Origin of the sequence: Streptomyces sp. F001, assembly GCF_004187715.1 — a bacterium.
GTDB classification, from domain to species: domain Bacteria; phylum Actinomycetota; class Actinomycetes; order Streptomycetales; family Streptomycetaceae; genus Streptomyces; species Streptomyces flavusporus.
The window spans coordinates 1-109,658 of sequence record NZ_QZWF01000041.1; the positions used below are offsets into that span (position 1 = coordinate 1).

At 71.5% G+C, this 109,658-nt stretch carries 112 protein-coding genes and 8 pseudogenes (1 of these 120 running past the window's edge); 70 read left to right on the forward strand and 50 right to left on the reverse strand.

Annotated features, from left to right (window positions below; all coding sequences use genetic code 11):
* Window positions 1–12 precede the first annotated feature (12 nt).
* From StrepF001_RS40240 to StrepF001_RS46735, 7 genes and pseudogenes are all read left to right on the forward strand, one after another.
* Window positions 13–512: pseudogene (locus StrepF001_RS40240) on the forward strand (transcriptional activator protein); the annotation flags it as partial.
* Between the two features lie 280 nt (window positions 513–792).
* Window positions 793–2,590, forward strand: a pseudogene (locus StrepF001_RS40245) (TOMM precursor leader peptide-binding protein).
* Between the two features lie 52 nt (window positions 2,591–2,642).
* On the forward strand, window positions 2,643–4,229 hold the full coding sequence (locus StrepF001_RS40250; protein ID WP_129803033.1) for a nitroreductase family protein: 1,587 nt from the start codon (window positions 2,643–2,645) through the stop codon (window positions 4,227–4,229).
* Window positions 4,230–4,568: 339 nt separating this feature from the next.
* Window positions 4,569–5,504, forward strand: a pseudogene (locus StrepF001_RS46725) (lantibiotic dehydratase); the annotation flags it as partial.
* Between the two features lie 57 nt (window positions 5,505–5,561).
* Window positions 5,562–6,374: pseudogene (locus StrepF001_RS46730) on the forward strand (ABC transporter ATP-binding protein); the annotation flags it as partial.
* A pseudogene (locus tag StrepF001_RS50325) lies at window positions 6,367–6,582 on the forward strand (ABC transporter permease); the annotation flags it as partial. The pseudogenes StrepF001_RS46730 and StrepF001_RS50325, both read left to right, overlap by 8 nt.
* Complete coding sequence (locus StrepF001_RS46735) at window positions 6,579–8,510, forward strand: TOMM precursor leader peptide-binding protein (RefSeq protein ID WP_206307112.1); 1,932 nt, start codon at window positions 6,579–6,581, stop codon at window positions 8,508–8,510. The pseudogene StrepF001_RS50325 and the gene StrepF001_RS46735, both read left to right, overlap by 4 nt.
* 112 nt (window positions 8,511–8,622) lie before the next feature.
* On the opposite strand, the gene StrepF001_RS40270 is transcribed toward StrepF001_RS46735, so the two are convergent.
* A complete protein-coding gene (locus tag StrepF001_RS40270; protein WP_053760578.1) occupies window positions 8,623–8,799 on the reverse strand; it encodes a thiazolylpeptide-type bacteriocin in 177 nt (58 codons plus the stop codon).
* A 222-nt stretch (window positions 8,800–9,021) separates the two neighbouring features.
* Between StrepF001_RS40270 and StrepF001_RS40275 the strand changes: the two genes are divergently transcribed.
* Window positions 9,022–10,311, forward strand: coding sequence for an amidohydrolase (locus StrepF001_RS40275; RefSeq protein ID WP_346657009.1), 1,290 nt, complete (start codon window positions 9,022–9,024; stop codon window positions 10,309–10,311).
* A gap of 134 nt (window positions 10,312–10,445) precedes the next feature.
* Here StrepF001_RS40275 and StrepF001_RS40280 read toward each other — a convergent pair whose 3' ends face one another.
* Together StrepF001_RS40280 and StrepF001_RS40285 are read right to left on the reverse strand one after the other, a co-directional pair.
* Entirely contained in the window at window positions 10,446–10,937 is a 492-nt protein-coding gene (locus StrepF001_RS40280; RefSeq protein WP_129803034.1) for an SRPBCC family protein, read from the reverse strand.
* On the reverse strand, window positions 10,934–11,320 hold the full coding sequence (locus tag StrepF001_RS40285; protein ID WP_129803035.1) for a metalloregulator ArsR/SmtB family transcription factor: 387 nt from the start codon (window positions 11,318–11,320) through the stop codon (window positions 10,934–10,936). Before StrepF001_RS40285 ends, StrepF001_RS40280 begins: the two co-directional genes overlap by 4 nt.
* A gap of 126 nt (window positions 11,321–11,446) precedes the next feature.
* Between StrepF001_RS40285 and StrepF001_RS40290 the strand changes: the two genes are divergently transcribed.
* From StrepF001_RS40290 to hypA, 13 genes are all read left to right on the forward strand, one after another.
* Window positions 11,447–12,190 (forward strand): class I SAM-dependent methyltransferase, encoded by a 744-nt coding sequence (locus StrepF001_RS40290; RefSeq protein ID WP_129803036.1) that lies wholly within the window; start codon window positions 11,447–11,449, stop codon window positions 12,188–12,190.
* Window positions 12,191–12,345: 155 nt separating this feature from the next.
* Entirely contained in the window at window positions 12,346–12,951 is a 606-nt protein-coding gene (locus StrepF001_RS40295) for a LysE family translocator (protein WP_129803037.1), read from the forward strand.
* A complete protein-coding gene (locus StrepF001_RS40300) occupies window positions 12,948–13,691 on the forward strand; it encodes a phenylalanine--tRNA ligase beta subunit-related protein (protein WP_240797926.1) in 744 nt (247 codons plus the stop codon). The genes StrepF001_RS40295 and StrepF001_RS40300 overlap by 4 nt, the downstream gene beginning before the upstream one ends.
* A 49-nt stretch (window positions 13,692–13,740) precedes the next feature.
* Window positions 13,741–15,255, forward strand: coding sequence for a PLP-dependent aminotransferase family protein (locus StrepF001_RS40305; RefSeq protein WP_129803133.1), 1,515 nt, complete (start codon window positions 13,741–13,743; stop codon window positions 15,253–15,255).
* A gap of 254 nt (window positions 15,256–15,509) precedes the next feature.
* On the forward strand, window positions 15,510–16,019 hold the full coding sequence (locus tag StrepF001_RS40310) for a hypothetical protein (protein WP_129803038.1): 510 nt from the start codon (window positions 15,510–15,512) through the stop codon (window positions 16,017–16,019).
* 179 nt (window positions 16,020–16,198) lie between these two features.
* The gene (locus StrepF001_RS40315) at window positions 16,199–17,845 is read left to right on the forward strand and encodes a hypothetical protein (RefSeq protein WP_240797927.1); all 1,647 of its coding nucleotides are present in this window, start codon (window positions 16,199–16,201) and stop codon (window positions 17,843–17,845) included.
* Between the two features lie 263 nt (window positions 17,846–18,108).
* Window positions 18,109–19,197 carry a hydrogenase expression protein HypE gene (locus StrepF001_RS40325; RefSeq protein ID WP_129803039.1) on the forward strand — a complete coding sequence of 363 codons (1,089 nt, stop codon included), beginning with the start codon at window positions 18,109–18,111 and terminating at the stop codon, window positions 19,195–19,197.
* An 88-nt stretch (window positions 19,198–19,285) separates the two neighbouring features.
* Entirely contained in the window at window positions 19,286–21,085 is a 1,800-nt protein-coding gene (locus StrepF001_RS40330) for a nickel-dependent hydrogenase large subunit (RefSeq protein WP_129803040.1), read from the forward strand.
* Entirely contained in the window at window positions 21,078–21,686 is a 609-nt protein-coding gene (locus tag StrepF001_RS40335; RefSeq protein ID WP_129803041.1) for a NifU family protein, read from the forward strand. The genes StrepF001_RS40330 and StrepF001_RS40335 overlap by 8 nt, the downstream gene beginning before the upstream one ends.
* Window positions 21,683–22,279, forward strand: coding sequence for a DUF5947 family protein (locus StrepF001_RS40340; RefSeq protein ID WP_129803042.1), 597 nt, complete (start codon window positions 21,683–21,685; stop codon window positions 22,277–22,279). The genes StrepF001_RS40335 and StrepF001_RS40340 overlap by 4 nt, the downstream gene beginning before the upstream one ends.
* 64 nt (window positions 22,280–22,343) lie before the next feature.
* Window positions 22,344–22,550: a hypothetical protein gene (locus tag StrepF001_RS40345; RefSeq protein WP_129803043.1), complete on the forward strand. Its 207-nt coding sequence runs from the start codon at window positions 22,344–22,346 to the stop codon at window positions 22,548–22,550.
* A 50-nt stretch (window positions 22,551–22,600) separates the two neighbouring features.
* Window positions 22,601–22,765, forward strand: coding sequence for a hypothetical protein (locus StrepF001_RS46020; RefSeq protein ID WP_165396530.1), 165 nt, complete (start codon window positions 22,601–22,603; stop codon window positions 22,763–22,765).
* Complete coding sequence (hypA, locus tag StrepF001_RS40350) at window positions 22,758–23,108, forward strand: hydrogenase maturation nickel metallochaperone HypA (protein ID WP_129803044.1); 351 nt, start codon at window positions 22,758–22,760, stop codon at window positions 23,106–23,108. Before StrepF001_RS46020 ends, hypA begins: the two co-directional genes overlap by 8 nt.
* Window positions 23,109–23,183: 75 nt before the next feature.
* Here the strand turns inward: hypA and hypE are convergent, their stop codons facing one another.
* From hypE to StrepF001_RS40385, 7 genes are all read right to left on the reverse strand, one after another.
* Window positions 23,184–24,260, reverse strand: coding sequence for a hydrogenase expression/formation protein HypE (gene hypE / locus StrepF001_RS40355; protein WP_129803045.1), 1,077 nt, complete (start codon window positions 24,258–24,260; stop codon window positions 23,184–23,186).
* Window positions 24,253–25,395 carry a hydrogenase formation protein HypD gene (gene hypD / locus StrepF001_RS40360; RefSeq protein WP_129803046.1) on the reverse strand — a complete coding sequence of 381 codons (1,143 nt, stop codon included), beginning with the start codon at window positions 25,393–25,395 and terminating at the stop codon, window positions 24,253–24,255. Before hypD ends, hypE begins: the two co-directional genes overlap by 8 nt.
* Complete coding sequence (locus tag StrepF001_RS40365) at window positions 25,392–25,727, reverse strand: HypC/HybG/HupF family hydrogenase formation chaperone (protein WP_129803047.1); 336 nt, start codon at window positions 25,725–25,727, stop codon at window positions 25,392–25,394. Before StrepF001_RS40365 ends, hypD begins: the two co-directional genes overlap by 4 nt.
* Before the next feature lie 81 nt (window positions 25,728–25,808).
* Window positions 25,809–28,181: a carbamoyltransferase HypF gene (gene hypF / locus StrepF001_RS40370; protein WP_129803048.1), complete on the reverse strand. Its 2,373-nt coding sequence runs from the start codon at window positions 28,179–28,181 to the stop codon at window positions 25,809–25,811.
* Window positions 28,178–28,951 (reverse strand): hydrogenase nickel incorporation protein HypB, encoded by a 774-nt coding sequence (hypB, locus tag StrepF001_RS40375; RefSeq protein ID WP_129803049.1) that lies wholly within the window; start codon window positions 28,949–28,951, stop codon window positions 28,178–28,180. The genes hypF and hypB overlap by 4 nt, the downstream gene beginning before the upstream one ends.
* 139 nt (window positions 28,952–29,090) lie before the next feature.
* A complete protein-coding gene (locus tag StrepF001_RS40380; RefSeq protein ID WP_129803050.1) occupies window positions 29,091–29,678 on the reverse strand; it encodes a hydrogenase maturation protease in 588 nt (195 codons plus the stop codon).
* The gene (locus tag StrepF001_RS40385) at window positions 29,675–31,471 is read right to left on the reverse strand and encodes an enoyl-CoA hydratase-related protein (protein ID WP_129803051.1); all 1,797 of its coding nucleotides are present in this window, start codon (window positions 31,469–31,471) and stop codon (window positions 29,675–29,677) included. The genes StrepF001_RS40380 and StrepF001_RS40385 overlap by 4 nt, the downstream gene beginning before the upstream one ends.
* A 293-nt stretch (window positions 31,472–31,764) precedes the next feature.
* Here StrepF001_RS40385 and StrepF001_RS40390 point away from each other — a divergent pair, with 293 nt between their 5' ends.
* From StrepF001_RS40390 to StrepF001_RS40410, 5 genes and pseudogenes are all read left to right on the forward strand, one after another.
* Complete coding sequence (locus StrepF001_RS40390; RefSeq protein ID WP_206307108.1) at window positions 31,765–32,118, forward strand: VOC family protein; 354 nt, start codon at window positions 31,765–31,767, stop codon at window positions 32,116–32,118.
* A gap of 317 nt (window positions 32,119–32,435) precedes the next feature.
* Window positions 32,436–32,804, forward strand: a complete 369-nt coding sequence (locus StrepF001_RS40395; RefSeq protein ID WP_129803052.1) for a hypothetical protein — start codon at window positions 32,436–32,438, stop codon at window positions 32,802–32,804.
* A gap of 268 nt (window positions 32,805–33,072) precedes the next feature.
* Window positions 33,073–33,429: pseudogene (locus StrepF001_RS40400) on the forward strand (DUF742 domain-containing protein); the annotation flags it as partial.
* A 195-nt stretch (window positions 33,430–33,624) separates the two neighbouring features.
* The gene (locus StrepF001_RS40405) at window positions 33,625–34,002 is read left to right on the forward strand and encodes a VOC family protein (RefSeq protein ID WP_129803054.1); all 378 of its coding nucleotides are present in this window, start codon (window positions 33,625–33,627) and stop codon (window positions 34,000–34,002) included.
* Between the two features lie 203 nt (window positions 34,003–34,205).
* The gene (locus StrepF001_RS40410; RefSeq protein ID WP_129803055.1) at window positions 34,206–34,670 is read left to right on the forward strand and encodes an SRPBCC family protein; all 465 of its coding nucleotides are present in this window, start codon (window positions 34,206–34,208) and stop codon (window positions 34,668–34,670) included.
* Window positions 34,671–34,688: 18 nt separating this feature from the next.
* Here the strand turns inward: StrepF001_RS40410 and StrepF001_RS40415 are convergent, their stop codons facing one another.
* Window positions 34,689–35,222 carry a hypothetical protein gene (locus tag StrepF001_RS40415; protein ID WP_129803056.1) on the reverse strand — a complete coding sequence of 178 codons (534 nt, stop codon included), beginning with the start codon at window positions 35,220–35,222 and terminating at the stop codon, window positions 34,689–34,691.
* Between the two features lie 203 nt (window positions 35,223–35,425).
* On the opposite strand from StrepF001_RS40415, the gene StrepF001_RS40420 reads away from it, so the two are divergent.
* A complete protein-coding gene (locus StrepF001_RS40420) occupies window positions 35,426–35,968 on the forward strand; it encodes a hypothetical protein (protein ID WP_129803057.1) in 543 nt (180 codons plus the stop codon).
* A gap of 20 nt (window positions 35,969–35,988) precedes the next feature.
* Here StrepF001_RS40420 and StrepF001_RS40425 read toward each other — a convergent pair whose 3' ends face one another.
* The 9 genes from StrepF001_RS40425 to StrepF001_RS40465 all read right to left on the reverse strand — a co-directional run bounded on the left by StrepF001_RS40425 (window position 35,989) and on the right by StrepF001_RS40465 (window position 42,880).
* A complete protein-coding gene (locus StrepF001_RS40425) occupies window positions 35,989–36,462 on the reverse strand; it encodes an SRPBCC domain-containing protein (RefSeq protein WP_129803058.1) in 474 nt (157 codons plus the stop codon).
* A 226-nt stretch (window positions 36,463–36,688) separates the two neighbouring features.
* Window positions 36,689–36,919, reverse strand: a complete 231-nt coding sequence (locus StrepF001_RS49040; protein ID WP_129803059.1) for a hypothetical protein — start codon at window positions 36,917–36,919, stop codon at window positions 36,689–36,691.
* Window positions 36,903–37,154, reverse strand: a complete 252-nt coding sequence (locus StrepF001_RS40435; RefSeq protein ID WP_129803060.1) for a DUF6400 family protein — start codon at window positions 37,152–37,154, stop codon at window positions 36,903–36,905. Before StrepF001_RS40435 ends, StrepF001_RS49040 begins: the two co-directional genes overlap by 17 nt.
* Before the next feature lie 41 nt (window positions 37,155–37,195).
* A complete protein-coding gene (locus StrepF001_RS40440) occupies window positions 37,196–38,434 on the reverse strand; it encodes a glycerate kinase (protein ID WP_129803061.1) in 1,239 nt (412 codons plus the stop codon).
* A gap of 11 nt (window positions 38,435–38,445) precedes the next feature.
* A complete protein-coding gene (locus StrepF001_RS40445) occupies window positions 38,446–39,861 on the reverse strand; it encodes an SLC13 family permease (protein WP_165396531.1) in 1,416 nt (471 codons plus the stop codon).
* Between the two features lie 74 nt (window positions 39,862–39,935).
* Entirely contained in the window at window positions 39,936–40,598 is a 663-nt protein-coding gene (locus StrepF001_RS40450; protein ID WP_129803062.1) for a response regulator transcription factor, read from the reverse strand.
* Between the two features lie 31 nt (window positions 40,599–40,629).
* Window positions 40,630–42,123: a HAMP domain-containing sensor histidine kinase gene (locus StrepF001_RS40455; RefSeq protein WP_165396535.1), complete on the reverse strand. Its 1,494-nt coding sequence runs from the start codon at window positions 42,121–42,123 to the stop codon at window positions 40,630–40,632.
* Window positions 42,053–42,358, reverse strand: coding sequence for a small secreted hydrophilic protein (locus StrepF001_RS49045; RefSeq protein WP_129803063.1), 306 nt, complete (start codon window positions 42,356–42,358; stop codon window positions 42,053–42,055). Before StrepF001_RS49045 ends, StrepF001_RS40455 begins: the two co-directional genes overlap by 71 nt.
* A 141-nt stretch (window positions 42,359–42,499) precedes the next feature.
* Window positions 42,500–42,880, reverse strand: coding sequence for a helix-turn-helix domain-containing protein (locus StrepF001_RS40465; protein ID WP_129803064.1), 381 nt, complete (start codon window positions 42,878–42,880; stop codon window positions 42,500–42,502).
* Between the two features lie 142 nt (window positions 42,881–43,022).
* Between StrepF001_RS40465 and StrepF001_RS40470 the strand changes: the two genes are divergently transcribed.
* Window positions 43,023–43,430 (forward strand): RidA family protein, encoded by a 408-nt coding sequence (locus StrepF001_RS40470; RefSeq protein WP_129803065.1) that lies wholly within the window; start codon window positions 43,023–43,025, stop codon window positions 43,428–43,430.
* Here the strand turns inward: StrepF001_RS40470 and StrepF001_RS49050 are convergent.
* The gene (locus StrepF001_RS49050; protein ID WP_240797928.1) at window positions 43,420–43,779 is read right to left on the reverse strand and encodes a hypothetical protein; all 360 of its coding nucleotides are present in this window, start codon (window positions 43,777–43,779) and stop codon (window positions 43,420–43,422) included. The two genes, StrepF001_RS40470 and StrepF001_RS49050, sit on opposite strands and share 11 nt — an antisense overlap.
* Window positions 43,780–43,817: 38 nt before the next feature.
* On the opposite strand from StrepF001_RS49050, the pseudogene StrepF001_RS50330 reads away from it, so the two are divergent.
* The 3 genes and pseudogenes from StrepF001_RS50330 to StrepF001_RS40480 all read left to right on the forward strand — a co-directional run.
* A pseudogene (locus StrepF001_RS50330) lies at window positions 43,818–44,018 on the forward strand (cytochrome P450); the annotation flags it as partial.
* Between the two features lie 103 nt (window positions 44,019–44,121).
* Window positions 44,122–44,379, forward strand: a complete 258-nt coding sequence (locus StrepF001_RS50335) for a cytochrome P450 (RefSeq protein WP_346657011.1) — start codon at window positions 44,122–44,124, stop codon at window positions 44,377–44,379.
* 289 nt (window positions 44,380–44,668) lie between these two features.
* Entirely contained in the window at window positions 44,669–45,406 is a 738-nt protein-coding gene (locus StrepF001_RS40480; RefSeq protein WP_129803066.1) for a carbonic anhydrase, read from the forward strand.
* 10 nt (window positions 45,407–45,416) lie between these two features.
* Here StrepF001_RS40480 and StrepF001_RS40485 read toward each other — a convergent pair whose 3' ends face one another.
* Window positions 45,417–46,634, reverse strand: a complete 1,218-nt coding sequence (locus StrepF001_RS40485) for an alginate lyase family protein (RefSeq protein WP_129803067.1) — start codon at window positions 46,632–46,634, stop codon at window positions 45,417–45,419.
* A gap of 187 nt (window positions 46,635–46,821) precedes the next feature.
* Here StrepF001_RS40485 and StrepF001_RS40490 point away from each other — a divergent pair, with 187 nt between their 5' ends.
* Window positions 46,822–48,474, forward strand: a complete 1,653-nt coding sequence (locus tag StrepF001_RS40490; protein ID WP_129803068.1) for a GMC oxidoreductase — start codon at window positions 46,822–46,824, stop codon at window positions 48,472–48,474.
* 49 nt (window positions 48,475–48,523) lie between these two features.
* On the opposite strand, the gene StrepF001_RS40495 is transcribed toward StrepF001_RS40490, so the two are convergent.
* Both StrepF001_RS40495 and StrepF001_RS40500 read right to left on the reverse strand, forming a co-directional pair.
* The gene (locus StrepF001_RS40495; protein ID WP_129803137.1) at window positions 48,524–49,003 is read right to left on the reverse strand and encodes a carboxymuconolactone decarboxylase family protein; all 480 of its coding nucleotides are present in this window, start codon (window positions 49,001–49,003) and stop codon (window positions 48,524–48,526) included.
* Window positions 49,004–49,012: 9 nt separating this feature from the next.
* On the reverse strand, window positions 49,013–50,089 hold the full coding sequence (locus StrepF001_RS40500) for a dihydrodipicolinate reductase (protein ID WP_129803069.1): 1,077 nt from the start codon (window positions 50,087–50,089) through the stop codon (window positions 49,013–49,015).
* A 288-nt stretch (window positions 50,090–50,377) separates the two neighbouring features.
* Between StrepF001_RS40500 and StrepF001_RS40505 the strand changes: the two genes are divergently transcribed.
* Together StrepF001_RS40505 and StrepF001_RS40510 are read left to right on the forward strand one after the other, a co-directional pair.
* Entirely contained in the window at window positions 50,378–51,070 is a 693-nt protein-coding gene (locus StrepF001_RS40505) for a GAF and ANTAR domain-containing protein (protein WP_129803138.1), read from the forward strand.
* Between the two features lie 215 nt (window positions 51,071–51,285).
* The gene (locus StrepF001_RS40510) at window positions 51,286–52,329 is read left to right on the forward strand and encodes a YihY/virulence factor BrkB family protein (RefSeq protein ID WP_129803070.1); all 1,044 of its coding nucleotides are present in this window, start codon (window positions 51,286–51,288) and stop codon (window positions 52,327–52,329) included.
* Between the two features lie 64 nt (window positions 52,330–52,393).
* Here StrepF001_RS40510 and StrepF001_RS40515 read toward each other — a convergent pair whose 3' ends face one another.
* Genes StrepF001_RS40515 through StrepF001_RS40525 form a run of 3 tightly spaced genes read right to left on the reverse strand, consistent with a single transcriptional unit; the run spans window position 52,394 to window position 55,405 of the window.
* A complete protein-coding gene (locus StrepF001_RS40515) occupies window positions 52,394–53,884 on the reverse strand; it encodes a tripartite tricarboxylate transporter permease (RefSeq protein ID WP_129803071.1) in 1,491 nt (496 codons plus the stop codon).
* A gap of 1 nt (window position 53,885) precedes the next feature.
* The gene (locus StrepF001_RS40520; protein WP_129803072.1) at window positions 53,886–54,425 is read right to left on the reverse strand and encodes a tripartite tricarboxylate transporter TctB family protein; all 540 of its coding nucleotides are present in this window, start codon (window positions 54,423–54,425) and stop codon (window positions 53,886–53,888) included.
* A complete protein-coding gene (locus StrepF001_RS40525; RefSeq protein ID WP_165396536.1) occupies window positions 54,422–55,405 on the reverse strand; it encodes a tripartite tricarboxylate transporter substrate binding protein in 984 nt (327 codons plus the stop codon). Before StrepF001_RS40525 ends, StrepF001_RS40520 begins: the two co-directional genes overlap by 4 nt.
* 237 nt (window positions 55,406–55,642) lie before the next feature.
* On the opposite strand from StrepF001_RS40525, the gene StrepF001_RS40530 reads away from it, so the two are divergent.
* From StrepF001_RS40530 to StrepF001_RS40540, 3 genes are all read left to right on the forward strand, one after another.
* Window positions 55,643–57,292, forward strand: a complete 1,650-nt coding sequence (locus tag StrepF001_RS40530; protein ID WP_129803139.1) for an ATP-binding protein — start codon at window positions 55,643–55,645, stop codon at window positions 57,290–57,292.
* Window positions 57,289–58,002 (forward strand): response regulator, encoded by a 714-nt coding sequence (locus StrepF001_RS40535; RefSeq protein ID WP_129803074.1) that lies wholly within the window; start codon window positions 57,289–57,291, stop codon window positions 58,000–58,002. The genes StrepF001_RS40530 and StrepF001_RS40535 overlap by 4 nt, the downstream gene beginning before the upstream one ends.
* A 99-nt stretch (window positions 58,003–58,101) precedes the next feature.
* Entirely contained in the window at window positions 58,102–58,665 is a 564-nt protein-coding gene (locus tag StrepF001_RS40540) for a hemerythrin domain-containing protein (protein ID WP_129803075.1), read from the forward strand.
* A gap of 225 nt (window positions 58,666–58,890) precedes the next feature.
* Here the strand turns inward: StrepF001_RS40540 and StrepF001_RS40545 are convergent, their stop codons facing one another.
* Window positions 58,891–59,418 (reverse strand): hypothetical protein, encoded by a 528-nt coding sequence (locus StrepF001_RS40545; RefSeq protein ID WP_165396532.1) that lies wholly within the window; start codon window positions 59,416–59,418, stop codon window positions 58,891–58,893.
* A gap of 275 nt (window positions 59,419–59,693) precedes the next feature.
* On the opposite strand from StrepF001_RS40545, the gene StrepF001_RS40550 reads away from it, so the two are divergent.
* On the forward strand, window positions 59,694–60,932 hold the full coding sequence (locus tag StrepF001_RS40550) for a hypothetical protein (RefSeq protein WP_129803077.1): 1,239 nt from the start codon (window positions 59,694–59,696) through the stop codon (window positions 60,930–60,932).
* Between the two features lie 25 nt (window positions 60,933–60,957).
* Here the strand turns inward: StrepF001_RS40550 and StrepF001_RS40555 are convergent, their stop codons facing one another.
* Window positions 60,958–61,413, reverse strand: a complete 456-nt coding sequence (locus StrepF001_RS40555; RefSeq protein ID WP_129803078.1) for a flavodoxin family protein — start codon at window positions 61,411–61,413, stop codon at window positions 60,958–60,960.
* Window positions 61,414–61,644: 231 nt separating this feature from the next.
* On the opposite strand from StrepF001_RS40555, the gene StrepF001_RS40565 reads away from it, so the two are divergent.
* The gene (locus tag StrepF001_RS40565; RefSeq protein ID WP_206307110.1) at window positions 61,645–62,541 is read left to right on the forward strand and encodes an arginase family protein; all 897 of its coding nucleotides are present in this window, start codon (window positions 61,645–61,647) and stop codon (window positions 62,539–62,541) included.
* A 29-nt stretch (window positions 62,542–62,570) separates the two neighbouring features.
* On the opposite strand, the gene StrepF001_RS40570 is transcribed toward StrepF001_RS40565, so the two are convergent.
* Window positions 62,571–63,272, reverse strand: a complete 702-nt coding sequence (locus StrepF001_RS40570; protein ID WP_129803080.1) for a type 1 glutamine amidotransferase domain-containing protein — start codon at window positions 63,270–63,272, stop codon at window positions 62,571–62,573.
* A 137-nt stretch (window positions 63,273–63,409) separates the two neighbouring features.
* On the opposite strand from StrepF001_RS40570, the gene StrepF001_RS40575 reads away from it, so the two are divergent.
* Together StrepF001_RS40575 and StrepF001_RS40580 are read left to right on the forward strand one after the other, a co-directional pair.
* Window positions 63,410–63,973, forward strand: a complete 564-nt coding sequence (locus StrepF001_RS40575) for a TetR/AcrR family transcriptional regulator (RefSeq protein WP_129803081.1) — start codon at window positions 63,410–63,412, stop codon at window positions 63,971–63,973.
* A gap of 115 nt (window positions 63,974–64,088) precedes the next feature.
* Window positions 64,089–65,132: a medium chain dehydrogenase/reductase family protein gene (locus tag StrepF001_RS40580; protein WP_129803082.1), complete on the forward strand. Its 1,044-nt coding sequence runs from the start codon at window positions 64,089–64,091 to the stop codon at window positions 65,130–65,132.
* Window positions 65,133–65,135: 3 nt separating this feature from the next.
* Here StrepF001_RS40580 and StrepF001_RS40585 read toward each other — a convergent pair whose 3' ends face one another.
* A complete protein-coding gene (locus StrepF001_RS40585; RefSeq protein WP_129803083.1) occupies window positions 65,136–66,041 on the reverse strand; it encodes a LysR family transcriptional regulator in 906 nt (301 codons plus the stop codon).
* A 222-nt stretch (window positions 66,042–66,263) separates the two neighbouring features.
* On the opposite strand from StrepF001_RS40585, the gene StrepF001_RS40590 reads away from it, so the two are divergent.
* The 5 genes from StrepF001_RS40590 to StrepF001_RS40610 all read left to right on the forward strand — a co-directional run bounded on the left by StrepF001_RS40590 (window position 66,264) and on the right by StrepF001_RS40610 (window position 70,987).
* On the forward strand, window positions 66,264–67,628 hold the full coding sequence (locus StrepF001_RS40590; RefSeq protein ID WP_129803084.1) for an FAD-dependent oxidoreductase: 1,365 nt from the start codon (window positions 66,264–66,266) through the stop codon (window positions 67,626–67,628).
* Between the two features lie 148 nt (window positions 67,629–67,776).
* Entirely contained in the window at window positions 67,777–68,778 is a 1,002-nt protein-coding gene (locus StrepF001_RS40595) for an NAD-dependent epimerase/dehydratase family protein (protein WP_129803085.1), read from the forward strand.
* 81 nt (window positions 68,779–68,859) lie between these two features.
* Window positions 68,860–69,594 (forward strand): glycosyltransferase family 2 protein, encoded by a 735-nt coding sequence (locus StrepF001_RS40600; RefSeq protein ID WP_129803086.1) that lies wholly within the window; start codon window positions 68,860–68,862, stop codon window positions 69,592–69,594.
* Complete coding sequence (locus StrepF001_RS40605) at window positions 69,591–70,208, forward strand: DUF2064 domain-containing protein (protein ID WP_129803087.1); 618 nt, start codon at window positions 69,591–69,593, stop codon at window positions 70,206–70,208. Before StrepF001_RS40600 ends, StrepF001_RS40605 begins: the two co-directional genes overlap by 4 nt.
* Window positions 70,205–70,987: a methyltransferase domain-containing protein gene (locus tag StrepF001_RS40610; RefSeq protein ID WP_129803088.1), complete on the forward strand. Its 783-nt coding sequence runs from the start codon at window positions 70,205–70,207 to the stop codon at window positions 70,985–70,987. The genes StrepF001_RS40605 and StrepF001_RS40610 overlap by 4 nt, the downstream gene beginning before the upstream one ends.
* 331 nt (window positions 70,988–71,318) lie before the next feature.
* On the opposite strand, the gene StrepF001_RS40620 is transcribed toward StrepF001_RS40610, so the two are convergent.
* On the reverse strand, window positions 71,319–72,545 hold the full coding sequence (locus tag StrepF001_RS40620) for a molybdopterin-dependent oxidoreductase (protein ID WP_129803089.1): 1,227 nt from the start codon (window positions 72,543–72,545) through the stop codon (window positions 71,319–71,321).
* Window positions 72,546–72,658: 113 nt separating this feature from the next.
* On the opposite strand from StrepF001_RS40620, the gene StrepF001_RS40625 reads away from it, so the two are divergent.
* Window positions 72,659–74,020 carry a hypothetical protein gene (locus tag StrepF001_RS40625; RefSeq protein ID WP_129803090.1) on the forward strand — a complete coding sequence of 454 codons (1,362 nt, stop codon included), beginning with the start codon at window positions 72,659–72,661 and terminating at the stop codon, window positions 74,018–74,020.
* A gap of 15 nt (window positions 74,021–74,035) precedes the next feature.
* On the opposite strand, the gene StrepF001_RS40630 is transcribed toward StrepF001_RS40625, so the two are convergent.
* Both StrepF001_RS40630 and StrepF001_RS49875 read right to left on the reverse strand, forming a co-directional pair.
* A complete protein-coding gene (locus StrepF001_RS40630; protein WP_129803091.1) occupies window positions 74,036–74,830 on the reverse strand; it encodes an SDR family oxidoreductase in 795 nt (264 codons plus the stop codon).
* Between the two features lie 3 nt (window positions 74,831–74,833).
* Window positions 74,834–74,965 carry a hypothetical protein gene (locus tag StrepF001_RS49875; protein WP_276322890.1) on the reverse strand — a complete coding sequence of 44 codons (132 nt, stop codon included), beginning with the start codon at window positions 74,963–74,965 and terminating at the stop codon, window positions 74,834–74,836.
* 52 nt (window positions 74,966–75,017) lie between these two features.
* Between StrepF001_RS49875 and StrepF001_RS40635 the strand changes: the two genes are divergently transcribed.
* The 4 genes from StrepF001_RS40635 (at window position 75,018) to tgmB (ending at window position 78,144) form a co-directional block, all read left to right on the forward strand.
* A complete protein-coding gene (locus tag StrepF001_RS40635; protein ID WP_129803092.1) occupies window positions 75,018–76,163 on the forward strand; it encodes a hypothetical protein in 1,146 nt (381 codons plus the stop codon).
* A 152-nt stretch (window positions 76,164–76,315) separates the two neighbouring features.
* The gene (locus tag StrepF001_RS40640; RefSeq protein ID WP_129803093.1) at window positions 76,316–76,627 is read left to right on the forward strand and encodes a hypothetical protein; all 312 of its coding nucleotides are present in this window, start codon (window positions 76,316–76,318) and stop codon (window positions 76,625–76,627) included.
* 325 nt (window positions 76,628–76,952) lie between these two features.
* Window positions 76,953–77,144 (forward strand): putative ATP-grasp-modified RiPP, encoded by a 192-nt coding sequence (gene tgmA, locus StrepF001_RS40645; RefSeq protein ID WP_129803094.1) that lies wholly within the window; start codon window positions 76,953–76,955, stop codon window positions 77,142–77,144.
* Between the two features lie 16 nt (window positions 77,145–77,160).
* Window positions 77,161–78,144 (forward strand): ATP-grasp ribosomal peptide maturase, encoded by a 984-nt coding sequence (tgmB, locus tag StrepF001_RS40650; protein ID WP_129803095.1) that lies wholly within the window; start codon window positions 77,161–77,163, stop codon window positions 78,142–78,144.
* 26 nt (window positions 78,145–78,170) lie between these two features.
* Here tgmB and StrepF001_RS40655 read toward each other — a convergent pair whose 3' ends face one another.
* From StrepF001_RS40655 to StrepF001_RS40665, 3 genes are all read right to left on the reverse strand, one after another.
* Entirely contained in the window at window positions 78,171–78,413 is a 243-nt protein-coding gene (locus StrepF001_RS40655; RefSeq protein WP_129803096.1) for a DUF5133 domain-containing protein, read from the reverse strand.
* Between the two features lie 135 nt (window positions 78,414–78,548).
* On the reverse strand, window positions 78,549–80,318 hold the full coding sequence (locus StrepF001_RS40660; protein WP_129803097.1) for an ABC transporter ATP-binding protein: 1,770 nt from the start codon (window positions 80,316–80,318) through the stop codon (window positions 78,549–78,551).
* A 158-nt stretch (window positions 80,319–80,476) separates the two neighbouring features.
* Window positions 80,477–81,022, reverse strand: coding sequence for a hypothetical protein (locus tag StrepF001_RS40665; RefSeq protein WP_129803140.1), 546 nt, complete (start codon window positions 81,020–81,022; stop codon window positions 80,477–80,479).
* Window positions 81,023–81,240: 218 nt separating this feature from the next.
* Between StrepF001_RS40665 and StrepF001_RS40670 the strand changes: the two genes are divergently transcribed.
* Both StrepF001_RS40670 and StrepF001_RS40675 read left to right on the forward strand, forming a co-directional pair.
* Window positions 81,241–81,462, forward strand: coding sequence for a DUF397 domain-containing protein (locus StrepF001_RS40670; RefSeq protein ID WP_129803141.1), 222 nt, complete (start codon window positions 81,241–81,243; stop codon window positions 81,460–81,462).
* 74 nt (window positions 81,463–81,536) lie between these two features.
* Window positions 81,537–82,457, forward strand: a complete 921-nt coding sequence (locus StrepF001_RS40675) for a helix-turn-helix transcriptional regulator (protein WP_129803098.1) — start codon at window positions 81,537–81,539, stop codon at window positions 82,455–82,457.
* Window positions 82,458–82,480: 23 nt separating this feature from the next.
* Here the strand turns inward: StrepF001_RS40675 and StrepF001_RS40680 are convergent, their stop codons facing one another.
* Window positions 82,481–83,299, reverse strand: coding sequence for an SAM-dependent methyltransferase (locus StrepF001_RS40680; protein ID WP_129803099.1), 819 nt, complete (start codon window positions 83,297–83,299; stop codon window positions 82,481–82,483).
* A 171-nt stretch (window positions 83,300–83,470) separates the two neighbouring features.
* The gene (locus StrepF001_RS40685) at window positions 83,471–84,328 is read right to left on the reverse strand and encodes an aldo/keto reductase (RefSeq protein ID WP_129803100.1); all 858 of its coding nucleotides are present in this window, start codon (window positions 84,326–84,328) and stop codon (window positions 83,471–83,473) included.
* A gap of 397 nt (window positions 84,329–84,725) precedes the next feature.
* On the opposite strand from StrepF001_RS40685, the gene StrepF001_RS40690 reads away from it, so the two are divergent.
* The 4 genes from StrepF001_RS40690 (at window position 84,726) to sthA (ending at window position 88,639) form a co-directional block, all read left to right on the forward strand.
* Complete coding sequence (locus StrepF001_RS40690) at window positions 84,726–85,607, forward strand: Gfo/Idh/MocA family oxidoreductase (protein WP_129803101.1); 882 nt, start codon at window positions 84,726–84,728, stop codon at window positions 85,605–85,607.
* A gap of 61 nt (window positions 85,608–85,668) precedes the next feature.
* The gene (locus StrepF001_RS40695; RefSeq protein WP_240797929.1) at window positions 85,669–86,778 is read left to right on the forward strand and encodes a PP2C family protein-serine/threonine phosphatase; all 1,110 of its coding nucleotides are present in this window, start codon (window positions 85,669–85,671) and stop codon (window positions 86,776–86,778) included.
* 113 nt (window positions 86,779–86,891) lie between these two features.
* Window positions 86,892–87,098, forward strand: a complete 207-nt coding sequence (locus StrepF001_RS40700) for a hypothetical protein (RefSeq protein ID WP_129803102.1) — start codon at window positions 86,892–86,894, stop codon at window positions 87,096–87,098.
* 137 nt (window positions 87,099–87,235) lie between these two features.
* The gene (gene sthA, locus StrepF001_RS40705; RefSeq protein ID WP_129803103.1) at window positions 87,236–88,639 is read left to right on the forward strand and encodes a Si-specific NAD(P)(+) transhydrogenase; all 1,404 of its coding nucleotides are present in this window, start codon (window positions 87,236–87,238) and stop codon (window positions 88,637–88,639) included.
* Window positions 88,640–88,650: 11 nt separating this feature from the next.
* On the opposite strand, the gene StrepF001_RS40710 is transcribed toward sthA, so the two are convergent.
* Complete coding sequence (locus tag StrepF001_RS40710) at window positions 88,651–89,130, reverse strand: DUF5709 domain-containing protein (RefSeq protein ID WP_129803104.1); 480 nt, start codon at window positions 89,128–89,130, stop codon at window positions 88,651–88,653.
* Between the two features lie 103 nt (window positions 89,131–89,233).
* Here StrepF001_RS40710 and StrepF001_RS40715 point away from each other — a divergent pair, with 103 nt between their 5' ends.
* Both StrepF001_RS40715 and StrepF001_RS40720 read left to right on the forward strand, forming a co-directional pair.
* Window positions 89,234–89,962 (forward strand): peptidase E, encoded by a 729-nt coding sequence (locus tag StrepF001_RS40715; RefSeq protein ID WP_240797930.1) that lies wholly within the window; start codon window positions 89,234–89,236, stop codon window positions 89,960–89,962.
* A 37-nt stretch (window positions 89,963–89,999) separates the two neighbouring features.
* Window positions 90,000–90,221: a hypothetical protein gene (locus StrepF001_RS40720; protein WP_129803106.1), complete on the forward strand. Its 222-nt coding sequence runs from the start codon at window positions 90,000–90,002 to the stop codon at window positions 90,219–90,221.
* A gap of 11 nt (window positions 90,222–90,232) precedes the next feature.
* Here the strand turns inward: StrepF001_RS40720 and prcB are convergent, their stop codons facing one another.
* From prcB to StrepF001_RS40740, 4 genes and pseudogenes are all read right to left on the reverse strand, one after another.
* Window positions 90,233–91,087, reverse strand: coding sequence for a proteasome subunit beta (gene prcB, locus StrepF001_RS40725; RefSeq protein WP_129803107.1), 855 nt, complete (start codon window positions 91,085–91,087; stop codon window positions 90,233–90,235).
* Window positions 91,088–91,161: 74 nt separating this feature from the next.
* On the reverse strand, window positions 91,162–92,103 hold the full coding sequence (locus StrepF001_RS40730) for a lysylphosphatidylglycerol synthase domain-containing protein (RefSeq protein ID WP_129803108.1): 942 nt from the start codon (window positions 92,101–92,103) through the stop codon (window positions 91,162–91,164).
* Window positions 92,104–92,350: 247 nt separating this feature from the next.
* Window positions 92,351–93,100 (reverse strand): HAD-IA family hydrolase, encoded by a 750-nt coding sequence (locus tag StrepF001_RS40735; protein WP_129803109.1) that lies wholly within the window; start codon window positions 93,098–93,100, stop codon window positions 92,351–92,353.
* A 28-nt stretch (window positions 93,101–93,128) separates the two neighbouring features.
* Window positions 93,129–93,523, reverse strand: a pseudogene (locus tag StrepF001_RS40740) (SgcJ/EcaC family oxidoreductase).
* A gap of 88 nt (window positions 93,524–93,611) precedes the next feature.
* Between StrepF001_RS40740 and StrepF001_RS40745 the strand changes: the two are divergent.
* Window positions 93,612–94,247: a nucleoside/nucleotide kinase family protein gene (locus StrepF001_RS40745; protein WP_129803110.1), complete on the forward strand. Its 636-nt coding sequence runs from the start codon at window positions 93,612–93,614 to the stop codon at window positions 94,245–94,247.
* Window positions 94,248–94,267: 20 nt separating this feature from the next.
* Here the strand turns inward: StrepF001_RS40745 and StrepF001_RS40750 are convergent, their stop codons facing one another.
* Window positions 94,268–96,160, reverse strand: a complete 1,893-nt coding sequence (locus tag StrepF001_RS40750; protein WP_129803111.1) for a hypothetical protein — start codon at window positions 96,158–96,160, stop codon at window positions 94,268–94,270.
* A gap of 170 nt (window positions 96,161–96,330) precedes the next feature.
* On the opposite strand from StrepF001_RS40750, the gene StrepF001_RS40755 reads away from it, so the two are divergent.
* From StrepF001_RS40755 to StrepF001_RS40765, 3 genes are all read left to right on the forward strand, one after another.
* Complete coding sequence (locus StrepF001_RS40755) at window positions 96,331–97,935, forward strand: glycosyltransferase family 39 protein (RefSeq protein ID WP_240797932.1); 1,605 nt, start codon at window positions 96,331–96,333, stop codon at window positions 97,933–97,935.
* A gap of 92 nt (window positions 97,936–98,027) precedes the next feature.
* Window positions 98,028–98,951: a MurR/RpiR family transcriptional regulator gene (locus tag StrepF001_RS40760; protein WP_129803113.1), complete on the forward strand. Its 924-nt coding sequence runs from the start codon at window positions 98,028–98,030 to the stop codon at window positions 98,949–98,951.
* A gap of 208 nt (window positions 98,952–99,159) precedes the next feature.
* Complete coding sequence (locus tag StrepF001_RS40765; RefSeq protein WP_206307111.1) at window positions 99,160–99,540, forward strand: hypothetical protein; 381 nt, start codon at window positions 99,160–99,162, stop codon at window positions 99,538–99,540.
* Window positions 99,541–99,600: 60 nt separating this feature from the next.
* On the opposite strand, the gene StrepF001_RS40770 is transcribed toward StrepF001_RS40765, so the two are convergent.
* Entirely contained in the window at window positions 99,601–99,951 is a 351-nt protein-coding gene (locus tag StrepF001_RS40770) for a helix-turn-helix domain-containing protein (RefSeq protein WP_129803114.1), read from the reverse strand.
* A 131-nt stretch (window positions 99,952–100,082) separates the two neighbouring features.
* Here StrepF001_RS40770 and StrepF001_RS40775 point away from each other — a divergent pair, with 131 nt between their 5' ends.
* The 3 genes from StrepF001_RS40775 (at window position 100,083) to StrepF001_RS40785 (ending at window position 102,229) form a co-directional block, all read left to right on the forward strand.
* A complete protein-coding gene (locus StrepF001_RS40775; RefSeq protein ID WP_129803115.1) occupies window positions 100,083–100,799 on the forward strand; it encodes an ANTAR domain-containing protein in 717 nt (238 codons plus the stop codon).
* A 119-nt stretch (window positions 100,800–100,918) separates the two neighbouring features.
* A complete protein-coding gene (locus StrepF001_RS40780; protein WP_129803116.1) occupies window positions 100,919–101,653 on the forward strand; it encodes a TetR family transcriptional regulator in 735 nt (244 codons plus the stop codon).
* A 162-nt stretch (window positions 101,654–101,815) separates the two neighbouring features.
* Complete coding sequence (locus StrepF001_RS40785; protein WP_129803144.1) at window positions 101,816–102,229, forward strand: zinc ribbon domain-containing protein; 414 nt, start codon at window positions 101,816–101,818, stop codon at window positions 102,227–102,229.
* A gap of 11 nt (window positions 102,230–102,240) precedes the next feature.
* On the opposite strand, the gene StrepF001_RS40790 is transcribed toward StrepF001_RS40785, so the two are convergent.
* Window positions 102,241–102,627, reverse strand: a complete 387-nt coding sequence (locus StrepF001_RS40790) for a PPOX class F420-dependent oxidoreductase (protein WP_129803117.1) — start codon at window positions 102,625–102,627, stop codon at window positions 102,241–102,243.
* A gap of 25 nt (window positions 102,628–102,652) precedes the next feature.
* Window positions 102,653–103,831, reverse strand: coding sequence for an aminotransferase class I/II-fold pyridoxal phosphate-dependent enzyme (locus StrepF001_RS40795; protein WP_129803118.1), 1,179 nt, complete (start codon window positions 103,829–103,831; stop codon window positions 102,653–102,655).
* Window positions 103,832–104,036: 205 nt separating this feature from the next.
* Here StrepF001_RS40795 and StrepF001_RS40800 point away from each other — a divergent pair, with 205 nt between their 5' ends.
* Complete coding sequence (locus tag StrepF001_RS40800) at window positions 104,037–105,401, forward strand: S1 family peptidase (RefSeq protein WP_129803119.1); 1,365 nt, start codon at window positions 104,037–104,039, stop codon at window positions 105,399–105,401.
* Between the two features lie 81 nt (window positions 105,402–105,482).
* On the opposite strand, the gene StrepF001_RS40805 is transcribed toward StrepF001_RS40800, so the two are convergent.
* Both StrepF001_RS40805 and StrepF001_RS40810 read right to left on the reverse strand, forming a co-directional pair.
* Window positions 105,483–105,668 carry a hypothetical protein gene (locus StrepF001_RS40805; RefSeq protein WP_129803120.1) on the reverse strand — a complete coding sequence of 62 codons (186 nt, stop codon included), beginning with the start codon at window positions 105,666–105,668 and terminating at the stop codon, window positions 105,483–105,485.
* 100 nt (window positions 105,669–105,768) lie between these two features.
* The gene (locus StrepF001_RS40810; protein ID WP_129803121.1) at window positions 105,769–106,929 is read right to left on the reverse strand and encodes an ROK family transcriptional regulator; all 1,161 of its coding nucleotides are present in this window, start codon (window positions 106,927–106,929) and stop codon (window positions 105,769–105,771) included.
* A 165-nt stretch (window positions 106,930–107,094) separates the two neighbouring features.
* Between StrepF001_RS40810 and StrepF001_RS40815 the strand changes: the two genes are divergently transcribed.
* The 3 genes in view from StrepF001_RS40815 to StrepF001_RS40825 are tightly spaced (at most 18 nt apart) and all read left to right on the forward strand, a layout consistent with a single transcriptional unit that may run on beyond the window.
* Window positions 107,095–107,991: a sugar ABC transporter permease gene (locus StrepF001_RS40815; protein ID WP_129803122.1), complete on the forward strand. Its 897-nt coding sequence runs from the start codon at window positions 107,095–107,097 to the stop codon at window positions 107,989–107,991.
* 18 nt (window positions 107,992–108,009) lie between these two features.
* Window positions 108,010–108,939 (forward strand): carbohydrate ABC transporter permease, encoded by a 930-nt coding sequence (locus tag StrepF001_RS40820; RefSeq protein ID WP_129803123.1) that lies wholly within the window; start codon window positions 108,010–108,012, stop codon window positions 108,937–108,939.
* A 10-nt stretch (window positions 108,940–108,949) separates the two neighbouring features.
* A protein-coding gene (locus StrepF001_RS40825; protein WP_129803124.1) for a sugar ABC transporter substrate-binding protein crosses the window boundary here: on the forward strand, window positions 108,950–109,658 show its 5' portion. 635 nt of this gene lie beyond the right edge of the window; only the first 709 of its 1,344 coding nucleotides appear in the window; its start codon is at window positions 108,950–108,952; its stop codon lies off the right edge, out of view.

A 109,658-nucleotide genomic window follows, 5' to 3' on the forward strand; every position in this document is an offset into this window, starting at 1 on the left:
GGTGACATCAGCATGCTTTCCGCACGGTACGAAGCCGTCGCAGCATCCCGCCCCCGCATCCGGCGTGACGTCCTGTTCACCGAGACCCCGACGGCGTCCTCTTCCACAACGCCGATGGCGGCTTCCGCCTGACGGCCAAGTCGGCTTACCGCTTCGCCACCCTGCTCGTGCCGCATCTCAACGGCGAGCACACCGTCGCCGAGATCTGTGCGGGCTTCGGCGACCGGCAGCGCGACATGGTCGGCGAACTCGTCGGCACCCTGTACGAGCGGGGCTTCGCCCGTTCCGTCCCACCCAGCCCCTCGCCGGACGCGCTCGACGCGCCGGAGCCGTCCGACGACGTGGCGCGCCGCTACGCGGCCCAGATCGCCTACACCGAGCACTACGCCGACGATGCCGCGCAGCGCTTCCAGCGGTTCCGCGACACGCGGGTGGCCGTCGTCGGCAGTGATCTCACGGCCCGCTGGTGCGTCCTGAGCCTGCTCCGCAACGGCAGCGCCACCATCGGCGTACTGCCAGGGCTCGACCGGGCCGGGATCGCCGACGAGGCGGCGAACAGCGTCGTGACGCCCTGGTGGTACCGACGGGCTTCGCGGACCTGGAGCGGGCCGGTGTCCACGTCGTCCGCGTCCTGCTGACGTCGGAGGCCCGACGTGTCGGTTAGCACGACGGTCAGGCCGGCCATCGCACCGGCGGTCTGCGAACCGAGTCCGGCGCGCCTGATGGCCGACCTGCTGCGAACGGCACTGGACGGGGCAGGGCCACGGTCACATCGACGTGTCGGTGCGTGCGCTGGGCTTCGGCGACGCGTTCGCCGAAGCCCACAGCCCCGGCGCACAGGGAAGCGTCCCCGTGCATCTGTACACGTGGCAGGCCATCGTCGGCCCTCACCGACGAAAGTGAGTCGCCCTGCCCGCAGTGCCTGACCAGGCGCTGGCAGGCGGTCCGCTCGGTGGCGCTGCGCGACGCCCTCGAACTGGGCGGCGCCACGCACGAGTCCGGGCCTTGGCCGTACGCCGTCCCGTTCGCCGCCGACGCACTCGCCTCGCTCGTGGCACAGGCGCACGCTCACCCGGCGCGCAAGCCCTTCCCCGACGTCCAGGTGCTGGACTTGGAGTCACTGTCGGTCCGCCGTCATCCCCTCGTCCCCGATCCCCAGTGCCCGGCCTGCTCCCGGCCCGTCCCCGACGCGCCCGACGGTGCCGTCGTCACCCTGGCCTCCGCTCCGAAGCACGCGCCGGGGACCTTTCGGCTGCGGAGCATCGAGGCCTACGACATCGACGTGGCGGTCTTCGCGAACCCGGTGTGCGGTGCCCTCGGCCCGTCCGTCGTCCATGACGTCTCCTCCACATCCACGTCGGCGGCCATCGGCTGCTTCTCGATGCGTTCCGGGGAGTACCTGCGCAAGACGTTCTGGGGCGGACACGCGGGCTCGTTCGACGCGAGTGCGCGCATCGGGGTACTCGAAGGGCTGGAGCGGTACGCGGGCATGCGAGCGCGCGGCAAGCGGACGACGGTGGCCGGGACGCTCGACGAGTTCGGCGCCGACGCCGTCGACCCGAGACGCGTGGGGCTCTACTCGGAGGCCTTCCACCGGGACAATCCGCACGTCGTGCCGTTCGCGCCGGACCGCGAGATCCCGTGGGTGTGGGGCTACTCCCTGCGGGACAGGACGCCGCGGCTCGTGCCCGAGATCCTGACGTACTATCACGCGCCAGGACTGGAGAACCGGTTCGTCCAGGAGAGCTCCAACGGCTGTGCGTCGGGCGGCTGTGTCGAGGAGGCCGTCTACTTCGGCCTGATGGAGGTCGTCGAGCGGGACGCCTTCCTCCTCGCCTGGTACGGGCGGCAGCCGCTGCCGGAGATCGACCCCGCCACCAGCGCCCGCCCCGCCACCCGGCACATGGTGGACCGGCTGGCGATGTACGGCTACCGGGCCCGGTTCTTCGACACCCGCATCACGTTCCCGATCCCCGTGGTCACCGGCGTCGCGGAGCGGGTGGACGGCGGCCTGGGCCGGATGTGCTTCGGCGCGGGTGCCGGGCTCGACCCGGAGTCCGCGCTGGACGCGGCGCTGTGCGAGATCGCCACCGACGCAGTCAATCTGCAGGGCCGGTCCCAGCGCGACGAGACCAGGCTGCGCGCCATGGCGGAGGACTTCTCTCGGGTGACCGCGCTGCACGACCACCCGCTCGTCTACGGCATCCCCGAGATGGGCGTCCACGCCGACTTCCTGCTGCGTGCCCGGGCCGCGCGGCCGCCGCTCGCGGTCGCCGACCTCGCATGGCCGGACGCCTCCGGTGCGCCCGCCTCGCCCGACCTGCGGGACGACCTGGAGCGGTGTGTCGCCGTGGTCGTCGCCGCCGGATTCGACGTGGTGGTCGTGGACCAGACCCTGCCCGAGCAGCGGCTGCTGGGACTGCACACCTTCAGTGTGCTCGTGCCCGGGCTGCTGCCGATCGACTTCGGCTGGTCGCGTCAGCGTGCCCTGGGCATGCCGCGGCTGCGCACCGCTCTGCGCGAGGCGGGGCTGCGCGAACGGGACCTGGAGACGGCCGACGTCAACCCGGCCCCGCACCCCTTCCCCTGACCGCACTCCCCGCACCGCGCCAAGCCCCCATGCCACAGCAGAGGAGACCCCCATGGGCTACGCCCATGAATACGCCACGGCCATCATGCACCGGGGCCGGATTCCGATGGAGCCGGCCGACTTCGTGCCCGACTGGGCGGACCGGCCGCGCAAGGCGAAGTACTACCCGGGTGCCGAGTCGTTCCCGCTGCCCGACACGCCGTACCCCGCGCACGCCACGGTCGCGGCCGGCTGCCTGCCCGAGGACTCCCCGGGCGCAACGCGGCGTTTCTCGCTGCCCCTGCTGTCCGGCATGCTGCTGGACTCCTACGGGCTGGTGGGCAGGCGCCTCGGCGTCCAGGCCAACACCGACCTGGCGGCGCTGCCCCACTACCCGCAGGCCAACTGGTCCCGGGGCACCGCCTCCGGCGGCGGTTTGTACCCCGTGAGCGTCTACTGGGTCTCGGGCCCGTCCGGACCGCTCACGCCCGGAGTGCACTACTACTCCCCGCCGCACCACTGCATGCAGCGGCTCCTGGCGGGCGACGTCAGCGGCCAGGTACGCGCGGCCCTCGGAACCCACAGCGAGGAGACGGACCAGTACCTGGTGCTGGGCGTCAAGTACTGGCAGAACGCCTTCAAGTACAACAGCTTCTCCTTCCACGCCGTGAGCATGGACGTCGGAGCGCTGCTGCAGACCTGGCGCATCTGGGCGCGCGGCTGTGGACTGCGGCTGGCGCCCGCGCTCTGGTTCGACGAGGCGCGGCTGGCCGGGCTGCTGGGGCTGGGCGAGGACGAGGAAGGCCTGTTCGCCGTAGTACCGCTGCTCTGGGACACACCGCCGCCGGCCTCCGACGCCCGGGAGACAGTCGGTGCGGCCGTCCGCCGACGAGACCTGGAACGGTCCCGGACCGTGCTCGACTTCGACACGCTGCGGCGCATCCGCCGCGCGACGGCCGAACACGCCACCGGCCGGCCGGCGCCGGGCGCGCTCGAGCGCAGCGCGCCGGCCGCGTTGACGGGGGCCGCGGATCGGGTCGCGCTGCCGCCGGCCGGGTTCCCCGCGGTCAGTGTGCGTACGGCATTGCGCGCGCGCCGCAGCAGCTTCGGCCGCTTCGACGCGACCGCCCCGGTGACCGCGGCGCAGTTGGCCACCACGCTCGCGGCATGCGCCGAGGCACGGCTCGACAGCGACGCGGAACCCGACGGCACGCCGCGGCAGGCACGGCTGTACGCCTTCGTCAATCACGTCGAAGGTGTCGAGCCCGGCGCGTACGCCTACGAACCCGACACCCACACGCTGCAGTTGGTGGCGCCGGGCGCGCCGGGCTCGTTCCTGCAGCGGAACTACTTCCTGTCCAACTACAACCTCGAACAGGCGGGCGCCGTCATCGTGCCGACGCTGCGCACGACGGCGGTCCTCGACGCCGTCGGCGATCGGGGGTACCGGCTGGTCAACGCCACCGTGGGGGCGATCGCGCAGACCTTCTACACGGCCTCGGCCGCACTCGGGCTCGGCGCCGGTGTCGCCCTCGGCTTCGACAACATCTCCTACATCGAGGAGCTCGGGCTGGAGGGCACAGGGGAAGCGCCCCTGCTGATCATGCTGCTCGGCAATGAGCGGCCGCACCCCGCCGACTTCCGTTCCGACATCGCCTGACAGGGAGCCGCCGTGACACGGAGAACCAGCTGGCAGCCCGGCCGACGCTTCCTGCTGCGGGTGGCCGGCCTGCCCATCGAGACCGTCCGCGACCTGCGCTGTCCGGACACCGTCCGCTGGGCCGACGACGTCCTGTCGGCCGAGGAGGACCTGTTCGAACGGGGCCGGGAGCTCAGCGACGTACTGCACGCGCTGGTCCCGGCCGTTGACCGCGCATTCCCCGACGACGACGGGGGGCGACGCCGTCACCTGCTCGCTCTGCGCCGGGACATCTTCAACAACCGGCTGCCCGCGCGCCCCTCCGACGTCCTCGGCCTGATCGCCACGCTGGATTCCGGCGTGGCCGAGCGAACCGGACGGTGGCTGGACGACCGGCGGGCGCTGACCGGGCTCAGGGCCCACGGCCGGGCGCTGCTGAGCGGTGAGCTCGACCGGACGCGCGCAGCGCTGCGGGCGCTGCTGCGCGAGGACCGGCTGCGCCACGGACTCCTCCTGGCCTCGCCGACGCTCGAGGCCCGCCTGGAACCGTATGTGCGCCTCGGCGCCGGCGAGCGCCCCAACAAGCGGCTGCGGAAAGTGGAACGCTCGGTGCTGTCGTACCTGTACCGGACGGCCTGCAAGACCAGCCCGTTCAGCACGTTCACGGGCGTCGCCCTCGGCGCCTTCGACGACAGCGACGACCCCTCCATGCGCATCCGAGCGCAGTGGCGGGGCCGAGTGCGGCTGAACGTCGTCGTGCTCGCCCGTTTCGCGGAGCAGATCCTCGCCTCCCCCGCGCTGCGCGCCGACCTCCCGGTGCGGCTCGCGTCGGGCTGGGGCAGTGACGATCACCGCGTGCGGTACGTACGCCGCTGGGTCACCACGGGCGACGACGACGCGGCGGTCACCTTCGACGCGGTCAAGGACCGGCTGTTCTTCCTGCGCCGCAGCGGAACCCTGGACCGGCTCATCGCCCTGCTGGGCGAACGGGAGCTGCGCTACCGGGAGTTGGTCGACTGGCTGCGCACCGAGTACGACGGGCAGGCGGACGCCGAGCTGTGTGAGACGTACGTGGCCGCGCTGCTGCACCTGGGCATGATCCGCGTCCCCTGCCTGGACACCGACGCGCACACCGCCGACCCGCTCCGCTCCTTCCGGGACGCCCTGCGGGGGCTGGACCGTTCCTGGGCGAGCGAGCTCGCCGGCGAACTGGGCAATGCCGCCACGCTGATCGAGGAGTATCCGGACGCGGAAATTGCCGGGCGGGCGAAGCTGCTGCACCGGCTGCGCGCCTCACTGAGCGAGGCACAGCGGCTGCTGGGCGCGGCGGAGGTGTCGTTGCCGCAGACACTGCTGTCGCTGCGCGTCGGCCGTGGCGAGTTCTTCGGCCTGCTCGGGCCCAACGGCGCGGGCAAGACCACCCTGGTGGAGATCATGGAAGGTCTGCGACGGGCCGACTCCGGCACCGTCAGCGTGCTGGGCACCGCCCCCTGGCCGCGCAATGTCGCACTGCTCCCACGGCTCGGTGTCCAGACCCAGTCCTCGGCCTTCTTCGTGCGCCAGACGGCACATGAGCACCTGGCGACCGTCGCCGCCCTCTACGGCACGGACCGGGCAGCGGTCGAACGGACGCTGGAGGCCGTGGCCCTCGTGGAGCAGCGGGACACGCGGGTGGAGAACCTCTCGGGCGGGCAGCGTCAGCGGCTGGCCATCGCCTCCGCCCTGGTTCACGACCCCGAACTGATCTTCCTGGACGAGCCCACCGCCGCCCTCGACCCGCAGGCCCGCCGCGACCTGTGGGACGTCCTGCGCGGCCTCAAGGAAGCGGGCCGCACCATCGTGTACACCACGCACCACCTGGACGAGGCGGAGGCCCTCTGCGACCGGGTGGCGATCCTGGTGGAGGGCCGGATCGCCGCACTGGACTCCCCGCGCGGACTGGTCGGCGCGGCAGGCGCGGCGACCTCGCTGCTGCTGCCGCCGGAGCGGATGACCGTGGCGGAGGCGGAGGCGATCCCGGGCGTGGACCGCGCCGCCCTGCGCGGAGGCAGCCTCGTCCTCGAAACCCAGGTGTCCGGGAAGGTGCTGTCGGCGCTCGACGCGCTCGGCGGCCTGGACGGCGTGCAGACCCGCACGGCCACGCTCGAGGACGTCTACCTCCGGCTCGTTCCTGCCGCTGGACATGATGCCGTCCTGGCTGCAGACGGTCTCCCGGGTGCTGCCGCTGCGCTACTTCAACGACGCCGTCTCCGCATCCCTGACCGGCAGCGGCAGCCTCGGCGACATCGCCGTCGGCTGCGGCGCGCTCGTCGGCTTCACCGTCGTCTTCGCGGCCATCGGCCTGAGGACCTTCCGCTGGAGCAACCGCGCATGACAACGACCGCCGTACGGGAGGGCGTACCGCTGGAGGAGGCTCGGCGCCGGCTGCGGTCGGCGCTGGCCGAGCGGTGCGCTCCCGGCCGGGCGCCCGAGGTGGTGCCGCTGGGGGCACGCAACGTGCGGGACGACCCGCACGCCTCGGTGCGGCCCACCGCCATGGTGCACCTCACCTCCCGCGAGGTACTGGTGGGGCCGTGGGGCGGCGACCCGGACGCACGGGCATGCGGGACATGCCTCGCGATGCGCTGGCAGCGGCTGCGCTCGCGCACCGAGCGGGACGCTCTGGAGACGGGCTCGCCGTGGAGCTTCGCGCCGCACTGGCCCGAACAGCCGGCGTTCATCGCGGACGCGGTGCACGCGCTGTACGAGGCGGCCATCGGCTCCCCGGGCCCGGTGCCGCCCGGCCCGACGGCCGCCGACCGGGCGCTGCCGCAGGTGTCCTGCCTGGACGTGGCAACCCTGACCGTGCGGACGTTCCCGCTGTACGCCGACCCGCTGTGCCCGCACTGCGGCCCCGGCGGAACGGACACCCGGGAGACGGCCGAGCTCGCCCTGGTGAGCCGGCCGAAGCCGGCCGAGGACACCTACCGGCTGCGGCCGGCGTCCTCCTACCCGCTGGCACCGGCGGCGCTCGCGAATCCCGTCACCGGCCTGCTCGGCGCCGGGACCTGGCTCAACGTCACCTCGCCGACCACCGCTCCGGTCGCGGGCAGCGTGTTCATGCGCGGCTACGCGGGCCTGACCGACGTGACCTGGAGCGGCCAGGCCAACGGGTTCGCCGCCAGCCGCGACCTGGCCTTCCTGGAAGGCCTCGAGCGGTACGCCGGGACCCACCGACGGCGCGGAACCAAGCTGCTCACCGCCTCGTACACCAGTCTGGGCGAGGACGCGCTCAACCCGGCCGACTGCGGCTTCTACGCCCCGGAGACCTACCGTGACGACCCGCTCGTCGACCCGTTCGACCCCGACCGCCCGATCCCCTGGGTGTGGGGCTACTCGCTGCGCGACGAGCGTCCCGTGCTGGTACCCGCCCGGCTGGTCCACTACAGCGCGGGGCTGGCGGCGGACAACTTCGTCTTCGAGTGCTCCAACGGCTGTGCGATCGGCAGCTGTCTGGAGGAAGCGGTCCTCGGTGGGCTGCTCGAACTGATCGAGCGGGACGCATTCCTGCTCGCCTGGTACGGCGGCACCCGGCTGACGGCGATCGACCTGGCCACGGTCGGCGACCCCACCGTCCGCGCCATGATCGACCGGGCCGCGCTGCAGGGCTACGACGTGCACGCCTTCGACAACCGGATCGACCTCGCCGTACCGGTCGTCACGGGACTGGCGGTCCGGCGGGACGGCGGTGCGGGGACCTATTCCTTCGGCGCGGGTGCCTCGCTGAATCCTTCGGCGGCACTGGAGGGAGCCCTGTCGGAGGTGTTGACCTACATTCCGCATCTGTCCGGCCAAGTGCGCGAACGACGCGACGAACTGGAGGCGATGGCAACCGACTTCGCCAAGGTGCTGCACCTCAAGGACCACGCCCAGCTGTACGGCCTCCCCGACATGGCCGTGCACGTGGCTCCGTACCACGAGCCCAGGGCGGTCCGTCCGATGGCGCAGGTGTACGCGTCGTGGGAGTCCTCCGGGCGGCCGCGCACCGGCGGCCTCGCGGACGATGTGGCCCTGTGCCGCGACGAGTTGGTGCGGGCCGGGCTCGATGTCATCGTCGTGGACCAGACCACACCGGAGCAGCAGCGGATGAGGCTGCGCACGGTCTGTGTGCTGGCTCCCGGGTTGCTGCCGATCGACTTCGGCTGGTCCCGCCAGCGCGCGCTGCGCATGCCGCGGCTGCGCACCGCCGCTCGCCGCGGCGGTCTGCGCAGCACGGACCTGGAGGAGCACGAGATCAGACGGGTCCCGCATCCGTTCCCCTAGAGCGCGGGGACACACGACGGCCGGGTATCGCTCACTCTTGGGGGGAGTGAGCGATATCCGGCCTTTTCTGCGCCCGACCAGGCCGGACGCCGACGTGCTGCGGGCCTGAGGATCAGGCGCTGCAGGAGGTGGTGCTGGTGGTGGAGGAGCAGGTGGAGGTGGAGGAGCAGCTCGTGGAACCGGCGAGCACGACCTCGCTGGCGTCCGAGTAGTCCGAGATCTCGAAGGTCTCCGACTCCAGCTCCAGGATCTCGTCGGCGAGGGCGGCGAGGGTCGACTTGTCAGCCATGGTGACTCCTGACGTGGGCACACCGCCGGGCTGCTCCCGGGGTGTTCGGCCCTCTCATTGGACCGGTGGCCACTGACGCATCCGGCTGCCGCCCGCTGACAGGGCGCTGCCGTCCGGAGGCAGCAGGCTGCCGGCGCTCCGCCGGTGACCGGTCAGCGCGGTGACAGTGATGTGCCAGTGATCTGTCAGCGGATGTCCGCCCGGTCGCCGGATCATGACCGGGTGAGCACCGTGGTGAACGTCCCCTCCGGCAGGCACGCACCCGTGTTGCGGGGGCTGGACACGCTGCTGCGCCCACTCACCGCCTTCGCCATGGACCTGCACCAGCACCCGGAGCCGTCCGGGGAGGAATCCCGAACCGCGGCCCGTCTCGCCGACGCGCTGGCAGCGGACGGCTACGCCGTGACGCGCGACGTCGGCGGACATGGTGTGGTCGGTGTCCTCGCCAACGGCGAGGGGCCGCGCGTGTTCCTGCGGGCCGAACTGGACGCTCTGCCGGTGCGGGAACGGACCGGACTGCCGTACGCCGCCCAGGGCCCTTTCATGCACGCCTGCGGCCACGACCTCCATGTCGCCGCCGTACTCGGAGCCGCCACGCTGCTGGCCCGTGCGCTGCCGTACTGGAGCGGTACCGTGGTGATCACCGGTCAGCCGGCCGAGGAGACGCTGACCGGCGCGCGCGCCCTGCTCGAGGACGGCCTGTACGCACGCTTCGGGCGCCCCGACACGGTGCTCGCGCAGCACACGGCGCCCCTGCTGGGCGGCATGGTGGCGCACGGATACGGGCAGCCGGTGCTGGCGGGCAGTGTCGGCCTCGACGTCACTCTGTACGGCCGCGGCGGACACGTGGGGGCGCCGCACCTGGCGGTGGACCCCGTACTCGCCGCCGCCGCGGTGGTGCTGCGGCTGCAGGGAATCGTGTCCCGGGAGAGCGCGCCCGCGGAGCAGACCACTCTCACCGTCGGTTCGATCCACGCCGGCACCCACAGCAGTGTCGTACCGGACAGCGCCTCGCTCGGCATCACCGTGCGCGCGCTCTCCCTGCCGGCCCTGCAACGCGTCGTGGCGGCCGTCGAACGGGTCGTACGTGCCGAATCGGCCGCATCGGGCTGTCCACGCGACCCGGAGATCACGGTGGTGTCGCGGTCACCCGTCACCCTGCCCGACGAGGAGGTGACCACGGCGGTGCAGGCCGCGCATCTCGAGGCACTGGGCGCCGAACGGGTGGTGCCGTGGGCGCCCTCGATGGCGACCGAGGACTTCGGTCTCTACGGAGATGCCGGCCGGGAGATCCACGGGTGCACGGGAGTTCGGCTCGGCTACTGGATGTTCGGGGTCGTCGGGCCGCGTCAGTGGGCCGCCACGGCCGGCGCGAGCACCGCGGAACGGTTCGCGGCACTGCCGCCCAATCACTCACCCGAGTTCGCCCCGCATCTGCCCATCGCGCTGCCCTCGGCGACGACGGCGATGACCACGGCCGCGCTGACCGTGCTGGGCCCCCCGGCCGGTTGACCCGGTCCGGCCGAGCCGCGCGCACCTCGGCGAGCTCCTTTGCTCCCATGCCGATCATCCGCGGCGTCGTTCGGCCGGCTGCCGTCGACCGACACGAACCTGGGGCCGATCCAGGGGACCGGAATGAACCGATCTCAGGCCAGGGACTCGAAGTATCCCTTCTGCGCGGGGTAGTAGTCGTCGAAGTCCGGCCGGGGCGCGCCCGTGCGCGCAGCGGTGAGCATGTCCAGGTAGTACTCCCAGCCCGGCCCGGTCGCCCCGAGGTGTTCCGTGGAGGCAAGGTGGTGGACCAGCCGGAGTTCGGTGGTGGCTCCGGTCTGTGTGAGCAACAGCTCCAGCGACCAGGAGCCGGCTTCGTCCTCCATCGAGACCGCAAGCCGGTGTGGCGGTTCGCACGCCTCGATCACGAGCGGGCACCAGGGCGTCGACTCCTCGAATGCCATCTGCACTTCGATGGTGCGACCGGGCGCCGCCTCGCCGCGCCACGGGCCGAACCAGCGGGCGGTGCGCTCCGGCTCGGTCACGCTTGCCCAGACGTCGTCGACGGAGGCGCGGTAGGTGCGGGTGAGAATCAGGTCGAAGCCCGTTGGAGTGCGTTCGAGCCGGCCGGTGGGCTCAAGAGTCATGCCGTGTCCTCCTGATGCTCGGGACAAGGGGTGTCGGCGGGTTGGGACCGGGTTCGGTCCCGGCGTGCCCGGTGGACTTCGGTCTCCAGTGCGGCAAGGCGCTGCGGCCAGCCGGGCCGCTGGGCGTCGAACTGGCCGAGCCACGCGGCGAGGTGGCCCAGCGGGGAACGGATGAGCGAGTAGCGTCGGTGACGCCCGTCCTGCTCGTCCCGGACCAGCCCGCTCTCCCGGAGCACGCGCAGATGACGGCTCACCGCGGGCCGGCTGATCGTGAACCGGGAAGCGATGTCGCCCGCCGTCAACGGGGCGTGGCGCAACATGACCAGGATCTCCCGGCGTACCGGATCGGCAACGGCGTCGGCCACCCTGGTCAGTTCATCCACAGCAGAAGCGTAACTCATCGGTTACGCATTGGGCCAGGCAGCACCGGCCTCACCGGCCGAGCCTGCAGCTCCGCACGTCGGGAAATCACTGGACATCGTCGAGACCGAAAGGTCACCGTTGGCGGCATGACTCAGGAGGAGATCTGGGACGCCGAGGCGGCCCAACGCTATGACACACCCGGCACGGGTATGTTCGCGCCCGAGGTCCTGGTGCCGACGGTGGACCGCCTCGCTGAACTCGCGGGCGGCGGAGCAGCGCTCGAGTTCGCCATCGGGACCGGCCGGGTGGCGGTCCCGCTCGCCGAGCGCGGAGTGCCCGTCACCGGGGTCGAGTTGTCGCTTCCGATGATCCGCCAGCTGCGAACCAAGGCGGACGAAGCGACGATTCCCGTGATCGTCGGCGACATGGCGACCGCCGTCGCCCCCGGGACATTCACGCTCGTCTACCTCGTCTACAACACCATCTCCAACCTGCTCACCCAGGCCGAGCAGGTCGAGTGCTTCCGCAACGCCGCCCGCCACCTCACGCCCGGTGGCCGGTTCGTGATCGAGCTCTGGGTACCCGAGCTGCGCAAGCTCCCGCCCGGTCAGACCGCCACCGTCTACCATTCCGAACCCGGCTACATCGGTCTGGACACCTACGACGTCCTGCACCAGCACGTCGTCTCGCACCACTTCCACTTCGACGACACTCATCAGGCCCGGCTGGAGCGCAGCCCGCACCGCTACATCTGGCCGGCCGAACTCGATCTCATGGCTCAGCTGGCTGGGTTCGAGCTCGAGTCCAGACACGCGGACTGGATCGGCACCGAGTTCACCGCCGACGCGCGTTCGCACGTCTCCGTCTACCGCATCCCACCCACCCAGTAGCCCCCCAGGTACGGACACCTCCTGAGCCGGGATCCGGTCCGCCGGCCCGGCCCACTTTGGACCACTCACACCGGCGCACTTTGGCTCTGTCGGCCGGGCCAAGGGTGGGGCACGGTGAGAGGCCCTGGCCTTGAAACCCCTGTGGAGATGTCCCGTTGAATATCGCGTTCCTGCTGACCACCCTCGTGGTGGTGGTCACCCCCGGCACCGGCGTGGTGTACACCCTCGCTGCCGGGCTGTCCCACGGCCGGCGGGCGAGTGTGGTCGCCGCGCTCGGCTGCACGCTGGGCGTCGTGCCGCATCTGGTGGCGACGATCACCGGTCTCGCCGCACTGCTGCATGCCAGTGCGGTCGCCTTCGAGGTGGTGAAGTACCTCGGTGTCGGCTACCTGCTGTACATGGCGTGGGCGACGCTGCGCGATGACGATGCGCTGGTCGTCGAGGCGGGGGCCGAGCCGCGTCCGGCGAACCGCGTGATCGCCTCCGCGGTGCTGGTCAACCTGCTCAACCCGAAGCTGACGATGTTCTTCGTGGCGTTTCTGCCGCAGTTCGTCCCCGCGGGCGAACCAGGCTCCCTGGGTGTGATGCTCCGGCTCAGCACAGTGTTCATGCTGGTGACGTTCGTCGTCTTCGCCGCGTACGGGATGTGCGCCGCCGCCGTGCGCCGTCAGGTTCTGGCCCGGCCGAAGCTGAGAAGGGGAATCCGCGGGGTGTTCGCCGCCTGTTTCGTGGGCCTGAGCGCGCGGCTGGCGGTGGCATGAGCATGCGTTTCCGGCACGCGGATGCCATCTGGCGCGACTATCCCGACCTCACCGCCGGCACGCTGTGCGCCACCAGCGTCGGGTCCGCCGCGGACACCGGCGAGCGGGTGGCTGCCTGGACGGCCCGCGCCGCGGACCGGCTGGCCGACGCCACCGAGGGCACCTTCCCCGAAGTGCTCGCCTGGCGGCGGGTGTTCGCCAGGATGGGGCTCAGGCCGACGCAGTACCGGTGCGCCGCGGAGGCGCTGCTGCGCCGGCTGCGCAAGGAGGGAACACTGCCGCGCATCCACCCGGTGGTCGACCTGTGCAACGCCATCTCGGTGGCGTATGCCGTCCCGGTGGCGGTCCTGGACGCCGACCGCATCGCGGGCCCGCTGCTCGAGGTCCGCCACGCCGTCGGTGACGAGCACTACACGGCCTTCGGCGGCGGAACCGAGCATCCCGTGCCCGGCGAGGTGACCTTCGCCGACTCCGCCGGACGGGCCCACGCCCGCCGCTGGACCAACCGGCAGAGCGGCCACTCGGCGGTCGGTGAGCACACCAGCCGGATCCTCGTGGTGGCCGAGGCGATGCACGAGGGCGGCGCACAGGCCGTACCGGAGCTGCTGAAGACGCTCGCCCAGGAACTCGCCGCACACTGGCCCGTCGACCCCGTCACAGCCGTCCTGACCCCCTCCACACCGGAGTTCACGTTCGGTGACCGGGTCCGGCCGACGCTCGGGGGACACCGCGGCCGATGACACGATGGGCCAAGTGAGCAGCAGGAACGGGACCGGAGAGGGCGGCGGGATGGCAGCGGTGCCGGCGGACGGCGGGCCGCCCGTGTACGGCTCCGACTTCCTGCAGCTGGACGCGCGAGAGGCGCCCGCAGGCGGCAAGGCGGACTGGCTGGCGGGGCGGCTGCGACAGGCGATAGCGGACGGCCGGCTGGCGGTGGGCAGCAGGCTGCCGCCCACCCGGGTCCTCGCCGCCGAACTGCGCCTGTCGCGCGGCGCGGTCACCGAGGCGTACCGGCAACTGACGGAGGACGGCCATGTCGAGGGGCGCCGCCGCGGCGGCACTGTCGTAGTGGCAGCGCCCCTCGCGCCACCCCTAGTACCCGCACGGACGAGGCCGCCCCGCCCGCTCCGCGACGGCGGCGGCGGCGAGCGGAGCGGCCGGGCGGGCACGCTGTTCGCCCGCGCGCCCGGTGCTGACGTCTTCGATGCGCTGCGCGCTGCCCCCGCCCGCGTCGACTTCACCCCCGGCCAGCCCGACCTTGCCGCGTTCCCCCGCGCGGCCTGGGTACGTGCCGAACGGGCCGTACTGGCCGAGTTGTCGCTCGACCACCTCGGCTACGGCGACCCGCGCGGCGCCCCGCGGTTGCGCCGCGCCGTCGCCGACTGGCTGGCACGCAGCCGCGGCATCCGGGTGGAGCCGGACGAGGTGCTGATCGTCGCCGGCACCGCGCAGGCGCTCACCCTGCTCCACCCCGTGCTGCGCGCAGATGGCATCGACGGCGTGGCGGTGGAGGACCCGGGCTCGCTCGGCACCCGCCAACACCTGCAGAACGGAGGCCTGGCCACCCCACCGGTACCGGTGGACGACGACGGCGTCCGCGTCGACGCACTGCACGCGAGCGCAGCGCGCGCCGTCCTGCTCACCCCGGCCCACCAGTTCCCCACCGGCGTGGTCACCAGCGGCGAGCGGCGCCGCGAGCTGCTGCACTGGGCGCAGGACGGCGGACTGATCCTGGAGGACGACTACGACGCGGAACACCGCTACGACCGGCCGCCGGTGCCCGCGCTGCGCGCACTGCTGGCCGACCAGGTCTGCTACATGGGCAGCGTGTCCAAACTGCTCGCGCCCGCCCTGCGGATCGGCTGGATGGTGCCGCCGCCCCGCTACCGCGACGCTCTCACCGACGCGAAACGCTTCGCCGACCTGGGCAACGCCGTGCTGCCGCAGCTCGTTCTCGCCCATCTGATGGAGTCCGGCGCCCTCGACAGACACCTGCGGCTGCTGCGCGGCCGGCACCGCCGCCGCCGCGACGCGATGATCGACGCCATCACCGCACACCTGCCGGGCGCACATGTGCACGGCGCGGCGGCCGGCCTGCACCTGACCCTCACCTACGCGCCCGAGATCCCCGACACCGAACTCGCCGCCGCGGCCCTGGCCCGGGGCGTGAAATGCCAGCCGCTGTCATGGCACCGGCAACAACCCGGCCGCCCCGGCCTCGTCCTCGGCTATGCCGCGAGCCCGACAGGCATCATCGCCGAAGGGGTGACGGCGATCGGCGAGGCAATGCGTGAGCTGGCCTGACTCATCAGACAGGCGGCATGGTCCCTGCTCAGCTCGCGCATGGCCTGCTCCAGGCGAGGGCGGACAGTCGGCCGCGCAGTTGTTCCCCGTCCGGTGGCAGCGACAACGCAGCCCCACGAGGGCTTGGTCCGCCAGGCGCCGCGGGCCGGGCAAGGCCTGCGCGACGCGCCCAGGACCCGCCGGCCCCCAGCGCGCGATCGTCAACGCGCTGATTTCCTGTCTACAGAAATCCTTACAGGAAGGCGAGGGCGACCATGGCCAAGGAAGATCGAAGCCCGTCCGCCATTGTCCGGGCCGGCGCCCGGGGGCTGGTGGCCGCGATGGCGATGACGGGGGTCCGCACGGTCACCGCGACCCTTGCACCGCAGGAGAAGTCACCGCCGGAGGCGATCATGGAGAAGTACGCGCCGGCCAGGGTCCTGCGGTCGCGGGAGCACCGCCGGGAGGCGGTCACGGAACTGACCCACTGGACCTACGGCGCCACCGGCGGTGCCGTGTTCGGGCTGCTGCCGGCTCGCCTGCGCAGCATGCCGATGACCGGGCCCGCTTACGGGCTGCTGGTCTGGCTCGGTTTCGAGCTGGCCCTCGCTCCGGTGCTCGGCGTGCAGCACGCGAAGCAGCGGCGGATGCTGTGGCGGCTGGTTGTCGCACTCGACCACGTGCTCTACGGCGTGGTGGTGGCCGGACGCCTCGCTCCTGAACCCGCGGTCGCCGTCCGCACGGCCGACGCCGCTGCCGACGAGGATGCCGGCGTGGGCCGATAGGCCCGGCTCCCCCGGCCCGGCCCCATCACCTCTTTCTGAGGTTTCTCCGGTAGTGCGCGCACCTGGGTGCCCTCGACCCCCTGAAGAGCCCAATTCCGCCGCGCTGGCCAGGTAGGCATGCGTGAGAAATGTCATGGTATGGGAGGAGTCAGGCGGATTTACCGATCGGAGGAGGCGGCATGCCGCAGGCCGGAGTCGACGATGACGTCGCATGCGCTGTCGCAGCAGCGCGTACGGCTGTGCTCCCACAGTGCCCGGGGCGTGACTTCGATGAGTTGGGCGCGGTCGCCGACGCTGTCCTGTACGAGGGCTACCTGCTCTACCCCTACCGCCGCTCGTCGTCCAAGAACCGGGTGCGCTGGCAGTTCGGCGTGCTCTTCCCCCGTGAGTGGGTGGAGCGGGAGGGCCCCGTCACTCCTGGGATCTCGGGATCTGCCGACTCGTGGTACCAGCAGACCGAGTGCCTGCTGCGGGTCCGGCAGCCGGAAGCGGTGGTGCGCGTGCGGGTGCGGTATCTGCAGATGCAGCACAAGCAGGTGGAGGAGACCGACCGGGACGGCAGGAACCGTCCTGTCGAGTCGCTGCGCACGGACGACAGCACGGTGCACCTGACGTTCGACGAGGCGGTACCGCGCGAGACGGACCTCGTCGTACGCCTGCAGGACCTGTTGGGGCAGGAGTCCGTCTTTCCGGTCGGTGCGCCCGGCGGAGAGGAGAGGGAAGGGCTCCTCGGGGGTGCCGGGCGCGTAGTGCGGCGGCGCGCCGCCGTGCGGGCGAGCACAACCGTCGTCGCCGAGCGGATCGGGGACGAGGTCTGCCGTCTTCGGATCCGTACCGAGAACACGGGGCCGGCGCCGGACCCGCGGGCCGTTCGCGACGAGGCGCTGCGTGGCGCGCTCATCGCCACACACACGCTCGTCGGCGGCGACGGCGTGGAGTTCGTCTCGCTGATCGACCCGCCGGCGCACCTGCTCGGACACGCCCGAGCGTGCCAGAACGCGTTCACGTTCCCCGTCCTCGGCGGACCACCGCCCGAGACCGCCGCAGGCGCCCGGGACGGGGCCTGCGGCCCCTCCCTCGTCTCCTCGCCGATCATCCTGCCCGACCACCCTCAGGTGGCACCGGAGAGCCCGGGCGACCTGCACGACGCCGCGGAGATCGACGAGATCCTGACGCTGCGCACGCTGTTGCTGACCGACCAGGAGAAGCGCGAGGCGCGGGCCACCGACCCGCGTGCCGCCCAGATCCTGGACCGGGTGGAGACCATGCCGCCGGAGGTCTTCGCCCGGCTGCACGGCACCATCCGCTCGCTGACCCCGGCCGGGCCGCCGGAGCCCGCCCCGCTCTCGTCGGCCGCCGCACCCACGACTTCCCCCGGGCCCTCCTCCGCCCCCACGGCCGACCGGCCCGCATGGTGGCAGGAGGGCGCCGAAGACGGTGTGTCCCCTACGACCGACACGGTGCCGGTCGACGGCGTGCCAGTGGGCGGCGGCAGCCGGGTACGGCTCCGCCCGCGCAGCCGGGGTGCCGACGCCCAGGACATGTTCCTGGCCGGGCGGACCGCACGGGTCGCGGCCGTCTTCCAGGACGTCGACGGCAGCGTCCACCTCGCCGTGACGCTGGACGACGATCCCGCGGCCGAGCTGAACGGCTGGTACGGCCGCTTCCACTACTTCCGGCCCGACGAACTCGAGCCCGTGGAGCCCCTGGTGCCCCCCGACGCCGCGGGCCGGGCGGAGCCGCTCGAGCCATCACGGCCGCCGCAGGAGCGGCCCGAACGGCCGGCCGGCGGGCCGGGAACAGGAGGGTCCGATGGACGGGCCTGAGATGCCGGCACAGGACCAGCGGACCGTCGACCGGCTGTTCCCCGGGCTGTCCGGCCGTGCGACGCCGGCGAAGCGGACGATCCGCCGGTCGCCGCGCAGCTGCTGCCCGACGGCGAGGAGTTGATCGACGACCGCCTCGGCGGCGGACGGACCGCACCGGCCCGGCCGCGCCCTCACGCCCAGGACCGTCCGCCCGCGCTCGCCGGGCCGGTGGCCGCGGCGCCCAACCGACTCGGGGACCGACTGCACCGGAGGCCCACAACATGACCATCGACAGCGGCACGCACGACGTTGCCACCGAGCCGAGCCGCCCCGAGGCGCGCGAAGGCTTCGACGAGATCACCATCCTCTGGATTTCCGAGGGGATGAGCTGCGACGGCGACTCGGTGTCGTTCACCGCGGCCGGCCAGCCCGCGATCGAGGACCTGGTCCTGGGACTCATCCCGGGCCTGCCGAAGGTGAACCTGCACAACAAGGTGCTGTCGCCGAGCCTCGGCGGCGAGGACTTCCTCGCGCCGTACCGCGCCGCGATCCGCGGCGAGATCTCGCCGTTCATCCTGGTCATCGAGGGCTCGGTCCCCAACCAGAACATCATCGAAGGCGACGGGTACTGGACGTCGTTCGGCAACGACCCGCAGACCGGTGAACCGCTGACCCTCAACTGGTGGATCGACCAGCTGGCCCCGAAGGCGTGGGCGGTGGTCGCCGCCGGCACCTGCGCCACGTACGGCGGCATCCATGCGATGGCGGGCAACCCCACCGGCAGTATGGGCCTGGCCGACTACCTCGGCTGGGACTTCCTGTCGCAGGGCGGCCTCCCGATCGTCAACGTCCCCGGCTGCCCGATCCAGCCGGAGAACTTCATGGAGACCCTGGTCTGGGTGCTCTACCACGCGGCCGGGGCCGCCCCGCCGCCCCCGCTGGACCAGATGCTGCGCCCGCAGTGGCTGTTCGGGAAAACCGTGCACGAGGGCTGCGACCGCGCGGCGTACTACGAGCAGGCCGACTTCGCCCGGGACTACAACTCCCCCAAGTGCCAGGTAAAGGTGGGCTGTTGGGGACCCGTCGTCAACTGCAACGTGCCCAAGCGCGGCTGGATGGCGGGGATCGGCGGATGCCCGAACGTCGGCGGTATCTGCATCGGCTGCACCATGCCCGGCTTCCCCGACGCGTTCATGCCGTTCATGGACGAGCCGCCCGGCGGCAGCTTCTCCTCCCTCATGGTCAAGCCCTACGGGGCCTTCATCCGGCGGATGCGCGGCATCACCAACGCCGTCGTCAACCGCGAGCCGAAGTGGCACCACAACAAGCCGGTACTCACCTCCGGCTACGACCCCTACTGGCGCCCGTGACCTGCGGCCCGGAACTCCCGTGCCGGGCCGCATCCCCCGCAGCAATCATCCTCGTCCAACGCATCGAACAGCGAGAACAGGAACGCACATGACCACAACCGAGGGCCGGACCCGGGCCGCCGAACGGAAACCTCCGCAGATGGTGGACATGTCCTGGGACCCGATCACCCGGATCATCGGCAACCTCGGCATCTACACGAAGATCGACTTCGCCAACCAGGAAGTGGTGGAGTGCCACAGCACCTCGTCCCTCTTCCGCGGCTACTCGGTGTTCATGAAGGGCAAGGATCCGCGCGACGCGGGCTTCATCACCTCCCGCATCTGCGGCATCTGCGGCGACAATCACACCACGTGCTCCAACTACGCCCAGCAGATGGCCTACGGCGTGAAGACGCCGCCGCTGGCCGAGCACATCGTGAACCTCGGCGAGGCCGCCGAGTACATGTTCGACCACACGATCTTCCAGGACAACCTCGTCTTCGTCGACTTCTGCGAGGCGATGGTCAAGGCGACCAACCCGAGCCTTCTGGCCCGCGCCGAGCGGACCGCAGCGCCCCGCGGGGACATCCACGGCTACCGGACCATCGCCGACGTCATGCGCGCCTTCAACCCCTTCGAGGGTGAGGTGTACAGGGAGGCCCTGAAGGTCAGCCGCATCACCCGCGAGATGTTCTGTCTGATGGAGGGGCGCCACGTCCATCCGTCGACGATGTACCCCGCCGGCGTCGGCACGATGCCGCAGCCGAACACCTTCACCGACTATCTGTCGCGCCTGACGAGGGTCATCGACTTCGTCAAGGAGGCGGTGGCGCTGAACGACGACGTCTTCGACTTCTTCTACGAGGCGCTGCCCGGCTACGAGGAGGTGGGTCGCCGCCGCATCATGCTCGGCTGCTGGGGCGCCTGGCAGGACCCGGCCGTCGTCGACTACCGCTACGAGAACATGAACGACTGGGGCAAGGCGATGTACGTCACCCCGGGCATCATCGTCGACGGCGAACTGGTCACCAACAACCTCGTCGACATCAACCTCGGCATGCGCATCCTGCTGGGCAGTTCCTACTACGAGGACTGGGAGGGCCAGGAGCCGTTCGTCACCCACGACCCGCTCGGCAACCCGGTCGACATGCGCCATCCGTGGAACCAGACCACTGTGCCGGTGCCCCAGAAGCGCGACTTCGACGCCAAGTACAGCTGGGTGATGAGCCCGCGCTGGTACCACAAGGACAGCGACTCCCACCTCGCCCTCGACACCGGCGGCGGCCCGCTCGCCCGGTTGTGGTCCACGGCCCTGAGCGGCCTGGTCGACACCCCGTACGTGAAGGCCACCGGGCACAGCGTGCGGATCTCGCTGCCGAAGAGCGAGAAGCTGCCGGAGACGACACTGGAGTGGCACATCCCGAAGTGGAGCAACACCATCGAACGGGACCGCGCCCGGCCCTACTTCGTCGCCTACGCCGCGGCCATGGCCTTCCAGTTCCTGGAGGAGGCGATGCAGATGATGCGCGCCGGCGAGACGAAGGTGTTCCAGGACTTCGAGGTGCCCGACGAGGCCATCGGCGTCGGCTTCCACGAGGCGGTACGCGGGGTCCTCTCGCACCACCTGGTGATCAAGGACAAGAAGATCGCCAACTACCACCCGTACCCGCCGACCCCCTGGAACGCCAGCCCGCGCGACAGCTACGGCACCCCCGGCCCGTACGAGGACGCCGTCCAGGGCCAGCCCATCTTCGAGGAGAACGGGCCGGAGGACTTCAAAGGCGTCGACATCATGCGCACCGTGCGCAGCTTCGACCCCTGTCTGCCCTGCGGTGTGCACATGTACCTGGGCAAGGGGAAGACGCTCACCACGATGCACTCCCCCACCTATGGGGCGTCCCATGGCTGAGCCCGGCCGCGCGGCGGTCGCGGCACCGCGGGACGGCGCCGGGCCGGCCCCACGGCTGGACGACGGCGAGGTGGCGGCGCGGATCGCCCGCATCGACGAGCTGTTGGGGAAGGTGCAGATCGCGCCCGGTCCGATGGCGCAGACGGCCGTCGACGCCGTCCGCACGCTCACCGAGGTCTACGGCGAGGCGCTGGCCCGGGTCCTGGACCACGCGGACGCCGCCGTGGCCCGGCGCCTGGCCGAGGACGAACTCCTCGGCCACCTGCTGGTGCTGCACGATCTGCACCCCGAGCCACCCGAGCGCCGCGCCGCCCGCGCCGTCGAGCGGCTGCGGCCCGCCGTGCAGGAGCGCGGCGGCGACGTGGCCCTGGACGGGGTCGAGGGGCCGGTCGCCCGCGTACGGCTGCGTACCGGCGGCTGCGGCTCCGGATGCGGCTCGGCGTCCTCCGGCGTCGAGGAAGCCGTACGGGAGGCCGTGCTCGCTGCGGCGCCGGAGCTGACGGCGGTCGAGACCGTGCCGGAGACGCAGTCCCGGCCGCCCGCGTTCGTCCCCGTCGACTCGCTGCTGCGCCGGCCCGCCCAGCCGCAGGGGGCGACGTGACCGCCGGCGGTGCCCTGGCCGCGCTGATCCGTTCCTCCGCCGACCGGCGAGCGGGCGGACCGAAGGAGCGGTGCGAGTTGTGCGCCGCGCCGCTCGCGGGCGACCACCGGCACCTGTACGACACCGGCCGCGAGGAGGCGTTGTGCGCCTGCCCGGCGTGCTCGGTGCTGTTCGCGGAGCACGGGGCGGGCGACGGCCAGTACCGGCTGATCCCGCAGCGGCGGGTGAAGCTGCCGCCGGTCGAGACGGGGCCGCTCGGGGTGCCGGTCGGGCTGGCGTTCTTCGTGCCCCGGGAGGACGGCACGGTCGTCGCGCACTACCCGAGCCCGGCGGGAGCCACCCGGTGGGAGGTGGATGCCTCGGCGTGGCGGGAGGCGGTGGGGCGGTGTCCGGATCTCGCAGGCGTGGTACCCGAGGTCGAGGCGCTGCTGGTGAACACCGCCCGGAACCTGCGGCACCACTGGATCGTGCCGGTCGACGAGTGCTTCCGGCTGGTCGCGCTCGTCCGCCGGGAGTGGCGGGGGCTGTCCGGCGGCGGCCGGGTCTGGCCCGCCGTCGAGGAGTTCTTCGCCGGGCTGGCCGAACGACCGTGACCGGCGCGGCGAGAGGAGCCGCCACCGCGACGCGGCGGCGGAACACCAGGGAAAGGAGCACGGCATGGGGACGATCAAGGTCGGCAGGCCCCAGGCGAAGCCCAGCACGCCCACTCACGTGAGAGGCCTCCACCAAGGCAACCGGGGCCCGCGTCACCACCAGGCCGGGCATCACCCGGACGGCACGGCCGACGCGCGCCGCTCCACCGGGGTCCACTGGAAGCGGCACAACAAGGTCATGGAGAGCATGCCGAGTATCTCCCCGGGCTGAGCCCCGCGGACGGGTACGGCACGAGGAACACGAGCGAGCAGGGAGCGGCGATGAACGCCAAACGGATTCTGATCGCGGAGGCGGCGGTGCTGGGCGGAGCGGCCCTGGCACTGCTGATCGCGGAGTTCCCGGGGATCGTGCGGGAGGTCCGGCTGTGGCGCATGGTCGGCTTCCGCCCTGGACCCCGCAACCGCCTCCGGGCCAAGCATGCATGAGCTGTCGATCGCGACCGCGATCGTCGAACAGGCCGGGGAACTGGCACGGGCGGACGGGACAAATTCCGTCTCGGCGGTGACCGTACGGGTCGGCGAGCTGGCGGGCGTCGTGCCCGAGGCCCTCGACTTCGCCTTCGAGGTGGCCCGCGACGGCACCGCCCTCGCCGCGGCGCGGCTGGTCGTCGAGCAGGTGCCCGCCCGCGCCTGGTGCGAGCCGTGCGCCGAGGAGTTCGCGGTGGGCATGCCACCGTTCTTCTGGTGCCCGGCCTGTGACCGGCCCGCCCCGACGCTGCGCAGCGGCCGGGAACTTCAGATCACCGGAATCGAACCGGCCCACAGCTGACGCACGACGGTACGGCCCTGGCGGCAGGGGTGGAGCCACCCCGCCGTCAGGGCCGTTCGGCGTGTTCCGGACGCGTCAGCAGATGCGCGGCAGTTGCTCCCCGAGGGGCATGTCCACCACCCGGGTGCCGCCCAGGCCGGTGGAGACCACCACCATGCCGGGGTGCTCGGCGACGCACTCGCCGATGAGCGCGGCGCCCGTGCCCTGCGGGTGGGCGCGCATCGCGGCCAGCACCTCGTCGGCCGCCGGGCGGGGTACGAAGGCGACCAGGCGGCCCTCGTTGGCCACGTACAGCGGGTCGAGGCCCAGGAAACCGCAGGCGCCCGCGACGGCGTCCGGCACCGGGATGTCCCGCTCGCGCAGCCGCACGCCGGTGCCGGAGGCGCGGGCGATCTCGTTGAGCGACGCGGCGAGCCCACCCCGGGTGGGGTCGCGCAGCACATGGACGTCGGGGGTGACCGCGAGCATGGCCGCCACCAGGTCGGCGAGGGGTGCGGTGTCGCTGGCCACCTCGACGCCGAAGTCCAGGCCCTCCCGTACGCTCATGATCGCCACGCCGTGCAGGCCGATCGGGCCGCTGACGATGACGGCGTCGCCCGGCCGTGCGCACTGCGGGCGGATGTCCACGCCGTCGCGGACGAGGCCGATCCCGGCGGTGGTGACGTACACGCCGTCGCCGTGCCCCGCCTCCACCACCTTGGTGTCTCCTGTGACCACCGTGACCCCGGCCGCCTCTGCGGCGGTGCCGAGGGCGCGCGCGATCCGCTCGACCACGGCCAGCTCCACGCCTTCCTCCAGGACGAACGCGGCGGACAGATGGGCGGGCCGGGCGCCGCTCATCGCCAGGTCGTTGACGGTGCCGTTGACCGCCAGGTCGCCGAGGCTGCCGCCGGGGAAGAACAGCGGCCTGACGACGTAGGAGTCGGTGGAGAACGCCAGCCGGGCGCCACCGAGGTCGAGGACGGCGGAGTCGGCGAGTCCGGCGAGGGTGGCGTTGCCGTACGCGGGGGTGAAGACCTGTTCCACGAGTTCGGCGGAGAGGGTGCCGCCGCCCCCGTGCCCCATCACCACGATCGGCTGATCGTGCAGGGGGGCCGGGCAGGTCCAGTTCGCGGGGTCGACGACGGTCGACGGGTCAGCGAGTTCAGCCAACGGGGTTCATCTCCTCCTGCGGGACCCGGGAGCCCTGCGGGGCCGGGCCGTCCATCCGGCGGTACAGGTAGTAGGCCGCGCAGGCACCCTCGCTGGAGACCATGGTGGCGCCGAGCGGGGTGCGTGGGGTGCAGTCGGTGCCGAACGCGGGGCACTCGGTGGGCTTGATCAGGCCCTGCAGCACCTCGCCGCTGCGGCACACCGCGGGCTCCTCGGTGCGGATGCCGGTGACGTCGAAGCGGTGCTCGGCGTCGAAGGCGCGGTAGGCGTCCGCCAGCCGCCAGCCGCTGGCGGGGATGCTCCCGATGCCGCGCCAGGACCGGTCGGTGACCTCGAAGACCTCCTCGATCATGCGCAATGCGGCCGGGTTGCCCTCCTCGCGCACGGCGCGGGCGTAGGCGTTCTCCACGCGGTGCTCGCCCCGCTCCAGCTGGTGGACCGCGAGGCGGATGCCTTCGAGGATGTCCAGCGGTTCGAAGCCGGTCACCACGATCGGTACCCGATGGCGTTCGGCCAGGTCCGGGTATTCGGCCGTGCCCATCACGCTGCACACGTGCCCGGCGGCCAGGAAGCCCTGCACCCGGCAGGTGGGGGCCGTCATGATGGCCTCGACGGCGGGCGGCACCCGCACGTGGGACACCAGCAGGCTGAAGTTGTCGATCCCGAGCCGGCGGGCCTGGTGGACGGCCATCGCATTGGCGGGCGCGGTGGTCTCGAAGCCGATGGCGAAGAACACCACCTCGCGGTCCGGGTACCGGCGGGCGAGTCGGAGGGCGTCGAGCGGGGAGTACACCACGCGGACGTCTGCGCCCTCGCCCTTGACCCGGAACAGGTCCCGGTCGGTGCCCGGCACCCGCAGCATGTCCCCGAACGAGCAGAAGATCACCTCGGGCCGGGAGGCGATCTCCAGCGCTTTGTCGATCATCTCCAGCGGGGTGACGCACACCGGGCAGCCGGGGCCGTGAATCAGTTCCACGTCGTCCGGCAGCAACTGGTCGATGCCGTGCCGGATGATCGAGTGCGTCTGGCCGCCGCACACCTCCATCAGCGCCCACGGCCGGGTGACCGTCGCGCGGATCTCGTCCAGCAGCCGCCGCGCCAGGTCCGGGTCGTTGAACTCGTCGATGTACTTCATCGGGTCCCGCTCCCGCTCTCCCCGCGCTCGACGGTGGCGGGGGCGTGCGGGGCGTCGCTCCCGGCCTGCTGCGCCGCCTGTTGCCAGGCGTCGCCGAACTCCTCCTCCAGCAGCCCCAGTTGCTCGAAGAGCTCCAGGGACGCCCGGGCCGACTCCTCGTCGAGCTTCTGCAGGGCGAACCCGACGTGGACGATGACGTACTCCCCGATCCGCACGTCGGGCACGTACTCCAGGCACACCTGCTTCTGCACACCCCCGAAGTCGATCATCCCGGTGAGTGGGTCGGCACGGTCGTCGATGGCCACGACTCTGCCGGGCACTGCCAGACACATGGGTCACTCCGTCTCGTCGCTGTGTGGTGTGCGGCCTGCCGTCCGCGGTCTGCGGTCGTACGGCGGGCCTGATCGGGCCGGTCACGGCACGGCCGTCGCGTGCTCCTTTCGGTCCCGCTCCCGGGCCGCGACCACGAGCTGCCCGAGGGCCAGTCCCCCGTCGCCGGGCGGTACCTCGCCGTGGCGCAGCACCGTGAAGCCGTCCGCGGCCAGCAGCGTCGTGCACTCCTGCTCCAGCAGGCTGTTGGCGAACACGCCGCCGCTCAGGGCGACGGCGGCCAGTCCGGTGGCGCAGCGCGCCCTGCGGCAGATCTCGGCGACAGCCCCGGCGACGCCCCGGTGGAACCGGGCCGCGAGCACGGGGGCGGGGGTGCCGCGGCGCAGGTCGGCGACGAGAGCTCGTAGCACCGGGACGGGATCGCATCTCACGGGGGCGGCTCCGGCCGCGAACCCGAAGGCGTACGCTGCCGTGTCCGCGTCCCACGCGGCGGCAGCCGCGGCCTCCAGCTCCAGCGCGGCCTGCGCCTCGTATCCCGCGCGCTGGCACACACCCGCCAGGGAGGACACGGCATCGAAGAGCCGTCCCATGCTCGACGTGAGCACGCAGCCGACTCCGCTCGCCAACTGCCGTTCCAACAGGGTCAGTTCGTCGCGCGAGCAGGCAGCGACACTGGGCAGTCGAGGGTCCCACGGCAGGCCCGCGGCCCACAGCCGCGCCAGTGCCGTGCGGCAGGGGTTGGCAACGGCCGCGTCCCCGCCGGGCAGCGGGGCGGGGGTCAGGTGAGCGAATCGCCGGTATCCGGCATAGTCCGCGAGCAGGACCTCGCCGCCCCAGACCGTGCCGTCGTCGCCGTGGCCGGTGCCGTCGAACGCGACGCCGATCACGGGCATGGTGCCGTCGAGGCCGGCTTCCGCCATCGCCGAGGTGATGTGCGCGTGGTGGTGCTGCACGAGTACGGGCCGCGCCTGCGCCAGCCCGGCGGCGCGGCGGCGGGCCCACCGGGTGGAGTGGTACCCCGGGTGTCTGTCGGCGGCGACGAGTGCGGGCGTGACGCCGGTCAGGCGCCGCATGTGCCGCTCCGCGCGCGCGGCGGCCTCCAGGCCGGCCAGGTCGCCCATGTCACCGATGTGGGGGCCGAACCAGGCGTGGTCGCCGTCGCCGACGCAGAGCGCGTTCTTCAGGTCGCCGCCCACCGCCAGCGCGGGGCGGACCGTCAGCGGGAGCCTCAGCGGTCGGGGGACGTATCCGCGGGAGCGGCGCAGCACTTGCTCGGTGCCGTCGGGGCGTACCCGCAGCAGCGAGTCGTCGCAGGGCGAGACGATGCCGCGGTCGTGGACGAGCCAGGCGTCGGCCATCTCCGCCAACCGGGTCAGGGCCTCGTCGTCGTCGGTGACGATCGGCTCGCCGGAGCGGTTGCCGCTGGTCATGACGAGCACGCGGGGGCCCGGAGGATCGCCGGGCAGTCCGAACAGCAGAGTGTGCACCGGGGTGTAGGGCAGCAGCACGCCGAGGTGCGGGCTGTCCGGGCACACTCCTGGCGCGAGCCGGAGGCCGTCCGGCTCGGCGCGTCGGCGCAGCAGCACGATGGGGCGGCGAGGGCTGGTGAGCGCGCCCCGTTCGGCGCCGGAGAGCCGGGCGATCCGCTGCACGGTCGGCAGGTCGGCGCACATCACCGCGAACGGCTTGCCGCCCCGCGCCTTGCGGGTGCGCAGGGCGGCGACGGCCTGCGCATCGGTGGCGTCGCACGCCAGGTGGTAGCCGCCGACGCCCTTGACGGCGACGATCCGCCCGGCGGCCAGCAGCCCGCGGGCCGCCGCCAGTGCATCCGCGTCCCGCGCCGGGCGGACACCGGTGCCGGCCGCGGGCACCAGGCGCAGCCGGGGCCCGCAGTCCCGGCAGGCCACGGGCTGGGCGTGGAAACGCCGGTCGCCGGGGGCGGCGTACTCCCCCGCGCAGGCGGGGCACATCGGGAAGTCCGCCATGGTCGTGGCGGTCCGGTCGTACGGCATGGCCGTGGCGATGGTGAAGCGCGGACCACAGTGGGTACAGGTGACGAACGGGTGCCGGTGGCGGCGGTCGGCCGGGGCGGCCAGCTCACGCAGGCAGTCGGCGCAGGTCGCCGTGTCGGGCGGGAGCTGGGTGCGTCCCTGGGACTGCTCCGAGGGCCGGATCGTGAAGCCTTCGGCGGCGCCTGTTGCGGGGACGTCCTGCACGCCGATACCGGTCACGGCGGCCAGCGGCGGCGGCTCCTGGGCCAGCCGGGAGCAGAACCGCGCGACGCCCGTGGGCGGCCCCTCCACCTCGATGAGCACGCCCTGTGCGGTGTTGCTGACGAAACCGGCCAGTGCGAGGTCGGCGGCCAGCCGGTGCACGTACGGGCGGAACCCCACGCCCTGCACGGTGCCCCGCACGGTGATGCGGCGGCGCACCGCCTCGGCGGCGGGAGCGGTCATGAGGCGGGGGCGGACGTGGCGTGCGGTTGCGGATGTCCCGGGACGACGTGGCCTCCACCGGGCTCATGGGCGTGACCCTGCGGCTGGGGCATGAGGGGAGGCCGGTGCACAGGCGCACCGGCCCGTGCGGCGAGGACACGTTCCAGGACGGTGTCGACGCCGTCGCCGGTGCGCGCGCAGGACCGTACGATCTCCACGCCCGGGTTGACCCGGTGCACATGGGCGTGGAAGGCGTCCTCGTCGAAACCGGCGGCCGCGGCCAGGTCGGTCTTGGTGAGCACCACCAGGTGAGCGGAGCCAAAGGCAGTCGGGTACTTCAGAGGCTTGTCCTCACCCTCGGTCACCGCCATCAGCACGATCCGCAGGGTTTCACCGAGGTCGTACGACGCCGGGCACACGAGGTTGCCGACGTTCTCCACGAAGAGCAGTTCGGTGTCCTCGGGCAGCCATCCATCGAGGTGGCCGCGTACCTGACGGGCCTCCAGATGGCACAGCCCGTCGGTCAGAAGCTGCTTCGCCGGAGCCCCCGAACGGGCCAGCCGGCGGGCGTCGTTCTCCGTGGCGAGGTCGGCGGTGAGCGCGGCTACCGGGATGCCCCGCTGCACCGCCCGGGCCAGCACCCGCCCGAGCAACTCCGTCTTGCCGCTGCCGGGGCTGGAGAGCAGGTTGACCACGATCACCCCCCGTCGCGTGAGGTCGTCGCGCAGGGCGGTGGCCAGGCCGTCGTTCTTCGCGAGGACGGCCTGTCTGACGTCGGTGGACTGACACATGCGGCCGCTCCTCAGGGTCGGGACAGGACTGGAGGGGCACGGACCGGGCTGCGGGTCGGGCTTCGGTGGTGGGCATGGCCCCCGACCGCAGAGGCGCCGGGCGGTTCGGTGCGGACCGAGACGGTACAGCCGCGGACCGTTACCGATCCTGCGTGCCGCCGACCGCCCCCCGTGGGAGACCGGCCGTGCGCGGCTCGGCGGATTCCTCCGGGCGGCCCAACGGCGGTGTGGCCGCGGGGTCGGCGAGCAGGGCCGGGACCATCGTGTGCAGCGCCGTGACGGCCGGGTCGACCGCCTCCCGGACGGGCGTGCTGAGCCCCGGGACGACGTCCTCGTCGCCGGTCGGCCGTACCTGGGGTTCGCAGGCCAGCAGCAGAACGCGGGGCAGCGGCCCGTCGCCCAGGTGCGCGGCCAGGGCCAGCACCCGGGCCGGGTCCATGCCGTGGGCTTCGGGCGGGGCCGTGACGTCCGGGAGGTCCGGTTCGATCAGGGACAGGGTTCCGGGCCGGTGTCCGCGCGGAGCCGCGTCGACCAGGACCGCGGTGCGGTACCCGTCCAGCAGTTCGTAGGCGAGGTCCAGGCCGCGGATGCCGAAGTCCTTGACACGTACGCCGGGCGGCAGCGGGCGCCTGTCGAGGGCGCGGATCACCTCGGGGCCGAAGGCGTCGTCCGCGAGAAAGATGTTGCCGATGCCCGCCACCAGGAGGCGGGCGGGGTGCGGGCTCACCGGCTGCCTCCGTTGACCGGTTCGCCGGCCAGATCCAGCGGCCGGGCCGAGCCGTTCGGCGTCTTCCGGACGAAGGCGGAGCGCAACGCGTGGTAAGGGGCGGCGGGATCGAAGAAGATGCCGTGCATACGGGCCAGTTCCTCCTGCCGGTACTCGGCGAGCGGCTGGGCCGCCTCGTCGCGTCGGCGTGCCACCGTCTTTGCCGCGATCCGCCGTCCGAGGTCCGGGGCGGCGGCGAGCGCCGTCGCCAGCCGGGCCACCTCGGCGGTGAAGTCCTGCGCGCAGACCGGTACCAGACGGTCCACCAGTCCGATGTCGGCGGCCGTCGCGGCGCTCACCGGCAGGGCCTGGGTCGTCAGCCACTCGGCCGTCTCGGGGCCCACCCGACGCGGCAGCGTGTACGTCCAGAACTCCGATCCGTACAGACCCATCCTCCGGTAATGCGGATTGAGGACGGCGCCGGTGCGGCACCACACCTCGTCGGCGGCGAGGGCGAACATGGCACCGCCCGCGGCCGCGTTGCCGCCGAGTGCCGCGACCACCAGCCGGTCGGTGGTACGTAGCACCGCCTCGACCAGGTCGTTCATGGCGATGAGATTGGTCCAGGACTCCGCGGCCGGGTCGGCGGATGCCTCGATGACGTTCAGGTGGATGCCGTTGCAGAAGAAGTCGCGCGCACCACCGAGCACCAGCACCGAGGTGGGACGTTTGAGCGCGTACCGGTATGCGGCGAGCAGTCTGCGGCACTGGTCGGTGCTCATGGCCCCGCCGGGGAACGAGAAAGCCAGGAACCCGATGTCGCCGCGCTGCCGGTAGCGGATGTCGGTCCAGGTTCGCCGTCCGGGGACGTGCTCGAGCGGGGCCGCGACCTCCGGAAGCCACGGCGGCCGGTCACCGGCATGCCCGAGGAGGCCGTCCTCCGGCGACCGGACGCCGGGGATGCCGCCCGGCGAAGGGGGCGGAACCGAGATCGAGGCGAGCACGGAGGCCGCCGGCCGGCGGAAGGGCGCCGGATCACCGGAGGCCTTGCGCGGTCTGAGCTCGGGGATCCAGACCGCGCCGTCCCGAGTGGCCCGGCACACCGCACCCGCGCGCGTGGCGAGCAGTTCCCCGGGGCGTCCGCGCAGTTCGTCCTCGATGTACCCGCCGTGCAGGAACACCTCCCGGCCGAGGAGTTCGTCGAGCACCCCGGGCTGCGAGTCGGCCCCGCGCAGCTTGCGCAGCACTGTCTCGGTGCTGTCGCCCTCCCAGTCGATCCGCCGCAGCTCCTGGCGGAAGGGGTCGCGCCGGACCACGTGGACCGACGGGTCGCTCTGCGGCTGCGGTTTGAACGAGCTGTCACCGTACCGCCGCACGGCCAGCAGGAGCGCAGCGACGGCCGCATCGGAGACCTCGTTGCGGTACAGGTCGCTCTTGCCCACCGGCGGCACCTCGAACGGCACTGCCGCCCAGACAGGGCCCGCGTCCATCGCCGCCTCGGCCTGCAGGACCGTCACCCCCCACCGCGGTGCCTCCTCGGAGATGGCCCAGTCCAGGGACGACGGACCGCGGTCCCCGGGCGGCCCCGGGTGCACGATGAGGCAGGTGTGCTCGCGCCAGACGTCCTCGGGCAGTGCCGTCTTGAGCATCGGCGCAATGATCAGCTCCGGGCGTACCTCACGCACGGCGGTGCGGATCGCGGCCGCGCCATGGGAGGCGAGTACGGCGTCCACCCTGTGCCCCAGGCCGGACAGTTCGGCGTACACGCGCTGGGACAGGCTGTTGAACGTGCTCGCGACGAGGAGAATGTCCATGACCCGGCAGTGTCGTCAGTTCGGTCGATGCCCGGAAGGATCCTCGCCGCGTTTCCCCGCCTCCGCCCGGGCTGTTCCTCCATCCGGTCGTCGTACGCAGCGCTGTCGTGCAGCCCGTTCGCACCGTCGAGGCGACGTCTGGAAGGTGTCACACGCGGTTGCGGGCACGGGTTGCCGTGACGGCGAGGGCTGTGTCCACCGACCCGGCGAACATCTGTGAACTCACGGCATGGAGGACTGTGATTGTGTGACAGGCCGTCATATGGTTCGAGGCAGACAAAGGGGTGCTCACCATGGCAATCAGGAACGTCTACGCGGTTATGCCCGTCGTGGACTTTGAAGCTGCGCGCGGCTGGTACGAACGCCTCTGGGGACGCCCCGCCGACCGCAACCCCATGGACGGCCTGGCGGAGTGGCAGGTCATCGAGGGTGGGGCCATCCAGCTGCTCCGCGACCCCGACCGCGCCGGCTCCGCCATGCTGACGGTGGGAGTCGACGACACCGACGCTCAGGCTGCTGCTGTCGCGGAGCGCGGTCTGGACATGGGGCCCGTCCGGGACACCCCAGGTGGATTCCGCGTCGCAGCCATCGCCGACCCCGCCGGCAACGTCGTCACCTTCGCGCAGGATGTCGGGATCGACGTCTGACCTTCCGCCGCACAAGCCCACCCGTAGGGGAGTGCCGGCCTGTCCCGGCACGGCGGCCGGATCCAGCAGCGGTTTCTCGCAGCGCGGGCCACCGGCAACCGCCATCCGCAAAATTGATAACGGGCACAAGTATTTAGGGAAGTGCCGGAACAGGTACCCATAATTGGGATATCGGGGCGGGCGAGTAACACGGCGGGGCCGGTATGGCGCAGACGTACGGGGGCGGGCAAACGGCCCGTCCGCCCGCCGGTCGATCGCGTTTCTCCGCAAGTGGGACACCGTGTCGGTCGGGGCGTTTTCCCTCAGCAATACGTCGGATGGGACTTCTTGTGCGCAGTACTGACCCGGTTCCCGGATACCAGACCTACGACCAGCAGCAGGGCGGCTCAAGCCGCCCTGACCAAGGTGAGGCCACCGCACGGCGGGTGGCCCTGGCTGTCTGCACCGTCGTCGACATCGCCGCCGGATTCCTGCTCCTGTGGGTCCTGCTCCACCTGCTCGACGCCAATCAGTCCAATGTCTTCGTCGAGTTTGTGCACGGAACGGCCGATTGGCTGGCCTGGTGGTCACAGGATATTTTCACAATGGACACAGAAGGCCTACGCACCATCCTCAATTACGGTCTTCCGGCCGCCATCTATTTGCTGATCGGCCACGGAATCGCTGCGCGGCTGAACCGTGCATGAGGAAGTCCGGGTCCCTTTCGAGGGCGAGGGACCGGCGGGTGGCTGCTGCCGGGTGGCGCCGGCAAGCGAGCCCCGGACGGGAACCGGTCCGGATGGAGAAGAGCGGGATGACAAGACGCTGTAGTGGCAGGACCGCGCCAGGGGCGCACGGCGGCTCCCCGGCATCCTCCTGCACCACCTCGACCAGGACGATCTGATGCCGTCGCCACACGACGCCGAGGGGGCCGGCGGTCACACGTCCCACCCCGCCCCGTCCAGCCGGGGTAACCCTGCGGGCCATGGACGCAGCCCCTTGGTGCGCCCCTACGCCATGACCCGCGGCCGGACCCGGACTCGCTATGACCTGGCCATCGAGACCCTGGTGCACACCACGGCGGAACCTGCGCAGCTCAACGACCAGCTGCCCGAGCATCGCAGGATCTGCCAGCTGTGCCGGGAGGTGCGGTCCGTCGCGGAGATCTCCGCACTGCTGCCCGTTCCTCTCGGTGTCGCCCGCGTTCTCGTCGCGGACCTGGCCGAGGCCGGACTCGTGGCTGTCCACCAGCCCGGCGGTACGCAGTCCGGCGACGGCGGGCCCGACGTCACGCTGCTCGAACGGGTGCTCAGCGGGCTTCGCGCCCTCTAGGACGTGTCGCAAAGTCAGCTGCCCTACTGCGCGACCTACGACCCTCGCCTGGCGGGCCCGGCCGGGCGAGGGCCTGAAATCACTTCGCCCCTGCTCGCCCAGCCCGGTACGGCCGCAAGGGTGTTCTCCCTGCGGGAGCCCATGAGACCCGCGCGCGGCCCCCGGCAGTTCCCACGCTGAGAGTAGGTTTCGTCAATGGCATGCCGTATCAGTGAGCTCGTACTCGCTTGCCGCGACCCCGAGGTACTGGCGCGGTTCTGGTGCGAGGTCCTGGACTTCACAGTGCTCGATCGCGACGAGGGCGTCATCGAGATAGGGCCGCGCGAAGGGTTCGGCGGCCCGCAGCCGACGATCATCCTCATCCGCGACGACGAGCCGGAGAACGGGAAACTCCGGCTGCACATCGACGTCAACGCCACCGACCGCGATCAGGACGCCGAGCTCGAACGCCTCCTGGCCGCCGGGGCCGAACTCGCCGACATCGGTCAGACCGGGGAGGAGTCCTGGCACGTCCTCGCCGATCCCGGAGGCAACGAGTTCTGCCTGCTCAAGACCCGCCTCGCCCCGCTCTGACAGCCTTCGTCGGCAACGAGGGCCGCGCCCAGGTGGAGGGTGTACAGGCATACTCGCCGCACAGCGGACCGTCCGGCACCAGGCGCTCATTCAGTCGACCGCACTGCGGTGAAGCCGTGATCCTCGGGTACTCGCATGCTGTGCCGAGATCTGCGCGGCGGGCGTCGGCAGCCTGCCGCCATCGATTGCCAAGGAGGCACGAGATGAGCGCCGTCAAGGAAGCTGTCGAGGTCGAGGTCCCCCTCGGCACCGCCTACAACCAGTGGACCCAGTTCGAGGAGTTCCCCAACTTCATGGAGGGAGTGGAGGAGGTCAGGCAGCTCGATGACCGCCACAACCACTGGATCACCAAGATCGGTGGCGTACGGCGAGAGTTCGACACCGAAATCGTCGACCAGGTACCCGACGATCGGATCACCTGGCGTACCACAAGCGGCGACACCAAGCAGAAGGGCTCCGTCCGCTTCCAGCGCCTCGACGACACGCACACCCGCGTGGAGCTGGTGATGGACGTCGAACCCAGCGGAGCCGCCGAGAAGGCCGCCGACATGACTGGAGTGATCGATCGCCGCATCAAGGGAGACATGCGGCGCTTCAAGGACTACATCGAGCACCGCGGAAGTGAATCGGGAGCCTGGCGCGGACGCATCAAGCCCGGACCCTCCTGACCCGGACCCTGTGTCAGGTCACGGTGTCGGGGTCGGCGGCGCCGCCTTCACGGCAGTCTCCAGCAGGCGGTCGGCCAGCCGGGCAAAAGAGGTGCTCAGTACCTCGTCCGTGGTGCGGTCGGCGTAGGTCTGGAAGACCAGGGAAGCCGTCGCCTGGACCACGGGCCTGACACGCGTCGCGTCGATGGGGAACGGTCCTTGCATCTGAACCGGCACCGGCCACTTCCTCGGCCAGGGAATCCTGGGCGGCTCAGGGCACAGGTCGTCCCCGACCTCCTTGAGAATTTCGGAAGGATCGCCGCCGGCCATGCTGGCGGCGATGGTGGCTTCCGCCACCGCCAAGGACATGTCACGGATGGCGAACAGCATGGCCTCGCGGGGCGGCAGCGGCTGCGGGTTGAGGCTCAGCCGGCCGGCTTCCGCCGAGCGGACACTCACGGCGTCGCTGAACACGGGCTGGCGCGGATTGACGATCTCCCACAGCCGGGGGTCCAGATGTGCCAGCAATTCGAGAACGCGGACGGTCTTGGACGCGCTGGACAGGTCGGTCACGCTCACTCCATCCCTCCGGGACTTGACAGCGCGTGATCGTATGACTCGACGAGACGATCGTTCGCGCATTCCTGCGATCGAGGGCGCGCCCAAGAAGGCGCAACCATTCGACTATCTCGGGTGTCGTATCTGATAACAGTCATATGCGCACCTTGGGGAACACAATGGCGCGAACAACGACAGCATGGGTAACACTCGCGCTCATGGGCGCCACGTCGGTGGCGGCGGCGGCTCCGATCGCAGCCGCCCCGGCCGTCACCGCACCGGCCACGGCGTGCCCCACCGGATGGGGCAGCCTGGACAAGGCTCGCGCCTCCGCCACGACGGCGCCGGTCACGAACGTCAGGACCGGCCGCCAGGCCTGCTACGACCGTATGGTCGTCGATGTCCCGGGTGCGGGCAGCAGCGCTCTCGGCTACACAGTCAGGTACGTCGACCGCCTTCACCAGGACGGATCAGGTCGCCCCATACCCGTCGGAGGGCAAGCCGTGCTCGAGGTGCGGGTGGCCGCGCCCAGCTACGATCCCGAAACCGGCGCACCGGCGTATCCCGGCCGGGCGGGGCGTCCGCTGCCGGGCGTGGATCTCACCGGGTACCGCACTTTCCGGGACGCACGGTTCGCCGGCAGCTTCGAGGGCGAGACGCAGATCGGGCTCGGAGTGCGTGCGCGGCTGCCCTTCCGGGTGCTGGTGCTGAACGATCGCGTCGTGGTGGACGTGGCTCACAACTGGACCGGCACGCGCTGAAGGTTCCCTGCCACGGAGGCTCAGCCCGGACGACGCTCACCCGCCTCCACGAGCCGGGCGAGTCGTGCCAGGGCCATGCGGGTGCCCGTCTCGTTGTCCGCGGCAGGCACTGCATCGGGAATGCCCTCGTGCACCACGAGGACGTCCGTCCCGCCGTCCGCGTCGGTGAGCGTGGTGGTCATCGTCATCGTGCCGCGCAGTGCGGGGTCCGCCGTCTCGAACTCCATGACCTCGACCACCTGCTCGCCGGGCACGAGCCTCGCGAAGTGGCCGTGGTAAGTGTCGGTGTGCGGATCCGTCTTGCCGGCGCCGACCGGCATGTCGTAGGTGAGCGAGATGCGGAACGCTCCGCCTTCGCGGGCGTCGAACTCGTGCACCTGACTGCTCATTCCGTCCGGCACCCGCCACTGGGCGACGGCGTCAGCCTCCACGAGCGCCCGATACACGGCCGCACGCGAGGCGTTCACATGCCACGAGACCTGCGTGGAGTACATGGGCCCCAACATAGACGCCCGACGGACGGTCAGGCCTCGCCCACCGCGGATCCGAGTGGTGCCGGTTCCCGTTCCGCGCATGCACCTCGGAAGCTGCGCGGCGAACTCGGCGGGCATGCCGGCGGCCAGGCCGCGCATCTGCGGCCGACCGGTCGGACAGCCGGAAGGTCCGTGAGGCGGCGGCGGAGCAGCACATCGGCGAACACGCTGCCCATGAGGGCGACGTTCAGAAGGGTCTGCCGCGCCTGCCGGGGCGGGTGTCCAGGGTCCAGGTGTGCGTGCAGTTCGGGCACTGGAGGTGTACCCGCGCGCCCTCGTTCGCTATGAGGTAGCGCCAGTGCACCAGGCAGTTGTGGCCCCCGGCGCACGGGGCGCAGTCGCGCGCGTCGTCACAACCGGGACAGGGCACCCAGGCCCGCCGGGCCCGGTCCGCCTGCGGGTCAATGGGGAGCCGCATCGCCCGTGTCCCGTCCCGGCAGCACGCCGGCCTCCACGAGCATGGCGTACATCCGCTCCTGGTCGGCGTCCAGACCGGAGTACAGCAGGGAACGGGCCGCCTCCTCCGACCGCAGCGCGGCGACGGGATCCCAGTGGGGCCCGAGCGCCGCCACCACCTCCGCCCGCCGCCGGGCCTCCTCCACGGTGAGGTCCAGCGTGAAGGTCACGAGGTCGGGGTCGGAGCGGTCATTCATGGTGCGGTGCTTTCGCAGGGAACGTACTGGCCGAGCCACGTCTACCAGAGCGGATCGCCGCGCGTGAAGCGAATGTGACTGAGGTCATCGGAGCCATGGGCCGTGGTTTCACCCCCGGACGCTCGCGTGTGAACCGGTAGCCGGGCCCCCAGCAGGATCATCCGCAGGGCGCGCTCGGTGGCGTCGGTGAGGAGTTCCGAGGCCCTTGCCAGTGCCTCGGCGAGGGCCATCGGTGCCGGGAGGATCGCGCTGCAGGCGTCCACGCCGGGCACGTCGTCGGCGCCCTCGCCGAGGGTTCCCGCCAGGGCGAGCACCGGACGTCCGTGCAGTTTGGCGCGGCGCGCCACCTCGGCGGGGACCTTGCCGCGGGGCGTCTGGTGGTCCAGGGCGCCCTCGGCGGTGACGACCAGGTCGGCGCGGGCGAGGCGGGCGTCCAGGTCGAGGTGGTCCAGCAGCACGTCGAAGCGGGGCAGCAGCCGGGCGCCGAGTGCGGCGAGGCCGGCGCCCAGGCCGCCCGAGGCGCCGGTGCCAGGGCCGTGGTGGAGGTCGGTGGTGGTGACGGCGAGGTCGCGGGTGAGGACGTCCGCCCAGTTCTCCAGGCCGGCCGACAGCTGCTCGACCTGCGCGGGCGTCGCCCCTTTCTGCGGTCCGAAGACACGGGCCACGCCCCGCTCACCGCACAGCACGTTGTACGGGTTGCAGGCGACGAGGAGTTCCACCTCTCTCACGCGGGGGTCCAGTCCGGACGGGTCGATACGGCTCAGCCGCGTCAACTCCCCTCCCCCGCACGGGAGTTCGCAGCCGTCGGCGTCCAGCAGCCGGGCGCCGAGCGCCTGCAGCACGCCGGCGCCCCCGTCGGACGTCCCCGAGTCGCCGCAGCCGATGAGGATCCGCCGTACGCCGGTGTCGAGTGCGGCGCGGATCAGCTCGCCGACGCCGTACGTCGTGGTGGCACCGGGATCGCGGCGAGCCAGGGGGACGAGGCTCAGGCCGGCGACCGCGGCCATCTCCACGACCGCCGTGTCCCGGGATCCGAGCAGCGCGAAGTGTGTGTCGACCGGCTCGCCGACCGGGCCCGTGGCGGGCAGTGCGACGAGCCGTCCGCCGGTCGCGGCCGACAGTGCGGCGGCCGTGCCCTCGCCGCCGTCGACCAGGGGAATCCGGTCGATCCAGGCGTCCGGCAGGACCCGGCGCACGCCTGCCGCGATGGCGTCGGCGGCGGCCTCGGCGGACAGGGACTCCTTGAAGCCGCTGGGGGCGACGACGACACGGGTCAGCATGGGACCAGCTCCTAACGGACGACGGGGACGCCGAGCAGCGGCCACACCGCGACGGCGAAGAGCAGGACGAGCGCGGCGGTCAGCGGTGCCAGGACGGCGGACAGCCGCAGCAGGTCGCGTGGGGTGTAGGTGGGAGTGCCGGGGATGTCGGCGAAGAGGGTGACCGGCTTCGCGCAGGCCGGAAGCGTGTGGCAGAAGCCGGCGGCTGCGGTGGAGGCCAGCGCGGCCGCGACCGGGTTGACTCCCGCGCCGACGGCGGCCGCCACCACCAGCGGAACCAGCACCGAGGAGCGGGCGGAGCGGGACTGCAGCACCAGATGGGCCGCCGTGCTGACCACGACCACGACGGTCAGGAACACCACCGGGGTGACGTCCGCGGGCAGCCCGGAGACCACCCACCGTGCCGCGCCCGAGTCGGCGAGCGCCACGCCCATGGCCATGGTCGCGGCCATGAACAGCAGCAGTGACCAGGGCACCGTCTTCAGGGCGTCCTTCAGCCGTACGGTGCCGAGGGCGGGCGAGGACGCCACGATCGCGCCGATCAACGCGACGACCGCGGGCGGCACCTGGTGCAGCGGCTCGCTGCACCACAGGACGACCACCGTGCCCAGCAGCAGGGCACAGCGCTTCTCGGCCTGGGTCCAGGGGCCGGTGACCGGGCTCTTGCTGTGCCCCTGGATCTCCTCGGCGGTGATGTGCACGGCAGCCCGGCGGTCCGCACGCCGCGTGGCGGTCAGCAGGACGGCTTCGGCGGCGAGGTGGGAGGAGGCCACGGCCAGGGGCAGCCCGAGCAGCAGCCACTGGGTGAAGCCGATCCGCTCGCCGGCCGCCTCCCACAGCACCGACACGGTGATCAGGTGTGCTCCGGCGCCGATCAGCGTCGCCACCGCCGACAACAGGATCACCGTGGGAAACAGCAACGCCAGCATCACGACCAGGCGCCTGCGGTCGGCGAGCGCCTTGGCGAGGGCGAGGAACACCGGCAGGGCGAGCGCGGCCCGGCCCGATGTGGCCGGCACCGCGAACGCCGTGACGACCAGCGCCGCCGTCGTCAGGTGCACCAACTGGCGCACGGTGCGCGCCCCGCCCACCAGGAACGCCGCCGCCCGGCCCGCGATCCCGGTCCGGGTCACCGCCGCGGCCAGGACGAAGGCACAGATCAGCAGCCACACGGTCGGGTCACCGAGCGTGCCGAACAGCGTGTCGCTGCTGATCACCCCGGTCACCGTCAGCGCGAGCCCGGCGCCGAGCGCGATGTAGGTGTCGTCGACCGGCGTACCGATCCAGGCGCAGGCCGCCAGGGCGAACACGGCGAGGGTGAGGCGGGCCTGTCCGCTCAGGCCGGGGAAGTTGTCGGGGACCGCGAGCAGCGCGCACAGCGACAGCGCCGCGCAAAGGGCTGCGGTCGGACGGAGGTTCAGGGTCACGTCATCGAGAATTCACGCGGCCGGTGAGTGGGCAATGAGCCTCGGATGAAGGAAACCTCACGCACACGCCGGCCTCATACCGGCAGTCGGTACCCCATCCCGCGGACCGTCTCCACCGCTTGCGCACCCAGCTTCTTGCGCAGCGCCCGCACGTACACGTCCACGATGTTGGACCCGGGATCGAAGTCGTACCCCCACACGTGGGACAGGATCTGCTCGCGGGACAGGACCTGCCCCGGATGCCTCAGGAACAGCTCCAGCAGCACGAATTCACGGGCCGTCAGATCGACGGTCCGCTCCCCCGCCCGGGCCCGGCGGGTACGCAGGTCCAGGGTGAGCGAGCCCGAGCGCAGCACCGTCACCTCGGGTGCCCTGGCCGCCGTACGCAGCCTGAGCCGCACCCGTGCAAGCAGCTCTTCGAAACGGAACGGCTTGGTCATCCAGTCGTCGGCGCCGCCCTCCAGACCGGCCACGGTGTCGCGTACGGAGTCCCGCGCGGTCAGCACGATCACCGGGACCGTCACCCGGGCTTCGCGCAGCTCGCGCAGGACGGTGAAGCCGTCCCGGCCGGGCAGGCCGATGTCGAGGACGACCAGGTCGAAGCCGCCGGTCAGGGCGTACTCGTAGGCCGTGTCGCCGTCCCCGACAACGGTGGTGGTGAAGCCGCCTGCGCGCAGGCCCTTCTCGACGAAGGAGGCGATGCGTTCCTCGTCCTCGACGATGAGAATGCGGTTCACGTGCGTACCTCTGCCGCTTTCCGGGTGCCGTTCACGGGCATGCCTCTTCCAGGGTGAGTACGAAGGTGGCGCCGCCGCCCTCGGTGGCGTGCAGCCGTACGCGGCCGCCGTGCGCCTCGGCGATCGCGCGGACGATGGACAGTCCGAGCCCGGCACCGGAGCCGCGGGCGCCGCGGCGTGCGGTGCCGCGCCGGAACCGTTCGAAGATGACCTCGGTGTCCTGCGACTGGACGCCGGGTCCGCAGTCGGCGACATACAGCTCCACGCGCGGGCCGTCGGTGCGCGAGCCGATGCGGATGGTCTGACCGGGCGCGGTGTGCTGCACGGCGTTCTGCGCGAGCTGCACCATCGCCTGCGTGATGCGCTGGGGGTCCAGTTCGGCCTCGCGGTCGGCGACTTCGGCGAGCTGCCAGTCGCGGTCGCCGAGCGTGCGGGCCTTGACGTAGACGTCGGCGGTGAGCTCGGCCAGCTGGACCGGCTCGGGGGTGACGAAGTCGGGGCGCTCGGCCTTGGCGAGGAGCAGCAGGTCCTCCACGATGCGGCTCATCCGGTCCAGCTCGTCGGTGACCAGACGCAGGGTCTCCTCACGCTCGGCCGGGTCGTCGCCCATCAGTTCCAGGTGGCCGCGCACGATGGTGATCGGCGTGCGCAGCTCGTGCCCGGCGTCGTCGACGAACTCGCGCTGGGCCGCGAAGGCGCGCTCCAGCCGGTCGAGCATCGCGTTGAACGTCTCGGCGAGCGCGGCCACGTCGTCCCGGCCGCGCACCGGGATGCGCCGGGTGAGGTCCTGCTCGGTGAGCTGCGCGGCAGCCGTACGGACCAGTCGTACGGGCTTCAGGATCCGTCCGGCGACGACCCAGCCGATGCCGGTGGTCAGCACGAGGGCGACTCCGGAGATCGCGAGCAGTATGCGGAACACCGCGTTCGCGCGCTGCCGTTCGCGCTCGGGGTGGAAGGCGACGACGAACGCGGCGTCCGGTTCGCTGCCGGGCCGGGCGACGGCGACCTTGGCCCAGCGGATCTCGCCCGACGGCCGGTGCAGGGTGCCGGTGGAGCCGGGCGCCTCGAAGATCCGGCGCCGGGCGCCGGCGTCCTCGTACAGGGGCACGGCGACGGGAATGTCACGCGGCTGGAAGATCTGCGCGGGGCCGCGGTCCGACCGGCCCACCAGCCCGATCAGTTCCTCGTCGGGGTCGGCGTTCTGCCGCTCCAGGAAGACCCTCAGCAGCCGGGCCGGATCGGTGAACGGGCGGCCGGTCGCCGGATCGACGCCCCGCTCCACGAAGTTGGTGAACTCGCCCGCCTCCTGGGCCAGCAGACCGTTGATCCGGTGGTGTGCGTCCCGCAGCAGGATCGAGCGCGTGGTCGTGGCGACCGAGGCCAGCGCGACCGCCATGACGAGCAGCAGCCACAGCACGATCCGGACGCGGGCGGAGACCCGCCTGCGCCGTCCGTCAGCCGTCGTCGGCTCCGTCGTCCCCGGCCGGGTGGTCTGCGGAGGGTCGGCTGCGGTCGTCATCGTCATCGTCGTCATCCGCGGGGCTGTCGGTCACTTCGGGCCTCGGGACCGCCTCGTCACTCGGGGTCGGCCCGGGCCGCGTGGGCGTGGGCGTGGCCATGGGGGAACCACTGTCCAGGTCCACCTGGGAGGGAACCTCCAAAGGGCGCGGACTGTCTGCGAGAGCGAAACTGGTCGCGGCGATACCGGCGGGAATCACCACAACCGCGGCGAGGGCCGCCAACCGACGAGAGAAGACCATGCGTCCGATCCTGCGGCCGGCACCGGGCGGGCAGGATGAGCGCCGGATGAGGAATTCTTCATCCACGCCCGACCACACCGGCATCTCATCGAGCTCTCCCACCCTTCCGGCCACTGCGGCCCTGCTGCCTCCCTGCACACATCAGGCCTCGAAGCGGCGGCGGGAGGCCTCGATGTGACCGAGGTACTGGTGGGTCCAGTCGCACATCCCATGGACCAGCTCTCGCAGAGCTCGGCCCGGCTCGGTGAGGGTGTACTCGACCCGCGGCGGCACGGTGGGGTGCACGCACCGCTCAACCAGGCCGTTGCGCTCCAGCATGCGCAGGTTCTGGGTGAGCATCTTGTGGCTGACGCCCTCGATCTCGTTCCGCAGCTCGCTGAAGCGCAGCGTGCGGTCACCCAGGGCGTCGATGATCAGGAGCGCCCACTTGTTGGCTACGTCCGAGAAGATCTCCCGCGCCAAGGAGTCCGCGCGCGTCAGGTCTGCATCCGCGGGCGAGCCCCTGAACTGCTTGGTCACCATCCGGTTCCCCAGTCACTGAAAAGTGCGTTCTTCCATGTCAGCAGCAACTCTCCTACGGTTCCTGAGTAACCACAAGAGAGCACACGCTTCCTGGATCGGTGGAAGCGAGCCCACGGGCTCTCATGCCAAGGAGGCAGACAGCATGTCCATCACCCTGGTGAACCCCAGCGGACTGCCCGAGATCGACGCCTACCGGCAGGTGTCGATCGCGACCGGATCGAAGCTGGTCTTCATCGCCGGGCAGGTCGCCTGGGATGCCGACGGGGTCACGGTCGGCGAAGGTGACCTCGCCGCTCAGGTCGAGCAGTGCTACCTCAACATCGGCACCGCCCTGGCCGAGGTCGGTGCTTCCTTCGACGACGTGGCGAAGCTGACCGTCTACGTCGTCGACTGGACCCCCGACAAGATGCCCCTCTTCTTGGAAGGGGCCGCACGGGCGGCCGCGAAGCTGGGAGTCACCCCGGTACCGCCGGGCACGCTGCTGGGCGTGGCAGCACTGGACGTACCCGACCATTTGGTCGAGGTCGAGGCGACCGCGGTCATCGACTGAGCAGCAGCGCGGCGAGACGACCACCGCCGTCGACGCCTGGACGCCGGGCCACATCCTCGATGTGCGCGAGGCGATGGTCAAACTCTCGCTCGACATGCTCGCCAAGACCGTCTTCTCGGGCAGCCTTGACGAGCAGACGTTCCGTCGGCTGCGCCAGGACCTGTCCGTGGTGATGAACGGCGTCGGCGCGCGCATCATGCTGCCCGACTGGATCGAGCGACTGCCGCTGCCGTTCAACCGCCGCTTCACCGAGGCGCGCGATGCCGTACGGGCAACCATCGATCGGGCGGTGGCCGAACTGCAGGCATCCGGACACGACTCCGGGGACATGCTCTCCTGTCGAGCTCACGAGACGAGGAGACCGGGCAGCAACCGAGCGGTAGCCAGATCTGTTCCGAGGCCCTCACCTTGGCGGTGGCGGGCACGGAGACCACGGCTTCGGTGCTGTACGAGCTTGCACGCCATCCCGACATCGAGGCACCTGTCCTGGACGAACTGGACGCCGTGCTGGGTGACGAGCCCGTGACCTTCGACGCCGTCACCCGGCTTCCGTACTCGGACCGGGTCGTCAAGGAAGCCCCGCGGCTGCACCACACCGGATGGCTCGTCACGCGCCGCGCCCTCACCGAAACCCGTCTCGGGCCCTGGACAGTGCCCCGCGGGAACCGAACTGGCCCACTGCCAGCACGCGTTGCACCGCGATCCCGCGCTCTTCCCCGACCCCCTCACCTTCGACCCCGACCGGTGGTCGGACGACGAACAGACGCTGCCGCCCGGGGCATTCCTGCCCTTCGGTGCAGGCAAGCACAAGTGCATCGGGGACAGGTTCGCGCTCACCGAGCTGATCACCGCCATCGCAACGATCGTCCGGCGGGTACGCCTCGAACTCGCACCGGACCAGACGGTGCGTCCCATCGCCCGGCCACGGTACGGCCCCGGACCTTGCTGATGACCGTACGGTCCCGCCGGGACGCCGCGCTCCCCGGGGCCTGACAGGAACGGCGTTCGCACCACACCCGGGTGTTGCTGCACTCTGCGCGGCAACACCCGGGCTTCGTCGTCTCCGGTCAGCCTTGTGCATCGGCACCTGGAACAACAGGCTCCGATCGTCCGAGTTACAAGACACCCCCTGCACCCCACCAAACACAGACCAACCCGCGGCCAAGAAATCTCCATGCCGGTTCATGATTCAGTAGCGTGAACGAGCGGGCGCCGGACTCGGGCATACGTTCTGCGCCGTGAACTCCGATTCCACTCCCCGCAGAGCCGCCGCGGTGACTCCCGCCCGCCGTGCTCTCCTGCGCACCGCACTGACCGGTGCCGCCGTCCTCGGTGCAGGCTTCGCCGTGGCCTCCCCCGCATCCGCCGCCTCCTCGACCGCGCGACCGCGTCCCAGTACTCCCGGCCAGGCCTTGCGGGAGCTGGCGGCGGGCAATGTGCGGTGGCGCACCTGTCGTGAGCAGCATCCGGACGAGACGCCCGCCGTCCGTCAGGCGCTGACGTCGGGTCAGCATCCCTTCGCGGTGGTGCTCGGGTGTGTCGATTCCCGTGTTCCTCCGGAGCTGGTCTTCGACCAGGGCCTCGGGGATCTGCTCACCGTGCGCACGGCCGGTGAGGTGCTGGACGAGGCCGTGCTCGGCAGCGTCGCGTACGGGGTGCTCGAACTGGCGATACCGCTGGTCCTGGTGCTCGGCCACCAGTCGTGCGGTGCCGTGCGGGCCGCCGTGGACGCCGACGAGTCCGGGGAGCCGCTGCCCGCCCACATCCAGTACCTCACCGACCAGATAGCACCGGCCATAGACCACACCAAGGAGGGCGACGCCCGCGTCGACGCGGCGATCGACGCGAACGTACGGCTCGTCCGTTCACGGCTGGCGGCCGAGCCCGATCTCGCCGCCAAGGTGAGCACCGGTCAACTCGCCATCGTCGGTGCCCGTTACGAGCTGACCAGCCAGGTGGTGCACCACATCACCTGACCTGACCGCTTCAGTTGGGGTTGTCGCCGTGTGTGAGCGTCTCCCAGGCCACGAACAGGTTGTTGCTGCCGGCCGGGCGGTTCCGCTCGGTCAGTGCCTGGGTGTTGGTCATGGCGTGGCCGAGCCGGTTGTGCATCGCGTTGTAGCCGACCTCGGTCACCGGGCCGAGTCCGAGGTGCAGGGAACCGCGGCACAGCCAGGCCGGGACGGCCGCGCCCAGTTCGTACTTGGCCTGGAAGCCGAGCGCGTGCCGCAGCCGTTCGCCGACGTCGGTGCCGTACAGGTCCTGGCCCTGGATCCGGCTGGTCTCGGCGACGTGCGAGATCGCGGAGATGCCGTATCCCGTGTGCGTGAAGTCCCGGCAGGTCTCCTGGGTGAGGCCGGTGACGAAGGTGGACTGGCCCTGCCAGTAGTTGACGATCTTCTCACGGGTGTTGAGGTTCTGGCTGGGGACGGTCTTCGGCAGTTCCCCGTCGGAGGCGAGGTAGACGTAGGCGGCCGTGCGGGTGCGGAACTTCGCCATCGCCTTGTCGTACGACGCCTTGTCCTCGAGGAAGACGGAGATGCCGATCGCGGCCTCCATCATCGACAGTTCCCAGTTCCCGTTGGAGTTGGACCCGTTGATGATCTCGGGCAGGTAGACGTTCCGCAGCATGGTGGCGAAGCGGCCGGAGTTGGCCCAGGTGCCGGTGTACGTGTACTTGATGATCTCGGCGGCCTTCGGCCAGGAGGAGCCGGCCCAGCCGGTCTGCAGGGGTGCGTTGCTGTTGGTGTGGTCCTGGATCACGGCCGACCAGGCGTCCATCAGCTCGATGGCCTTCTTCGCGTGCCGCTCGTCGCGGGTGATGTACCAGGCGAGCGCGTGGGTGTAGGCGGCGATCGCGTCCTCGCGCTCGTCGGTGCAGCCGTTGTTGGGGTTGGAGTACGAGCCGCACTCGACGATCGCGCGGGGTTTGGGCGTGCGGTTCAGGTCGGCGTACTTGCTCGCCGTCATCCGGTCGAAGGCGCCCTTCCAGGGCTGGGCACCGGAATTGACTTTGTTTCGGGTGAAGTCCAACTGGCTCCGGGAGACGGTCACTCCGGGGTGGACGAAGGTGGCCGGGGCTGCGTCGGCGTGGGGTGCGCCGGGCCAGGTGAGCAGTCCCGCCACGAGAGCGGCGGTGGTGGCTCCCAGGGTGAGGAGGGACGCACGGAACTTGCGGCGGTGTCGGGCGGGGGCGTGTGACATGCGAGTCCGTTCTTCTATGTGAACGACAGGTGGGGGGCTGAACACGCGCGCTGCCGAGACCATAGGTACGGACCAACCCCTCGTCAAGGGGTGAAGAAAGAAAGCAAGTTACCTTCGGGTGTGTCGTGACTTATCGCGCAAGTGGCAGTAAAACCCGCTTCGACCACTCGAAGCAGAGGAGTGCTGTATGAGCGCTGACCTCCAGAACAGAGGCCATCACAGAGGGAGTTCCCGCCGTCGATTCATCATTGGAACCGGTTCTGTTCTTGGTGCGGCTGCGATCGGGAGCAGCAACATTCCCACTTCCGCCTCGGCGGCTGCGTCCCGAAGCAGCAGCGCCGTCATCGCACCGGATGCCCGCGTTCCCGCCCTGGTGATCGGCAGTGGATACGGCGGCTCGGTCGCCGCACTGCGGCTCGCTCAGGCGGGCGTCGACGTCCACATCGTCGAGATGGGAATGGCCTGGGACACCCCGGGCCCGGACGGCAAGATCTTCGCCAACACGACCAGTCCCGACTACCGGTCCTTCTGGCTGCGCACCCGCACCAGACAACCCCTGAGCAACTTCCTGGGCTATCCGCTCGACAAGGACGTACCTCGCTACACCGGAATCCTGGACGCCGAGGACATGGGCGGGATCATCGTCTATCAGGGACGTGGTGTCGGTGGCGGGTCACTGGTCAACGGCGGTATGGCCGTCACGCCGAAACGGGAGAACTTCGGTGCCGTCCTGCCCTCGGTCGACGCCGACGAGATGTACGACGTGTACTACCCGCGCGCCAACACCGGCCTCGGCGTCAGCACCATCGACCCGGCATGGTTCGAGACCGCCGCGTGCTACCAGTACGCCCGCGTCGGCCGAAAGCACGCCGAGCGTTCCGGTTTCCCTTTCCTTTTCGTGCCCGACGTCTACGACTGGGAGTACATGAAGCAGGAAGCCGCCGGTACGGTCCCCCGGTCGGCGCTGGCCGGAGAGATCCTGTACGGCAACAACCACGGGAAGAAAACCCTGCAGAAAACCTATCTCGCCCAGGCCAGAGCCACAGGAAAGGTCACCGTCTCGCCCCTGCACCGCGTCACGACGGTCACTCCCGCAGCCACCGGCGGCTACCTGGTCGGCATCGAGCAACTCGACACCACCGGCGCCGTCACGGCGACGAAGACGGTGACCGCGGACCGCGTCTTCTTCGCCGCCGGCAGCGTGGGAACCAGCAAACTGCTGGTCCGGCTGAAAGCAACCGGTGCGCTGCCCGGGCTGAACGGCGAGGTCGGCAAGGGCTGGGGCGACAACGGCAACGTCATGTGCGGGCGCGCCAACCACATGTGGGATCCGACCGGCGCCCTGCAGTCCGCCATTCCCACCGCCGGAATCGACAACTGGGCCGCGGGCGGGGCATTCGCGGAAGTCGCCCCGCTGCCCACGGGAATCGAGACCTACGCCTCGTTCTATCTGTCGATCACCAAGAACCCGCACCGCGCGCATTTCTCCTGGAACGCGGCGAGCGGGAAAGTGGAGCTGAACTGGCAGACGGCCTGGAAACAGCCGTCCATCGACATGGCCAGGTCCATATTCGACCGGATCAACGCCAAAGAGGGGACGATCTACCGGACCGATCTCTTCGGCGCGTACAAGATCTGGGGCGACCACCTCACGTACCACCCTCTGGGCGGTGCGGTGCTCAGCAAGGCGACGGACAACTACGGCCGTCTGCACGGCCATTCGGGTCTCTACGTCATCGACGGTTCGCTGATCCCCGGCAACACGAGCGTCAATCCCTTCGTCACCATCACGGCGCTCGCCGAACGGAACATCGAAGAGATCATCGCCGCTGATCTGTGATCGTCCCGGCTTCCGGCGAGCCGAGGTCCCCGCGTGGCCTCGGCTCGCCTCACGGCCGGGGCAGGACGCAGACCGTGTCGAGCCCGAGCACATGGTTGAGCCGGCCGAACGCCAGCCACGACCCGATGCTCATGCTCAACTCCACGATCTCGGCCTGGCTGTAGTGCGCCGTCATCCGGCTCCAGAACTCCTCGTCGAGGTGGTGATGGTCCACGGCGTAGCGTTCGGCGTACTCGGCGGCCAGCCGGGTCCGTTCGTCGAAGGAGTCCGTGGTGCGCCAGGAGGCGACAGCCTCGGCGAAGTCCTCGCCGACCTTCCGTCCGTCCCGCTCGGTGCGCCAGTCCAGGCAGAAGGCGCAGCCGTTGATCTGCGCGATGCGCAGCCGCGCGGCCTCGAACTCGTTCAGGCCCAGGGTCGTGTGGGCGTACACGGCCAGCGAGAAGTTCGATGCGGCCGTGCCGATGTCGGGGACCATCTCGCCCCACACGTACGGGATGGGGTCCGCTCCGTCAGGGATGTCGATGCGCAGGGTCACCGCTCAGGTCCTTCCCAGTCGGCCGGCTGCCGGGCGCAGCGGGACGTCGAGTGCGTCATAGAGGCCGGGCTTGGCCTCGGTGAGCCAGTCGATGGCGTTCACCAGCCGGCCGACGGCGGTGGCATTGCCGCCCGCCGACCGGTTCTCGCCCTCGTCGGTCGCCGTGACGGTGACCTCGATGCGGGGCCGGCCCTCGATGATCACCCGGTGTGCTCCCGCACCGCCGTCGGGAGGTGCGGGCCAGTCCGGGGCACAGGAGGCGTGGATGCGGGTGACGTGTTCGATGACGATACGGGGCCGGCCGTCGACGATGCCCTGCACCTCGAAGCGCACCGCGCCCTGGGTACCGGCCTCGAACTCCCCCATCGTCGGGGTGGTGACGGTGGTTTCGAGCGCGCGTCGCTCCAGCGTCTCGCGTATCTCGTCGAGTTCGACGCCGAGCGCCTTGGCCATCATGCGGATCTGCCCGCCCCACACCATCGTCGGCACGCTCTCGGCGAGCATGAGCGGCTGGTAGTCCATCGGGCGGCCCATGCCCACCAGATTCCGTACGGATTCCTCTTGTTCGTAGGTGGAGTAGTCGAAGATCTCCTGGCAGCGGACCGCGTCGATGCGCGAGCCGAGTCCGCTGATCAGCAGGGGCAACGTGTCGTTCGCCCAGCCGGGGTCCACCCCGGACACGAACAGCGACCCGCCGCCGGCCGAGACGGCCTCCAGCAGCGGGTCCCTGATCTCGGGCGGGGCGCCCCGCACGTCGTACATCCCGTACACCGACGCAGTGACGACCACCGCCCCGGCCCGAACGGCTCGACCGATGTCCGCCAGCGCCCCGTCCGGCCGTATGTCACCCGACGCCGCGTACACCACGGCGCGCGGCCCGGCCGCGAGAACCGACGTCACGTCATCGGTCGCCGACACCCCGAGGCGCCGCCCCAGCCCGCCCAGATCGCCCGCGTCCCGGCCGACCTTGGCGGGGTCGGCCACCAGCACGGCCGCAAGATCCAGCGCCGGATGCGCGTCGACCGCGCGGATGGCCGCACGGCCGACATTCCCCGTACCCCACACAACCGTGGAAATCATGGGCGGAGGGTAACGAGACGACGCAAAGGTTCCCAGAGTCGTGCACGGATTCCGTCCGGGCCTTTTGCGCCACGCCCGCAGACACGGGAGCGAGCGTGCGCGGCGGTCATGATCGCCGTACCGAACAGGGCCGCGGCCGAGCGGTACGCTGCGACTAGGGCGGCCGGGTCGGCGCTCTGGCCGGCGTGAGCAGTTGGGTTCCGGTGGCCGGGCCCGACGGGCCGGTCCCGACGATCGACGTTCGGCCTCCTCCCGCAGCGAAGGTACGAGGAGCGGACGGTGGACGCGATGGAGTGGCGTGAGTTCGCCGAACAGATGGCGGGGCTCGCCCGCCACCTGCTGGCGCAGAACTCCCCGCAGGACACGCTGGACGAGATCGCCTCGAGTGCCGTCGAGCTGATCGAGGGATGCGAGGCGGCGGGTGTTCTCGCCCTGCGCAAGGGGCGCGCGGTGACCCTCTCCGCGTGCGGGGAGATGGTGAAGGAGTCCGACCGGCTGCAGGGCGAACTGGGTGAGGGCCCCTGTTTTGACGCCGCCCGGCGCAGCGACGGCGAGCGGTTGTTCCGCATCACCGACATGACGAAGCCGCAGCCGCACTGGCCGCGTTTCGCACCGGCGGCCCGGCAGCTGGGCGTGGGCAGCATGCTCGGCTTCCTGCTCTACACGCTGGAGGAGGACTTCGGCGCCCTGAACTTCTACTCCTCCCGTCCGGGAGCCTTCGGTCCGGAGAGCGAGACGGCCGGCTGGCTGCTCGCCTCCCATGCCGCCGTCGCCCTGGCCAATGCCCGCACGGTGGACCAGCTGGAGCACGCCCTGGACACCCGTCATGCGATCGGCGAGGCGATGGGCATCCTGCGGGAGCGCCATCACCTCAGCGAGGAAGAAGCCTTCGACGTGCTGCGCCGCATCTCCCAGACGCACAACGTCAAGCTCCGCGACGTGGCCCAGTCCATCCGCGCCAAGGCCGTCCCGGAAAGCTGACCGAGGCCGATCGGCGACCTTTCAACGGGGGTACGCGGAGGGAACACGAAGCCGGCGCCGCGGATTCGGCTTCGTGAGGTGTCGTGGTTCGGACCAGAGCCACGACACCGCTCGGAGCCGCTCGGCGCCGACGTCACGGCTCGCCATCGTCCGTCACTCTCCGCAGCCCGCCCGACGGCCGACTGAAGTACGGGGCCGAGGGTTACTCGGCACGCATGACGAAGCTCCATCTTCCTGGGCGAAAGGATCACGGCGACCGGAGTCCGGCGCCGGAGGAGGCCGGGCCGGGGCCGGAGGTGGACCGGGCAGCACCGGATACGCCGACGCACCTGCCGAAGCGGTCGTGGGGTGCGGTGCTGAAGGGAAGCCTGCGGGAGTTCAAGGACGACGAGCTGACCGACCGCGCGGCGGCGCTGACCTACTACGGCGTGCTGTCGCTGTTCCCGGCGCTGCTGGTGCTGGTGTCACTGCTGGGCATCGCCGGTCCGTCGGTCACGGACAAGGTGCTGGACAACGTCCGGCAGCTCGCGCCGGGGCCGGCCCGGGACATCATCGTCCGGGCCGTGGAGCAACTGCAGAACACCGCCGGCACCGGCACCATCGTGGCCGTCGTCGGCCTGGTGCTGGCGGTGTGGTCCGCGTCGGGCTATGTGGCGGCTTTCATGCGCGCCGCGAACGCCGTCTACGACATTCCCGAGGGACGTCCGGCGTGGAAGGTCCTGCCCATCCGCGTGACACTGACCGTCGTCCTGATGGTGCTGGCCGTGATCAGCTCGCTGATCGTGGTCTTCACCGGCGGTCTGGCCCGCCGGGCCGGGGACATCATCGGCCTCGGGGACACCGCCTTGACGGTGTGGTCGATCGCCAAGTGGCCCGTGCTGGTCCTCCTGGTCACGTTCATGATCGCGATCCTGTACCGGGCGAGCCCCAACGCCAAGGTGAAGGGCTGGCGGTGGATCACCCCGGGCAGCTTCCTCGCCCTCGTGATCTGGCTGATCGCCTCCGCCGGCTTCGCGTTCTACGTCGCCAACTTCGGCTCGTACAACAAGACGTACGGGACCATGGCCGGCGTCATCGTCTTCCTGATCTGGCTGTGGATCTCCAATCTGGCGATCCTGCTGGGCCTGGAGGTCGATGCCGAGATCGCACGCCAGCGGGCCATCGTCGGCGGGCACCCGCCCGACGCCGAGCCCTACATCGAGCCACGCGACACCCGGGCCTGGGACGAGGCCGACCGGCGCCGGGTGGACGACACATGACCGGCCGTGCCTTTCGGCGGTGCCCGGGGGCCGCGCAGCGCATCCGCGCGGCCCCCGGCGTGCCTCAGGACGTGCCCGGACGGCGCACGATGCGCTTCAGCAGCGGCCAGGCCAGCAGTACGACGACCACCGCGTACACCGTCACCGCGAACGGCGTGTCGACCAGACCGGAGACGCTGCCGTCGCTGATCTGCAGGGCGCGGCGGAGCTGCTGCTCGGCGTTCGGGCCGAGGATGACCCCGATGACGGCGGGCAGCACGGGGAGGCCGTAGCGGCGCATACCGAACCCGATCAGGCCGATGACCAGCAGGATCACCAGGTCGACGACCTCGCCGCCCACCGCGTAGGCGCCGACCGCGGCGAAGAACAGGATCCCCGCGTAGAGGTACGGCCGCGGAATGCGCAGCAGTTTCGCCCAGACCGGCGCGAGCGGCAGGTTCAGGGCGAGCAGCAGCACCATGCCGACGAACAGGGAGGCGATCAGGCCCCACACCAGCTCGGGTTCGCGTTCGAACAGCAGCGGGCCGGGCTGGATGCCGTACTGCTGGAACGCGGCGAGCATGACCGCCGCGACCGCGGTGGTGGGCAGGCCCAGGGTCAGCATCGACACCAGCGTGCCCGCCGCGGAGGCCGATGCGGCGGACTCCGGTCCGGCGACGCCCTCGATCGCGCCCTTGCCCCACTCGTCCTTGTGCTTCGACAGGCGCTTCTCCGTGACGTACGACAGGAAGGTGGGGATCTCCGCGCCGCCCGCCGGGATCGCCCCGAAGGGGAAGCCGATGAACGGGCCGCGCAGCCAGGACTTCCAGGTCCGCCGCACATCGCCGCGTCCCAGCCAGGGGCGGCCGACCGGGATCGCCTCGCCGGGCCTGCGCCGCAGGTGGGCGGCGACCCACAGGGCCTCGCCGATGGCGAAGAGGCCGACCGCGACGATCACGACGTCGATGCCGTCGGCGAGTTGGAGCGATCCGAAGGTGAGCCGCTGCTGCCCGGTCATCTGGTCCAGACCGACCAGGCCGAGGGTGAGGCCGATCAGCAGAGAGGCGAGCCCGCGGATGCGGGACGAGCCGAGCACGGAGGTCACCGCGATGAAGGCGAGGACCATGATGGCGAAGTAGTCCGGGGCACCGATGTCGACGGCGAGTTCGGCGACCGTGGGGGCGAGCGCGACCAGCAGGATCGTGCCGACCATGCCGCCGGCGAAGTGACCGATGGCGGCGGCCGCCAGCGCCTGTGCGCCGCGCCCTGCCTTGGCCATCGGGTTGCCTTCCATGGCGGCGACCACGGCGGCGCTCTCTCCGGGGGTGTTGAGCAGGATCGACGTCGTCGAGCCGCCGAACATGGCGCCGTAGTAGATGCCCGCGAACATGATGAACGCGCCGATGGGATCCAGCCCGTACGTCACCGGGAGCAGCAGCGCCACCGCCATGGCCGGTCCGATGCCGGGCAGTACGCCGATCGCGGTGCCGAGGAGCACGCCGAGGGCGGCCCAGAGGAGGTTGAGCGGCGTCAGTGCCGTACCGAAGCCGTCCAGAAGGGAGTTGAGGGCGTCCATCTCAGAGCACTCCCATCAGGGGGCCGCCGGGCAGCGGCACTCCGAGCAGGTTGTTGAACACGACGTAGGTGACGAGGGAGAGGCCGGCCGCGAGGAGCGGGTCACGGTCGGTGTGGCGGCTGCCGAGCGCGAAGGCGGCTCCCCAGAAGAGGAGGGCGCCCGCGATGGGGAAGCCGAGGGGTTCGATCAGGACGGCGGCGCCCAGGAAGACTCCGGCGAGCAGCAGCACGGTGCGCCAGTCGGCGGGTTCGGACAGGTCGATGTCCTCGCCGGTCTCTGCCTGACCGCGGCCGCCGCGCAGGACGTCCACGGCGAGCAGGGCGGCGATGAGCAGCAGCCCGGCGCCCACGACGATCGGTACGGTCTTCGGTCCGACGGGCCCGCGCTGGGCGATGTCGACGTCCATGGTGAGGGCGTCGGTCAGCACCAGCACGCCGAGGGCCAGCAGCAGGACGCAGACGCCGAGTTCGGAGTGCTCGCGCAGCCAGGAGCGGTGCGCCGGCGCGGGCGCCGGAGGGGTGTCGGTGGTCTGCGTCGTCACAGGCCCAGCTCCTTCAGTACCGAGACCACGCGCTGGTCCTGGGCGTCCAGGAACGCGCCGAACTTCTCGCCGGTGAGGAAGGCGTCGTCCCAGCCGTTCTGCTTCAGGGACTTCTGCCACTCGGGCGAGTCGTGGAGTTCCTCGATCAGTCGGACGAGCTTGTCGCGCTCGGCGTCGGAGAGACCGGGCGGCGCGACGATGCCGCGCCAGTTGGTGAAGTTCACGTCGTAGCCCGCCTCCTGGAGTGTGGGCGCGTCGAGGCCGTCGACGCGCTCGGGGCCGGTGACCGCGAGCAGCCGCAGCTCCCCCGCCTTGATCTGGTCGAGGTACTCGCCGACGCCGGAGACACCGAAGGCGACCTTGTTGCCGAGGATCGAGGCGAGCAGTTCACCGCCGCCGTCGAAGGGGATGTAGTTGACTTCCTTCGGGGCGATGCCGGCGGCCCGCGCCATCAGCATCGGCGCGAGATGGTCGGGTCCGCCCGGCGAGGATCCGCCGCCGACGGGGAGCTTGCCGGGGTCGGCCTTCCAGGCGTCGACGAGATCGTCGATCGTCTGGTACGGGGAGTTCTTGGCGACCACGACGACGTCCTGCTCCTCGGTGAGCCGGGCGATCGGGGTGGTGTCGGCGAGGGTCTTGGGTGCGTGGTTGGAGCGGACGGCGCCGACGACGCCGAGCCCCATCGACATCGCGAGCTTGCCGTTGCCGTGCTCGCTCACCAGGCGGGTCAGGCCGACGGTGCCGCCGGCGCCGGGCAGGTTGAACACCTCGACGTTGGGCGTGAGCCCGGCGTCCTCGGCGTTCTTCGCGGCCGTGCGGGCCGTGATGTCGTAGCCGCCGCCGGGCGTGTTGGGGACCATGAAGCGCAGTCCCGGGATCTGTGTGCCGGTCTCGGCGCCGCTGCCGGTGCTCAGCAGGGGCGGTCCCAGGAGCAGGAGTACGGCGGCCCCGAGCAGGGCGAGGGGGGTGCGCAGGCGCACTGGTGCCACCACCTGTCGGTTCGTGGATGCGGTTCGGGAAGGCCCTGTGGGGGAGGGTGATGTGGGCCACATGGTGCCTGCGTGTCGACGGTCTGTCTCGCTTCCGGAACCAACGGAGGTTTTGGTCTTTGTGTCAGCGCCCGGGTTGCCGACCGATCTCTTTCCTCCGGCGCAGGTGGACGCCATGATGAGGCAGCCCCGTCCGTGAGCCCTCCGCTGTCAGAGATCGAGTCCGTCGTGGTCGCCACCTTCCGTCGCCAGACCCTTGCAGGCGAGATGCTGGTGCTTCAGCTCGCCATCGTCGTGGTGGTGCTGCTGGCGGTCGCCGCGGTCTCGCTCGCCCAGTCGGAGGCGACCTTCAACCGGGTCGAGGGCCGCCGGGTGAGCGCGCTGGCGGAGCAGTTGGCCGCCAATCCCCTGGTGCGCAGCCAGCTCGTGGCGCCGCTGCCGCTTCAGGCCCTGGCGCCACTGGTCAACTCCACGCAGGCCCAGTCCGGGGTGACCTCGGTGACGGTGGCCGGCGCGGACGGCCGGATCGTCAGTTCCACGGACCCCACCGTGATCGGCGACGCGCTGCCGCTGGGCGAGGGCGCCGTCGTGGGGCGCGGCTGGTCGGGGGAGCTGGAGGTGGACGGCGTACGGGAACTCGTGGCGCAGGTGCCGGTGCTCGGGGCCACGCGGGAGAACCTCGGGCGGCAGCTGGGCACGGTGATGATCGGCGAGGCCTCTCCGACGGTGTGGCAGCGGCTCAGCGGTGCCTCCTCCTATCTGCTCGCCTACCTGGGCGTCGCCAGCGGTCTCGGTCTGGCCGGCTCCCTGCTGCTGGCCCGGCGGGTCAAACGGCAGACCCTCGGCCTGGAGCCGCGCGAGATCACCGGGCTGGCCGAGCATCGTGAGGCGATGCTGTACGGGATCGCCGAGGGCGTCGTCGCCCTGGACCCGCAGCACCGGCTCACCCTGGTGAACGAGATGGGCCGGCGCCTGCTCGGCCTGCCCGAGGACTGCGTGGGCCGGAGCCTGGCCGACCTGGGCATCGAGGGGCGACTGCGGGACGTGCTGGCCGGAGACCTTCAGGGCCCGGCCGACAAGCGCGACGAAGTCGTCATCCGGCACGACCGGGTCCTGGTGATGAACCGAATGACGGTGACCAAGGACGGCCGGCTCCTCGGCTCGGTCACCACGCTGCGGGACCGCACCGAACTGGCCCGGCTGGAGCGGGAGATCGGCTCCTTCCGCAGTTCCTCGGAGTTGCTGCGCGCGCAGGCGCACGAGTTCGCCAACCAGCTGCACACCATCTCCGGGCTGATCCAGATCGGGGAACAGGACGAGGTGGTGCGCTACATCCGCGCGCTGCACCAGCGCCGCCAGTCGCTGGACGTCACGCTCAGCCGCCGGGTGCGCGACACGGCCGTGGCCGCCCTGCTCATGGCCAAGTCCTCACAGGCCGCCGAACGCAAGGTCCGCCTGCGGATCTCGGACGACACCGCACTCGGCCGGCTCGCCCCGGAGGACGCCGCCGATGTGGCCACGGTGGTCGGCAACCTCGTCGACAACGCCGTGGACGCGGCCGCGGCGGGCGACGGCGGTGACCGCGGAGCCTGGGTCGAGGTCGAACTGCGGCAGGACGCCTCCACCGTCGAGATCGCGGTACGGGACTCCGGGCCCGGTGTTGCGCCCGACCTCGCGCGGGAGGTGTTCTCGCACGGTTTCACCACCAAGGCCGCCCAGAAGGGCGAGCGGGGCATCGGCCTGGCGCTGACCCGGCTGGTCTGCGAGCGGCACGGCGGCGAGATCTCGGTGACCAACACCCCCGACGGTGCCCTGTTCACCGCACGCATGACCGTCAGCCACCTCACCGACACGGTGGCGGAAGGAGCGGGCCGATGACCAGTACGACGGAATCGTCCGGTACGGCGGACGCGATCGACGTCCTCGTGGTCGACGACGACTTCATGGTGGCCCGGGTCCATCGCACCTTCGTCGAACGGGTCCCGCAGTTCCGGGTCGTCGGCGTCGCCAGCAGCGGCGAGCAGGCCATCGACGCCGTGGACGAACTGCGCCCCGACCTCGTGCTGCTCGACCTGTACCTGCCGGACGTCTTCGGCCTGGACGTCATCCCACGGCTGCGCACCTCCGGTCACGACTGCGACGTCATGGTCATCAGTGCCGCGCGGGAGGCGGACACGGTGCGCGGCGCCGTACGGCACGGCGTGGTCGACTACCTCCTCAAGCCCTTCGAGTTCGAGGACCTGCGGGCCCGCCTGGAGCGCTACGTCGCCCAGCGCGGCCGCCTGCTGGCCACCGTCGTACGCGGTCAGGCCGATGTGGACCGGGTCCTGGCCGGGGCGAGTGCACCGGCGCCGACCGGCGGTGCGCTGCCCAAGGGGATGAGCGTCGAGACCGCCGACCTGGTCGAACGCGCCCTGCGCTCCGCCGACGGCACGCTCTCGGCCACCGAGTGCGCCTCCCTGACCGGCGTCTCCCGGGTGAGCGCGCGCCGTTATCTGGAGTACTTCCACACGACCGGCACCGCCGAGGTGTCGCTGCGGTACGGGGTGGCAGGGCGGCCCGAGCGGCGGTACAGCTGGCGGGCGTGAGGCGCGCACCCGAGCGGGTTGGCCCCCGGGGTGCAGGGCACTCGGAGGCAGCGGCGGGAGTCATCCGGAACCGCCGAAGCCACGCTGGAGGCGATGGACATGGCACATGGTGGAAACGTCATCGACGAGCTGGTGACCGATCACCGGGAGGTCGAGGAGCTCTTCGGCCGGATCGAGGCGCTGCCGCCCGGTGACAAGGACCGCAAGCTCCACGCCGACCAGGTCACCATGGAGCTGGTACGGCACTCGGTGGCCGAGGAGGCCTATCTCTACCCCGCGGTCCGGGAGCACGTGCCGGACGGGGACGCCCTGGCCGACAAGGAGATCGAGGACCATTCCAGGGCCGAACAGCTGATGAAGGACCTGGAGAGCTGCGATGCGGACGATCCGGAGTTCAACCGCCTCATCGGCCTGCTGATGAGTGAGATCCGCACGCACGTGGCCGACGAGGAACAGAACCTGTTCCCCAAGCTGCGCGCCGCGTGTTCGCCGCAGGCGCTCGACGACCTGGGCGACAAGGTCCGCCAGGCGAAGATGCTGGCGCCGACCCGTCCGCATCCGTCGGCCCCGGACACGCCTCCGCTGAACAAGCTGCTGGCGCCGGGTGCCGGACTGGTCGACCGGCTGCGCGACACACTGACAGGACGCGGCAAGCCGGACTGACGACGCGGGTCGCCGCACGGGCTTCGTCACACGGGGTGGGCCCCGGACGGCCGAGGCGCCTGCCCCGGCCGTCCCACGCACGGCGTCACGGCCGGGCCAGACGCCGAGCGTCTGGCCCGGCCGTCCCGCAGGCGGCGGACCCGCCGCAGCCTCGGCACCGGAGCGCCTGCGCCGCCTCAGGGCCGGCCCCGGATGCCCGCCCCCGGCGCCACCGCCACGTCGGCCTCAGGCGGTGAGTGCCTGTCCCGGCCCCAGGCGGTCCAGAAGGAGGGTCTGGTGCAGCTCGGCCACGGGTGCGAGCAGGTCGGGGTGTCGGAGCAGGGCAGCGGCCTGCCGGTCCTGCTCGTCGGGTGCGATCAGGCGTCGGAACTCGACCGGTGTGCCCCCGGTGTGTCCGCCGTCGGCGAGCGCGGTCACCGCAAGGCCGGCCAGCTCGGCGTCCGTGAGCAGGCAGGCCGCCCAGCTCGCCACGACCTCGTCCACCCAGGTCCGCCAGGCATCACCCTCCGGGTCCTGTCCCCCGTCCGAGTCCGCGCCGGTGATCCAGTCGAGTCGCGCCGAGCCTCCGGGCCCGGCCATCCCGACCAGCGCGGCGTCCATCTGCGTCGGATACCGCAGCCACGCCGCGACCGTCACGGCCTGCCGTGCCTGCACCTCGCACAGGGCGGAGGCGAGGGCACCGCCGGACGCCGGGTAGGCGCGCGTCAGCCACTGGGTGGTCGCCGCGATGAGCGGGGAGAGGTCTACGAGCACTGCCGGGCCGTCCGAGGTGTTTGCGGGAAGCAGGGGGTGTGCAAACGGTAGCCCGCGGCCGGGCCGGCACCACATGGCCCGGATCTCATCTGCGGCGTGGCCTCGGCCACAGATCCAGCCCGGCATGCAGGACGACCGAACTCCCCACCGGGACATCACACGGTCGCTGCACCCAGGTGGCGAGGCAGCCGACGGGGCCTTAGGAATGGGACGGAACAACGCGCGTCGCGCTTCGGCAGCGCAGGAGCGGCCGCACCTCTCCCATGGAGCCCAGGATGACCACCCGCTCTTCACCATCCCAGTCGAATCAGCCCGCCATAGCCTTCACCCAGGCGATCCCCTCGGCGGAACCGTTGTCCGGGATCATCCCGGCGATCGGCCCGGCCTCGGCCATCGGCCCAGGAGCCGAGGAGAACACCGGGCCCGCCGGTCCCCCGGGACACTCCGACGACAGCACTCCCCAACTCCCCACGGCACCCCGGGCCGAGGAGGGCGCTGCGGGCGGAGGCTCGTACGGCGATCCGGGCTTCGACCTCGTCCATGCCGCCGTGAGCGCTCGGCCGCTGGAGGAAGTCGTCCAGCTCGTCACGCTGATGGAGGAGTCACCCGAGTACGCACAGACGGTCGTCGCCGTCCTGAGGGCCGTCGCGGTGACCCGCTCGGTGGACGACGTCGCCCACCTGATCGCCGAACTGACCCGGCCACCGCGTGGGGCCGACAGCGCGGACGAAACCATCCGCGCGGCGGTCGAGGGCCGGTGCGTCGAGGACGTCACACGTCTGATGGCGTTGCTGCACCAGACGCCGTTGGAGCCGCACTGCGGACAGGCAGCGGTGCGGGCGGCCGCCACGGGCCGGCCGGTCGAGGAACTCGTGGAGCTCATCGGACGACTGGCCCAGCAACAGGTGCGGGAACCGTACGAGGTTCAGCCGGAGCTGATATCCAGGCCCGCCGCACAGGGCACGATGGCGAGCGTCGCCCTCGCGCCCGTCCCCGAGGTGTTCCCGGTGGCGGACAGCAAACTCATCCTCGGGCTTCGCGGAAGGCGAACCGTCCGAATACGGCGCGACCGTCCCCCTGCCCCGCCCAAGAGACCTGTGTTCTGGCCGAGTTGGCTGGCCGCTGCAGCCCTCGTCGTGTGCGGCGCCGCATGCTTCCCGCTGCACCGTCAGGGCACGACCTCCAGCATCTACGTCGCCGCACTCGGGGCGTCCGGCGCGTGCGTGGTGCTGGCTGTCCTGCTGGCTCTTCGGGCCACGGTGCCGATGCTGATGGCGGGTGTGGCCCTGCCTGCGACGCTGGCGGCGGCCGGGCTGCTCGAGGGAAGGATCCACTCGGCCGGGCTGTCCCGGGCCCTGCACATCACAGTGGCGCCGCCCTGGAGCGCCGGTCTCACCGCGGTGTGCGCGTCGCTGGCCTCGCTCGCCGCGCTGCTCCTGCTGTTGATGGTGCAGGTGGCGGACCGGTACCCGGCGCCGCGACCGGTGGCCGAGGCGAGTCGGGTCACGGAATGACCTGGCAGCTGAGGGTGGCCGATCGTCACGGCTCCATGAGTCCGGCGGCCACCGTCGCCCCCAGTTCCCAGCACGCCTGGATGTCGGCCCGGTCCGGCTCTCCCGTCACGGTCACCGCCTCGGCGGTACGCCGCCAGCCCAGGCCGGTCGTGATCGACTCGATGCCGCGCACCGCTCCGGTGACATCGCTGCCGCCGTGCACGTAGTAGCCGAAGGGCCTCCCCCGTGTCTCGTCGAGGCAGGGGTAGTAGACCTGGTCGAAGAAGTGCTTGAGGGCACCGGACAGGTAGCCGAGGTTCGCCGGTGTACCCAGCAGATACCCGTCGGCGGACAGTACGTCGGACGCCGTCGCGGACAGTGCCGCCCGTCGCTCGACCCGGACGTTCTCGATCTCCGGGGTCGTCGCACCGGAGATGACGGCCTCGAGCATCGCCTGACAGTTGGGCGACGGCGTGTGATGCACGATCAGCAAGGTGGTCACGCCACCGAACCCTGCCGTGCCCCCGGGTACGGCCGCAAGCCGCGCACGGGTGCTCCGGCAGGACGAGGCGCTGTTCACTCCCGCTCACCCCGATGCCGCACCGGAGCCCCGGTTGTTCCTGCACTGCCGACGGGACGGGGCGGCCGGCCGACCTGGGTCGGCTGGGCGTGGGCCGCGTTCTGCGGGACGATGGGCTGTGGAGCCACCGCCCATCGGCGAAGGGGCTGTGACGTGCAGGAACTGGCGATCATCGAGGCGCCGTCCGTGCTGGGACTGCGACCCACCGGCGTGCAGGAGCTGCCGGCGGCCCTGCTCGATGCCGGTCTGCTGGACCGGCCCGGGGCGGTGCGGGCCGGCCGGGTCGAACCGCCGGCCTACACGCCTGGGCGGGATCCCGACACCGGGGTCCTGAACAGTGCCGGAATCGCGGAGTACTCCGTCCGGCTCGCCGACGCGGTCGCCGGCGTTCTCGACACCGGTCGCTTCCCCGTCGTCCTCGGCGGCGACTGCAGCATCCTGCTCGGCGCGCTCCTCGCCCTCAAGCGGCGCGGACGCCACGGGCTGCTGTTCCTCGACGGCCACAGCGACTTCTACCAACCGGAAGCGGAACCGGTGGGCGAGGCGGCCTCGATGGACCTCGCCCTGGCCACGGGCCGCGGGCCCCGGCCGCTCGCCGACCTCGAGGACCGCGGACCGCTGGTGCGGGACGAGGACGTCGTCGCCTTCGGCTTCCGTGATGCCACCGAGGCCGCCGTGTTCGGGATGCAGCCGCTGCCGCCCTCGCTGTACGCGATCGACTTCGACGGCGTGCGTGCGACGGGCGCTGCCACGGCCGCTCGCGAGGCCGTCGACCGGCTCACCGGCGTTCCGGGCCCCGGCTACTGGATCCACCTCGACGTCGACGTTCTGGACGACGCGGTCATGCCTGCCGTCGACTACCGGCTGCCCGGCGGGCTGAGCTGGGCGGAGCTGGAGCAGGTGCTGCACACGGCCCTGGCCGACGAACGGGCCACCGGAATCGACGTCACGATCTTCAACCCCCGCCTGGATCCCGACGGAAGTATCGCGGCCCGTCTGGCCCAGTGCCTGAACCGAGGACTGTCGGCCCGAACGCCGGTGCAGGGCTGAACCGCGCCCGGGTGGGCGCGGCCCGGCGGTCAGTCGGCGAGGGTCTTCAGTACGGCCTCGGCCGTGGCCTTGCTGGACTGGGGGTTCTGACCGGTGATCAGGTTGCCGTCCTGCACCACCGTGTTGCTCCACGCGGGCCCGGCCTCGACCACGGCACCGCGCTCACGCAGCCTGCTCTCCACGTAGTAGGGCGTGTTGTCGCCCAGACCACCCTGGCGCTCCTCCTCGTCGGTGAACGAGGTCAGGGTGCGGCCGGCGAACGTGAAGCCGCCGTCCGGCCGGCCGGCGCTGAGCAGCGCGGCCACGCCGTGGCACAGGGCCGCCACCGTTCGGCCCGAGGCGTCGGCCTCGTCGAGCAGCCGGCCGAGGTCGGCGTCCGTGGCGAGGTCGGCCATCGGGGCGTGGCCGCCGGGGATGTAGATCGCGTCGTGGTCGCCGGCCCGCACCTCGGCGAGGGAGAGCGGCGCGGACAGCTGGTCGGCGATGCCGTCGAGGTAGGCACGCAGCCGCTGCGCGTCGGCCTCCGCCACCCCGCCGCGCTCGTCCAGGCTGAGGGCGTCGACCGTCGGCCGGACGCCGCCCGGCGTGGCGATCGAAACCTCGGCACCGGCGGCGGTGAGCACCTCGTGGGACGCGGCGACCTCCTCTGCCCAGTAACCGGTGGGGTGGGTGGAGCCGTCGGCCAGCTGCATGCTGTTCGCGCTCGAAATGACCATCAGAATCTTCGACATGCGGACCATGGTCCATCAGGGAACTTTCCCTTGCACGCGAAAGCCATTAGGAAAGTTATGACCTTCCCCTTGCCTCGAGCTAGATGGCCGACCAAGGACCATTGACACTCCTCAAGTGTGAGTGGTTAAGTACTCACATGAAGACGGAACAGCGCCGACTCTCCACCGCCGAGGAACGCCGCGAAACAGTCCTGCGCACCGCCATCGGCGCGTTCGCGGCCCGCGGCTACTTCGGCACCACCACCACGGAAGTGGCCAAGGCGGCCGGCATCTCACAGGCCTACGTCTACCGGCTCTTCCCGAACAAGGAGGCGCTGTTCACCGCAGTCGTCGAGCACTGCTTCACCCAGGTGCGCGCAGCCCTCGAAGGCGGAGCGGCCGAGGCCCGCAGCAGCGCCCCCGAGGCCGTGCTCGAGTCGATGGGTGATGCCTACGCCCGCCTCATCAGCGACAACGACCTGCTGCTGGTACAGCTGCACGCCCAGGCGGCGGCCGTCTCCGAGCCCGCCGTCAGGGAGGCGGTCAGGGCCGGGTACGCCCGCGCGGTCGAGTACGTCCGGGGCGCGTCCGGCGGCAGCGAGGAGCAGGTCCAGCAGTTCTTCGCCACCGGCATGCTCTGCCATCTGATCGTCTCCATCGACGCCGAGTCCGTCGACGCGCCCTGGACCCGCACCCTGGCGGCGGGCATCACGCACTACTGACCGACCCCGCCCGGGCGGCCGTCCGGTCCCTGCGGACCGACAGTCGCCCTCCCCCTGGCCTCGCCAGTGAGTGGTTGACCACACATCTGCCGTACGTCTACAGAAGGAGCCAGTCGTGCAAGCCACCGAAGTCGTCCTGCCCGCCGTCGGAGAGCCCGAGAGCCTCGAACTCCGGGTACGAGAGCTGCCCCAGCCCGGCCCCGGCCAGGCCGTGGTCCGGATGGAGGCCAGCGGCGTGACCTTCGCCGAGCAGCAGATGCGGCGCGGCAAGTACTACGACATGCCGAAGTTCCCCTTCGTGCCCGGCTACGACCTGGTCGGCGTCGTCGAGCAACTGGGCCCACCGGAGCCCGGCCGGCCCCGGCTGTCCGTCGGGCAGCGGGTCGCCGCTCTCACCAAGACCGGCGGATGGGCCGACCACGTGCTGCTGGACGCGGCGGATCTGGTGCCGGTTCCCGACGGGGTGACCGCGGCGGAGGCCGAGACACTGGTCACCAACGGCGCGACGGCCTGGCGCATGCTCTACCGCACGGCGAAGGTCCGCCCGGGCGACACCATCGTGGTGCACGGGGCCAACGGCGGCGTCGGCAGCGTGCTGGTGCAGCTCGCCCGCAGCAACGGCATCACCGTCATCGGCACCGCCTCGGCCCGCAACCAGCAGGCCGTCGCCGGCATGGGCGCCCTCCCCGTGGACTACCGCGGCGACATCCCCGCCCGCGTCCGCGAGCTGGCGCCCGACGGCGTGGCCGCCGTCTTCGACCACGTGGGCGGCAAGGGCATCGAGGACTCCTGGCGGATGCTCGCCCCCGGCGGCACCCTCGTCTCCTACGGCAGCGCCGCGACCCGCGACCAGACCGGCAACGGGACGATCACGGTTCTGAAGCTCGTCGCCCGGCTCGCGGTGTGGAACGCCCTGCCCAACGGCCGCAGCGCACACTTCTTCAACCTGTGGGCCGGCAAGGCGCGGCATCCGCGGCAGTACCGGGCGGAGCTGCGCGAAGACCTCACGCAGATCTTCGACCTGCTCAGGTCCGGGGCGATCGAGGCGAAGATCGACCGGGTCTACCCGCTCCAGGAGGCAGCGGCCGCGCTGCGGCACGCCGAGTCCGGCACCGTCGTCGGCAAGGTCGTGCTCACTCCGGGCGGCGTGGCCGAGTAGCGCTCACAGGGTGTTCCACCGGCGCGCGGCCTGCTGGAGATGGTCGCGCAGCACGGTGACGGCGGGGCCCGCCGGAGCGCCCCGCCGTACCGCCAGGTACAGGGTGTTGAGCGGCTCCACCTCCGGGTGGTGCAGCTGCACGACCTCCCCGGCAGCGAGGGCCGGTGCGGCGATGTACCGCGGCAGCACGGAGATTCCGGCACCCGCGACCACTGCCGCGAGGACGGCCCTGAGGTCGGCGACGACCATGGCCACGGGATTCGGCGGCCGCCGCCCGAACTCGCTGCGCCAGTAGCGGCGCACGATGGGCAGTTCCTCGGCGTACGCGACCAGCGGCAGATGCGCCAGTGCGGCCGCCGGCTCGGTTCTCAGGCGGCCGGCGTCGATCGTGTGGGCCATCGCGGGCGGTGCGACCAGGACGAACTCCTCGTCCACGAGCGGCACCGCGAGCACCGCCGCACGAGAGGGCCGCACCGCCGAGACGACCAGGTCGAGCCGGTCGTTGACCAGCTGGGAGAGCAGGTCGTCGGCCAGCCCGAGGGTCACGTGGACGGTCATACCGCGGCGGGCCAGCCCGGCCAGCACCGGCAGCACACGCAGCGTCATCACCTCGGCCGCTCCGCCGATCCGCACGGTGCCCCGCAGGGGCGGCTCGGCATCGGCCGGGTGCAGGGCCTCGCGCAGCCCGTCGACGTGCACACCGATGCGGGACGCCAGCGCGGCGGCCCGCTGGGTCGGGGTGACACCCTTGTGCGTACGGACGAACAGGGGCTCGCCGATCTGCTCCTCGAGCCGGGCGAGCTGACCGGTGACGGCCGGCTGGGTCACCCCGAGCCGCTGAGCCGCCGCGGACAGCGATCCCGCCCGGTAGATCTCCAGGAACGTCGACAACAGATCAAGATGCGGCATGCCGCCGCGGCTCTCCTTCACCACCACAGGCAGAAGCAAAACACTACGGTGGGTCGGCGCGGACCGGCGGCGCGGGGACGCCTCGACGGCCCCCGAGGAGACCTTATGAGACCCATAAGGTCAGCTTATGAGCTCATAGAACGGACCCGCGTACCAGGTTAGGCTTGCCTCAGCTTAGGCTTCCCCTCGAGTCGCACGTCACCGCTCGAAGGGAACCTGATCATGCCCCGCCCTCTGCGGGTAGCCATTGTCGGAGCCGGCCCCGCCGGGATCTACGCCGCCGACGCACTGCTCAAGTCCGACGTGGCCGCCGAACCCGGTGTGTCCATCGACCTCTTCGAGCGGATGCCCGCGCCGTTCGGACTGATCCGTTACGGCGTCGCCCCCGACCACCCCAGAATCAAGGGCATCATCACCGCCCTCCACCAGGTGCTCGACAAGCCGCAGATCCGCCTCTTCGGCAACGTCGACTACCCGACCGACATCAACCTGGACGACCTGCGCTCGTTCTACGACGCCGTGGTCTTCTCCACCGGCGCCACGGCCGACCGGGCCCTGCCCGTCCCGGGCATCGAGCTGGACGGCTCCTACGGCGCGGCGGACTTCGTCTCCTGGTACGACGGTCACCCGGACGTGCCGCGCACCTGGCCGCTTCAGGCGGAGAAGGTCGCCGTGCTGGGCGTCGGCAACGTCGCCCTCGACGTCGCGCGCATCCTCGCCAAGACCGCGGACGAGCTGCTGCCCACCGAGATACCGGCGAACGTCCACGACGGCCTCAAGGCCAACCGGGCCAAGGAGATCCACGTCTTCGGCCGCCGCGGCCCGGCGCAGGCGAAGTTCAGCCCGATGGAGCTGCGCGAGCTGGACCACTCCCCCAACATCGAGGTCATCGTCGACCCCGAGGACATCGACTACGACGAGGGCTCGATCGAGACCCGGCGCGGCAACAAGCAGGCCGACATGGTCGCCAAGACCCTGGAGAACTGGGCGATCCGCGACGTCGGCGACCGCCCGCACAAGCTCTTCCTGCACTTCTTCGAGTCGCCGACGGAGGTCCTGGGCGAGGACGGCAAGGTCGTCGGCCTGCGCACCGAGCGCACCGAACTCGACGGCACCGGCAACGTCAAGGGCACCGGCAAGTTCACCGACTGGGACGTCACCGCCGTTTACCGCGCGGTCGGCTACCTGTCGGACAAGCTGCCCAAGCTGCCCTGGGACATCGACTCGGGCACGGTCCCGGACGAGGGCGGCCGGGTCATCGAGGAGAGCGGCTCGCATCTGCAGTCGGTGTACGTGACCGGCTGGATCCGGCGCGGCCCGGTCGGCCTCATCGGCCACACCAAGGGCGACGCCAACGAGACGGTGTCCAACCTGCTGGACGACTTCGCCAACAGCCGTCTGCACACCCCGTCGGCGCCGGCGCCCGAGGCCGTGGACGCGTTCCTCGCCGAGCGGAACATCCGCTTCACGACGTGGGAGGGCTGGTACAAGCTGGACGCCGCGGAGAAGGCCCTGGGTGAGCCGCAGGGCCGGGAGCGCGTGAAGATCGTCGAGCGTGAGGACATGCTGCGGGAGAGCGGCGCGTAAGCGCGGAGGCGAACCCGGCGGTGAGGGGCCCGGCGCGATGGTGGCGCCGGGCCCCTCACGCGTGCGGTGCCGGGGCCGGTCTTACGGACCTGTGACGTGCCGGGCGCGGAGCGACGGCGCGGGCGGCTCGCCGACCTAGCGTGTGGCCATGCGAGTACTGGTCACCGGCGGTGCCGGGTTCATCGGGTCCCATGTGGTCGAGGCACTGGCGGCGGGCGGGCACGAACCCGTCGTGTACGACGTGCGCACGGACCCCGGTTCGGACGTGCGGGACATCGACGCGGTACGCCGCGCCCTGTCCGGTGTCGACGCCGTGTGCCATCAGGCCGCGATGGTCGGGCTGGGGTCCGGGTTCGCCGACGCCGTGGAGTACGTCTCGCGCAACGACCTCGGTACGGCCGTACTGCTGACGGCCATGGCCGACACGGGTGTCCCACGGATCGTCCTGGCGGGATCGATGGTGGTGTACGGCGAGGGACGGTACGACTGCGCCCGGCACGGAGTGGTGCGGCCCGGGCCCCGGGCGGTCGCCGATCTGACGGCGGGACGCTTCGAACCCCGGTGCCCCGCGTGCGGTGCGGAGTTGTCACCCGGGCTGGTCGGCGAGGACGCACCGGTCGATCCGCGCAATGTCTACGCGACGACGAAGCTCGCCCAGGAACATCTGGCGGCGGCGTGGGCGCGGGTCACGGGCGGGTCGGCGGTGTCGCTGCGGTACCACAACGTGTACGGGCCCCGGATGCCCCGCGACACCCCGTACGCCGGGGTCGCCTCCTTCTTCCGCTCGGCGCTCGCCCGGGGCGAGGCCCCGCGCGTGTTCGAGGACGGCCGCCAGCGGCGGGACTTCGTCCACGTCCGGGACGTGGCGGCGGCCAACGTGGCAGCGCTTCAGGCGGCTTGCCCGCCGGGCGCGCTCGTGGCGTACAACACCGGCAGCGGAGAACCGCACACGGTCGGGGAGATGGCGCGGGCGCTGGCCGCGGCGTACGGCGGGCCCGAGCCCGTGGTGACCGGGGAGTACCGGCTGGGGGACGTCCGCCACATCACCGCGGACTCCTCGCGACTGCGGTCCGAGCTCGGCTGGAAGCCCGAGGTCGGATTCGCGGACGGCATGCGGGAGTTCGCGCGGTCCGGGCTGCGCGGCCGGTGAGCGGCCCGCTCCGCGGCAGCGACCCGAGGTCCGCGTTTCGTAAGAAACAGAAGCCCGATATGCCCGTTTTCTCTTCGTAGGGTGAAAGCCGTGACGACCCCTCCCCTCTCACCGACCGTCGACGTTGTCCTCCCCTGTCTCAACGAGGCCGACGCACTGCCCTGGGTCCTGGAGCGCATCCCTGCCGGATGGCGTGCCCTCGTCGTGGACAACGGCTCCACCGACGGCTCGGCGGACCTCGCCCGCGCGCTCGGCGCGACCGTCGTCCACGAACCGCGGCGCGGGTTCGGGGCCGCGTGCCACGCGGGACTGACCGCCGCCGGTGCCGACATCGTGTGCTTCTGCGACTGCGACGCCTCCCTCGATCCCTCGCTCCTGGCCCCGTTCGTGCGCGAGGTGCACGACGGTGCGGCCGACCTGGTGCTGGGCCGACGCCGACCACACGGCCGGGGCGCCTGGCCGCTGCACGCCCGGGCGGGAAACATCGCGCTGGCGCTGATGCTGCGCCGCCGCACGGGCCTGCGGCTGCACGACCTGGGCCCGCTGCGCGCCGCCCGGCGCGAGGCGCTGCTCGGCCTCCGGCTCACCGACCGGCGCAGCGGCTATCCGCTCCAGATGGTGGTGCGCGCCGCCGACGCGGGCTGGCGCATCGCCGAACACGACGTGCCCTACCTGCCCCGCACCGGGGCGTCCAAGGTCACGGGCACCTGGCGGGGCACCTGGCAGGCGGTACGGGACATGCGCCGCGTCCTGGCCGAACCCCCCGCGACGCAGGGGCGCACCACCCCGTCCGCGCAGGGAGGGACCCCCCGTTGACCACGCTGCTCGTCATCGCCAAGGAGCCGCGGCCCGGCCGGGTCAAGACGCGGCTGACGCCCCCGTTCACCCCCGCTCAGGCGGCCGTGCTGGCCGAGGCGGCCCTGGTGGACACCCTGCGTGCGGTGGCCTCCGCGCCGGCCCGGCGGCGGGTCCTGGTGCTCGACGGCGCCCCCGGCGCCTGGCTGCCGTCCGGCTTCGACGTCGTACCACAGTGCGCGGGCGGCCTGGACGAGCGGCTCGCGGACGCCTTCGCCGGGTGCGACGGCCCTGCCCTGCTGATCGGGATGGACACCCCACAGGTGACGCCGCAGTTGCTGACCGTGGACTTCGCCGACAGCGACGCGTACTTCGGTCCGGCCGAGGACGGGGGCTTCTGGGCGCTCGGCCTCGCCGAGCCGGCCCCGGAGCTGCTGCGCGGTGTCCCGATGTCGACGCCGGCCACCGGCGCCGTACAGCGCGACCGGCTCGTCGCCGCCGGGCTCCGGGTGCGGGATCTGCCCCCGCTGCGGGACGTCGACACGGCAGCCGACGCCGAAGCGGTGGCCGCGCTGGCACCGCACGGCCGGTTCGCCGCGGAGCTGGCCCGACTGCATGCGGCCACCGGCCGATGACCGCCCCGTACGAGATCGCCCGGCCGGGCGACACCGAACAGCCCGCCCTGCTCCCCTGGTCGGCCGATCCTTATGTGCACGCCCTGCGCACCGGCCGCGGACCGCTGTTCCTGCGCCGCACCGACGGCTGGCTGCTCCCGCTGGACGTGGAGCGGTGGTGTGCGCGCCCGGACGACGCGGATCTGACCGTCCTGGACCGCTGCGAGGGTGCCGTGCTCGACGTGGGCTGCGGCCCGGGCCGGCTGGTCGCGGAACTCGCCGCCCGGGGCCGGACCGCGCTCGGCATCGACGTCAGCGAGGCCGCGGTCGCGCACACCGCACGGCTGGGCGGCCGGGTCCTGCGGCGGTCGGTCTTCCAGCCGCTGCCCGCCGAGCGGCGCTGGGGCACCGCGCTGCTGATGGACGGCAACGTCGGCATCGGCGGCGACCCGCCCGCGCTGCTGGACCGGGTGTCCCGGCTCCTCGCCCCGGGCGGTCTGGTGATCGTCGAGACGGTTCCCGCGGACGTGGACGAGCGGGTCCAGGTCCATGTCACCGACGGGCGGGGCACCGCCGGCGTCCCCTTCCCGTGGGCCCGGCTCGGCACCCCGGCCCTGCTGCGGTACGCCCGCGCGCTATGGCTCGACGTGGAGGATCAGTGGGCGGCCGGCGGACGCTGCTTCGTCGCCCTGCGCAGCCGGAGCACCAGCAGCAGTGCCGAGCCGCCGAACAGAACGGCGGTGATCAGCAGCCAGCGGGCCAGGAAGCCGTCCGCCGACAGCCCGGAGACCAGCCGGTAGCGCTCGTCGACCCGGCCGCTGATCAGCGGGAACCACACCAGCAACAACAGGCCGGACAGGGCGGCCGGGACACGGACGTACGGGATCCACTCCCGGCGCCGCACCGCGCCGAGCGCGCCGGTGACCGCCCGGTCCGCGGCCGCGTACAGCGGCAGGAGTACCAGGTCGTGGACGAGGGCCGCGCCCACGAACCACAGCGCCACCTGGAACCAGTCGCCCGCGAGCAGCCGCACGCCCGCGTATCCGGCGAGCGCGAACGAAGCGGCGAGCAGCAGCAGTTGCAGCGGGCTGCCGAGGACGAGGTGCGGTCGGACGAGGGTGGGGCGGCGCATCACAGGTCTCCGAACGTCATCCGTGTCACCCACTTGGTGTTCAGCACGCCCGGCGCGGCGGGCACGATGATCCGGGCCGGGTAGCCGTGGTCGAGGGTCAGCGGCTCGCCGTTGACGTCCAGGGCGAGCAGGGAGCGCGGGTCGGCCACCTGGTTGGCGCGCATCGCGGCATGGCGGAAGGCGCCGTGCCGTTGGAGGGACTCCACGAGCACGTCGGTCGGTTCGTCGTGGCCGACGAGGGCGGCGAGGTCCCGCAGCCGTACACCGCGCCACCACTGGTCGGAGGTCGACCAGCCCTCCACACAGGCGATCGGCAGCGCGGCGCTGTGCAGCGGGAGGCCCAGCAGCTCGTCCCGGCTCAGCCGGACGACGCCAAAGCGGCCGGTGACGACCAGCCGCCACGCCTCGTCACTCGTCTCCCGGCGGTCGATTCCGGCGTACGCGGCCGTCTTGTTGATCTGGAAGCCGCCAGGGCCGCTGCCCGGTTGGGGTCCCCCGCGCGGTGCGAGGACGGCCGTCTCGCGCAGCGGCCCGTCGAAGCTGCGGCCCGCCGTCGTGACGAACATCAGCAGCGAGGCTCCTGAGACCAGCCCGAAGGCGCCACGGCGGGACACGGTCGGCTCGGCCGGCCGCGGGGGCACCAGATCGCCCTCCTCCGCGCGCAGCCCGCGCAGATTACGCACCGCCGTGGGGAACTTCAGGGCGGCGTGCACGACGAACGCGGCGAAGAACACCCAGGCGCCGTAGAAGTGCAGCGTGTAGAACGAGCCGGGAAAGACGTAGTCCACCTGGACGTTGAGCACGCCGGTCGTGAACTGGAACAGGGCGCCCCCGACCAGCAGGATCAGCGAGATCCGCTCCAGCGCGTGCGCCACCGAACGGGCCGGCGGCAGCGCGAACAGCCGGGGCACCACCGACCACAGCTTGGCCAGCAGGACGGGAATGAGGGTGAGCCCCAGGGTGACGTGGACGCCCTGGGTGAGCCGGTACAGCCAGTGCGGGTCGGTCGGCCAGGAGAAGAGGTAGAAGCCGAGGAGCCCCTTGTCCGGTGTCTGGTCGTTGACCGGCGACAGGTCGGGGTTGTAGGCGGCGTACGACAGCAGGCCGGTCACGAACAGCAGGGTGATGCCGACCAGCAGCACGACGCCGAAGACGGCGGTGAACCGCGGGCCGCGCAGGGGGCTGCGCCAGAAGCCGGGCGACGAGGGAAGCCGTTGGTCGCGCATGGTTCGACGGTAGGCCGCGGCCCGCCCGAAGACACCGCGCAACTCATGACGAAACGCTGACATCAGGGCGCAGGACGCCCTGGTGGGTGCGTCGGCGGCCTAGCGTCCTGCGTGTGATCCGCTCCCCTCTCCGTGACCTGGGCGCCGCCCTGGCCGCCGTCCTGCTCGTCGTCGCGGCGGTCCTGGTCGGCCGCCACATCGAGGACACCGACGGCACGCTGTTCGTCAACTGGCCTCCGCTGCTCGCCTCCTGGGGCCCGCACGCGGGCCCGGGCACCCCGGCCGCGATCGCGGTGGCGATCGCCGTGGTGGCGTACGGGCCCGGGCTCGCCGCGCGGCTGCCGTGGCGCGCGCTCCTGGCTGTGGCCTGCGGCACCGCCATGGCCTGGACCTGGTCGCTGGCCCTGATCGACGGCTGGCACCGGGGTGTCGCGCAGCGGCTCACCACGCGGTACGAGTACCTCCAGGTCATCGACCGCTTCCAGGACATCCCCGCCACTGTGCGGAACTTCACCGAGTACATCGTGATCCAGGGCCCCGACCACTGGCCCGCGCACATCGCCGGGCACCCGCCGGCGGCCACGCTCACCTTCGTCCTGCTCGACCGGATCGGCCTCGGCGGCGGGGCCTGGGCCGGGGTCTGGTGCATCACCGTCGGGGCCACGGCGGTGATCGCCGTGCTGGTGACGGTGCGGGTGCTGACCGGGGAGGGGCTCGCGCGGCGGGCGGCGCCGTTTCTGGTACTGGCGCCGGGCGCGGTGTGGATGGGAACGTCGGCCGACGGGTACTTCACGGCGGTCGCCGCCTGGTCGGTGGCGCTGCTGGCGCTTGCGGTGACGAGGCCGCCGGGGGCTCGGTCGCGGATCGCGGCGGGCGGGGCGGGACTGCTGTACGGGCTGACCTGCTATCTGTCGTACGGGCTCACGCTGATCGGGATCATCGGTCTGGGGGTGTTCGTCCTCGGCCGGAACCGGCGCGCGGTGCTGCTGCCGCTCCTGGCCGGGGTGGCCGTGTTCCCGCTGGTCTTCACCCTTGCGGGGTTCAACTACTGGGAGGCGTACCACCTGCTGGTCGAGCGCTACAACCAGGGTGCCGGGGGCGTCCGGCCGTACGGGTACTGGGTGTGGGCCAACCCGGCGTGCACCGTCCTCGTCGTGGGCCTCGCGACGGTGGCGGGGCTGTCACGGGCGGGCGGCACGCTCGTCGGGCAGCGCCGCCGTCTGCCGATCCGGCCGGGTGACGCGGAGGGGCCGGTCGCCGAGAGCCGCCTCGCGGTGCTTCTGCTCGGCGCCTTTCTCGCCCTCCTCGCCGCCGACCTGTCCGGGATGAGCAAGGCGGAGACGGAGCGCATCTGGCTGCCCTTCGCCCTCTGGCTCCTCGCCGCCTGCGCGTTCCTGCCCCGCCCCCGCATCTGGCTGGCGGCGCAGGCCGTGGTCGCCTTGCTGGTCAACCACCTGCTGTGGACCGGCTGGTGAGCGGCCTCACCGTGCCTACGGCAGGATCGAGTCGACGTATCCTCCGTCCACACGCACGGCGGCGCCGGTCGTGGCGGACGCCAGCGGGGAGCTCAGGTACACCACGAGGTTCGCGATCTCCTCGGGCTCGATGAGGCGCTGGAGCAGTGACTGCGGGCGGTGGTCCCGCATGAACGCGCGCTGCGCCTCCTCCCAGGGCAGGTCGCGGTCCACCAGCTGATAGACGAAGTCCTCGACGCCCTCGGTGTGGGTGGGACCGGCGATGACGGAGTTCACCGTGACACCGCTGCCGGCCGCCTCCTTCGCGAAACCGCGGCTCACCGCGAGCAGGGCGGTCTTCGACATCCCGTAGTGGATCATCTCGGCGGGGATCACGACGGCCGAGTCGCTCGCGATGTTCAGCACCCGGCCCCACCCCTGCCGCATCATCCGTGGGAGGTACGAGCGGGTCAGCCGGACGCCCGAGAGCACATTGATCTCGAAGTAGCGGCGCCACTCGTCGTCGGTGATGTCCAGGGCGGGCGCCGGGCCGAAGATGCCGAGGTTGTTGACCAGGATGTCCACGTCGGGCAGCGTCTCCACCGCAGCCGCGGCGCCCTCCTCGGTGCCCAGGTCAGCCGCTACGGCCACGAAGTCTCCCTCCGGCGCCTCGGCCCGCAGTTTCTCGATGCTCCGTTCGAGGCGTTCGGCGTTGCGTCCGTTGACGCCCACGCGTGCTCCGGCGCGGGCCAGTCCCACGGCGATCGCCGCTCCGATGCCCTGGGAGGAGCCGGTCACCAGCGCGGTTCGCCCATCGAGGTCCACGTTCATGGGTCACTCCTTGTCGCAGTGCGGTCGGCCGATGTCCTCCTGCCCACGATCGCCGACGATGCACCCGGCCGCAGGCGGACGGCCGCCGTCCTCGACACGGCCGTTCCGGGTGACCCCCGGGATGATCCCGTCCACCTGCGGCGACGATACTGGCAGTCGCACCACGCCCCCGTTACAGATGGACCCCATGCCCTCCACCACCGTCCGCCCCATGACTCCCCCCACGGTCTGGCTGGCTCGCGGCCGCCATGCCGGGCCCGCCGCGGAAGACGTCCTCCGGCGCCACCTCCAGCACCTCAAGGACCGCGGCGTCATCCGCGACCATCTGGAGCTGCCCGAGCCCGAGGGCGCCCACGAACGCGTCTTCGAGGCCCGCTGGGAGGTGGACGGGACGGTGACCGTGCGGGCCAGGCTGGCTCTCGCCCACGGCTCGGCCGCCGGGCAGGAGTGGGTGCTGGCGGCGGAGGCGGAGCGTCCGTGGGACCTGCGATGGCCGTCCCCCACCACCATGTTCTGGCCGGACGATCCCGACGCCGCCTGGGACCACGAGGCCGACGCGGACCTGCGCCTGCGGGACATCAACCCGCTGCCCCCGGACGACAAGGACCTGCGGCGCGTGCTCAGGGGCGCCGCGCGCAGCGCGTGGTCCGTCCACGTCGTCGTCCACGAGGCCATGACGCCCGACGCGCTGGGACGTCTGCCGCTGGCCCGGCTGCTGCCGCCGGGTCTGCGGCACCGCGTGGTGGAGCACCGCGCCGCGCCGCACCAGCTGCGGGCCGTGAACTGGGCCCTGCGCGAGTTCGGTGTGCAGGTGCCGCGCGGCGGAGCCGTGGTGCTGCCCGGCTCGCTGGCCCCGGACGACTACGACGTCGACGCCTGCTCCGTACGCAGTGTCTTCCTGGACGGCAGCGAACCGAGCGAGCTCATCGACGCGCTGACCCGTTACGTCGCCTCGCCGCGGCCGCTGCCGGAGGGTGCCGACGGCGTCCTCACCGCGCTGCGGGAGGACTGGCACCTGCTGACCCTGGAGGAGGAGCTCGCCCGCGAGCGGGCGCTGGTGGCCATGTACGCCGAGGCCCTGGAGGCGATGACGAGGTCCCGGGACCTGTACCGGGAGGCCGCCGAGCGGGCCAACGAGGCGCTGGCCGTGTACCGCGAGTCGTCCGCCGCACTGCCGGAACCGCCGACGGCGGAGCCACCGCAGGAGGTGTCCTCCGGTTCCCCGCTCCAGCAGTTGACGCGCTCTTTCGGACGTTTCAAGGCGACCGCGAAGTTCCGGCGTCCGGCGTCGTCCGCGGAACCGGACGGTACCGAGGGCGGTTCCGGCGGCTGAGGAGCAGTCACCGGCGCACTCCGGTCACCGGCATAGTCGTACGGGGTGTGCCGATAGGTCACAAACGGCATAACGGAGGCAATATCAGGGCGGAATCCGGGAATTCAAGGAAAGGCGCGTCCACCGGCGGCGCACCGGACCGAGGAGGGCCCGTGGATTCCACCACAGCAGTGCTCGCCGTCATCGCCGTGATCCTCGCCGTCGTGCTCGCCGTGGCCGTCGGGCTGCTGGTGCGGCTGGTCCGGGCCCGGCGCGGACTGCGGCGCGCCGGGCTGCCGACCGGGCCGCCCTGGGTGTTCTGGGGGGCCGTTCTCTACTTCGTGCTCCCGGCCGACCTGCTGCCCGATCCGGTGTACCTCGACGACGTCGGCGCACTGCTCCTGGCCCTGCGCACCCTGCGCACGCCCCTGACCGCACGAGACCACCGCACCGCCCCGGCACGACGCCCGGCCGACCCCGTCTGACCTCCAACCGCCCACGTTCCACAACGGATCCACGCCCCGTTGCGGCCGCTCGGGGCGACACCGGGCCCGCGCGCCCGCCATCACCCCCATGTGCTCCCCCGGCCGCCCGGGGTGCACCGTGCTGTGCATCACGACCAGTCAACCGGAAGGCGCCGTCCTCCGTCTCAGGTTCAGAGCGGCCAACTCGCCCGCCACTACGGAGCGTAAGGAAACCAATCACCCGTTCGATTCGTATAAGTCCATGGAAAGCCCCGGAGATCCACGGGCTAAGCGACGACACGGCAGGCCGACGCCTGGCCGGGGCAGCACCGAAGAGGGAGAGACGATGCAACCGTTCGCGCTCAACTACGCACGCCCGGCGGCAGAGTTGGATGTCGCCACTCCGTACGCCTACGATCCCGGCCTGCAGTTGAACGTGCTGTTCGACGGCCGGATCGCCGCCACCGATCTCGCGTTGCTCAGGGAGCTGGGGACGACGACGTCCACCGCGGGCTCGAAGACGCACTTCGACGACTGAACACGGACCGTCGACGATGACCGTACTGATCCTGACGTGTGACCAGGACGTGACGGCGGACATGGTGGTCGTCCACCTGAACGCGTCCGGAGTCCCGGTGGTCCGCCTCGATCCCGCCGACCTGACCGGCGGAGCCGCGCTGTCGGGCGAGTATGTGCACGGCGCCTTCCGCGGGCATCTGTGGTCCGCTGGCCGGCTGGTGAGCATGGACGGGCTGCGGTCCGTGTGGGTGCGCCGGCCGGGAACTCCGGCCACGCGGGTGGCCGAGCCGTCCGCGTGGCTCACCGAGGAGTCCTCGCAGGCGCTGTACGGCATGCTGCGCAGCTCAACCGCCCGCTGGATGAACCATCCGGACGCGGCCCGCCGCGCCCGGTACAAGCCCTGGCAGCTCCGCCTCGCCCAGCGCAGCGGACTGCCCGTGCCGGCCACCCTGATCACGACCTTCCCGCAGGCCGCCCGGGATTTCGCCGCACGCTTCCCCGACCTCGTCGTCAAACCTGTCTCCGGCGCGCATCCCCAGGAGCCGCCGAGGGCGGTGCCGACCAGCCGGGTGGCGCCGGACACCGACTTCGCCGCGGTCGCCTTCGGCCCGACCCTGCTGCAACGGCGGATCGCCAAGCGGGCCGACATCCGGCTCACCGTGGTCGGCGAGCGGATGCTGGCCGCCCGCAAGGCGACCGCCCCCGACGCCGACCCGGAGGAGGTCGACGTCCGCTTCGCCAAGGACGACCGGCCCTGGCGCTCCTCCGACGTCCCCGCCCGGATCGCCGACGGCGTCCGCGCATACGTCCGGGACGCGGAACTGTCCTACGGCGCCTTCGACTTCGTGGAGGACGCCGACGGGACGTGGTGGTTCCTGGAGTGCAACCAGTCCGGACAGTTCGGCTTCGTGGAGGTGGACACGGGCCAGCCGATCGCCCGCACCATCGCGGAGTGGCTGGCCCGGCCCGCCGCGGACCGCCCGAACCGGGTCAACGGCACGGGCACCAGGGTTCCTTGACGCTACGAGCGGCTCCGCGGACGGAGTCACCCGGCCAGCGACAGACCGCTCTCCCCGTCCGGGTCCGGCGCACTCCCGCCGGCCAGCAGGGCGTCCGCCCGGGCGATCGCCTCGCGGATGCTGGTCGTACCCGTCAGGACGCACAGGGTGTGACTGACGTCCGCCAACTCCCGTGCCCTCGTCGGCGTCTCCCTCTCCGCCTGAGCGATGCGCAGCGATGCGTACCTGGTCAGCAGCCTCCTGACGACCTTCGGGTCCGGAACAAGCACGGGGCGCCCCTCTCTCGACTTTTGCGCACCGTATGCCCGGACGGAGCCGGACCAATCGTCTTCTTGGGTACCCGGCACCCATTTGACGCAGAACCGTCGCCCACCGCACAGGTGTCCGGCCCTTCCGGCGGACGGTCAGGCGGCCTGGCCGCTGTGCAGTGCCGCGTAGGCGCCGCCCCGGCGCAGCAGTTCCTCGTGCGTGCCGATCTCCTGGATGCGGCCGTCGGCCATCACGACGATCCGGTCCGCGCCCCGCACGGTGGACAGCCGGTGCGCGACCACGAACGTGGTGCGTCCGTGCAGCAGCCGGGCGAGGGCCTGCTGGACGAGCGCCTCGGAACGGGTGTCCAGCGCCGAGGTCGCCTCGTCCAGCACCAGCACCCTGGGGTCCCTGATCAGGGCGCGGGCGATGGCCAGCCGCTGCCGCTGCCCGCCGGACAGCCGCGCCCCGCGCTCGCCGACCAGGGTGTCGAGTCCCTGCGGCAGCCCGTCGACGAACTCCAGCGCGTTGGCGTCCCGCAGCGCCGCCCGGACCGTCTCCTCGTCGGCGTCGTCCATCCCGTAGGCGACGTTCTCGCGGACCGTTCCGTCGAAAAGGACCGACTCCTGCGGCACGACCGACACGAAGCGCCGGTAGGTTCGCAGGTCGAGGGTGTTCATGTCGGTCCCGTCGAGCAGCAGCCGGCCCGAGGTGGGGCGGATGAAGCCGATGACGAGGTTGAGCACGGTGGACTTCCCGGCGCCGGACGCGCCCACCAGGGCGATCGTCTCGCCCGGTGTCACCGAGAGACTGAAGTCGCGTACGGCGGGCCGTCCGCCGTCCTCGTACGCGTGAGAGACGTGCTCGAAGGTGACGGCGCCGCGCAGCGCGGTGAGTTCGGCCTTGCCCTCGTTGTCCTCGAGCTCGGGCGCCTGGAGCACCTCACCGACCGAGCGGACGGATTCGAGGCCCTTGGTGATGACCGGCGCCAGGCCGGTGAGTGTCGTCGTGGAGTTGGTGAGGGTGGTCAGGAAGGCGCTGAGCATGACGACATCGCCGGCGGTGACGCCCCAGACGTTGTAGTACGAGATCAGTGCGGCGCCGGCGAGAACGAGGACGCCGACCACGTTGAGGACCACCCAGGCGAGTGAGCCGAACCGGCCGTTGACCAGGTCCAGGCGCATCCCCGAGGTCAGCAGCCGGCGCAGGGTGCCGTCCATGCGGCGCAGTGCCTTGCCCTCCAGGCCGTGCGCACGGGTCACCGGGATCAGGCGGGTCATCTCCGTCACGCGCGAGGAGAGCGTCTCGACCTCGTGGCGGAAGTGCTCGTTGTGGGTGCGCAGCCGGGCCCTGAGGCGGGCCACGAGGAGTGCGGCGGCGGGCACGACGACGAGGAAGACGGGGACGAACTCGGGGGTGCGGATGGCGATGATGACGAGTCCTCCGGTGAGGACGGTGATCGCGCCGAGTCCCGTTTCGGCGGTCTGTTGCACCATCTGCTCGACGGTTTCGACGTCGCGCACCACCTTGGCCTGCAGCACTCCGGCGCTGACCCGGGAGTGGTAGCCGATGGAGAGCTGCTGCATCCGGGTGCAGAGCGCGGAGCGCAGGGCGGTGCCCATGCGGCGCACGCTGCCGTACAGGAGGCGGACGTACAGCACATGCAGCGGGTAGTTGACCACCAGGATGAACATGATGACCCCGGTGCTGGTCCAGAGCCTGCTGATCGGCTGGTGCTGGACGACGGTGTCGATGATGGACGCGGTGATCAGCGGCAGCAGCCAGACCGGGCTGTGCTTGACCGTGAAGACGCCGACCGCGGCGGCCAGTCGCCATCGGTCGGCGTGGAACAGGTAGGCGAGGGTGCGTATCGGGTGTTCGCCCCGGTAGCGGTGGTCGAGCGGTCTCTCGTGCGACGACGCCATCCGCGGTGGTCCTCTCCGTCAGCCGGGCCAAGGAGGCAGGAAGCGCTTTCTGCCCAGTGTGGCCAGGGGTACACCAGATGACGGCAGGAATGCCGGGGCGTCCGCAGCGTGAGACCGACGAGCGGCGCAGACGCGCCGTACGGGTGGGGCTGGGGCTCCTACTCGCCGAGGGACCGGGCGAGTTCGGTGGACGCGTGGGCGATCTCGGCGTCCTTCTCGGCCTGGAGCTGCCGGACGACGCCCCGCCGGGCACGGACGGCCTGACGGGCGGCGCGCTCCCAGACCACGTGGTTCTCACGGTGGTTGAGCAGCTTGGGATACGCCGTCGCGGTGTTCTCCCACTGCCGGGCGTCGGCGATGTTCTTCAGCAGCTCGATGATGCGGGCACGGCAGGTCACATGGGGAAGCTGGGCAAGTTCCCACAGGAAGGGGACCGTCGCGGCCGTCGCCTGCTCCACCACGAAGCCGTACTGGCAGACACGGTCGCGCAGTTCGTCGAGTGCCGCCGCGGCGGTGTCGGCGCCGCCCCAGGCGATTTTGTTGAGCAGCAGCGGGATGCCGGCCGCGCAGCCGGTGGAGTCCCGGATCTCCTGCCACGGCACCTCGCCCAGCGCTCTCAGGGGCGTGGCGCGGGGAGCTCCCGTCGGCCGCGTCTCGCGGTCTGTGCGCTCGGTGCTCTGCTGTCCCGTCGAAGCGGTGCGCATGGCGTCGGGCCTTTCCGCGGCAGTCATGTCGGTACGGGTGACAGGTCGACGACCTGACCTTTTCCCTGATGCGGCGTCATGATCGGGCGTCTCCACAGGGGTTGACGCCGTAGCTATTATCCACACCGACCCCACCTCCGTGCAATTGCACGAGAAATTGCGCGAGAATCCGGGTAGGGAGTCAGCAACGTGAACTGAGGGAGGTCGCGGTGCCAGTGATGCCGAACGGAGTGCGGGCGAGTTCGTTGGACGCCCGGTGGATCAAGAGCCGGCACAGCAACGCCGAGGGCAACTGCGTCGAGGTCGCCGCCCTGGGCGACGGGGGCGTCGCGATGCGCAACTCCCGTGATCCCGACGGGCCCGCGCTCGTGTACACCGCAGCCGAGGTGGCTGCATTCCTGGCCGGCGCCAAGGAAGGCGAGTTCGACCATCTGATGTGAGCCGTCCCGCCTGCTGCAGACCGGCCAAGTGCGGTAGCGTGATAGTCACTTCTGCCGGTCTGCAGGGAGCCAGGATGTCCGCCGAGCCACAGCGTGTGTCCCGCCTCCGACCCTATCTCGACCGGGCGGAGCCCGCTCCGACTCTGCTGAAGATGCTGGTCGGCGTCCAGCTGGCGGGCCTGCGCGAGGATGCCGGGCTGGCCCAGGAACAGGCGGCGCGCGCCCTGGGATTCAGTCCCGCCAAGCTGTCGCGCATCGAGTCGGGCAAGGGCCGCAGGCCTCCGACCGAGGGCGATGTCCGCGCACTGTTGAAGCTGTACGACGCGGAGGAGTACGAGGCGTCGGTACTGCTGCAGCTGCTCCGGCGGGCCGGGGAGCCCGGCTGGTGGCAGCGTTACGACAAGCGGCTGATGCCCGAGTGGTTCGACCGGCTGGTCGGGCTGCAGGAAGCGGCTGCCGCGATCCGTACGTTCGAGATCCAGTACGTGCCGGGCCTGCTGCAGACCCCGGACTACACCCGGGCGGTCGTGGAGCGCGGGCTGCCGGTGGCACCGTCGCACGAGGTGCGGCGCCGGGTCGAACTGCGCACCCGGCGGGCCCAGTTGCTGCACCGGGCGGACGCTCCGCAACTGTGGGCGATCATCGACGAGTCCGTGCTGTTGCGCGTGCTCGGCAGCCGTGCGGTGATGCGCGAGCAGCTCGGGCATCTGGTCGAGATGGCCCAGCGTCCCCATGTCAGCGTGCAGATCGTGCCGTTGGACGTGACCAACGCGTCGGCCCCGGCGATCCCGGTCACCTATCTCCGCTTCGACGGCCTCGATCTGCCCGACGTCGTCTACCTGGAGCACATCCGGAGCGCGAACTTCCTCGAGGACCGGGACGAGACGGAGGAGTACCGCGTCGCCCTGGACCGGCTGGCCGACGAGGCACTCACGCCACGCGCCTCCCTGGAACTGCTCCGGGAGACGATGGCGAGTCGCTACCCCGCCGGCTGAGCCACCGGATGCCCCGGACGAACCTACGGGAGGCGGCCGACGCCGCCGAACTCGATCCACTCGTGGGTGAGCTGACGGGGCACCACCTCGGAGTCGGGGCGCCAGGTGGACACCTCCACCAGGCCCGGTTCGAGGATCTCCAGGCCCTCGAAGAACTCGGCGACGTCCTTCTCCTGCCGCACCCGGCCCCAGTGCCCCTGCGTCGCCTTGTCCATGAAGTCGGTGACGAACGCACGCACCTCGGCGTCCTCGCTGACCAGCTGGCACATCACCAGGTAGCTGCCCGGTGCGAGCCGCTCGGCGACCCGGCGGGCCACCGCCTGCGGGCCGTCGGTCTCGCTGTCGGGAATGCAGTGGAAGACCGAGTTGAACAGCACGGCGACCGGCTGCGAGAAGTCGATCAGGCGCTGCGTGTCGGGGTGGGAGAAGATCGCGTCGGTGTCCCGCATGTCGGCGTGGATGACGCAGGTGCGTTCGTCCTGCTCCAGCAGGGCCCGGCCGTGCACCAGCACCATGGGGTCGTTGTCGACGTAGACGACGTGCGCGGTGGGGTCGTGGCGCTGCGCGACCTGGTGCACATTGTCCTGCGTGGGCAGGCCGGAGCCGTGGTCGAGGAACTGCCGGATGCCGTACTCCGCGGCGAGCGTGCGGACGACGCGCTGGAGGAAACGGCGGTTGTTCACCGCGAGCCGGCGCGTGCTGGGCACGACCTTGTCGAGTTCCTCGCAGGCGGCGCGGTCCGCGGCGTAGTTGTCCTTGCCGCCGAGGTAGTGGTCGTACATGCGCGCGGCCGTCGGCACGTTGGCGTCGATCTCCGTGGACAGCGGCTTGTCGGTGTGCATCGATCCCCCTGCTTCGTGCCGAGCGCCAACTCGACTGGCCTGACAGGGAATACATCCTAGGGAGTGCGTGACTCCCCGTGCCAGTACATGCGCGAATCGTCGGGGGGAAGAAGGGCCTGTGTGCACGGTGCGGGCCCGGCATGGGGCTGCCCGGCCCGCACCGGAGGGAGCTCAGGCGGCGTCCAGCTCCGCCAGTTCCCCGGCGGTGAGCACGAGGCCGGGTGCGGCGGCGGAGTCGCGGATCGTCTCCGGCCGACTGGCCCCCGGAATGGGGACGACCACCGGCGACTTGGCGAGCATCCAGGCCAGGCAGACGCGCTGGGGACTCACCCCGTGGGCGTCGGCGATCCTCGCGAACGGGGCGTGGGCCGAGCCGAGTTCGCCGGCCCGGGAGATACCGCCGAGCGGGCTCCAGGGCAGGAACGCGATGCCGAGCTCGTCGCACAGACGCAGCTCCGGCTCGCTGGAACGGAAGGCGGGCGAGAACTGGTTCTGCACGGAGACCAGTCGGCCGCCCAGGATGTCGCCCGCCAGCCTGATCTGGTCCGGGTTCGCGTTGGAGATGCCCGCCATACGGATCTTGCCCTCGTCCAGCAGGTCGCGGAGCGCGCCGACGGACTCCTCGTAGGGCACGCGGGGGTCGGGGCGGTGGAACTGGTAGAGGCCGATCGCCTCGACGCCGAGCCGGCGCAGCGACTCCTCGCAGGCCGCCTTGAGGTGGGCGGGGCTGCCGTCCAGCGTCCAACTGCCGTCGCCGGGGCGCAGATGGCCGCCCTTGGTGGCGACCAGGACGTCCTTGCCCCGGTCGTGGGTGGCGAGGGCCTTGGCGATCAGGGTCTCGTTGTGCCCCACCTCGTCGGCGTCCCGGTGGTAGGCGTCAGCGGTGTCGATCAGCGTCACGCCGGCGTCCAGGGCGGCGTGGACGGTGGCGAGGGAACGTGCCTCGTCCGGCCGGCCCTCGATCGACATGGGCATGGCGCCCAGACCGATCGCACTGACTTCGACGTCACCGATGCGGCGAGTGTGCATGGTTCGTGACCTCTTTCGCCTGTCGCGCAGAACCGATGGAGTCCGTACGGCCGGGGCGGTCGTACGGGAGATGTCCCAGCGTGGCTGGGCTTGCGGCCGGCGGTCCAATAGAGGAAAGCGAACGGATTCAGTGGCCGGAGTGCTGAATGGTGGGAGCCGTGGCGGCTCGGGCCGGTCCGTGCGCACCCCTCGGCGGGGCCGCCCGTCGAGCCGGGCGGCGAACAGCAGCCGCCCCCTCGTGCCGCAGCCGGCGGTGATCCGCGGCCCGGGCGCCTCTTCGAGCCCGTCGAGGGCGGGCCTGGTGTCCGGGTCCGCCGTTCGTGTGACACGCTCGCACCCGGCCGGCCTCGTGGCGCCGGTCGTCGCGAGATTCGGCAGCGTTGGAGAGGCGACCCGTATGCGTATCGGACTGCTCGGCACCGGCCCGTGGGCGCAGATGGTGCATGCCCCCGCCCTGGGCGCGCACGACGGACTGGACTTCGTCGGCGTGTGGGGGCGCCGCCCGGCGGCGGCGAAGGAACTGGCCGACCGTCATTCCATCCGCGCCTACGACGACGTCGACGCCCTGCTCGCGGAGGTGGACGCCGTCGCCGTGGCGCTGCCGCCGGCGGTCCAGGCGGAGCTCGCGGCGCATGCCGCCCGGGCGGGATGCCATCTGCTGCTGGACAAGCCCGTCGCCACGACGGTCGACGACGGCCGTGCCGTGGTCGAGGCGGCGCGCGGCGCCGGTGTCGCCTCGGTCGTGTTCTTCACCACGCGCTTCCAGTCCGCCCCCGAGGCCTGGATCACCGAACAGGCCGGACGGGACGGCTGGTTCGTGGGGCGGGCGCAGTGGCTGGGCGCGCTGTTCTCCGGGGACAACCCGTTCGCGGCCTCGCCGTGGCGGCGGGAGAAGGGTGCCCTGTGGGACGTCGGTCCGCATGCCCTGTCCGTGCTGCTGCCGGTCCTCGGGGACGTGACCGGCGTGGCGGCCGCGGCACGCGGTCCCGAGGACACCGTTCACGCAGTCCTCCACCACGCCACCGGCGCGTCCAGCACCCTGACCCTCAGCCTCACCGCTCCGCCCGCGGCGGCGGGGGCCACCGTGGAACTGCGCGGCACGGCGGGGGTGACGGCCCTTCCGGCGGGCTCCGAGGGGGCGCTTCCCGCGTTCGCCCGCGCCGCCGACGCCCTCCTCGCCGCCGCCGGCTCCGGCCGGCCGCACCCCTGCGACGCGGCATTCGGACTGCGGGTCACCGAGATCCTCGCCTCGGTCGAGGACACGCTCGGCACCCAGTGACGGTGGGGGCGCCGGCACAGCTCGGCGTGCGGCGCGCGACCCGGCGTAGCAGCGTGGTGGTGTGGAGAAGGCCTCCGTCCTGTCACCTCTCCGGCACCGGGACCGGCAGAGCTGGCTCAGGGGCGCGCCACCGCCACGCTGGGTGCGGGTGCTGCCGGCCGCGCTGATCGTGGGCGTGGGCGTGGCCACGGGTCTCAGCGACGATGCCCTCGACGTCGGCTTCCTGCTGGGCGCCATCCCGCCGCTGGCCATCCTGTCGTACGGACCGCTGGGGACCGCCGTCCTCGGCGCGCTGACGATCACGCTGCTGCACATTCCGGCCCTCCAGCTGAACCGGCCCGGCGACACCGACCTGTGGACCATCGTCTTCGTCTCCGCGATGAGCGTGTTCGTGGCCTTCGTCCACAGTCACCGCGGCGCCCAGCTCGACATCGAACGCACCACCGCCGAGGCCGCACAGCGGGCGCTGATACCGCCGCTGCCCGAGGGGGTCGGCCCGGTGCGCTGCTGGGGCCTGTACCGGGCGGCGCAGCGCGGGACGCTGGTCGGCGGTGACTTCTACGACGTGCGCGACGGCCCGTACGGGGTGCGCGCCGTGCTGGGCGACGTCCAGGGGCATGGTCTGGCGGCCGTGGGCACGGTCGCCTCCCTGCTGGGCGCCTTCCGGGAGGCGGTGCTCGATCAGCCGGATCTGGAGGCGGTCGCCGGCCGCCTCGACCGACGGCTGCGGGTGGACTCGGCGGGCGCCCGGCACGCCGAGCTGTTCGCGACCGCCCTGTTGCTCGAATTCTCCCGCGACGCGCGTGCGGTGCGGATCGTGACGTGCGGCCATCCGCCCCCGGTGCTGCTGCGGGCGGGAACGGCCACGGACCTCGAGGTCGAGCCGTCGATGCCGCTCGGTCTCGGCCTTGCCGACGGCACCCCGCAAGGCGCGCTCTCCGTCTTCCTGGAGCCCGGCGACACACTGGTCCTGGCCTCCGACGGGGTCCTCGAGGCCCGTGACCGGACCGGCGCCTTCTACCCGCTGACCGAGCGGCTGACCGTCCTGGCCGAGCGCGACCCCGCCGCCCTGACGGACCGGGTGTGGGCGGACCTGCTGCGGCACAGCCGGGTCATACGCGACGACGTCACGATGCTCGTGCTCGTTCCTCGGTCACCGCAGGCCCTCTGACCTCGGCATCACCCGCTCCGGATGCAGTGTGCGCTCCGACGTTGAATGGTGTTAGTGGACCCGATGACCGCACCGGGTTCGCAGCACAGCCCCGGACCGGAGGAGCAGAGATCATGTCGACGCCACAGCCCGACGCGTCCAAGCCGGTCACGGACCGCGTCACCCCGGATGCCCTGCTCCACACCCGCACCGGCACGGACGTGTCGCCGGAGGACGTGGTGCTTGCCTCGGGCAAGGACCTCACCCCGAAGAACCTGGAATGGGCCCGGCGCAAGCTGGACCGAGAGGGACCGGCGGCCATCGACAAGCTGCTGCCCTAGGGTCTTCCGGGGGGACACCGGACGCGTTCCCGGTGAGGCGTGCGCGCCGACTCACGTGTGCCTTCGGGCAGTTGACCGTAAAGCCGGTTGACCGTTCACCCTGTCGAAGAGGTGTCCGGGCTGTCAGACTCCGGAGGGTGCCCGACTACGACATGCTCGTCCTCGGATCCGGCCCGGGTGGCCAGAAGGCCGCCATCGCCGCGGCCAAGCTGGGCCGCCGGGTCGCCGTCGTCGACCGCCCCGACATGGTCGGCGGGGTCTCCATCCACACCGGCACCATTCCCTCCAAGACGCTGCGCGAGGCGGTGCTCTATCTGACCGGTCTCACCCAGCGCGACCTCTACGGGCAGAGCTACCGCCTGAAGGAGGACATCACCGTCGCCGATCTGACCGCCCGCACCCAGCACGTGGTCGGCCGCGAGGTCGACGTCGTCCGCAGCCAGCTGTCCCGCAACCACGTCGCCGTGTTCGCCGGCACCGGCCGCTTCGCCGACCCGCACACCGTGGCGCTGCGCGAGGTCACCGGCCATGAGCGGCTGATCGGCGCCGAGCACATCGTGATCGCCACCGGCACCCGGCCCGCCCGGCCCGGCAGCGTCGAGTTCGACGGGCGGACGATCATGGACTCGGACAACGTCCTCGCCCTCGAACGGGTCCCGCGCTCCATGGTCATCGTCGGCGCCGGCGTGATCGGCATGGAGTACGCCTCGATGTTCGCCGCGCTCGGCAGCAGGGTGACGGTGGTCGAGAAGCGGGCCGGGATGCTCGACATGTGCGACGTGGAGGTCGTCGAGTCGCTCAAGTACCACCTGCGGGACCTCGCGGTGACGTTCCGCTTCGGGGAGACCGTCGCCGCCGTCGAGCGTCATCCCCGGGGCGCCCTCACCGTGCTGGAGAGCGGCAAGAAGATCCCGGCCGACGCGGTGATGTACTCCGCGGGCCGGCAGGGTCTGACCGACGACCTCGACCTCGGCAAGGCCGGCCTGTCGGCGGACGCGCGCGGCCGGATCACGGTCGACGAGCACTACCGCACCCAGGTGCCGCACATCTACGCCGTGGGTGACGTCATCGGCTATCCGGCCCTGGCCGCCACGTCGATGGAGCAGGGGCGGGCGGCGGCGTACCACGCCTGCGGGGAGCCGGTGGGCCGGATGCACAACCTCCAGCCGATCGGCATCTACACCATCCCGGAGATCAGTTTCGTGGGGCGGACGGAGGATCAGCTCACCGAGGACCGGGTGCCGTTCGAGGTCGGGATCTCCCGCTACCGGGAGCTGGCCCGGGGCCAGATCGTCGGGGACTCGCACGGGATGCTCAAGCTGCTGGTCTCTCCCGAGGACCGCACGCTGCTGGGTGTGCACTGCTTCGGCAGCGGGGCGACCGAGCTGATCCACATCGGTCAGTCCGTGATGGGGTGCGGCGGTACGGTCGACTATCTGGTCAATGCGGTATTCAACTATCCGACGCTCGCGGAGTCCTACAAGGTGGCCGCCCTGGACGCCACCAACAAGCTCCGGCAGATCGACCGGATCGCGGACTGAGGGGACACCGGTCAGGTGGTGTCGTCGTCGACGACGTGCACGGCGGCCTCCTCGGCGCCCGCGGCACCGGCGTCGACGCCCTTGTCGTCGGCGACCGCTTCCTTCGTGGTGTCGGGGCGCAGGCCCTCGTCCGGGGCCACCAGGCGGCCGGCGCGTTCGGTGCCGGACTCCGGGTCGACCGGTTCGCCCTCTCCGCCCGGGAGGTCGCCGATGTCGTCCCCGGCGAGTTCGTCCACGTCAGGCCGTTCCTGGGCGAGCCGTTGGTCGAGGCTCTCGCCGGCGTGCTGTTCCGCGGCCGTGGTGCCGTGCCGGGTGACGCCGAGCGGCTTCTCCGGCGGCGAGTAGCCCTCGTCCAGGGTGTCGTCGTAGGTCCGCTCGTCGACGGCGTCCTGCAGGTCGAGGGGGGCGGCGTCCTCCTGCTCCTCGTTGGTTCCGGTGGGCTGGTACACGTCGTCCGCCATCGGTTCGGGCTCAGTCCCTTCCGTTCCCATGGCTGCCTCCCTGTCACACTGCGATCGGTCCGTCCCCCTCCGCGTTTCCCGCCCCGCTGCCCTGACACGTTCCGTTCCACGCACCCGCCCAGGAGGTATCCCCGTGGCACCGTCCGCACCCCCGCGACGTCTGGCCCTGCTCGGCGGAGGCTTCTCCACCGACGAGGACGGGCTGCTGGACGACTGGGTGCTCGGCCAGGCACGTACCTCGCGGCCCCAGGTGTGCTTCGTGCCCACCGCGAGCGGAGACGCCCCCGGCTACGCCGAGAAATTCCTCACCGCGTTCCGGTCACGCGCATGCGAGCCCTCCGTCCTCACGCTGTTCCGACGGGAACTCGACGACGACGCGCTGCGCACGTTCCTGCTCGCGCAGGACGTCGTGTACGTCGGCGGCGGCAACACCGCGAACCTGCTGGCGGTCTGGCGCACCCACGGCGTGGACCGGCTGCTGGGCGAGGCCTACGACCGCGGGACCCTGCTGTGCGGAATCAGCGCCGGCGCCAACTGCTGGGCCGAGGCCTCCCACACCGACTCCTTCGGCCCGCTGGACGTCCTGCGCGACGGCCTGGGCCTGCTGCCGGGCTCGGTCTGCCCGCACTACGACAGCGAACCGGGCCGCCGCCCCTCGTACCGGGAGGCGGTGGCGTCCGGCGCGCTGCCCGCGGGGTGGGCGGTGGACGACGGTGTGGGGGCACTCTTCACGGACGGCCTGCTCACCGAGACAGTTACGCGTGCCCGGGCCGCCCGTCTCCATCGGGTCGAGCCGGACGGAGGGGGCGGGGCCGTGGAGCATGCCCTGGGGGCTCGCCTGCTGGAACTCCGTATGAAGTGACCACCATGCCGCGCCCGGCCGGCCCTACAGTGCGGGCATGAACATGAAGTGCTCGCAGTGCACAGCGGTCGGCCTGGAAGCCGGTTTCATCGAGGACGCCGGCGACCACTCCAACGGGTACGCACGGTGGATACCCGGCCCCCTGCAACGCGGGATCTTCGGCGGTGCCAAGCGCTTCGGCCGGCCCCGCTACCAGATCGACGCCTACCGCTGCCCGGCGTGCGGGCACTTGGAACTCTTCGCTCCCCACGAGGTGTGACCCGTGGCCGGTCACGGCGCCGCGGTCGGCCCGTCCGGTCGGCTGTGGCGCTGTTCGACCATCTCGCGGCTGAGTTCCTCCGTCTCCGCGACGGGCATGCGCTCGAACCCGTCCTCCGTGATGACGGACACGATGGGGAAGATGCGGCGGCTGATGTCCGGGCCGCCGGTCGCGGAGTCGTCGTCGGCCGCGTCGTAGAGCGCCTGGAGCGCGGCCAGGGCGGCCTCGCGCCGGGACATGCCCGGGTGGAACAGTTTCTTCAACGCGCCTCGCGCGTACGGCGAACCGGAGCCCTCGGCGTGGAAGTCCCGCTTCTCGTACGCGCCGCCGGCGACGTCGAAGCTGAAGATGCGGCCCCGTTCGTCCTCGGCGGCCCTGACGTCGTAACCGGCCATGAGGGGGACGACGGCGAGGCCCTGCATGGCCTGGCCGAGGTTCTGCCGGATCATCCCGGCGAGCCGGGTCGCCTTCGCGCTGAGGGTCATCGGGATGCCCTCGATCTTCTCGAAGTGGGTCAGCTCGACCTGATAGAGCTTCACCATGTCCAGCGCGAGCCCGACGGTGCCCGCGAAGGCCACCGCGGTGTAGTCGTCCGCGGGGTGCACCTTCTCCAGGTCGCGCTGGGCGATGACGTTGCCCATGGTGGCCCTGCGGTCCCCGGCGACCATCACCCCGTCGCGGTAGGCGAGTGCCAGGACGGTGGTGCCGTGCGGGAACTGCTCCGGTGCCGCCCGGACGCCGTCGGGGAAGGGCGGGCGAGTGGGCAGCAGCGCCGGGCGGTGCGCCGCGAGGAACTCGGTGAAGGAGGAGCTGCCGGGAGTGAGGAACTCCTCCCCCAGACGTCCGCCGCTCTCGTGTCCTGCCATGCCACTTCCCCCTCGTCCACAGGCCGACAACCGGACTCCTACCTGTAGCGGGCGGACGGGAAACGCCGTCGCGGTCACAGGGCCTTGCGCCGGACGAGTACCGCCAGCACCAGCAGGCCCGGGATCAGCGGCAGCCACACGGTCAGGAGCCGGTAGCCGAGGACCGCGGACGCCGCCGCCGCGCCCGGCGCTCCGGCGGCCGTGAGGGCAAGGGCGAGGACCGCGTCGAGGGAGCCGAGGCCGCCCGGGGTGGGCAGCAGGGCGGCGGCGCTGCTGGCAGCCAGGTACACGAGGGCCACCCGGGCGGGATGCAGGGACAGGTCGACGGCCTGGGTGACGGCGATCAGAGCGACGGCGTGCAGCGCGGCGAAGGCCAGCGAGCCACCCCACAGGGCGGCCGCCCGTTGCGGCAGGGCGTGCACGGCCCGGACGTCCGCCGACACCGTCGCCAGGAGCTTTCTGCACCGGGGCCAGAGCCGGCCGGCCGGCAGCGCCGCGAGGCAGACGGCGGCGAGTACCCCTGCCACGAACACGCCGGGAACGTGCGGCAGCCGCAGCAGCCCCGGGCAGGCCAGGGCGAGTACGGCGATCAGGGCGCCGCGCACCAGCCCGCCCGCCGCGGCCTTGACCGCGAGCGCGGTCAGCGATCGGGCTGCCGGAAGGCCGCAGCGCATCAGGAAGCGCAGGTTCACCGCGCCCGCGCCGAGGCCCGCGGGCAGCACGTGGTTGGCCGCCGAGGCGGCGAACTGGGCGGCGACCAGCCGCCCCGCGGGCAGCGGCTGGGGCACCGCGCCCTGCAGCGCGAGCGCGGAGCACAGCCAGGTCGCGGCCACCGCTGTCGCGCCCACCAGCAGCCAGCCGGAGTCGGCGACGGCGAGCCGGCCGACGCCGGTCTCCAGCACGGGCCAGTGCCGCCGGGCGAGGAGGCCGACGGCCACCAGCACGGCGACGGTGAGGAGAGTCTGCCACAAGGCCCGTCGGCGGGTGAGAGGGACGGCGTACTGCTCGGGCGTCATGCGGCCGGGCCCCCGCACGGCGCCGGTGCGACGTGCACCCGCAGGACGCTGGGTGAACCCGGACGCAGCGCGCCGGCCCGGGTGACGCGCACGCTGCCGGTCATCGTCCTGGCCCCCTCCCCACGGCTCACAGGGTTGCTGACGCCCTCCTGCAGTCCACGGACGCGGGGGCGGAAATCAGGGAAAACATGCAAAAACTAACCCACGCGGAGGGGATGTGCAGCGCTGCATACGGCCACACGCCGGCTCAGCAGGCGTTCGGTGTGCTCCCCAGTTCGGCGAGATCCTGCACCACGATGTCCGCGCCGTGCGCGTAGAGCGCGTCGGCCTGTCCGGCGCGGGCGACGCCGACGACGTACCCGAATCCGCCGGCGCGACCCGCGTCCATGCCGGCCAGCGCGTCCTCGAAGACGGCCGCCCGCCCGGCCTCGACGCCGAGGTCGTGGGCGGCGGCCAGGAAGGTGTCCGGCCGCGGCTTCCCCGGCAGCTTGCGCTCGGCGGCGACCACGCCGTCGATCCGTACGTCGAACAGGCCCTCGGCGTCGATCGCGCGCAGCACGGCCCGGCAGTTGGCGCTGGAGGAGACGATCGCGGTGCGCAGGCCCTGGGCGCGGACCGCCTCGATGTAGCGCAGGGTGCTGGCGTAGGCCTCGACGCCGCCGGTGCGGATCTTCTCCAGGAGGAGGTTGTTCTTGCGGTTGCCGACGCCGTGCACCGTCGGCGCGTCCGGCGGGTCGTCCGGGCGGCCCTCGGGCAGGTGGATACCGCGGGAGGCGAGGAAGGTGCGGACGCCGTCCGCGCGGGGCCGTCCGTCGACGTACTCGTCGTAGTCGGCGCCGGCGTCGAACGGCCGGAAACGCTCGCCCTCGCGGTCGCGCAGGAAGGCGTCGAACGTCTCCTTCCAGGCGGCCGCGTGCACGACGGCCGTCCTGGTGACGACCCCGTCGAGATCGAACAGGCAGGCCAGGATTGCTTCGGGAAGACCGAGCTCCGTCATACCGGAAGGGGTTCCCCGCGCGGGGGGATCAGTCGTGCGGGAACGAGTGGTGCTCGTGTGCGACCTGCCAGCGGCCGTCCACCTTGCGCAGGCCGAGCGTCAGCCGCAGGCGCAGGGTGGGCCGTTCGGCGAGTTCCTGGGGCGTGCCGCAGCGCAGCAGCGCATACGCGTAGGCGACCTCGGTGCCCGCGGTGACGTCCAGGGACTCGATCTCGAAGGAGGCGCCCTGGGCCTGCCACTCGAAGAACGGCGGCCAGCTGGCGCGGTACGCGGCGAGTCCGTGGATGCCCTCGTGGGGCGGGGCACATCGAACATGACGATGTCCTCCGCGTGGTCCGCGAGGACCGCCTCGAGGTCGCCGCGGTGGACGGCGTCGGCCCACCCGGTGACGAGGGTGCGGATCTGCTGTTCGTCGTCGGTCATGATCCTTCGGCTCCTTTCTCCCCGCTCTGGTCGACTCCCCGCAGTCCCGGAAATCATCGCCGCATGCCCGGATGCCACACTCTGCTGTGTGCCGGTGACCTTCGATGACCTCCTGGCCCGTGCCCGGGCCCTCACAGCGCACGGCCGGCGGGCCGTCCTCGGCATCGCCGGCAGCCCCGGCGCGGGCAAGACGACCCTCGCCGAACGCCTGGTGCGGGACCTGAACGGCACCGGCCGGCCCTGGGTCGCCCACGTCCCCATGGACGGCTTCCATCTGGCCGACGCGGAACTGGACCGGCTCGGCCGCCGGGACCGCAAGGGCGCGCCCGACACCTTCGACGCCGCCGGGTACGCCGCGCTGCTGCGGCGCCTGCACGACGAGGCCGACGACGGCATCGTGTACGCGCCCGGTTTCGAACGCGTCCTGGAACAGCCGATCGCAGGGGCGATCCCGGTGCCGCCGGCCGCCCGGCTGATCGTGACCGAGGGCAACTACCTGCTGCTGGACACGGGAGCGTGGGCGCGGGTGCGACCCCAGCTGGACGAGGTGTGGTTCTGCGAACTGGCCGAGCCCGAGCGGATCCGCCGTCTGATCGCCCGGCACGAGGAGTTCGGCAAGGGCCCCGATCAGGCGCGGGCGTGGGTACTGGGCCCGGACCAGCGCAATGCCGGCCTGGTGGCGGCGACGCGGGAACGGGCGGACCTGGTGGTGCCCACCGGATAGCGTGCGCTGAGGTCTTCCAGTCACCGTTCCCCGGCAGGCAGCCCGCCGGGCGTGGGCCGAGCCGGTGCCGGGCGGCAGGCCTCCAGCGTCAGCTCCGGCTCCCCGTGGGCGTCGCCCGCCGCGTCGCCGATCAGGGCGGTGAAGGCCTCGGTGCGCACGGTCAGACCGTGTGGCCCCGCCTCGAAGGACGGCGTGAACGGGGCGCCCGGAGTGCCGCCGTGTCGGACGGCGAAGACATGCAGGTCCTCCGGGGCGCCGGGGGCCGGTCCCGCCTCCAGAGCGGTGGAGGCGAGAAGGTAGCGCCAGCCCTCGTCCGGGTTGCCGAAGCCGCGCGGGTCGGCGGCCAGCGCGAAGGCCGCCTGCTCCTGGGTGACCTCCGCGCGGGCGTCGAAGTGCTGTGCGTCCTGTGCCGGAGGGTGGGTCAGCCGCAGGGTGCCGGCACCGGCCACGTCGGCGGCCTGCGCGGTCCTGCGTACGCGCTCGCCGTCGTCCGCGGCGTACGGCAGGCCGGCGAGCAGATACGGCGTCCCCTCCAGCCGCTCGACGGCGACCGTCGTCCACAGGCGTGTTCCGTCGGTGACGTACAGGGATCGCACATGGCGCAGGACGTGGTCGCGGTCGACGACCGGCTTGGTGACCAGTTTGGCGGTCAGTTCGCCGGTGCTCACGTCGCGGACGCGGACCGTGCCGAACGGGCGGCACAGCAGGAAGCCGTCGGTGACCGGCCCGAAGCCGTGCTGCCGGTGGACGACGGCGGGCAGGTGGTAGGTGCCGCCGGCCTCGATCAGCGACGGGGTCATACGGTCGTCGAAGGCCACCGAGACGCTGCCCGCGCGCAGTTGATGGCGGGCCGGGGCGGTCGAGGGCGTACGGTGCCACCCCGGCGTGTCCTGGATCTGCCAGACGAGCATGAAGGCGAAGTGGCCGTCGAGGCCGCCGTCGGGCCTTCTCGCATGCCGGGCCCAGCGGGTGTCGCCCCGGTAGCGCCCCAGGTCGGCGCCGATCCGGCGGCCGAAGTGGCGCAGGCCCAGGACCGCTTCGAAGCCGCAGTGCTGTTCGCTGTAGCGCGGCCCGCCCACGTCGAAGCCGCCGGTGGTCAGGCGGGCGTCGAGACAGCGGGCGAGCGCGTCGCCGTCCTCGGCGAAGACCTTCTCGCCGCTGATCCGGTGGGCCTGGGCGAGGAACGACAGGGAGATGGGACCGTAGTTGTTGTCGTACGCCCCGCCGTGCTCGGGCGGCAACAGCGCACCCCGGTCACGGATGCGGCGGGCGCGGATCTCCTCGGCGTACAGGCGCATCGCGCGTGAGCGGACCGACTCCCCCTGTGCGGGCGGGAGATGGCGGGCCAGCATCAGGCCGGCGACCACACAGCCGATCGCCTGGTTGGCCGCCTCCTGCGGGTTGAAGAAGGTGGCCGCGGTCAGCCAGCCCCAGTATCCGACCGCCAACTCGAGCAGTTCCAGGCGTGGTTCGTCGTCGAGGAGTCCGTCGGCCGTGTCGAGCACGTCGACCGCCTGGAGCAGCGCCCAGACTGTACTCGGCCAGTCGCCGTGCGGGTGGGCCCCCGGCTCGAGGACGTAACGGGCGTACGGCAGACCCGAGTCGCGGATCCTGAGGTTCGGATAGCCGGTGTTGTCCTCCCGGAACACCCGTTCGCGCAGGTGGAAGGCGAGGCTGCGGCGCACGGCCGGCGGCAGCCGAGGGTCTCTGCCGTGCTGCCAGGCGAGCGCGAGCAGGGACGTGACACCCAGGGAGGTGTCGCCGACGTCGAGAACGGCCGCCGGGTGTTCGAGGCTGCCCTCCGGCGTGATCCGCGCCAGCGCCTGCTCGGCGACGTCCGCGAGTACGGCGTCGTAGGCCTCCGGTGTGTCCGGCAGATCGTGCAACGGGCGCCGCTGATAAGGGAGATGCATGTCGGTTCGCCCCTTTCCGCCGGGGAGACCAGCGTCTCGCGGAACGCGGACAAGCGGACCGTGTCCGGCATGCATTCCCCCGACGGGATCGAGCTGAACTCCGGCACGCCGCGCGCCGTACCCCACTGCACGGCAGACGGTCTGTCGGTACGACTTCCGCGAGGCGGATGATGACGCATGTCCGGCACTGGATCAGCCGCAAGCGGTGGCCGGCGCCGCTGGTCGCGGCCCTGTTGCTGGGCCAGATGGCCGTCGCCATGGTGACCGGCGCCGCGCAGCAGACGCCGGCGATCGACGAGCCCGTCTACGTGGGGACGGGCACCATGTACCTGCGCGAGCACGAGCTGCGCCACAACCCGGAGCATCCGCCGCTCGGCAAGCTGGTCATCGGCGTCGGGGCGGCCCTCGCCGATCCGCACCTCGGCTCTTCCTTCGAGGGCGGCCAGGCCGCGCTCGGACGGCATCTGCTGTACGGGTCCGGCAACGATCCCTGGCGGCTGATGCTGTTCGCCCGGCTGCCGGTGATCGTGCTGACGCTGCTGTTCGGGCTCGTGGTGCTCACCTTCGCACGTGAACTTGCGGGCAGGGCGGGCGGGTTGGCTGCGCTCGCCCTGTACGCCCTCTCCCCCGACGTCATCGCCCACGGCTCGCTGGCCACGCTGGACGTTCCGACGGCCGGATTCCTGCTGACGGCGGTGTGGCTGCTGTGGCGGGCCAGACACCGGCCGTGGCGGTACCTGCCGCTCGCAGGCGCGGCGCTGGGGGCGGCCCTGGCGACGAAGATGAGCGCGCTCCCGGCGGTTCCGGTGCTGCTGGTCCTGGCCGTGCTGTCGGTCCGGTGCACGCGTCCGCGCCCGCGGGCCGTCCTGTTCGGCGCCGCGCTGATGACGCTGGCCGCCGTCGCCGTCGTATGGGCCGCGTACGTCGCGGTCGATCCGTCGCTGCGCTGGACGCCCCGGCAGCATGTGCCGGCCGTTCACGGGCTGCGCGGTCACCTGGTCGGCCTGCTTCCGTTCCCCGAGGCGTACCGGGACGGGATGCGTATCCAGTTCGGGCTGGAGAACAAGCCGTGGCGGGGCTTCCTGTTCGGCCGTCAGTACACCGGTTCGCTCTGGTACTACCTGCCGGCCGCGCTGCTGGTGAAGACCCCCCTCGGCATGCTCGTCCTCTGGGCGGCGGGGGCCGTGACGGTGGTGGTGGTACGGCGGCTGCGGCCGGCCGCGCCGTATCTGCTCGCCCCCGCAGCCGTACTGCTGGTCTCGGCCATGCAGGGCGCCCGGGACTTCGGCACCCGGTACGCCGTCTTCCTGCCGATGTTCCTCGCGGTGGCAGCCGGCTGCGTCCTCCTCCTGCGATGGCGGTGGGCCCCCGCGGTGACGGGGGCGCTGGTGACCTTCGTGGCCGTCAGTTCCCTACGGGCGTACCCCTCCTACCTGCCGTACTCCAACGAGGCGTTCGGCGGACCGGAGAAGACCCGTCTGCGGCTCCACGACTCCAACGTGGACTGGGGACAGGACCTCGGCCGGCTCGCCGACCGGTTGCGCGAGCGCCATGGGGGCGAGCGGATCTGGCTCGTGTACAAGGGCAGCGGGGTGCCCTCGTTCTACGGCATCGAGGCGGCCGATCCGCGCCGGGCGCCGGCCGACGAAGTGCACGGGCTGCTGGTCGTGTCCGACTCGGCGGCCGCCACGGCCACCGGGCGGCTGGCCGAGCTGATCGCGAGCAGCCGGCCTGTCGGCGAGGTCGGGCACTCGATCACTCTGTACCGCCGGTAACAAGGCCGGTGCCGACGAGTAGCGTGCACCCCTGACCGCCACGGTCCGTGAGCTATGTTGAAGCTCCGTGGGAAGCAAAAGGAGGCGCACCGGTGCCATCGCCGCAGCAGACACGCGCACAGGCATCCGCGATCACCTCGGGGAAGACCGCCACCGAGCCGGGGGCTGCCCCGACTTCCCAGCTCAGGGCGCTGTTCGACCGGCCGCGACTGTCGCCGGGTCAGCGGCGGATCGCCCAGTACCTGATCGAGCACATCACCGAAGCGGCGTTCCTCTCGATCACCGATCTCGCCGACCGCGTCGGCGTCAGCCAGCCGTCGGTGACGCGTTTCGCCGCCGCGGTGGGCTTCAGTGGTTACCCCGCGCTACGGGAGAAACTCCAGTCGATCGCCCTCGGCACCCTCGCGGGCGGCCCCGCTGCGGCCGAGGAAGAGCGCGGCAACGAACTCCAGGCGGCGGTCGACGCCGAGATCGAGAACCTGGAGAACCTCCGCCGCGACTTCGCCGACCCCGACCAGGTCATCGAGATCGGCCGCAAGCTGTCGGAGTCGACCCCGCTGACCGTTCTGGGTCTGCGCATCTCCGCTTCGCTGGCCGAGTACTTCGCCTACGCCGCGCGCCGCATCCATCCGGACGTGCGGCTGGTGACCCTGGGCGGCAGCGTCGCCTACGATGCGCTGCTCCAGTCCCGAGAGGCCGGCGGCACCTGGGTGCTGGCGTTCTCCCTGCCCCGGCACGCCCAGGAGACACTGGCCGCGGTGCGTCTGGCGCGCGGCGCCGGGCTGCGCGTGGCCCTGATCACCGACCTGGCGCTCGGCCCGGTGGCCGACGAGGCGGACGTCACCTTCGCCACCGGGACGGGTTCGCGCCTGGTGTTCGACTCCTATGCCGCGCCGGGTGTGATGGCGGCCGCGCTGCTGCAGGCGATGACCGACGCCGACCCGGAACGGACACAGGCGCGGCTCGAGGCGTACGAACAGGTCTCGGACCAGCACCAGTTCTTCCTGCGGGACTGATCCGCCCCCGGTTCGCCCACGCCGTAAGGCATCACAAGCGGATCATCCACAACAAATCACGCATGAATGTTTTCATACGCCTTGCAAAGCGATCGGCATATATAAATACTGCTCGCGGATCCGCACCCGGGGCGGTCCCGGTCACTCCCCTAGACCGGGGCCGCCCCACCCGTAGGACCGCCCTCTGCGACGCAGCACACCGGAAGCGATGATCATGCCCCTGACGTCCACGCGCATCAGCCCGGACTGGCCGTGCCAGGTCAAGACCCCCGGCAGCTACGACTGGGAGCGCTCGGCGGCCAAGTGGCTGCGTGAGCTGGTGCCGGCGCGCTATGCCGGCTATCCGGCGCTGATCCGCCACCCCGTGCTGCTCGCCCGCCACGCCCAGATCCAGGTGCAGCACGAGATCCGGGTGGCCCGCACCGCCCTGCAGACCGCGCGGGCCGACCTGCCGAGGCTCGGCATGCCGGAGTCGGTCATCGAGCACACGATCAAGCTGTACGCCGCCGAGGTACTCCAGCTCCAGCACATCGCGCGCAGTGTGCGGGCGGTCACCGAGGCGCTGGTGGAGTACAACGCCCCTCGCTGAGGGGCGAGTCCTGGTTCAGCGCCGTCCAACTGCCCGACGGCATCACGCTCGAGGCCGCATTCAGCCGTCGCCGATGGTCGCTCCCCTGTCCGCCGGATCCCGGGTGCGGCGGTCCTCGTCATGGACGAGCAGGGCGAGCAGGGCGGCCACGGTCAGCCCGGACTCGGCCGGGTGACGCAGTACCTTGCCCGGCTCGATGCGGTAGGTGTTGCTGCGCCCCGCACGCGTGTGGGACAGGTATCCGGCCTGCTCCAGATCGGCAATGATCTTCTGCACGGCGCGCTCGGTCAGCCTGCAGTGCGCCGCGATGTCGCGCACGCGGGCGTTGTGGTCATCGGCGATGGCGGCCAGCACACGGGCGTGATTGGTGAGGAAGGTCCATCCGGTATGCGGCTCAAGCACTCCACCCATGCTCCAACCATACGACCGAGCGTTCCCGCATAGCAAAACGCGAAATTCATTTCATGTATCCCTTGACGTCTTCCAGATAGGCGAAGACTCTGGAGACGACAGCAAGCAGGAATTCCGAGGGAGCGTCGGCCATGCCGGAGTCTCTGTTCTCTCCGCAGCCCCCCACCGCTGAACTCTCCGCCCGCACCGGGGCGGACGGCACCTCCGCGGCGCTGCAACCGCGAGAACTGTCGATCGACACCCGCCCCGACGGCGTCCGTACGGTCGTGGTGATACGCGGGGAGCTGGGACTGCATGTCGACGACGAACTGCGGGCCGCCCTCCGCGACGCCCTCGGGGCGGCGGCCGAGGGCATCGACCTGGATCTGAGCGGTGTCGGTTTCTGCGACTGCTCGGCGCTCAACGTCCTGCTCGGCGTCCGCGAACAGGCCGTGGCCGAGGGCAAGACGGTGACGATCCGCTCCGTCGGACCCGGCGCCGAGCGGCTGTTCACCCTGACGGGCACTCTGCCGCTGTTCATGCCCGGGTCCGAGAACTCCGACGGAGACGGCGAGCACGCCCTGGGGGTCGAAGTCGTCCAGCTCCGCCGGGCCATGCAGACCCGGCCGACCATCGATCTGGCCCGCGGGGTTCTGATGGCCACGTTCGGACTGAGCCCGCAGGACGCCTGGCAGGTGCTGGTGACGGTGTCGCAGCACACGAACACCAAGCTCCATCGCCTGGCCGAGGACCTGGTGACCGCCGTACAGGGGGATCCGCTGGCCGAAGCGGTGCAGCACGAGGTGGCCGCGGCCGTGGCGCGACTGCCCGCGTCCGCCGACCAGGAGGGCGAGTCGGCCGGCGACTGAGAGCGCCCCGGGGGAGGCACGGCTGCCTGCAGCTACGGCGGCCGACGGGCACGGCACTCAGTTCCCTGAGATCGATGCACTGAGTGCCATCACACCAGCCCGGATGCTAGTTTCCGTCCATGAGCTCCAGCAGCACGGCCCCCGGCCGAGACGCCAAGGCACGGGCGGCCGACGCCAAACCGCCGATGCGGGAAGCCCTGGTCGCGGCGGCGTTCCAGCTCTTCCTGGAGCGAGGCTACGAACAGACCACCGTCGACGACATCGTGGCCCTCGCGGGAGTCGGGCGGCGGTCCTTCTTCCGTTACTTCCCCTCCAAGGAGGACGTGGTCTTCCCCGACCACGAACGGTGCCTGGCCGACATGACGGCCTTCCTCGCGGCCGGCACCGGGGACGAGGAGCCGGTCGGGCGGGTCTGCGACGCTGCCCGCCTGGTGCTGGGCCTGTATGCCGAGAACCCGGCCTTCTCCGTGCAGCGCTACCGGCTCACCAAGAAGGTGCCCGGCCTGCGGGCGTACGAACTGTCCGTGGTGTGGCGCTACGAGCGCGCCCTCGCCGAGTACCTGCGCGCGCGCTTCGCGAGCCGGCGTGACGGGAACCTGCGGGCCGACGTGATCGCGGCCGCGGTGGTCGCCGCGCACAACAACGCCCTGCGTTCCTGGCTGCGTTCGGACGGGCAGGGCGACGCGACCGCCGCGATGGACCACGCACTGGGTCTGGTCCAGTCCGCCTTCGGCACCGCTCCCCCGCCCCCGGCCGACGAGCGGCCCGAGGACGTGGTGGTCGTCGTCTCCCGGCGTGGGGCGCCACTGTGGCGTGTGGTGCAGGAGATCGAATCCACGCTGGCCCGCGACTGATCCCGACGGCAGGTCACAGAAACTGAGGGTACGGAGTGTCTTTACGAGTGACACTCAGTGCCATACGCTGTGGCCGTGCACGGTGGCACGGCGAACCGCGCACCCGCGTACACGGTGCGGCGTGCACGCGGATCTCCGGCCGAGCGCAGGGAGTTGACCAGCGTGTACCACCCCTCAGGAAGCGTCACTCAGCAGGCATCCGGCTCCGCGGCGGGCGTCCTCGACCCCACGGCCCAGGACACGGACGCGATGTTCTACCAGCGCTGCACATGGTGCGGCACCGCCATGTACCACCGGCTGCTGTGTCCGGTCTGCCAGGGCAGTGACCTGCGGACGGAACGCAGCGAGGGCATCGGCACGGTCCGCCACAGCACGATCGTGCACCGCAACACGCCTGCGGCGCGCAATGTCTCCCTGATCGAGATGTCCGAGGGGTTCGTGGTGCGGGGTCGCGTCATGGGCCCGCCGGTGGGCATCCACAGCGGGGACCGGGTACGGCTGTCCACGGCCAAGGACCCGGTGCGGGGCGAGCCGGTGTTCCAGCTGCTCGACGAGCCGTACCGGGCCTGGACCTGACGGACCGTCCCTCAGCCGGTCGGCGTCACGCGGATCCCCACGGTGCCGTTCGGTCCGCGCCTCAGCCGGCTGCCGAGCAGCGTGAGGCGGCCCACGACGCCGTACTTGCGGGCGATGAGCTGCCGATAGCGTGCCGTGGTCGCCGGGTCGGTGATCTCGGCGGTGGCCGGGACCTGCTCGCCGGTGGGGTTGCCGCGCAGGTCGCAGGGGCCGACGAGAACGTCCGAGCGGTTCCGGATCCGCTTGACCTTCCAGGAGTCGGCGACCGTCCAGACGCCGAGCGCGTCACCGTCGGCAACCACCCAGACAGGGGTGGGGACCGGGGTACCGTTCCTGCGGTAGCTGGTGATCAGCAGGTACTTGCCGGCACCGAGCCGGTCCAGTGACGAGTCGTCCATGGCCGGAAGTGTAGGCAGGCCCCGCTCACCCCAGCGCGGTGGCCATCCGCCGTACCGCCTCCGTGAGGATCTCCGGTGACGTGGCCAGGTTCAGCCGTACGTGCCCGACGCCCCCCGCGCCGAAGGGGATCCCGGAGTTGAGAGCGACGCGGCCGCGATGCAGGAAGACGTCCGCCGGGTCGTCGCCGAGGCCGAGCGCCCGGCAGTCCAGCCAGGCGAGGTAGGTGGCCTCGCCGGGTCGGTGGTCGACCGCGGGCAGGTGCTCGGCGAGCAGGTCGGCGAGCAGGCGCCGGTTGTCGTCGAGGCCCGCGAGCACGGCGTCCAGCCAGGCGGTTCCCTCGCGCAGGGCCGCGGTGTGGGCGATGACGCCGAGGTGGCTGGGGCCGTGGCTGACCTCCTCGGGCAGCCGGGCGAGGTCGGCGGCGGCCGCCGGTCCCGCGACGGCGAGGGCGGCCTTGAGCCCGGCGAGGTTCCACGCCTTGGACGCCGACATCAGCGACAGTCCGCGCTCGCCGCCCGGAACGCTCAGGTACGGCACGAAGTCGGCCCCGGCGAGGACGAGCGGCGCGTGGATCTCGTCGGCGACCACGCGCACGCCGTACCGATCGGCGAGGCGGGCGACGGCGGACAGTTCCGCGGCGGTGTGCACGGTGCCTGTCGGGTTGTGCGGGCTGCACAGCAGGAACGCGGCCCGCCGTCCGCCCGCCACAGCCTGCCGGAAGGTCTCCTCCAGCGTGCCGAAGTCGATCCGCAGGTCGGGGCCGAGCGGAGCCTCGACCACCCGCCGGTCCATGTGCGTCACGAACTGGAAGAACGGCGGATACACGGGCGGATTGACCACCACGGCGTCCCCGGGCCCCGTCACCAGCCTGATCATCTCCACGACACCCAGCATCACGTCCGGCACGATCGCCGTGCGCTCCACGGCGAGCCCGGCCCACCCCCACCGCTTCTGAGCGAAGTCGGCCAGCGCCTCGGCGTAGGCGGTGCCCGCGGGATAGCCGGTGTCCCCGATCGCGAGCGCGTCCGTGACGGCGCGCACGACGGGTTCGGCGAGCGGCACGTCCATCTCGGCCACCCACAGCGGCAGCACGTCGTCGGGGTAGGTGCGCCACTTCATGCTCGTACGGCGTCGCAGGAGCTCGAGCCCCAGGGCGCGCAACGGATTCGGTTCACCGGACGGTTCGTGCAGGATCCTCGTCATGGGCACAAGATAGGTCGCTGTGGTGTGTCCGGGAATCAGGAGGCCGGTGACCGCCGCCGAGGAGCGACCCGCACGACCGAACGAATTGAGCCGTTCGCCCTCCGGGTGAACGCGGCCGGGCCCCGGCACGTATGGAGGGAGGGCGCTCAACCACCCGGGCGCCCCGCGGTGTTGCAGCCGCGAGTTCGGGGTTCGGGAGCCATGCATGAGGCACGCACGACGACGGATCGTCCGGCGAGTGACACGGCTGGCGGCGGTCGGCGGACTTCTGCTCGGGGCGGGGATGGTCACCCAGGCCGTGGCGAGCGAACCCTCCGGTTCCCCGGGGGCGCCGAACGCTTCCGTCCGGTCGGCCGCGGGCACCGGCTCGGACCTCGTGGAGCGGCTCGGCACCGCCCGTACGGCAGGCACCTGGATCGGCTCCGACGGGCGACCGGTCGTCGCGGTCACCGACGAGGACGCCGCGGCCGAGGTCCGGCGGGCCGGCGCGACCGCGAAGGTCGTGCGGCACAGCATGCGTGAGCTGAAGTCGGCGACGGCGACGCTGCGTTCGGCGCCGCGGGTGGCCGGCACGGCGTGGATGCTGGACTACCGGTCGAACGAGGTGGTGGTACGGGGTGACAGCACCGTCTCCGCCGCCGACTGGTCCGAGTTGACCGAAGTCGCGGACGGCATCGGCGGCTTCGTACGCATGGAGCGCACCAAGGGCACCTTCACGACACGCCTCAACGGCGCGCAGGCCATGCTCTCCACCGCTGGGCGCTGTTCCGCGGGCTTCAACGTCACCGACGGTGAGACCGACTTCATTCTCACCGCCGGTCACTGCGGCCCCGACGGTTCCGTCTGGTTCGCCGACAACGAGGGGAACGAGCAGGTGGGCAAGACCGTGACCGGGAGCTTCCCCGGCAACGACTACTCCCTCATCCAGTACGCCAACGGCCGGGCCGGACAAGGCGCCGACGTCGTGGCCGTCGGCGACGGGCAGGGAGTGCGGATCACGGGCACGGGCGAGGCGTCCGTCGGGCAGCGGGTGTTCCGCAGCGGCAGCACCACCGGGCTGCGCGACGGTGAGGTCACCGGGCTCAACGCCACGGTGAACTACCCCGAGGGCACGGTCACCGGCCTCATCGAGACGAACGTGTGCGCCGAACCCGGGGACAGCGGCGGGCCGTTGTTCTCCGAGGGGATCGCGCTCGGGGTGACCTCGGGCGGCAACGGGGACTGCAACGCCGGCGGCACGACGTTCTTCCAGCCGCTGGGGCAGGCGCTGTCCGCGCTCGGCGTACGCCTGATCACTTCCACGCCGGAGCAGGGTGCCTCTCCCGCACCCTCCGCTTCGGGAACCCAGAGCGCGATCGCTCCCCCGGACGCGGCGGAGCCCGGGGCGTCGGCTCCGGTGTCCGGCGAGGACGTCTCGGCGCTGCTGTCCCGGCTCGCGGACCCCCAGAACGTCGGTCCAGGTCTGCTGGTCATCGCGGGCAGCCTGGTAGCGCTGGTGGCCACGCGGTGGATCCGGACGGAACAGGACCGCAAGGCCTACCAGCGGTATTACTCGGCGACGTGGGGGTGACGAAGGGGTCCGGGAGGCGCCGTCAGGCCGGGGAGCACCGGCCGGCGTGGCCCTGGCCGGGCCGGCGGCACCGGATGCCGGTCAGGCGGCCTGCGCCGATTGCGGCGTCGCGGCGGCCCACTCCAGGACGAGGCGCTGGTACTCCTCGCGCTGCTCGGTGCTCAGTGTCCCGCCCGACCGGCGCCACAGCGCCCGGATCTCCTCGTTGACCTCCGCGGCCGATCGCTCGGTGGCGGCTTCAACAGTGGTGGACATGGTGTGAAGCATACGGCGCCAGAGGTGAAGGCGCTGTGAGTAATCACGATCTAATCGGGCATATCGGGCAGTGTCACTGATCACGTCCATCTCTCCGAACCCGCCGGGGAGTTCACCCGTCCACCGCGCCCAGCACCAGCACCTGGATGGCGAGAACGGCCGCACCGCGCGCCCAGTCATGGAAGTCGGACACTCTGGTCTCCAGGTCGACCGGCGTCGCCAGCGGATGCCTGCGGGCGCGGATCGTCTCGTCCACTGTGTCCCTTGCCACATCCATCAGGCCGACCCCTTCGCCGGCGAGGAGGATCTTCTGCGGCATGGCGAAGTTGGCGATGTGGGCGAGGAGGGTGCCCAGGGCCCGTGCGGCCTCGTCGACGACCCGGGCGGGCATGGGCTCCCCGGCCGCGGCGCCGGCGAGGATCTCCTCGTAGCTGTGATCGCGCCCGGTGGCGGCCCGGATCTGGTAGCGGATGCTGGGGATGGTCAGCAGCGAGACCGCGCTGCCGCGGTCACCGTCGGGGGTGAGGGGCCCGCCCGGGTCCAGGATCCAGCGGCGGCCGAAATCCCGGTCCTCACCGTCGGACGGCACGCGCCTGCCGCCCAGGACCAGTCCGTAGCCGATCCCGGCGCCGATGGTGAGGACGACAAAACGGTCCAGTCCGCGGCCCGCCCCGAACCAGGTCTCGGCCTCGACGAAGGCCGCGACGTCGTTCTCCACGACCACGGGCAGCCCGGTGCGCTCCTCGACGAGGGCGGCGAGCGGGATGTCGCGCCACTGCAGGAAGGGCGACTCCCCGACCACGGCCCGGCCCTGGACGAGTCCGCCCACACCGATACCGATGCCGGCGAGTCGGGGGTGGGCGTGGGCCAACTCGGCGGTCATCTCCCCGAGCAGATCGGCGACTTCGCCGGGATCGTGGGTGGTGAGCGGGCGGTCGTGGCGGGCGACGATCTCGCTCCGCAGGGTGGTGACGACGCCGTACACCATGTCCTCGGTGACCTTGAAGCCGAGGAAGGAGCGGGACTCGGCGACGATGTCCAGCGGCTGTGAGGGACGCCCCTGCCGGCCCTCGGCCGGCGCGCCGCCGTCGGCGACCTCGATCAGCAGCCCGGACTCGATCAGCGGCTTGGTCAGCCGGGTGAGGCTGCCGGGCGAGAGGCTCAGCCGGCGCGCGAGGTCCGAGCGGGACAGCGGGCCGTGGACGAGCACCTCGATCGCCACCGAGCGCTCCCCCGCACTCAGCGGCAACCAGCTGGCGGCACCTGCGGTCATGACAGCCCGACTCCCCAAGATTTTTTCACTACGGAAGTAATGATCCCCACAATAGACCGGCCGGACCGGATCAGGAAGATGTCCGCACGCCTCTTGACGCATGGATTCTTTTGCCTCAAAAGTAAGTGGCCCGAGGATGAGCCGCCGTAGCCGAGGAGTCTCCCGATGAGCATCGCCTCCAGCAGTCCGCCGACGCGCCGAGGCGACGGCCGTCTCGCGGCCGTGTTCCTGGCTCCCGCCCTGTTGGGTTTCCTGGTCTTCCTGCTGTGGCCGACGCTGCGGGGCGTCTATCTGAGCTTCACCCGCTTCAATCTCCTGACGCCCGCGGAGTGGGTGGGGCTCGACAACTACGAGCGGATGATCCACGACCCGATCTTCTGGGACTCGCTGAAAGTCACCGTCGAGTACGTCGTCATCAACATCGGCATACAGACGGTGGCGGCACTCGCCATCGCCGTGCTGCTCCAGCGGCTGACCCGGTCGGCTCTGCTGCGGGGCATCGTGCTCACCCCGTATCTGATGTCGAACGTCGTCGCCGGCCTCGTGTGGCTGTGGATCCTGGACACCCAGCTCGGCATCGGCAACGAGATCATCAGTGCCCTCGGCGCCGACCGCATCCCCTTCCTCGCCGACGAGACCTGGGCGATCCCCACCATCGCCCTGATCAATGTCTGGCGGCACGTCGGCTACACCGCCCTGCTCCTCTTCGCGGGTCTCCAGGCGATCCCGAACGACATGTACGAAGCGGCCAGGGTCGACGGCGCGAGCGAGTGGCGGATGTTCTGGCGGATCACCATGCCGTTGCTGCGGCCGGTGCTGGCGGTCGTGCTGATCATGACGGTGATCGGCTCGTTCCAGGTCTTCGACACCGTGGCGGTGACCACGGCGGGCGGTCCGGCGAACGCGACCAACGTGCTCCAGTTCTACATCTACGGATCCGCCTTCGGCCGCTTCCAGTTCGGCTACGCCTCGGCGATGTCCGTCGCCCTGCTGGTCGTGCTCAGCGCGATCACCGTCCTGCAGTACCGGCTCACCCGGGCCGGCCGGACCGACCTCGGCTGACGGAAAGGAGACACCGACATGGCCGCCGTGACCACCGTGACCGCGACACCGCCCGGCATACGACCGCTGAAGCGCAGGTTCTCCCCCGGCCGGGCCGCCGCCTGGACCGTGCTGGGCCTGATCGTCCTCATCACCCTGCTGCCGTTCTACTGGATCCTGCGCACCGCGCTCTCCACCAACGCGGGCCTGGGCGCCGACCCCACCAACCCCCTCCCTGTGGACCTCACCACCAGCGGCTTCGAGCGGGCCCTCGGTCTGCAGTCCGCCGAGGAGGCGGTGGCACAGGGCGGCGCGGGCGGCGGGCTCGACTTCTGGCGCTACCTGCTCAACTCGGTGATCGTCTCGACGCTCGTCACCGGCTGTCAGATCTTCTTCTCCGCGATGGCCGCGTACGCCTTCTCGCGGCTGCGCTGGCGCGGCCGGGACAAGGTGTTCGGTCTGTTCCTGGCCGGGCTGATGGTGCCGACCCTCTTCACGCTGCTGCCGAACTTCGTGCTCATCAAGCAGCTCGGCCTGGTGGACACACTGCTCGGCATCGCGCTGCCCAGCCTCTTCATGACCCCGTTCGCCGTCTTCTTCCTGCGGCAGTTCTTCATGAACATCCCCCAGGAGGTCGAGGAGGCGGCGCTGCTCGACGGCGCCAGCAAGGTGCGGATCTTCTTCCGGGTGGTCCTGCCGATGGCGTCCACGCCGATCCTCACGCTGTCCGTGCTGACGTACATCACCTCCTGGAACGACTACTTCTGGCCGCTGATGGTCTCCTACAGCGACAGCTCGCGCGTGCTGACCGTGGCGCTGGCGATCTTCCGGGCGCAGACCCCGGCAACCGGCGTCGACTGGTCCGGGCTCACGGCGGCGACGCTGATCGCCGCGCTGCCGATGCTGGTGCTCTTCGCCTGCTTCGCCCGCCGCATCGTCAGCTCCATCGGCTTCACCGGGATCAAGTGAGGGACCACTGATGCGACTTCGTACGCTGACCGCGCTGGCCGGAGCGCTCACGCTGTCCCTGGTGACCGGATGCGCGAAGGGCGACTCCACCGGGTCGTCCGCGAGCACCGTGACCTACTGGCTGTGGGACGCCAACCAGCTGCCCGCCTACCAGGCCTGCGCGAAGGGGTTCGAGAAGGAGAACCCCGGACTCGAGGTCAGGATCACGCAGTTGGGCTGGAGCGACTACTGGACCAAGCTCACCGCCGGGTTCATCGCGGGCACCCAGCCGGACGTGTTCACCGACCACATCCAGAAGTTCGGCCAGTTCGCCGATCTGCAGGTGCTGGAGCCGCTGGACGACCTGGGCATCAAGGACTCCGACTACCAGCCGGGCCTCGCCGCCAACTGGATCGGCCAGGACGGCCACCGCTACGGCGCCCCGAAGGACTGGGACACCGTCGCACTCTTCTACAACGAGAAGATGGCGAACGACGCCGGGCTCACCGCCGAGCAGCTGGGCGGCCTCTCCTGGAACCCCGAGGACGGCGGCACCTTCGAGAAGGCCATCGCCCGCCTCACCGTCGACAGAAACGGCAAGCGGGGAGACGAGCCCGGCTTCGACAAGAACAACGTCAAGGTGTACGGGCTGGCCACCCAGGGCGGCGGCTACGGCGACGGCCAGACACAGTGGAGTCCCTTCACCGGATCCGCCGGGTGGAACTACACGGAGAAGGCCC

Bases quoted from the DNA above. Each gene is read 5' to 3' on its own strand.
- StrepF001_RS40315 (WP_240797927.1), top strand. From the start codon at position 16,199: ATGCCGCAGGCCGGAGTCGACGATGACGTCGCATGCGCTGTCGCAGCA.
- StrepF001_RS40500 (WP_129803069.1), bottom strand. From the start codon at position 50,089: ATGATTTCCACGGTTGTGTGGGGTACGGGGAATGTCGGCCGTGCGGCC.
- StrepF001_RS40735 (WP_129803109.1), bottom strand. From the start codon at position 93,100: ATGACGGAGCTCGGTCTTCCCGAAGCAATCCTGGCCTGCCTGTTCGAT.
- StrepF001_RS46020 (WP_165396530.1), top strand. From the start codon at position 22,601: ATGAACGCCAAACGGATTCTGATCGCGGAGGCGGCGGTGCTGGGCGGA.
- StrepF001_RS40635 (WP_129803092.1), top strand. From the start codon at position 75,018: ATGCCCTCCACCACCGTCCGCCCCATGACTCCCCCCACGGTCTGGCTG.
- StrepF001_RS40440 (WP_129803061.1), bottom strand. From the start codon at position 38,434: ATGCTGACCCGTGTCGTCGTCGCCCCCAGCGGCTTCAAGGAGTCCCTG.
- StrepF001_RS40685 (WP_129803100.1), bottom strand. From the start codon at position 84,328: ATGCACACTCGCCGCATCGGTGACGTCGAAGTCAGTGCGATCGGTCTG.
- StrepF001_RS40490 (WP_129803068.1), top strand. From the start codon at position 46,822: ATGAGCGCTGACCTCCAGAACAGAGGCCATCACAGAGGGAGTTCCCGC.
- StrepF001_RS40395 (WP_129803052.1), top strand. From the start codon at position 32,436: ATGGGACTTCTTGTGCGCAGTACTGACCCGGTTCCCGGATACCAGACC.
- StrepF001_RS40465 (WP_129803064.1), bottom strand. From the start codon at position 42,880: ATGGTGACCAAGCAGTTCAGGGGCTCGCCCGCGGATGCAGACCTGACG.
- StrepF001_RS40550 (WP_129803077.1), top strand. From the start codon at position 59,694: ATGACCACCCGCTCTTCACCATCCCAGTCGAATCAGCCCGCCATAGCC.
- StrepF001_RS40620 (WP_129803089.1), bottom strand. From the start codon at position 72,545: ATGCGCGACCAACGGCTTCCCTCGTCGCCCGGCTTCTGGCGCAGCCCC.
- StrepF001_RS40390 (WP_206307108.1), top strand. From the start codon at position 31,765: ATGGCAATCAGGAACGTCTACGCGGTTATGCCCGTCGTGGACTTTGAA.
- StrepF001_RS40710 (WP_129803104.1), bottom strand. From the start codon at position 89,130: ATGGGAACGGAAGGGACTGAGCCCGAACCGATGGCGGACGACGTGTAC.
- StrepF001_RS49040 (WP_129803059.1), bottom strand. From the start codon at position 36,919: ATGCGGCTCCCCATTGACCCGCAGGCGGACCGGGCCCGGCGGGCCTGG.
- StrepF001_RS40330 (WP_129803040.1), top strand. From the start codon at position 19,286: ATGACCACAACCGAGGGCCGGACCCGGGCCGCCGAACGGAAACCTCCG.
- StrepF001_RS40310 (WP_129803038.1), top strand. From the start codon at position 15,510: ATGGCCAAGGAAGATCGAAGCCCGTCCGCCATTGTCCGGGCCGGCGCC.
- StrepF001_RS40670 (WP_129803141.1), top strand. From the start codon at position 81,241: ATGCCGAACGGAGTGCGGGCGAGTTCGTTGGACGCCCGGTGGATCAAG.
- StrepF001_RS40675 (WP_129803098.1), top strand. From the start codon at position 81,537: ATGTCCGCCGAGCCACAGCGTGTGTCCCGCCTCCGACCCTATCTCGAC.
- StrepF001_RS40435 (WP_129803060.1), bottom strand. From the start codon at position 37,154: ATGAATGACCGCTCCGACCCCGACCTCGTGACCTTCACGCTGGACCTC.
- StrepF001_RS40250 (WP_129803033.1), top strand. From the start codon at position 2,643: ATGGGCTACGCCCATGAATACGCCACGGCCATCATGCACCGGGGCCGG.
- StrepF001_RS40590 (WP_129803084.1), top strand. From the start codon at position 66,264: ATGCCCCGCCCTCTGCGGGTAGCCATTGTCGGAGCCGGCCCCGCCGGG.
- StrepF001_RS40690 (WP_129803101.1), top strand. From the start codon at position 84,726: ATGCGTATCGGACTGCTCGGCACCGGCCCGTGGGCGCAGATGGTGCAT.
- StrepF001_RS40680 (WP_129803099.1), bottom strand. From the start codon at position 83,299: ATGCACACCGACAAGCCGCTGTCCACGGAGATCGACGCCAACGTGCCG.
- StrepF001_RS40455 (WP_165396535.1), bottom strand. From the start codon at position 42,123: ATGACGATGACGACCGCAGCCGACCCTCCGCAGACCACCCGGCCGGGG.
- StrepF001_RS40770 (WP_129803114.1), bottom strand. From the start codon at position 99,951: ATGGGTGGAGTGCTTGAGCCGCATACCGGATGGACCTTCCTCACCAAT.
- hypA (WP_129803044.1), top strand. From the start codon at position 22,758: ATGCATGAGCTGTCGATCGCGACCGCGATCGTCGAACAGGCCGGGGAA.
- StrepF001_RS40730 (WP_129803108.1), bottom strand. From the start codon at position 92,103: ATGACGCCCGAGCAGTACGCCGTCCCTCTCACCCGCCGACGGGCCTTG.
- StrepF001_RS40720 (WP_129803106.1), top strand. From the start codon at position 90,000: ATGAACATGAAGTGCTCGCAGTGCACAGCGGTCGGCCTGGAAGCCGGT.
- StrepF001_RS40700 (WP_129803102.1), top strand. From the start codon at position 86,892: ATGTCGACGCCACAGCCCGACGCGTCCAAGCCGGTCACGGACCGCGTC.
- StrepF001_RS40815 (WP_129803122.1), top strand. From the start codon at position 107,095: ATGAGCATCGCCTCCAGCAGTCCGCCGACGCGCCGAGGCGACGGCCGT.
- StrepF001_RS40665 (WP_129803140.1), bottom strand. From the start codon at position 81,022: ATGCGCACCGCTTCGACGGGACAGCAGAGCACCGAGCGCACAGACCGC.
- StrepF001_RS40345 (WP_129803043.1), top strand. From the start codon at position 22,344: ATGGGGACGATCAAGGTCGGCAGGCCCCAGGCGAAGCCCAGCACGCCC.
- StrepF001_RS40570 (WP_129803080.1), bottom strand. From the start codon at position 63,272: ATGTCGAAGATTCTGATGGTCATTTCGAGCGCGAACAGCATGCAGCTG.
- StrepF001_RS40425 (WP_129803058.1), bottom strand. From the start codon at position 36,462: ATGTACTCCACGCAGGTCTCGTGGCATGTGAACGCCTCGCGTGCGGCC.
- StrepF001_RS40595 (WP_129803085.1), top strand. From the start codon at position 67,777: ATGCGAGTACTGGTCACCGGCGGTGCCGGGTTCATCGGGTCCCATGTG.
- StrepF001_RS40510 (WP_129803070.1), top strand. From the start codon at position 51,286: ATGACGAAGCTCCATCTTCCTGGGCGAAAGGATCACGGCGACCGGAGT.
- tgmA (WP_129803094.1), top strand. From the start codon at position 76,953: ATGCAACCGTTCGCGCTCAACTACGCACGCCCGGCGGCAGAGTTGGAT.
- StrepF001_RS40420 (WP_129803057.1), top strand. From the start codon at position 35,426: ATGGGCGCCACGTCGGTGGCGGCGGCGGCTCCGATCGCAGCCGCCCCG.
- StrepF001_RS40780 (WP_129803116.1), top strand. From the start codon at position 100,919: ATGAGCTCCAGCAGCACGGCCCCCGGCCGAGACGCCAAGGCACGGGCG.
- StrepF001_RS40365 (WP_129803047.1), bottom strand. From the start codon at position 25,727: ATGTGTCTGGCAGTGCCCGGCAGAGTCGTGGCCATCGACGACCGTGCC.
- StrepF001_RS40270 (WP_053760578.1), bottom strand. From the start codon at position 8,799: ATGGCTGACAAGTCGACCCTCGCCGCCCTCGCCGACGAGATCCTGGAG.
- StrepF001_RS40280 (WP_129803034.1), bottom strand. From the start codon at position 10,937: ATGACTCTTGAGCCCACCGGCCGGCTCGAACGCACTCCAACGGGCTTC.
- StrepF001_RS40805 (WP_129803120.1), bottom strand. From the start codon at position 105,668: ATGCTTCACACCATGTCCACCACTGTTGAAGCCGCCACCGAGCGATCG.
- StrepF001_RS40585 (WP_129803083.1), bottom strand. From the start codon at position 66,041: ATGCCGCATCTTGATCTGTTGTCGACGTTCCTGGAGATCTACCGGGCG.
- StrepF001_RS40810 (WP_129803121.1), bottom strand. From the start codon at position 106,929: ATGACCGCAGGTGCCGCCAGCTGGTTGCCGCTGAGTGCGGGGGAGCGC.
- StrepF001_RS40535 (WP_129803074.1), top strand. From the start codon at position 57,289: ATGACCAGTACGACGGAATCGTCCGGTACGGCGGACGCGATCGACGTC.
- StrepF001_RS40610 (WP_129803088.1), top strand. From the start codon at position 70,205: ATGACCGCCCCGTACGAGATCGCCCGGCCGGGCGACACCGAACAGCCC.
- StrepF001_RS40820 (WP_129803123.1), top strand. From the start codon at position 108,010: ATGGCCGCCGTGACCACCGTGACCGCGACACCGCCCGGCATACGACCG.
- StrepF001_RS40335 (WP_129803041.1), top strand. From the start codon at position 21,078: ATGGCTGAGCCCGGCCGCGCGGCGGTCGCGGCACCGCGGGACGGCGCC.
- StrepF001_RS40470 (WP_129803065.1), top strand. From the start codon at position 43,023: ATGTCCATCACCCTGGTGAACCCCAGCGGACTGCCCGAGATCGACGCC.
- StrepF001_RS40505 (WP_129803138.1), top strand. From the start codon at position 50,378: ATGGAGTGGCGTGAGTTCGCCGAACAGATGGCGGGGCTCGCCCGCCAC.
- StrepF001_RS40325 (WP_129803039.1), top strand. From the start codon at position 18,109: ATGACCATCGACAGCGGCACGCACGACGTTGCCACCGAGCCGAGCCGC.
- StrepF001_RS40540 (WP_129803075.1), top strand. From the start codon at position 58,102: ATGGCACATGGTGGAAACGTCATCGACGAGCTGGTGACCGATCACCGG.
- hypB (WP_129803049.1), bottom strand. From the start codon at position 28,951: ATGTGTCAGTCCACCGACGTCAGACAGGCCGTCCTCGCGAAGAACGAC.
- StrepF001_RS40305 (WP_129803133.1), top strand. From the start codon at position 13,741: ATGGCAGCGGTGCCGGCGGACGGCGGGCCGCCCGTGTACGGCTCCGAC.
- StrepF001_RS40795 (WP_129803118.1), bottom strand. From the start codon at position 103,831: ATGACGAGGATCCTGCACGAACCGTCCGGTGAACCGAATCCGTTGCGC.
- StrepF001_RS40410 (WP_129803055.1), top strand. From the start codon at position 34,206: ATGAGCGCCGTCAAGGAAGCTGTCGAGGTCGAGGTCCCCCTCGGCACC.
- StrepF001_RS40515 (WP_129803071.1), bottom strand. From the start codon at position 53,884: ATGGACGCCCTCAACTCCCTTCTGGACGGCTTCGGTACGGCACTGACG.
- StrepF001_RS40800 (WP_129803119.1), top strand. From the start codon at position 104,037: ATGAGGCACGCACGACGACGGATCGTCCGGCGAGTGACACGGCTGGCG.
- StrepF001_RS40790 (WP_129803117.1), bottom strand. From the start codon at position 102,627: ATGGACGACTCGTCACTGGACCGGCTCGGTGCCGGCAAGTACCTGCTG.
- StrepF001_RS40405 (WP_129803054.1), top strand. From the start codon at position 33,625: ATGGCATGCCGTATCAGTGAGCTCGTACTCGCTTGCCGCGACCCCGAG.
- StrepF001_RS40575 (WP_129803081.1), top strand. From the start codon at position 63,410: ATGAAGACGGAACAGCGCCGACTCTCCACCGCCGAGGAACGCCGCGAA.
- StrepF001_RS46735 (WP_206307112.1), top strand. From the start codon at position 6,579: ATGACAACGACCGCCGTACGGGAGGGCGTACCGCTGGAGGAGGCTCGG.
- StrepF001_RS40300 (WP_240797926.1), top strand. From the start codon at position 12,948: ATGAGCATGCGTTTCCGGCACGCGGATGCCATCTGGCGCGACTATCCC.
- StrepF001_RS40660 (WP_129803097.1), bottom strand. From the start codon at position 80,318: ATGGCGTCGTCGCACGAGAGACCGCTCGACCACCGCTACCGGGGCGAA.
- prcB (WP_129803107.1), bottom strand. From the start codon at position 91,087: ATGGCAGGACACGAGAGCGGCGGACGTCTGGGGGAGGAGTTCCTCACT.
- hypF (WP_129803048.1), bottom strand. From the start codon at position 28,181: ATGACCGCTCCCGCCGCCGAGGCGGTGCGCCGCCGCATCACCGTGCGG.
- StrepF001_RS40755 (WP_240797932.1), top strand. From the start codon at position 96,331: ATGACGCATGTCCGGCACTGGATCAGCCGCAAGCGGTGGCCGGCGCCG.
- StrepF001_RS40290 (WP_129803036.1), top strand. From the start codon at position 11,447: ATGACTCAGGAGGAGATCTGGGACGCCGAGGCGGCCCAACGCTATGAC.
- tgmB (WP_129803095.1), top strand. From the start codon at position 77,161: ATGACCGTACTGATCCTGACGTGTGACCAGGACGTGACGGCGGACATG.
- StrepF001_RS40750 (WP_129803111.1), bottom strand. From the start codon at position 96,160: ATGCATCTCCCTTATCAGCGGCGCCCGTTGCACGATCTGCCGGACACA.
- StrepF001_RS40385 (WP_129803051.1), bottom strand. From the start codon at position 31,471: ATGGACATTCTCCTCGTCGCGAGCACGTTCAACAGCCTGTCCCAGCGC.
- StrepF001_RS49045 (WP_129803063.1), bottom strand. From the start codon at position 42,358: ATGGTCTTCTCTCGTCGGTTGGCGGCCCTCGCCGCGGTTGTGGTGATT.
- hypD (WP_129803046.1), bottom strand. From the start codon at position 25,395: ATGAAGTACATCGACGAGTTCAACGACCCGGACCTGGCGCGGCGGCTG.
- StrepF001_RS40630 (WP_129803091.1), bottom strand. From the start codon at position 74,830: ATGAACGTGGACCTCGATGGGCGAACCGCGCTGGTGACCGGCTCCTCC.
- StrepF001_RS40775 (WP_129803115.1), top strand. From the start codon at position 100,083: ATGCCGGAGTCTCTGTTCTCTCCGCAGCCCCCCACCGCTGAACTCTCC.
- StrepF001_RS40765 (WP_206307111.1), top strand. From the start codon at position 99,160: ATGATCATGCCCCTGACGTCCACGCGCATCAGCCCGGACTGGCCGTGC.
- StrepF001_RS40485 (WP_129803067.1), bottom strand. From the start codon at position 46,634: ATGTCACACGCCCCCGCCCGACACCGCCGCAAGTTCCGTGCGTCCCTC.